Origin of the sequence: Paenibacillus sp. 1A_MP2 (assembly GCF_052244825.1) — a bacterium.
Taxonomy (GTDB): Bacteria; Bacillota; Bacilli; order Paenibacillales; family Paenibacillaceae; genus Paenibacillus; species Paenibacillus vandeheii.
Window position 1 is genome coordinate 2,823,547 of the sequence record NZ_JBQQCS010000001.1, and the last position, 115,343, is coordinate 2,938,889.

Consider the following 115,343-nt stretch of genomic DNA (forward strand, 5'->3'; position numbering starts at 1 on the left):
CTCGTAAAGAGCCTCTTTTTCCAGAATCACTTTGTAAGGTCTTTCCTTACCCTTCAGGGAAGGGCCAATCGTAGTCAGCGGTACGGCCGGTTTGTGGAAACGATCTTCTTCCTTGGGTTCCGGAACCGGTCGTGATGCTTCGGGCGCAGAACTGAGGCGTACCTTTTTCTCGCTGCCCCAGCGCTTGCTTATTTTTTTCGTTTCCGGTTTCATTCCGGTTCGCCTCCTAACAAATCGTTGATGGCGTTGAACAGATGACGATTCTCCAAGTCAATCTGCTGAAATATCGCCTCATCCGCTTCAATATGTCCAATAATGTGGACTGTAATTACATATCTCTTGGCTACAGGATAGCATAGCAGATACTCTTTCTCAAGGTAATCGTCGTAGAGATTGATCTTGATTTTGTTCTCCAGGTAAGAATCAATGACCAGAATACGCTTCGGGTCATCGGGCTGCTTGTCGTCATTGGCGGACAAGTTATATTTTCTCCCCGGTTCCCCAACATTACCACATAATTGCTCAATATGACCACTATCATCTGTACGGTATATGGCCGTTCCGCGTACAGCGAATGGAGGATGAGAGACGAAGGCACTGCGAAGTGCATCGCTCATTCGCTCCAACATTACCGAGTCTGCTTTGCGGGTACGCAGCAATTCTCTGAAGAATCGAAGCAGCTTGAGCAGTTGTAACCGTGCCTCCCCCTCAGACCTTTTGTGCTTCTCGATGATTTTTTCCACTTCGGGATCACTCCAGCGTCCCTGTTCTTCGATACTGTCGGCGATTTTGGAGCAGGCCACCGAAACGGCTGGCGCCCATTTCCCGTCTGAACGAATTTCATAAACGAGTGGATTTAACCCCAACAGGTCTGTAGGCATGCGTAAACCTTCAATTTTGGAGGTGTCTTTGATGTCCGTAATATCCTCAGGAAGAATGAAAAAAATGCGCTTTCGTCCCAGACGACCCATAAACAAACCCATTTCCAGCATTGTATTATCACGGACAGAGGCATAGTACTTCCCGCGAATTTTCGATATATCATCCGGATGAAAAATAAAAATGGCAAAGTCAGTCGTCCGCACTTCTGTTTCCAGATCGTCCATAGTATAACTGCTTGGATTAAAAACTCCGGAGTACCAAGGGGTAACTTCGGCCGAGAAACGCAAGTTTTCGTGTACTGCGGCTGCAATCGGCTTCGCTTCCAGCGAGCAGCCAATAAAGACTCTTGGCTTTAACGTTTTCATCAATCCGCCTCGCTTAAACGGTAGTGGGAATCAATTGTTATATTATACCATAAAAAGCAGAGTAAGTCTGGAAACGTTTAACTGGACCAAAGATAAGCCGATTACATCTGCTATAGTGTATGTGCAAGAGGAAAATGATTCCTTTAAAATCCGCGGAAAAATAAAAAATGGACCCAAATTGTCACAGTTGGGTGACTGGACAGTTATATTTGGAAGCTTCAATCATAGAATGAAGGAGCAGGTTGCACTATTAGGTAGAGAAGCTTGTCCTGGTGTGGCTGTTTGACGGCTTATGCAGGACTAAGTGTGCTTTTTGCTCATATTTGAAGGGTCGACTGTTTCGACCCAATCACATCGGTGTTATATAATAGAAGAATAAGCAAGTTAGCTTTGGTGTTTAAGCAGAATGAACGATTACACGCTTTGAATCATGTTGAACTTACATTCACACAGGAACGAAGAGTGCAGAACCCGTCTGTAGAAGCGAAGCGCTCGCCTTTATCAACGAATTTTCCCATTTGAAATATGGGATCAGAAAAATTCGTGGATAACAGCGATCGAAAGAGGGTACTGCAATCGAAGTGGGTTAAGTGTGATTTCAGACGTTCGACTTTGTGCATAGTGTAATATTTCAATTCGTTTAACCAAGCACAGCTAACCACCAACAGACAGAAAGGATCAGGATACCATGAGTTCCCGAAGGATAATCTCCCCAAGGACGATCTGGAAACGTTACGATCTCTCTTACACTTAGCGCCCCTTGTAGAGTACACCACCGTAAAGAAAAAAAACGGCTGACTCTGCGAAAGAGGGGATTGGAATGAATACTATTCGAAGGACAAATACGATGATTTCTTCCAGGCTTGCCTTTTGCAGGGTACGGTCGGTGCAAACCAACCTTTACAAACTGCGAGGGAACCTGAATGAAGAGAAAATCGTTAACCTTACAACAAGTTAAGACAGAGGCGGGAAAGTTCGCCATTATGCTGCTCGGAACATTTATTTTGGCATTTGCCTACTATCACATTAATTTTCAGAATCATTTATCGGAGGGCGGATTTGTCGGTCTGGCCCTGCTTGGAAAATACGCGACAGGCTTGTCACCAGCTATCGGCATGCTGCTGCTGGATATTCCAGTCATGATTCTGGCCTGGTTCCTCAAGGGCTGGAAGTTCATGATTCAGGCGCTGCTGGGTGTGGCTGCATTCTCATTGTTCTATGACGGGTTTGAGCGGTACTCCACCTTGGTCATTCCGTTTCACGGTAATCTGTGGATTCCGGCAGTCCTGTCCGGTGTGATCACCGGCGTGGGAGCTGGCATGGTGCTTCGATTCGGAGGAGCGACAGGCGGAGATGACATTCTGGCGGTGCTCATTAGCCGTTGGAAGGGCTGGAAGCTGGGAACGGTTTTCTTTGTCAGCGATGCGTTTGTACTCGGATTGTCGCTTTTCTTTCTACCGGTAAAAGAAACTTTATATACCATTCTGGCCGTATGGATTGCCAGTAAAGTGATTACGTACATGGTCAGTTTCCCGGCTCGTCGTACAGTTACGACTTCTGCTGTGAAGCTGCCCGTGTCAACTGCAGCCAAAGTAGTCAGCGGTGCTTCACAACGAGCTCCGGTGGCTAGAGGGGTTTCGCATTAAACGAAACAACCGCCTTATTCGTAATGAATGTTGTTCGAGTAAGGTGGGCTTGCGTCATACCAAAACCAAAGCCCTTTTGCATGCTTGATGGGAATCATTCCATTAGCGGCGAAAGGGCTTTTTGCTTGCTCAAGTAAACGAATAGACGTAGTACGTTCACGATATATTCTTTTTAACAATCAGCTCCACTTAAGGCTTGATGGAAGAAGCAATTTGACCATCTTCATTATGGATAATAGCCCGAATGTTCTGTTTTTCACTCTTTTCTTTGGCAACATCCACAGCTTCGGCTTTCGTTCGGAACGTAGCCAGAGATTCGGATTGGCCTTCTTCCTTAATGGCCCAGCCAGAGTCGGTAGGCACCACATGAATATTATCATGGCTTTTGGAAGAAGAGACAGGCTCGGAATGACGGCGTGAAGATGAAGATTTACCATGGTCCGATTTGCTGTCTGATGAAGACTGTTTCGTGTCATGCTTGGAGCCCTCTGACTTGGGATGATTCTCATCCCATTCTTCTGCTTTTGCAGTAGCGATTGCAATGGAGCGTCCTTCCTCATAACCGTCATCCAGTAGGGCATTGGCAATTTCGATGGCCTTATGTCTGACACGAGGCTCCAGATTTTTCATGGAAACGGGATAATCCTGTTTGTTCCACGGCATATTGATTCCCTCCTGTACAATATAAGTTATTTGTATATTACCCTGTACCGGGATGAATAAACGAATGTGTTGCAGAACCTCAAAGCTTTTGCTTAGATTACGTACATTCTTCCGTTCAATTTCTCTGCACCTTTCTATACTTTTATGTGGATGAGGAGTATAATGCTTCCATACTTAAAAGTACAATAGAATCACAATAAGAAAAATGATAAGGAGATTTACATATGTTTAGTTTGAGCCTGGCCATCCCTATGTTGTTTACGATGCTTATTCATGCGGCTGACAGTCTGTCCTATGCGCTGCGCCTTGGCGGATTGCGTACTCGCAGAATTGCGCTGGCCTTGTCCCTGTCCGGGATTTTGCTGCTGGTGTCGCGTACCTCCAATATGGCCCAAGGGCCAATGGTAGGCAATTTGGTGGACACAGCGACAAGCGGTGGAAACCCACACTTTGCAGCGCAACTGCACTGGCTAATGGGTGCGGCTACGGCAGGAACAGCCATAGCGATAGTATGTTTTCCAACCATGGTCAAACTCGCTTCCCGGATGGTCGTTCATTTTGAAGCGGCAGGGTCGATTCCTTCCATGGTTCGAGGCATGTTAAAGCGCAGCAAGATCAAAAATGCAACGTATTATATTACCCCGCCATCTTGGAAGATGGCGAAGCGATTAGTACAACATGGCATGCCCAGACGTCTAATGACGTTGAACATAGCGGTGACAGCAATTTATACGACCGGAGTCCTGTCCAGTCTTTACGCTGCGTATCTTTATCCGGGGCAGGCTGTAGCTGCTTCACAATCCACCGGACTCATTAATGGAGTAGCGACCATTCTGTTAACGATCCTGATTGATCCTCGTATCTCGTTGCTCAGCGACAAATCACTGCGGGGTGAGATTCGGCTGGATCGAATGAATCAGATCTATGGCTGTATGCTCGTATCCCGTTTATTTGGCACATTGCTCGCTCAGTTGTTATTAATTCCATTTGCCTACTGGATCGGCTGGATTGTAAGTATAATGTGATAGCCGCTGTGAAGAGGTAGGTAAGAAGTTGAAGATGTAACCCTGATTCGGGTCTATACAAAAAGGCACACCAAAAGGGGATTTCCCATATGTCATAAACATGACGGGAATCCCCTTTTGGTGTATTCTCAGCGGTCGATTCGTTAGCGCTTCATGAAATTCCGTTACTTCATTGAACCGTTACTTATTTAAACAGTACGGCGTACTCGGCGTATCCTTCTTTTTCTAGATCCTCTTTGGGTACAAAACGAAGGGCTGCGGAATTGATGCAATAACGCATTCCACCCGCTTCAGCAGGGCCGTCGTTGAACAGGTGACCCAGATGGGAATCTCCTTCACGACTTCTCACTTCGGTACGAATCATGAAGTGGCTGAGATCCGTTTTTTCCTTCACATTGTAGTCCCGCAGTGGACGAGTGAAGCTTGGCCAGCCGCAGCCGGAATCGTATTTGTCAGTGGAACTGAACAGTGGCTCACCGGATACGATGTCCACGTAAATTCCGTCACCGTGGTGATCCCAGAATTCGTTATGAAACGCTGGTTCGGTTGCGTTGTTCTGGGTAACTTCATATTGCAGCGGCGTCAGGCGCTCTTTCAGGCCGTCTTTATCCACTTTGCCGGACCAATTGCGTTCGATAAAGTCTTCACGTCCAGAACCTTTACGGTACCGTTTATAGTGCGCAGGGTTTTTGTGATGATAACCTTGGTGATGCTCCTCTGCTTCATAGAACGTTTTCGCTGGCAAAATCGGTGTGAAGATGGGTTTGTCAAAACGTCCGCTTTGTGCCAAAGCTTCTTTGGATGCTTCTGCAATCTGGCGCTGCTCTTCGCTGTGATAGAAGATGGCCGTCTGATAAGATGAGCCACGGTCATGGAATTGCCCACCGGTATCCGTTGGATCGATCTGTTGCCAGAACAATTCAACGAGCTTCTCATAGGGGAAGATAGCCGGGTCGAACGTAATTTGAACAGCCTCAACGTGACCTGTCGTTTCCGAGCAGACCTCCTCATATGTTGGGTTCTCCGTATGTCCTCCTGTATAACCCGATACAATCTTGTGAATGCCGGGCAGTTCCTCGAAGGGGGATACCATACACCAGAAGCACCCGCCTGCAAAAGTTGCTTTTTCACTTGAATGTTGTTCCATGCTATAGTCACTCCATTTCTGATGAAGAATGATATTTTGGCTTACTCTTCTATTATATCCCGAATTGGCAAGCCAACCAAGCAGGATCGTAAAGAGGATGAATCAGAACTGTTTCTGACGGGTCCGATTTAGACTTTTTACGAGAGCGCAGGCGAAACAAGAGCAACATGATCGTCATGAATACCAGATAACCACCAAGGATCAAAAGACTCAGCCAGATCGATGATTCTGCTTGCGCACCCACGTAGGCAAAAACAAAAATCGCAGGCAGTTTGCCAATCGCCGTCGCGACCATGAAGACCCAGAATGGGGTGTAGGTAATGCCCGCATAGATATTAACCGCCATTTGGGGCACGATGGGCAGCAGCCGCATAGACATGATACCCATGAAGGGATGAGCCTTCATCCATGTTGTAAATCGATTCAAACCTCGAATGCGTCCGAGGTAGGATCTGGCTTGATTTCTGAATATCGTTCTCGCTCCAGTGTATACCACCAGTGCAGCAAGTGTGGTTCCAAGCCAGCATATCCAGGCTGCTGTTGCGGTACCGTAACTATAGCCAAAGGCAATAATGACGATTTTGTACGGAATTACGGGTACAAGAGCAAATAACGTCGCCATGGCGAGTAAAAGTGGAATGGACTGATGCAGATCGGTCCAGGCCAGCAGTTCATATCTGTAAATAAACGTGACTCCGGCAAGTAAAACATATAAGAGGAGCCATAACCATTTTCGCAAAAGCCCAAACGCTCCTTTCAGATCAGGAAAGTCCATCTTCATCCCGATCCGTATCACTTTCTCTCTAAAGTTTACCACGTTCGACTAACGGATGGACAATTCGCGCAGGCTCTGGCCTCAATCACTGGCATGTTGCTGCCCGAAGGGTTACACTATAGGACGTAGAATTATAGAACTCATCTGAAGGTGGAATGATCATAATGGAAACAACCAAGCGAACCCGTGCTGCGATCATCGGACTCGGGGATATTGCACGTAAAGTATATTTACCGCTGTTGACTGCCCACTCGAACGTGGAAATCACGGGGATTATGAACCGTTCTCCCGAGCCGGTGAAGGAAATTCAGCATACCTATAGATTGAACAATGGCACAACGGATATGAAAGAATTGTTGTCCTGGGATCTGGATGCGGTGTTTGTACATACAGCGACAGAAGCTCATTTTGACATTGTCATGCAATGTCTGGAGCGGGGGCTGGCTGTATACGTGGACAAACCTCTGTCCTATACGTTGCGGGAGTCGGAAGAAATGACCGCTTTTGCCGAAGCGCAAGGCCTGTTGCTGGCCGTAGGATTTAACCGGAGATTTGCACCATTGTATCAAAACGCGAAAGATTGGATGCAGGCTGGACAAGGCTTCGAATCTCTGACAGTCACGAAGCATCGGACGGGTATTCAGGATCGTCCGGCTGCGGAAACTATTTATGATGATCTGATCCATATCCTTGACCTGATGTTATGGTACTCGGATCACAATGTGCAGCTGCTGCATCAGTGGATACGCAAAAATGAACTGGACCGATTACTGCATGCGGCAGGATCAGCCAAGCTGGGTAGAACGGCTTATGGCAGATTTGATATGGTACGCCAAGCCGGAGCTGATTTGGAGAAGCTTGAATTGTACGGCGGGGTCGCTCGGTAGAAGTGCTCAACATGGACATGGCGAAGTATGAGGAACGCGGTGCACAGGAACGCAAGGAAACCTTTGGCAGTTGGGAAAGTATTTTGACCCGGAGAGGCTTCACGGGAGCTATTGATCAATTTTTGGCAAACCTGGAGACCCCGGATGACTGTGCAATCAGTGCGAGTCACGTCATGGACAGCCATGACTTGGCTGAACAGCTGATCCGCGGTTGATCTTGCAGAAGGGTAGTGCGGGAGTGTGAATGTTGACTTCCGCACCAATGACTCATTAAACGATATTGGAGGAACAATAACACCATGGATGAATATGAAAAAGAACGCAACAAACAGATTGAGGAAGCGGTAATTGAGACGTATAAACAGGAAGAGGAAATGATGATTCTGGTATTTGCCCAGTGGTGTGTCAATCAAGGACTGGATCCGGAAGAGATGTACCGGCAAGCTTACCCGGAACAGATGAGCAACGAGCGTTTGCAGCAGGTGCTGAAGCTGGTTGTATCCAAGGAGGAAGCCGGTGACATTCCGGACGATACCGTATTGGGCGTACTGTCCATGTTTGGCAACGAAGATTTGGCGATGGTTGTATCTGAAGCGATTGCCGCCCGCAAATAAGTTTCGGTTACGAATAATACGTATTAATGAAGTGAAGCGATTACATCTGTTCCCGGTGAATGACTCGGAATTCTTTGGGCGACATGCCAAAACGGGAGCGAAACACCCGATGGAAATACGTATAATTGTTAAAGCCGGAAGATTCGGCTACATGTTCAAGCGTCATAGGACTGAAAATAATCCGTTCTCTGGCCATATTTAGCCGTACATCAAGCGTATACTGCATAATACTTTTACCAAACGCTTCTTTGAAAAGATGAACTCCCCGTGAAACACTGATTCCAATATGGGTAGCAATATCTTCAAGCTTGAATAGAGAAGAAGCGTTCTCTTCAATGTAACTTTTAATCTCATACGCCACATAGTTGGTATTGGTATTCGTCGGATGCTCCGAGAGCAAACGATCTACTTCAAGACATAAAATGCGCATATAATAACTGGAGATTTCAGGGTAAGGGTTGGAAATACGGCGCTGCTCCAGTACGAGCTGGCGAAACAGGGTGAGCAGGCTTTCAGTCAGCTGCACCTTGATCCGGTTCGGCCTCTTGTGATGCTTCCACCACTCATCCACCCAGTCCCCATTGAAGAAAATGTGGTAATCACCACTCTCCACAAGTCGTTCACCCATCGGATTTTTCTCTTTGTCTACTCTTAGTTCATACGGTTCATCAGGATTATAAAGAAGCAGATCACCCGCATCAACAAGCGACATGACGCCGTCTATACGGGCTCGGCAACGTCCATCCGTCTGGAGCCTCATCAGGTAATTCTTTACTCCCTCAGGGTGCAAGCCTATATAAGGTTTGCGATGAAACGAGAAGCCTGCTGTAAGAACCTGGCAGGAATAATCAGTCGGCATTGGCATACTCCTTGCAATTTGAAAATTATGACCAGATAGTTCATGTTTCGATCATATTATTCATTTTAATTGAAGCCGAAACGGAATACCATAGTATTAAATTCAAGTGCAACAATCTAGCGCAAAACCTTCAATTACAAATATGCAAATTACAGGTTCTCACCACGCATAAGGAGATGAACACCACTGTGGAGAAAATGAAAGCAGGCATTATTGGTTGCGGTAACATTAGCGCCATCTATCTGGAAAATTTAAAAGATAATCCTCTGATTGAAGTGGTGGCTGTTGCGGATTTGATCCGTGACCGGGCACAAGAACGCGCTGATGAATTCAATATCGCAAACGTTTACAATGTAGATGAGATGCTGCAAGATAACGAAATTGAGCTTGTGCTAAACCTAACGGTTCCTGGCAGTCATGCCATGACGGATCTGGCTGTGCTTGGAGCAGGCAAACATGTGTATGCCGAGAAACCACTGGCAATCTCTCTAGAGGATGGTCGGAAGGTAATTGAACTGGCTGAGGAAAAAGGCTTGTATGTCGGTTCAGCACCGGATACGTTCCTTGGATCGGGCATTCAGACTGCACGCAAGGCCATTGAAGAAGGGCTGATCGGCAAGCCAATTGCAGCAACTTCATTCTTCATGGGTGGAGGACCAGAGGCTTGGCATCCGGATCCAGAGTTCTTTTATGTTGCTGGTGGCGGACCCATGTTCGATATGGGGCCTTACTATTTGACCGCTCTGATTACTCTCCTTGGACCGATTCGCAGAATCAGTTCCTCTGCAGGTGTACAGATTACAGATCGTGTTATTGGTTCCGGACCGAAGGAAGGTACACCTCTTCAGGTACAGACGCCAACACATCTGGCAGGAACGATTGATTTCGAGGAAGGTGCCATTGCAACAATGATCACCAGCTTCGATATCCGGGGTGCTTCGGATTTGCCGCGAATTGAAATTTACGGTACTGAAGGCACTATGAGTATACCGGACCCCAACTTTTTTAATGGGGAAGTGAAGCTGCGCAGATTCGGTCAGGACACATGGGAGACTGTGACGCCTGCTTTTGAAAGCAGACAGAACGAGCGCGGGATCGGTGTTACAGAAATGGTTGAATCCATTCGAGCCGGACGCGAACACAAGGCCAGTGGCAAGCTTGCCTACCATGTGCTTGAAGCTATGCATGCGTTCCAGCGCTCCTCGCTAGAGGGCAAACACATCCAGCTGGAGAGCACTTATGAAGCAGCAGCGGGAAACAATACAGATGGAAATCAGTCAGAGGCTGTACAATCACATTAATTGATTTCGGATGAACCAGCCGTCGTTAAACGCGATGTATGATACCGTAACCGCTTTCTATCTGCAAGTGGAGCTGGATTCGTGTTGGGCTCACGCCGCAGGCCCCCCAACAGAGGTCATTAGAACAGGATGAACTGAATTAGAAAATATGCCGCTAATGGAGGACTTGTTCATGTCTAAAGTACTTAATATCGCCATCGTTGGTTGTGGCGGAATCGCCAAAGGTAAACATATGCCCAGCTTGTCCAAACAATCTCAGGGCCGTATGGTCGCTTTCTGTGACATTGTGAAGGAACGTGCGGAGGAGGCAGCAGCAGAATTCGGTGCTGAGGGAGCCAAAGTATACACCGATTATAACGAGATGCTGAAGGATGAGAGCATTGATGTGGTACACGTGTGTACACCAAACGACTCTCATTCCGTCATCACGGTCGCTTCTCTTGAGGCAGGCAAACATGTTATGTGTGAAAAGCCAATGGCGAAGACTTCTGCACAAGCGCAGGCTATGCTGGAAGCCGCACAACGTACAGGCAAAAAGCTGTCCATTGCATATCAGAACCGTTTCCGCAATGACAGCCAGTATCTGAAACAAATGTGCGAAGAAGGCGAGCTGGGCGATATCTATTTCGGTAAGGCGATAGCACTTCGCCGCCGTGCTGTACCAACCTGGGGTGTGTTTCTTGACGAAGAGAAACAGGGTGGCGGACCGTTGATTGATATCGGTACGCATGCACTGGATCTGACACTTTGGTTGATGGATAATTACAAGCCGAAGAGTGTCATGGGCTCCACTTTCCACAAGCTGGGTCAGCGTGAAAATGCGGCGAATGCATTTGGACCGTGGGACCCGGAGCAATTCAAGGTGGAGGATTCTGCATTCGGATTTGTGACGATGGAGAATGGTGCCACGATCATTATCGAATCCAGCTGGGCATTGAATGTAGCTGAGTTCGGTGAAGCCAAATCACTGCTCTGCGGTACAGAAGGTGGCGCGGATATGAACGATGGTCTGCGGATCAATGGCGAGAAGCGCAGTCGTCTGTATGAAACCAAGGTGGATCTGGACGCAGGTGGAGTTGCTTTTTATTCCGGCAGTGCAGAAAATGAAGCCGATCGGGAAGCGAGAATGTGGCTTGAAGCGATTATCGAAGACAAGGATCCGGTTGTAAAACCAGAGCAAGCCATTGTGGTCACTCAAATTCTTGAAGCAATCTACGAGTCTGCTCAGACAGGCAAAGCGGTTTATTTCGACTAAACCGGCAGGGTGTCATTTCCAATGAAATAACCAGTATTCTTACGTTTAATTTCAGGATAGAATAGCTCTTGATTTTCCACAATAATGATACAATGATGTGATCTGAACGGTATATTTATGCAGTTCATAGTTCATAAAACCAGCAATTAATATGATATCTAATCTAGGGAGGAATCGCACTTGAAACTCGGCGTATTTTTGGTATTATTCGGAGGACGTAAATTGGAGGATGCACTCGACTATGTAGCATCCAAAGGCTTGAAAGCAGTAGAAATCGGAACAGGTGGACATCCAGGGAATGCGCATTGCAAACCGGATGAGCTGCTGAGCAACCCGACAGCATTGAAAAACTTCAAAAATGCAGTGGAATCCCGTGGTCTGACCATCAGCGCATTGAGCTGTCACGGTAATCCGCTTCATCCACAAAGGGATATTGCAAAGGGATTTCACGATGATTTTGTCAAAACGGTAGAACTGGCTGAGAAGCTGGAAGTGCCTGTCGTAAATACATTCTCCGGTTGTCCGGGAGACCATGAGGATGCCAAATATCCGAACTGGCCTGTTGCACCATGGCCGAATGACTTCCAGGAAGTTCTCAAATGGCAATGGGACAACAAAGTTATCCCTTACTGGACAGAGTGGGGTAAGTTCGCTGCGGATCACAATGTGAAAGTGGGACTGGAACTGCACGGTGGATTCTCGGTGCATACACCAGCTACCTTGCTGAGACTGCGTGAAGCAGCAGGTGAAGTGATTGGCGCGAACCTGGACCCAAGCCACATGTGGTGGCAAGGGATTGATCCGGTTCAAGCGATCCACATTCTGGGACGTGAAGGCGCGATTCATCACTTCCACGCGAAAGATACAACAATTGATCCAATTAACGTAAACAAATATGGTGTAACGGATATGCAGGATTACACCAACATGCTTGATCGTGCTTGGCAATTCCGCTCGGTCGGTTATGGTCATGATAACAAGACTTGGGCTGATATTATTAGTGCTCTGCGTCTGGTCGGATATGATTATGTTGTAAGTATTGAACACGAAGATGGTCTGATGTCGGTAGAAGAAGGATTCTCTAAAGCAGTGCAAAATCTCCAACAAGTATTGATTGAAGAACCGCTGGGAGATATGTGGTGGGTTTAGAGTTACACTAGGGGGAAATTGAATATGATTAACGTCACCATTTGGAATGAATTTGTCCATGAGAAAATTCACGATGAAGTAAGAGAAGTCTATCCAGAAGGTTTGCATATGGCGTTGGCAAACGGACTGGGAGGCGAAGGCTTTGCTATTCGCACGGCAACACTGGATCAGCCTGAGCATGGATTAAGTGATGAGGTGCTGAATTCTACAGATGTGCTTATATGGTGGGGACATATGGCACATGATCGCGTGAGCGACGAGATTACACAGAAGGTTGCACAGCGGGTCCTGGATGGTATGGGAATGATTGTGCTGCACTCCGGTCACTTCTCCAAGCCATTCAAGGCGCTGATGGGCACAAGTTGTGATCTGAAATGGCGTGAAGCCAATGAGCAGGAGATTATCTGGTGTGTGAATCCGTCCCACCCGATTGCCGAGGGTATCAATAGCAAGATTATTTTGGAAAAGAAGAAATGTACGGGGAATTCTTCGATATTCCAGTGCCGGATGAGCTGGTGTTTGTAAGCAACTTCCAAGGCGGAGAGGTATTCCGGAGTGGATGTACGTTCCTTCGCGGTTCCGGAAAAATCTTTTATTTCCGCCCAGGTCACGAAACGTACCCGACCTTCTACAATCCGGAGATTCTAAAAGTAATCAGCAATGGAGTGAAGTGGGCATATCCTGCGCGCAACGTTAAGCCGGAATTTGGCTTCAGCGAACCTGTAAGAGCGCTTGGAAACGTACTGGTTTAAGCCCTAAATTGGCTTTGTGAATGCATAAATAAACGATATACCAGAGAACCCTTCTCCAAGTCGAGTATGACTGTGGCAGCTGGGTTCTTTTTGGGTAAGATAGCTACATGGGAGTTAGACGATATTTTCCCATGGTTCCTCTGACCCATGTGATGTATACTGAGTTGTATCATCGAAGTTGAGTTATGCCCCTAAAATTTTAACTTTTTAGCGGCAGACGTTTTCTTTGAGACTTAAATATGTTATTATGAAATATACTAACTAAACGTAAGTTGAGTGATCTCTAAAGAGGTGATTAATGTGGAAGGCCAAGATCTGCGGATGTGTCCGCGCTTTGAGACAGCGTTTTCCTTTCTGGGTAAGCGCTGGAACGGTCTGATTATTCAAACGTTGATGAGTGGTTCGAAGCGATTCAAGGATATCTCCAACCTGATTCCATCGATGAGTGACAAGATGTTGTCAGAGCGGATGAAGGATCTGGAGAGCGAAGGCATTCTGATCCGCCATGTCTATCCGGAGACGCCGGTTCGTATCGAATATGAACTGACAGAGAAAGGCAAGGCGCTACAGCCCGTTATGAATCAAATTCAAGACTGGGCAGAGCAGTGGGTTGAGTAGTAACTGATCCCTTAGCTCAAACTAAATGAACTGATGGGATAAAGGCTCTTGATTTCCAGTGGAAATCAGGAGTTTTTGTCTTAAGGGTTCTGCACATGTTGTCGCGAGTTGTAGTATAATTGTAAAATAAAATGGCCGCAGGCGGCCGGAGCGAGGAGGCCACTTGTCATGAGAGAAGAAAGCTTATCCCGTGAAGTACGCTACGGCAAGCAAGATATTGCAGAACTTGAGAGCGCATCCATTCAGGTACATCTGATCTACAAAAAAGCTGCGGAGCTATTTAATCGCACTGTATATTCCCCGTCGGTGAAGGATGATGTCGCAGGAGAGAAGACTCATTCCACGAATAGCAATGGTCAGGGAACGGCTCCGGCGGTACTGCAAAAATGGATTCAGACAACAAGAGGCTGGAAATGTATCGGATGTGAGCTGAAACAACCCGATTCCATCGGGGTTCAGGCCGAAGCCACCTTTCATGAAGAACGTATGTATCTGGGGGTGGGCGAAGGTCGTTTTGTTCGAGCGGAGATGCTGATTCAGGCGATTGTATGGTCACAATATGAGAAGATTCGCATGTTCGCTCCCTGGCTGGGTGATGACACCTTTTACACAGTACAGGAGCTTGATGTGATTGCACGTTATATTGTACCTACCTATTTCTCTGAACGGCCGCTGCATGAGCAAGGCAAGGTCTCCAAGGTTCACCATCCATCTGGTCAAATTCCACTTTACCAGGAATATGTGGATGCACCTTCATTCTGCGTACAGGTGGACGGTGGGTTGCTCGAAGGGCGTTTGTTGACAGGGGTGTATGTGTCGGAGGAACAGTTCTTTGGACTTAATCCGTATCTGAAGGATGGAGACGGAGGCCGCACCTATATGCAGGCTTGTGTCCAGTAATAACGTACCCAATAGACTGTAGTGATGATTGGAGCCAGAGAGCCTGCTTGCAGGCTCTTTGTGTTGTACCACCCAGTTATGGACGCTACTGGAGGAAAAGTAACGGCATTGACACTTTTTTTGCATGAATGTTGTGCCATAATAGAGGTTATGGACAACAGGGTGAATGATTTTACGCAGGGTGGTGTTACCTACATGAAGAAGAGAATCCCCGGTTACATAGGTATATGTCTGCTTATTCTGGTTATATTGGCCGGGTGTAGCGAGACACAGCCTTCCGAACAGCCTATCGTCAAAGAGACCGAATCACAGAATACAATTACAGTGGCAGTGGATGGCAGTACTTTTTTGCCTGACGCAACGAAGTCTATTAAGCGAGATTTTAGTGAAGGTCTGACGCTCAAGAAAGCACTATTGAACAGTGGACTTGTTGATTTTACGGCAGATGGAAAGCGGATCCAATCCGTTGGGGAAGTTTCGTTGGATTCCTCGCTCAGCTGGGCTGTCAAACTGAACGGCAAGGATATTGACCCGAAAAGTGGGACATGGAGCTTCATGCCAAAGATGAAGTGATCATATATGTGAAAGCCGCTGACAATGGGGGAGACGATGTTGCTTACCAAACAACATTGCTCAAGGTGAGCGGCGGAAATATTATGCCGAATCTCAATCGTCAATATGCCGGGGTGTATGTTCAGGAATGTACGGTGCGTGATGTATTAAAGTCCAGTGGGATTGTAAGAATGTCGGAAAACAACAAATTTGTTGTTTCCGTTGAAAATGTAATTCCCCGGATGAACCAACGCTGGATGATCATGGTGAATGACAAGGAACTGATGGAAAACGGTTTGGACATGAAGTTGAATCCACGTGATGCAGTAAAGCTCGAGTTGACTACTGTATCTTAAGCATAACAAAAGCCCATCTTCTGTAACGAAGATTGGGCTTTTTTCATTTGCATATCAGGTGGTGCCAGGGCGGGGAAAGCATCAGATCCGGCAAATCTCGTTAGGACACAGTTCGCAGTGGCAGATGCCCTGCAGCATGTGCAGATCCTTGATGACGATCATACCGTTGTCATATTCAATAGCATCTTTTTTACGCAGATCGCTTAACATGCGGTTGACACTTTCACGGGTCGCTCCAATCATATTGGACAAATCCGTGTGGGTTATTTTTTTATGAATGATGACATGATCTCCATGAGGCTCACCATAAGAATTGGACAACCGAATCAGCGTGGAGCAGAGTGCGCCCGGTTTGCCATATAACATCAAATCACGGAATTTCGTCTGGGTCAACCGGTGATGGATACCCATCCATTTCATAAAATCGATGGCGAAGTCACAATGTTGGCAGATCAGCATCTCCAGGTCTTTGTGCTCCAGTACTCCGATTTCACTATCCTCAAGTACCTCGGCCGAGAAGCTGTGTTTGGACCCGAAGAACGGGTCAGCCTGACCAATCATATCCCCGGACTGATACATGTACATAATCAATTCCTTGCCTTCATCCGTGGATTTGGTAATCTGTGCCCGGCCCCGTTTCATATAATAAAGTTTGTCAGAGACATCTCCTTCCCAATACAGATGGGTTCCTTCCGGATAGGTTCTGTCCTTCATCGTTACGAGCAGATGGTTGAAATTCGCTTCCGAGAAACAGTTGGTATTGCCGCGTTTTTCCAGTACACTCAGTTGTTCTCTCATAAGTCTATCTCCCCTTTGTGTCCATCGGACGGCCTTCTGTAGCTTGGTCCGGCCTCCGTGGTTCGCCGCAAACCGTTGCCGTCCTGATCAGGGTCATCTCGGCCGGGAAGGACGGTACAAATTGCGGTGGTTCAATTTTTAAGTTCAGTATATACCTTATCTTGCCGTTTGAGGGGCATGGAAAGGGGGCAAAAATGGCGAAATTTCAAACATTGTGATTAAATTCACTTTCTAAAGGGGAGGATGAATCTGACAGCCCTATAATTTAAATAGGAAGTGTAATGGCCGGTGGGGAGACACTAAAAAACTTAAATTAAATTTGTTATACTTTGTGAAAAAAATCACATAATTTACCCTTTACCCATGGTACGATGTGAATGTAAAGAAGAGAGACAAACCAATACGAACCTTTAGGAGGATGAGGGAGATGGCTGTAAAGAACGAAGTCGCCCCAGTAAAAGAACCGACAGCAGGTCAGTATATTCAAACGTTAATTGACAAAGCGAATAAAGCACACGCAGCATTCATGTCCATGGATCAGAAACAGATTGACCGCATCGTGCAAGCAATGGCGCTGGCAGGTCTGGACAAACATATGATGCTCGCCAAAATGGCCGTGGAAGAAACAGGCCGGGGTGTGTATGAGGATAAAATCACCAAAAATATATTTGCAACAGAATATGTGTATCATAGCATTAAATATGACAAAACAGTAGGGGTTATTGAAGATAACGAATACGAAAGCTTCCAGAAAATTGCGGAGCCTGTCGGCATCATCATGGGAATTACCCCGGTAACGAATCCGACATCCACTACGATGTTCAAAGCACTTATTTCCATCAAAACACGTAACCCGATCATCTTCGGTTTCCACCCATCTGCACAGAACTGTAGCCGGGAAGCCGCGAAAATTCTGCTTGAAGCTGCTGTGAAGCATGGCGCTCCAGCGGACTGTATCCAGTGGATTGATGATCCTTCCATGGATCGCACAAACGCACTGATGAATCATAATGATGTGGCGCTCATTCTGGCAACAGGCGGATCAGGCATGGTACGGGCAGCATACAGCTGTGGTAAACCGGCACTGGGCGTAGGGCCAGGTAACGTGCCTTGCTTTATTGAAAAAAGTGCAGATATTAACCAAGCGGTAACGGATCTGATTTTGTCCAAATCGTTTGATAACGGCATGATCTGTGCTTCCGAGCAAGCGGTCATCATCGAGGAACCGATCTTTGATCAGGTGAAAAAGAAAATGATCGCCAACGGTTGTTACTTCGTTAACAAGGATGAGGCTGCGAAACTGACCGCAGGTGCGATTAACGCTGAGAAATGTGCAGTGAATCCGGCGATTGTGGGTCAATCTGCAGTCAGCATTGCGAAAATGTGCGGTATCGAGGTTCCTGCTGGCACCAAAATTCTCGTAGCCGAGATTGAAGGTGTAGGCACGAAATTCCCATTGTCGGCTGAAAAACTAAGCCCGGTACTGGCTTGTTACAAAGTGAAAACGGCAGCTGAAGGGATTGAGCGTGCAGCAGAAGTGGTTGCTTTTGGCGGCATGGGTCACTCCTCGGTTATTCATTCGACGAACGAAGAAGTGATTGGCAAATTTGCAGATCGTCTGCAAACCGGACGGATTATCGTGAATTCACCATCCACACACGGCGCCATTGGTGACATCTACAACACCAACATGCCGTCACTGACCCTGGGCTGCGGATCGTACGGACGTAACTCGACTTCTTCCAACGTAACCGCTGTGAACTTAATCAACGTGAAAAGGGTGGCTCGCCGTACCGTGAATATGCAGTGGTTCAAAGTGCCGAACAAAGTCTATTTCGAAAAAGGTGCAACACAGTATCTTGCCAAAATGCCGGACATCACACGCGTAGCTATTATTACGGATGCCATGATGGTCAAACTCGGTTATGTGGAAAAAGTAGAGCACTATCTGCGTCAACGTCAAATGCCGGTAGCCATTGAAGTGTTCTCTGATGTAGAACCCGATCCATCGACAACAACGGTAGACCGCGGTACGGAAATGATGCGCCGCTTCCAGCCAGACTGCATTATCGCACTCGGCGGGGATCACCGATGGATGCTGCCAAAGCGATGTGGTTGTTCTATGAATATCCGGACACAGACTTCAACGACTTGAAACAAAAATTCATGGATATCCGCAAACGGATCTACAAATATCCACGTCTCGGCGTGAAAGCGAAATTCGTAGCCATCCCGACAACTTCGGGCACAGGTTCGGAAGTAACATCGTTCGCGGTCATCACGGACAAAAACCAAGGGAACACCAAATATCCGCTGGCAGATTACGAGTTAACACCAGACGTAGCCATCGTAGACCCGGAATTCGTATACTCTCTGCCTAAAACCGCTGTAGCGGATACAGGTATGGACGTATTGACTCACGCCATTGAAGCCTATGTATCCGTCATGGCGAATGATTACACGGATGGTCTCGCAATCAAAGCAATTCAACTGGTATTCCAATATCTTGAGCAATCGGCGCTGCAAGGTGACAAATTGGCTCGTGAGAAAATGCATAACGCTTCGACGATCGCCGGTATGGCTTTTGCCAACGCATTCCTGGGCATTAACCACAGTTTGGCACACAAATGGGGCGGTCAGTACCATACCGCACATGGACGTACCAATGCGATCCTGATGCCGCACGTTATTCGCTACAATGCGAAAAAACCGACGAAGTTTGCATCGTTCCCGAAATATTCGCACTTTGTTGCAGATGAGCGCTATGCCGAGATTGCCCGCATTCTGGGATTGCCTGCACGTACGACAGAAGAAGGGGTTACCAGTCTCATCAATGCCATTCGCAAACTGAACAAAACATTGGGTATTGAAGAATCGTTCCAGGAAATCGGATTTGACGCAAAAGACTTTGAAGCACATGTCGACTATCTGGCAGACCGTGCATTCGAGGACCAATGTACAACCGCCAATCCAAAAATGCCGCTCGTAACTGAACTGGCAGATGTATACCGCAACGCATTCTACGGCAAGTTTGAATAAAGAGTAGTAAACAACTGGTTAAGGTTGAGGCAATATGTTCAGGGTTCCCCGAAATGGGGAGCCCCGATTGCCGTCTTTTCTGTAAGAAGGTATAAGGTTACACGGAATCCGTGATGTTTCTTTTTGAACCAGGTATTCACACCATAACGGAGAGGGCAGAAAAAACTGAAGAAGCGAAGCGAAGCGCTCGCTTTCAAGCATGATTTCAACCTTCAATGCTATATAGTTTGAACCATACATGTACACGATAACGGAGAGGAGAGAAAAAACCTGAAGAAGCGATAGCGCTCGCCTTTATCCCCGGATTTTACCTTTTTAAAAGGGAATCAAAAAAATCTGGGGATAACAGCGATCGGAAGGTTGTTCTATCCTCGGAGTGGCCAGTGTGCGTAACCTTTCGTTCAAATTATATTGTTTAATCGGGGAAATCGGGTTTGAACATTGATCGGAAGTTGTTCTGCCCGCGCAGTGGCTAAGTGTGAGTTTTTACAGGTTTAATGGGATACAGCAAAGGTGAAGTGAGGATGGTCACAAACTTTGTGATATAAATCACAGATGCTGAAAGAGCGAAGACGTATACTGAAAATGTAAGAAAGACATTCATCCGCGGTTCCGGTTCCCAAGTAGAGAGAACATGTTCCGGCTTACATGTGAAATTTATCACATTAATCGCGGCTCTGGGCACAGATGAGACGAGTGAGCATCCTGTCATGTGTCCGGAAATCCAAATTTGTGGAGGGATTACTATGTCGGTGATCGAAAAGATGTCAAACAACAAACAGGCTGGAGAAACTTTACCAAAGGAACATGGACGAAATCCGTAGATGTGAATGATTTTCTGGTACGCAACTTATCACCTTATTATGGCGACGAAGCATTCCTTGCAGGTGCAACCCAAAATACGAAAGAGTTATGGGATATCGTTTCCGATCTGACCAAAAAAGAACGCGATAACGGCGGGGTACTCGATGTTGACGTAAATACGCCAGCAACGATTGTTTCTCACCAACCCGGTTATCTGGATAAATCCAAAGAACAGATTGTTGGTGTTCAAACGGATGCTCCATTCAAACGTTCCATTCAGCCATTTGGTGGAATTCGCATGATGATTGATGCTTGTGAAGCTTATGGTTTTGAGATGCCACAAGGCGTCATTGATATATTTACGAACATCCGCAAAACACATAACCAAGGCGTATTTGATGCTTATACATCTGACATGCGTGCAGCACGTAAAGCAGGCATTATTACCGGTCTGCCGGATGCTTACGGCCGTGGCCGGATCATCGGTGACTATCGTCGGGTAGCTCTCTATGGTGTGGACTTCCTGATTCGGAATAAAAAAGGCGAACTGAATGCACTTGAAGTCGATGTGATTGATGAAGATGTCATTCGCCTGCGTGAAGAACTGTCCGAACAGATTCGTGCATTGCAGGAATTGAAACAACTGGGTGAAATGCACGGTTTCGATATTTCCTTGCCAGCCACAACCGCCAAAGAAGCGTTCCAATGGCTCTACTTCGGTTACCTGGCTGCGATCAAAGAGCAAAACGGTGCGGCGATGTCCCTGGACGTGTTTCTTCGTTCCTTGATATTTACATTGAACGTGATTTGCAAGAAGGCTTGCTAACTGAGGAACAAGCTCAGGAACTGGTTGACCATTTTGTAATGAAACTGCGGATTGTTAAGTTCCTGCGTACGCCGGATTATAACGAATTGTTCAGTGGAGACCCAACATGGGTAACCGAATCCATCGGCGGCATGTCCGTAAATGGAGAAACCCGTGTTACGAAAAACAGCTTCCGTTTCCTGCACACCCTGAACAACCTTGGTCCTGCACCTGAGCCGAACCTGACTGTACTCTGGTCCACCAAGCTTCCGGAAGCGTTCAAACAATACTGTACAAAAGTATCCATCGAAACGAGCTCCATCCAGTACGAAAATGATGATCTGATGCGTCCGATCTACGGAGACGATTATGGTATTGCTTGCTGCGTATCTGCGATGAAGATCGGGAAACAAATGCAGTTCTTTGGCGCTCGTGCCAACCTGGCAAAAGCATTGCTGTATGCAATCAACGGCGGTCGTGACGAGAAATCGGGTGCACAAGTCGGCCCTGAATATCCAGCAATTACGAGCGAAGTTCTGGATTACAATGAAGTGATGAAACGTTTCAAACCGATGATGGAATGGCTTGCCAAACTGTATATGAACTCACTCAACGTCATTCACTACATGCATGATAAATACAGCTACGAGCGTATCGAAATGGCACTGCATGACCGTGACATCGTTCGTACGATGGCTTGTGGTATTGCTGGTCTCTCGGTTGCAGCAGACTCCCTGAGTGCAATCAAGTATGCTAAAGTCAAACCGATCCGCAACGAACAAGGCATCGCAATTGATTTTGAAATTGAAGGCGAATTCCCTTGTTACGGTAACAATGAAGACAGTGTTGACAGCATCGCGGTTGAACTGGTGGAAAGCTTCATGGGCATGATTCGCAAACACAAAGCGTATCGTAATGCAATTCCAACTCAATCCGTACTGACGATCACATCGAACGTAGTGTACGGCAAGAAAACAGGTACAACACCGGATGGCCGTAAAGCAGGCGAACCGTTTGCACCTGGGGCGAACCCAATGCATGGTCGGGATAAAAAAGGTGCATTGGCATCCCTTGGCTCAGTAGCCAAACTGCCGTACGAACACAGCCTTGATGGAATTTCTAACACATTCTCCATCGTGCCTAAAGCACTCGGAAAAGAGTCAGACACACGCAAATCCAATCTGGTTGCCATGATGGACGGTTATTTTGGTCAAGGGGCGCACCATCTGAACGTGAACGTATTTGATCGTCAGCAGTTGATTGACGCAATGGATCACCCGGAAAACTATCCACAGCTGACTGTACGGGTATCTGGCTACGCCGTTAACTTCATCAAACTGACGCGTGAGCAACAACTTGATGTCATTAACCGGACCTTCCACGGTTCGATGTAATTTGGGCTTAACTCAACGGTTCACAGGAGTAGAATCTCCATAATAACGCACAGCGGATGCGGATACAGAAAGGAAGAGGCAGCATGGTTAATGGACATATTCATTCACTCGAAACTTTCGGGACGGTTGACGGCCCAGGCATCCGCTTCGTGCTTTTTATGCAGGGATGTCTGCTCAAATGCCAGTATTGTCATAATCCAGACACTTGGGCACTGGATGGTGGCAGGGAAATGAGCGTGGAGGAGGTACTGGCTGAAATTGAACCGTACCTCTCCTACTACCGCAGTTCCGGTGGAGGGCTTACGGTATCCGGCGGGGAGCCGACGTTACAGGCTCACTTTGTAGGCGAAGTTTTCAAAGAAGCGAAACGCCGCTGGGGATTGCACACTACGCTGGACAGTAACGGTTTTAATGAACCGGATCGGATTCATGATTTGTTAGATAACACGGATTTGGTTCTGCTGGATCTGAAGCACATCAATGATGAGAAGCATATCAAGCTGACGGGCAAATCCAACGAGAGAACATTGCGCACCGCACAGTGGTTATCAGATAATGGACGAAAAATGTGGATTCGCCACGTGTATGTGCCGGGGATTCACAACGAGGAAGAAGATTTGCTCAATCTGGGGCGGTTTATTGGAACGCTAAATGGTGTTGAGAAGTTCGAAATCCTGCCTTATCATCAGATGGGTATTTACAAATGGCAGGCGCTTGGGAAGGCCTATCCGCTCGATGGTGTTCCTTCTCCGAGTGATGAGGAAGTAGAGCGGGCGTATCGTTTGATTGAACAAGGTCGTACAGAAACAGCGGGCGTGGCTTGCTCCAATAAGTAACAACATTTATACACCAACCAAGCAGTCTTTGCGAACAGGTTTCGCAGGGGCTGTTTTTTTGTGCTGTTACCCATTGTAAACACAAGATTAATTGTCCAGTGAAGGATTTTATCCCTCCATTGATGAATTGTCATCCTTACGATGTTAGCTACAACTTTTTATAATCAGAGTGTAAAGCCAAATGCTCAATATCTTGAGGAGGGTCATACGAATGAAAAAAGGAATGACATTGCTGCTTTCATTATTGCTCATCACTTCATGGACGCTGGCGGGATGTTCAAGCTCAAGCAGCGAACCACAGCAGGGAGCAGGCAATACGCCTGCAGAGACAAGCAAGGAACCGGTTGAGATGCTTCTCCGTCACACTCAGGTGGGTGCCGACAAACAAAAAAGGCTGGCCATTCTGCAGGACGTTGTTGCCAAAGTGGAGAGCGAAGTACCTAACCTGACCTTTACACTGGACGGCGTTGAATCCGATGTAAACCGCAAAGAGAAACTTCGCGGGGAGATGGCAGCGGGCAATCCGCCGGATATCTTCGAATTGTTCGGCAGTCCGGACTCCAAAGTTTATGCCAAGGAAGGCATGTTGTTGGATCTCACACCGATTCTGCAAGAGCTGGGCATTCAAGACCAATTTTCATCACTTGAACCATTCACCTATGAAGGCAAAGTGTACGGACTGCCTATTGGGGGATCGGGTGAAGGTTTCTTCTACAATAAAGAGTATTTTACACAAAAAGGTTGGAAAGCGCCTTCAACAATGGCTGAGCTGGATAATATGCTCGCTGAGATCAAGGCTGACGGCAAGGTGCCACTTGCTTCTGCATCCAAAGCAGGCTGGGTTCCACTCATGTTAACGAACCATCTGTGGTCCCGTTATGCCGGACCTGATATTACGGCGAAGTTTGCTACAGGCGAAGCCAAGTGGACTGATCCAGGCGTAGTCGCAGGATTCGCGAAGCATAAGGAATGGGTGGATAAAGGTTACTTCAAAAAAGGCGAGCTTGGCTTTGAATATGCAGAGTATACAACTCAATTTACGAGTGGTGAAGCGATTCTGATGTATGACGGAACGTGGAAATCGTCTGTATTCAAGGAAGGACAGAGCGGTGAGTCACTCATTGGCAAGGTTGGTTTCTTCAATATGCCTCCAGTAGAGAACGGGGTAGGAGATCAAACGGCTCTGATGCGTGACGTCAATAACGGATATGGTTTCTCCGCAGCGGTTGCGGATGACCCTCAGAAGCTGGCGGCTGTTAAAGCCTTTATCAAAAACTTCTACAACGAAGATATGCAAGTACGTGGACTTGTGGAAGACGGTGTGTTACCAGCGATGAAACTGGATGAAAAAGTGCTGACAGACAGTATCACTGACGATTTGATGAAAGAAATCGTAGCTGTTCTGAATGCTTCCCAAACTTCATTCCCGGCATTCGATGCACTCGTTCAGGCTGATGTAACCACAGAGATCAGCAATCTGCAAATTCAGAAGCTGGTTGGTGGACAGACAACACCAGAGAAAATGGCTGAAGAATTGCAAAAGGTTCAGGAAGAGGCTAATGCTTCCGTAGAATAAACGATCTTTCAAGTAAAGAAGCGTACCTATTAACACCATGCATGCTGGTTTACCCCGGTTGAACACGGCCGGGGTAAAACCATGGTCCGTTCTAAAGAATTACACTGCTGAGGAATCTGCTCTACAGATGAGCATAAGAAGTTGAAGTTACTGAAGGAGGTAGATCATGAATACTTCACTCCGCAGCCCGTTGATCTATATGTTGTTTGTGTTGCCGGCATTGATTTTGTTTATCATGTTTTTCCTGTATCCGATCGGCAGCTCTCTTTATTACAGTCTGACCAGTTGGAACGGGGTATCTGCAGAGCCACGTTTTGTGGGACTGTCCAATTATACAAAAGCACTGACAGACGAAAGATTTTGGATTTCTACTCGCAATAACGGTTTCTTTATCGCCTTTTCCGTTTTGATCCAGGTGCCGATCATTGTGCTGTTTTCCCTGCTCATTGCGAACGTAAAGAGATTGAAGGGATTGTACAAAACAGCCGTCTTTTTACCGTCCATTATGTCAACGGCAGTCATCGGTATTCTGTGGGGCTTCATCTATGAGCCTAACATTGGTTTATTGAATCAGTTACTTGAAACCGTAGGCATTTCGCCGGTCTATTGGCTGTCTGATAACCGGTTCGCAATGATATCCATTCTCGTAACCAATGCTTGGCAATGGACGGGATTCTATATTGTTATGGTTTTGGCGGCCATTCTGGCTATTCCCAAAGATCTGGATGAAGCGGCAGCCATTGATGGCGCCACAGCTGTACAAAGAGCATTTAAAATTACATTGCCACTAATCAAACCTATCATTTCCGTCGTCATTATGTTGTCCATCGCCGGAGCGATGAAGGCAGCTGACATTGTTCTGGTTATGACCAAGGGTGGACCCGCAGGCTCTACCGAAGTGCTTGCTACGTATATGATCAAATATGCGATTACCAACTTTAAATACGGCTATGGCAATACGATTGCGGTTCTGATCTTTGCTCTGACGCTTGTGCTCACCGCGGTATATCAGTTGCTGGTGGCGAGACACAACGAAAGGGTGGAATATTGATGACAAAGAGCATAAAAGGCAGTATACCTCATGTGTTGTTAATGTTGTACCTACTTGCGATTCTGTTTCCCTTTTTATTCGTAGTCTTTTCTTCATTTAAACAGGATAATAACGAGATTGCTCTGAATCCGTTCGGTCTGCCTTCCACATGGGTGTTTAATAACTACGTGGAGGCTTGGGTAAATGCCAAGATTGGAACGTATTTCTGGAACAGTATGTACATTTCGGTTTTGTCCTCGGTCGGAACCATTGTGCTTGGTGCCATGTTTGCTTTTGCAATAACCCGGATGAGACACCGCAAATGGAGCATGTTTCTGTACAGTCTCATTTTGGCGGGCATGCTGATTCCAAACAACGCACTCATGCTGCCGATTTACTTGCTTGTCCGCAAGCTCGGCATTTTGGATACTCATTTGGCGCTGATCATTCCTTATGTTGCCAATGCAATTCCGTTCACGATTATTATTTTGGCTGCCTTTATGCGGTCGCTCCCTGGAGAAATTGAGGAAGCGGCGGTGATGGATGGGTTGAGGGCTCCGGGTATCTTTGCTAGAATAGTGATACCCCTTACAGTTCCAGCCATTGTTACAGTCTTTATCGTGAATTTCCTCGGCAACTGGAACGAATTTTTACTCGCCAACTATTTTTTATCCACCGATAAACTGCGTACACTGCCTGTCGGCATGGTCCAGTTTCGTGATCAGTATCAGATGAATTATGCCCAGATGTCAGCAGGCATTGTATACAGTGTAGTACCGGTTGTTGTGATCTACGCTATATTGCAGGAAAAAATTATTGAAGGTGTAACAGCAGGTAGCGTAAAAGGCTAATTAATGACGCGTTATATAGGGAGAACGGGAAATGAACTTGCGGATGAAGCTGGCCATGGCATTTCTGTTGCTCATCATTGTACCGATGTGCACGCTTGGAATCGGCATGTTCTTGGTCACATCACATACGATTGAGAAAAAATACAATCAGCAGTCTGAATATGCACTTCAGGCCATTAGCTATAATATCGAGAATGTTTTTCAACAGATCAACAATGTCACGGACAACGGCATTGCCACATCGGTATTCCAGATGGCTTTGAACGCCAAAGATCCGAGCAAGCAGGATCTTGGAACCGGTAATCAATTGTCGCTGAATGCCAGCCAGCGTAATTTCCGTTCCCTTTTATACAACTACCCGTTCATTAGTTATGCCTTCTTGTATGATTTGCGTCCGCGTTCATCTCAGGATAACCAAATTGTCTCTATATTCACGAAGGAAAACTTTCAAGCACTTCCTTTTCAGCAATTTAAAGTTCATCCAATATTCAAAGAAATCCAGGAACTCAACGGCGTACCCAAATGGCTTGCCCCTCTGGAATATCCTGAACTGACGGGCGTAGAGCCTGTCTTTACTCAGATTCGGTTGGTCAAGGAGCTCAGTTATTTTCAGAATATCGGTGTTCTGGTCGTTCAGATTAAAAAAGGGGAGATGGACCGCATCTTCCGCCATTTGAAAATAAGTGATCCTGCACAGGATACTTCGTTCCTGCTGATCAATGAAGAGGGTCTGATCGTATACGATCCTTCCGGACGATACAGCGGCGAGAAGATGGAGAATCTGGGTGTGCGTTCTGGCATTTATGGACCGGGGTTCAGCAGCACCAGAGCCGTGTTCGATGGCAGTGAAAGCATCATTTCACAATATCATCTGAAAAACTATAACTGGAGTCTGATCAGTGTCACTTCATGGGAAGCATTATCCGCAGAGACGAATGTGTTTGCAGGCTGGTCCATTATCATCATTCTGCTGTGTCTGCTTGCTGCGATGGTTTTCAACGTGTTCTTCATGAACCGGATTACAGGTAATATTGCGGTTCTCGTAAGATTCATGAGGCGGGTAGATGACGGGGATTTCAATGCCCGGGTTGAAGGAAGTGGCTTTGACGAGATGCAGCTGCTCGCCCAAGGATTCAATGAATTACTGGATCGCATCGGAGGCCTGTTCCGACGTGTGCGTGCCGAGCAGCAGCAGAAGGCCAAGGCAGAACTGCGCGTGCTTCAAGCCCAGATCAAACCTCATTTTCTGTTTAATACACTGGAATCCATTAACGGACTAGCCATGAGGGGAGAAGGGCGTAAAGTAAGTGAAATGGTGACAAGACTTGGCAATATGCTGCGAATCAGCATTCAGGATCAGGAGGAAATTTCGCTCAGTGAGGAGCTAAGGCACCTGCAGAGCTATCTTGAGATCCAGCATTACAGATTCAGTGATTTGTTCCGGTATGAGATCGACATTCCATCTCATCTGTACACTTCATCCATGCTCAAGCTCACTCTCCAACCTCTTGTGGAAAATAGTATTCAGCATGGGTTTGAGGGAATTGAATATCAGGGTGTACTTCGGATCAGCGCATTTGTGGAACGAAATAATCTGGTGCTGCGAGTTGAGGATAATGGGATCGGTATTCCCCAGGAAATGTTGGCTCGATTCGAATACATGGCAGATGACCCGCCCGAATACATCATGGCAGAGGGAACGAAGCCTCTGTCTTCAATGGCAGAGCGCCGAGGGCTGGGATTAAGAAGTGTGGCAGATCGGATACGGATTCAATATGGGGCCGGATACGGGGTGTTTATATGTTCATCTCCGGGGCATGGCACCATCATTCAATGTATTATTCCACAATATGAGCAGGGGAAGATGAATGAATCTAACCGCGTTGCTGGTTGACGATGAGCTGCCGATTTTGGAGAATTTGAGTTTTATTTTGCCGTGGGAAGACATGGGCATTGAAATTGTGGGTACGGCCAGAAGCGGGTCGGAAGCGCTGGATAAAGTTGCAGAATATCACCCCGACATCATGTTGTGTGATATTCGCATGCCCTCTATGGATGGTCTGGAGCTGATTCGAATGCTGCGGGAACAAGGTGAAACTTGCGAGATTATTTTGCTGACAGGATATCAGCAGTTCGAGTATGCCCGTACGGCCATTCGTTACAATGTCCATGAATACATATGCAAGCCAATTGATTATCTGGATCTGGAACATAAACTGCGTGAGCTTGCCGGGCAGATTCAGAAGAAACGGTTGGAAATGGAGGCCGAACGCCACCGTAAATCGGAGATGGAAGTATGGGTAAGACACAAACATATCATTGACCTGATGCGTAAAGAAGAGGATACGTTATTTTCTTCCCCTCCTTCTTCCCCGGAACCACAGGCATCTTCGTTACGGTATGTCCTTCTGCTTATCGATGTGTCGGGTTATTTCAAGCATTCGATCGGATGGTCCGGGGCCCGGCACCAAAGCTGGCATGGAATGATCCGTTCCAGACTTAGAGAGGTTACAGACGGGATCTGTGAAGGAACTTTGCTGATTTCGGCCCGTAAGGGAGAATGGTGTATGCTGGTGGAGGCGTCAGATGAATGGGAACTGCGGGCAGATGCATTAGCTCAACAGGTCCTGTTGGAATTAGATGCGACATTCGAGCCAGGTTCAGGCATGAAAACAAGAGTCATTCAGGATGTTATGCCTGTGAGGCTAGATGATCAGATGGCTGAGCGATATCGGCACTGTCAGCGATTGCTGATTATGAATGATTCTGATCAGCGCAGCGATGTGCTGGAATCAGAAACTGGTGAGCCCTCCATCATGTCATCCAAAGAACCTTCCAGAAGGGCAACGCTGTGGATTACAAAAGAAGATTTGGACTTGATCACCCGCTGGATCAGACAGGGAAACAAACAGGGATTGATTGACCTGCTCGTTACGCTCAAACATCGGATGAGCGAGCATAAGAGTGCCCTGGACGGCGTAGCCGAAAACAGCCTACGTTTTTTGCTTGTACATATGCTTCGTGAATTGCGCGAAGTACATGTCATGGCTGAACAAGACGAAATACACTTCTGGAGTGCATTGCATTCAGCAACCTCCATCAAGGAATTAATCGAACTGGCGGAGGCACTTGCTTTTGCTTGTCATGATAAGAAAAGTACGCCTCGCCCTTCTGTGTCGGAGCTGATTATGTCTGCGTGCGAGTATATGAACGCCAGGCTGGAATGTGATCTGGGGATTGATGAGGTAGCTGATTGGCTGGGAATCAGTCCGGGCTACTTTTGCCAGTTATTCAAAAATCAGATGGGGGTCACCTTTGTTGAATATATGACCCAAAAACGGATGGAGAGCGCAGCCTTATTATTAAGTACAACAGAATGGAGTATTACAGCGATCGGGGAAGCGACAGGGTACAAGGAGCGGCGATATTTCTCCAAAGTGTTCCATAAACATTTTCACATGAAACCTTCGGAATTCAGATCAAACCTAAGAGCAGGTTCATAATGGGGAGGGAAGCATGCGTATGAAATCGATGGATCAGCTTTCGTTGGAACAGCGGGTAGGGCAGATGTTTATGTGTGGGTTCCATGGACAGCATGCGGATGAACAGATCAATCAACTGATCCGTAATTATCATGTTGGAGGCGTCATTTATTTCAGACGGAATGTGGAGAGCGTAGACCAGTTAAATCAATTGTCTGCCGACTTGCAGGCAATTGCGGCTGAAGCAGGGGAATTGCCTCTGATGATCTCCGTGGATCAAGAGGGTGGCATGGTGGCCCGGATTGACAAGGAGGGCGTGACCCAGGTGCCGGGAAATATGGCGCTCGGAGCAACCGGCAATCCGGCGTATACACTCGAATGTGCCCAAATTTTAGGTCATGAGTTGAAAAGCATCGGCATTGATATGAACCTTGCTCCCGTGCTAGACGTGAATAACAATATTCTGAACCCGGTCATCGGGGTGCGATCCTATGGCGAGAATGCGGAGAGCGTAGCTGCTCATGGCGCAGCAGCTATAAAAGGATATCAGTCCCGAGGTGTTGCTGCGACAGCGAAACATTTTCCCGGACACGGAGATACAGCGGTGGATTCACATCTCGGTATGGTCACCGTACCTCATGAACGTAACAGGCTGGATCAGGTGGAGCTTCTACCGTTCCGTCGGGCGATTGAGGCCGGAGTGGATGCCATTATGACTGCTCACGTCATCTTTCCGGCGATTGAACCGGAGCCGATTCCAGCTACACTGTCCCGTAAAGTATTGACGGGTCTGTTACGCGAAGAAATGGGCTTTGACGGCATTATTATTACAGACTGTCTGGAAATGCATGCGATATCCAAGCCATATGGTGTGGCCGAGGCAGCCATTCGTGCTGTGGAGGCAGGTGCTGATCTAATTCTGGTCAGTCATACACTGCAAGATCAAGTCTCTGCTGTTGAAGCCGTTGTTGAAGCCGTTCGCACTGGGCGAATTGAAGAAGCAACCATTAATCAGGCATTGGAACGTATTATTTCATGGAAGACAGCGCGTTGTGGTCAGTGGGAGCATACGCTTGTTTCCATGGAAGAGGATGATGCTGTACCTGATCGATCCGATGAAGATGGTGTCGATTTCTCAGCAAAAGAGAAGGATGAATTACCAAGGTCGCTGGCCTCTATCGAATCCACGTTGGATGAGATCGCCTCCAGTAGCATTACTGTGGTTCATAATGATGGATTACTTCCTTTAGACCCTGAAAAAGATGTGTATGTCATCTGGCCTGAAGTTGTACAGCGAACCGAAGTGGATGAACCATGGTCTCATACAGATTCACTTGGCGTGGCGTTATCGCAGCTGAGAGGCGGAGTTCGGGAGCATAAAATAACGACACAGCCGACCTATGATGAAGCGGACCTGATACTTAATAATGTGTCCGAGGGAGATCAAATCATCATATGTACTTATACTTCCGCAGGGCATCTTCCGAAAGGACAGCATCATTTGGTTCAAAAACTTAGTGAGAAGTATTCCCTGATTGTAGTCGCTTTGCGTAATCCATATGATCTATTGGAGATTCCGACGCCGGGAAGTTATATATGTACGTACGAGAATACTCCTGCAGTGGTTCGCGCATTGTCTCTTGTCTTAACAGGTGAATTGCAGCCGACAGGACGCTTACCTGTCAGTTTGCGTTAGCAAGTTCGATATCTCTACATCTCTCTTTGGCATGGTGCTTTTTCAGCCATGTCCTGGAGGGATTTTTTTATTGGAATTTGCGGCAGGTTTTAAAACCGATTTCACTCCAAATCGAAAAGTATAATAGATAACTATTTTCATAGTATTTTCGCTCTATTAAAAGTTTACAATTCTTATCAATTAATTTTAGCAACTTTTCCCGGCTGCAAGCGTCTAATAGTATGACTTTTTGAGGGGGATATTTATAAAATGGGAGCAGAAGGAGCCAAAGACAAAGAATGAATTTGAAGAAGAAATTATCCGTACTTACCGCTTTAGCTGTATTCCAAGCGTTTGCAGCGATTCCAGCGAATGTACTAGCAGCCGATCAAAGTGATACAACAACAACAAATACAGCCAATGTTAAATCCGTGGAGGTTGTGAAGAAAGAACAAACCATCGTGGAATCGGATGTAAAGTCCGGGTCAGATTCAAAACAGTCTGATAACAATGAAGTTGAAGGAACAAACCCGGTGACCAATGAAACTACGGGAACAGATGTTACTCCGGTTGACCCTGTTACAGACCCTGCTGATGAAGAGGGTTCGGAAGAGGAAACAACAGTACCTACGACTCCGGTTGAGGTTGAGCAACCATCTACAAGCGGTCAATCTGTAGCCGGAAGTAAAGGCGGAGATCTGACACTTTACATGAATAGCAATAAAATGATGCAAGACGGCAAAACATATCTTGCAGGACAGCCGATGGCTGTTAAAAATGGCGTATCTTATGTAGCGATCCGCGCACTGGTTGATCGGGTTGGATATGATGTGAAATATGACAATACAACCAAAGAAACCATTATTATTAGTGGCGAAGATGAGCTTCGCTTCAAAACGAATAGCACTATTTACACAGTAAACGGTGAATCCAGAACGATGAAGGGCCCTGCCTATCAACAAAAAAATACCTTCATGGTGCCACTGACGTCGATTACGCAGGCTCTCAACATTACTTATAAAGTGAATCAGTCTGCGAAGACGGTTGTACTGAACCTGAGTACCAAACCGGTAGCCAGCTTCACGGTACCAAAAGAGATTTTTGCAGGAGACACGGTGACATACAACACTAAATCCAGCTCTCCCAAGGGATTAGACATCGTCGACGAGCGCTGGACGGGCCGTCAGGATTCGTTTGATCAACCAGGTACATATACGGTAACGTATGCTGTCCAGGATTCGAGCGGACAATGGAGTGATCCGTACTCTGTTACGATTCAGGTTCAGAAACCCAATCTTCCTCCTGTAGCGATGTTTATGACAGACAAGGAAGAATACAAAATGGGTGAAAAGATCACGTATATTGATCAAAGCACCGATGATGAAAATGCCATTGTGAAAACCGAATGGGAAAACAATGCTTTGGCATTCTTTGTTCCGGGACCAAAGACGGTAACGATTACCGTTACGGACAAACATGGTGCTAGTAACAGCTATACCAAGACGGTTAACATTACAGGAGAAACGCTGTACACCATGACTGATTTTAATCAGTTGTTTACACCTGTAGGCGAGAAGTTCAGCTTCGACGGTAGCGGAGTACCATCGATGGAGAAAATACCTTTCACATATTACGACGAACCGAGTTTGCTGATTCGTAGTAACAGCCCGGAAACCGTTAATACAGAAGGTATTGTTTATAAGGAATCTTCCTTTGGACAAACGCGTTTCATGATTCACCATGTGAACAACACAGGTAAGAACGTGAAAATGTATGTTGTTGCGACAAACAACAATGCATATACGGCATCTATTGAACAGCAAAACATGGGCTTTGCAGGTCCGTCACCAATAGCGACTGCGGCAGGTAAATTGTCCATTGATCGCTGGTTCCAGTCTATACAGAACGGTACGGGACAAAAGAAAGTGTACATCCAACCTGGAGAGAGCAAGCTAATTCTGACCGAATTGAGTGTTCTTCCTATGAAGCAGGGTCAAGTCATCTCCTTGTACTCGGATGTATTCAGCGATTATGAACTCGATTACAATATTATTATGATTGATGAGAATAAAGATCCGATGACGGTATGGTCCACCCTGCCTGTTCTGGATCGTGATGGTGTTCATAACCGGGGAACATACCCGAATGCAACACGTATCATTACGTACGACCAAGAAGTGGGATCGAAGCCTGCACGTCTGCCGCTCGGCGACAATGCAAGTGACCCGAATCTGGTCGGAACAGATCCAATGGCGTATACAGATGCTTCTAACGCGGGTAACTTCGGTGTTCTCTACAAAATTACACTGAACAATGTTGCTCCTCGGACTTTAATCTCGTTCAACCCACGTGGTGGTAAATACTCGGGTGTAGCGCTCGTTAATGGAGAAGTTGTACAGATTTCGAACGGCAAATCCGTAAGCGCTCCGAATGAACAAAGTGTACTCTATCGTACAGGCTCGTATGGTCAAAGTGTAACGATTCTGTTCTCCGCAGCACCAGGAAGCAATCTTCCTGTCAATTTGCTGTTCACACCGCTTCCGACAGAGAAATAATTGTTTCTCTTGTCACCAGAAACGGACGGTTTGGAGTGAAAGCTTATATGCTATATATCCTGTCACCCCAAAAGTCGCCCGAAGGATTAATCATCTGAACCGTCAGGAAAGGACTCCATGTTTATGGGGTCCTTTTTCATTGTAACAGTAGAATCAGAGGGCTCAGGTCCGTTCGTTGACTATGAACTTCATTTAAGGCATTATTAGTAGTATATAAATCAAGCATAAGTATCAGCATTTTGCATAATTTGATTTCACACGCTAACGGGTACAATACCTAGACGGATAGACCCATTTCGATATAGGTGTTGCTGAATTGAATTCGCTCTTTGGATTTATGCAGAATGCTCGTATGACAGGAGGTGCTATAGGTCATGCTGTCGACAGAACAGATTATTACTACCATGTCCTCGCAGGGGCTCCGCATTACGGATCAGCGGAAGACACTGGCCCGGTTATTTGCCGAATCCCCGGGTATTTGACACCCAAGGACGTCTATGAATATATGGGTAAGACTTACAGCGGACTGAGTTTTGATACGGTGTACCGGAATTTGCGTGTCATGCAGGAATTGGGTGTACTGGAGCAGGTCATCTTTGAGGATGGGGTGAAGTTCAGAGCACATTGCAGTGAGGATCATCATCACCACCATATGATTTGTCTGAAATGCCAAAAGACATATCCAATCGTTTTTTGCCCGATGCAGCTTGCAGATGCGCCTGAGCAATTCCAGGTCGTCGATCATAAATTTGAAGTTTTCGGGTACTGTAAGGACTGTGCCGAACATATGCCAGCCAAAGCGTCATCCGGACATCAGCACACTCACGGGAAGCACTGACGATGAAGTTATCCCGCAGATTGGTTCAGGCTCCCATTCGGGTGTATCGCAGCTATATCTCTCCATTGAAGCCGCCGACGTGTCGTTTCTATCCTACCTGCTCGGCGTATGCGATGGAGGCGATTGAAGTTCATGGTGCGTTTAAAGGATCGCTGCTTGCGGCAAAGCGCATTGCGAAATGCCATCCGTTTCATCCAGGTGGAGTGGATTTGGTTCCACCAAAGGCTTAAAAGTCTGTGATGGTATCCGATTAACGAGCCAATGGTCGTTTTGCAGAATTGAGTTGATTTAAGAATTGCTGTCCACTTGACAAAGGAGGCAGTATTTCAGTATATTTTTCGTATAATGATTTCCAGTGAAGGGATAAGTACAGACACACCCCCAGTGCAGAGAGCCGGATGAGCTGAGAACCGGTCTGGGAGGAGGATGGAATATGGTCCCGGAGGAACCTCTTTCGAGCGTGCAGACGTTGATTTAGAACGGGCTGTCGTAAGGCTGAGGCGTGATCCAGCGTTAATGGGCGGTCGAAGGACCGGCAGAGCCTGTGTTTTGTGAAAAGCACGGGGAATTTGGGTGGTAACACGTGAGAGCAACTCTCGTCCCATATAGGGACGGGAGTTTTTTGTGTTCTTTTTTAGGCAAAGCAAGCAATAAAAATGCAGGACCATATGAAGGAGGAGAAGTCATTTATGGCTGATCAAAAAACATTTTATCTGACAACACCGATTTATTATCCGAGTGACAAACTGCATATCGGACACGCGTACACGACTGTGGCGGGTGATGCCATGGTTCGTTACAAACGTCTGCGCGGTTATGCTGTTCACTATCTGACAGGAACCGATGAGCATGGTCAGAAGATTGAGCGCAAGGCACAAGAGAAAGGACAGTCGCCACAAGCTTTTATCGACGATATCGTTGTGGGTATCAAGGAACTGTGGAACAAGCTGGACATCTCCAATGACGACTTCATTCGGACTACGGAAGAACGCCACAAAACAGTGGTACAGGATATCTTTGACCGTTTATTGAAACAAGGGGATATCTACAAGGGTGAGTACGAAGGCTGGTACAGTATCCCGGATGAGACCTACTACACGGAAACCCAGCTGGTTGATGTGGAGAAGAATGACAAGGGCGAGATTATCTCGGCCAAAAGTCCGGATAGCGGACATCCGGTGGAGCTGGTAAAAGAAGAATCCTACTTCTTCCGGATGAGCAAGTATGCCGATCGTTTGCTGAAATATTATGAAGAGAATCCGGGTTTTATTCAGCCGGAGTCACGTAAAAATGAAATGATTAACAACTTCATCAAGCCGGGTCTGGAAGACTTGGCTGTATCGCGGACAACTTTCGAATGGGGCGTCAAAGTTAAAGGCGATCCGAAACACGTTGTGTACGTATGGATTGATGCGTTATCCAACTATATTACAGCTCTGGGCTATGGATCATCCGATCCATCCCTGTATAAGAAGTTTTGGCCTGCGGACGTTCATTTGGTAGGGAAGGAAATTGTTCGTTTCCATACGATTTACTGGCCGATTATGCTGATGGCACTGGACCTACCTTTACCGAAAAAAGTGTTTGCCCACGGCTGGCTGTTGATGAAAGACGGCAAAATGTCCAAATCCAAAGGCAATGTCGTTGACCCGGTAACCCTGATTGACCGTTATGGTCTGGATGCACTTCGTTATTACCTGCTGCGTGAAGTTCCATTTGGTTCAGATGGTACATTTACTCCAGAAAGCTTTGTAGAGCGTGTGAACTCCGACCTGGCAAATGACCTTGGAAACCTGTTGAATCGTACAGTAGCCATGGTGGACAAATATTTCGAAGGTAGAGCGCCTGAATTTACTTCCGGTGTGACCGAATTTGATGCATCTCTTGAAGAAGCGGGTCTTGCTGCTGTGGAGAAAGTGGAGCAGGCCATGGAAAATCTACAGTTTTCCGTAGCGTTGACAGCGATCAGTCAGTTTGTGAGCCGCAGCAACAAATACATTGACGAGACTCAGCCTTGGGCTCTGGCTCGTGATGAGGCGAAACGGAATGAACTGGCATCGGTAATGTCGCATCTGATTGAAAGCTTGCGGATTGCTTCCATCCTCTTGCAGCCGTTCCTGACACGTGCTCCGCGCAAAATCTGGGAACAGCTCGGCATTCAGGAAGGTGAACTGACGGCCTGGGATTCAGCGAAGCAATGGGGCGTTATTCCGGCTGGCAACGCTTTGCAGAAGGGTGACCCGATCTTCCCACGTTTGGACTCTGAACAGGAGATTGCTTATATTGCTGAAGCGATGACTGGAGGCAAAAAAGCTGAAGTGCAGCCTGAGGCAGCTCAAGTAGATGCTGGAGGAGCTTCTGAAGCCGCTCAACCCGTCACAGCACCAGAAGGCAAAGAAGAGATCGGTATTGATGATTTCGCCAAAGTGGAACTGCGTGTCGCTCAAGTAATTGCCTGTGAGCCGGTCAAGAAAGCCGATAAATTGCTGAAGCTGCAGCTGGATCTTGGCTATGAGCAACGTCAGGTTGTATCGGGAATTGCGAAGTTTTATTCCCCAGAAGATATGGTTGGACGCAAAGTCATCTGTGTGACGAACCTCAAGCCTGTGAAATTGCGCGGTGAACTGTCCCAGGGCATGATTCTGGCAGCATCCCACGGAGATCAGCTTACACTGGCAACGGTACCAGATAATATGCCTAATGGCGCACAAGTAAAATAGGACTTTGACCATGTAACCAATATATGGTTTGTATTGCTGTAATAGAAGGTGGCTCGATGAGAATCGGGTCACTTTTTATTTTGGATAAAATCGATCTGATGCGAAGAAAACAAGCATATACTGTTATGAACTCCGTGCTCAAGGAAAGAATGAATAGGACAGAGCGGCTTGACAAGTTCGTGCAGGTTACCTATAATTCTTTCAGTAATGTTTACGATTAAGAGATGCGGAGTGAATACTAGTGAAATTTTATAATGGAAGAAATCTAGACCAGGTAAACCGGACTCTAGCAACAGGTAGAAGAGGACAGATGAAATGGATGCTCAGCGGTCTGGTTGTTCTTAGTTTGCTCATATTGTCGGCATGCGGTCAGAGTAATAATTCGGAGAGTGCCAAGCTGGTGGAAGGTAAAGTGAATGTGATCACGAGCTTCTATCCTGTCTATGCGTTTACGGCGACAATTGGCGGAGACGATGCGAATGTCATTAATTTGCTGCCAACAGGTGTTGAACCACATGATTGGACGCCGAAGAGCCAAGATATTGTGAATACATCCAAAGCCCAGTTATTCCTATATAATGGTGCAGGCTTGGAAGGATGGGTCCCCAACTTCCTGAAGTCACTGAATAGCGATACCAAGGTGAAGTCCGTTGCAGTAAGTGAAGGGGTTACTCTATTAACTGCTGAGGGTGATGATGGACACGGTCATGGTGAAGAACAGGTCGATGAACATAGTGACGAACATGCTGATGAAGCTAACGCAGAGGATATTGCAGACCATCATGTGGACCCCCATACATGGGTAAGTCCCAAATCGGCAATGATAATGGCTGAAAATATCAAAAACAGCCTGGTTGAAGTAGACCCTGCCCATAAAGAAGGATATGAACAACGCTATGAAGAGCTGCGGACCAAGCTGGAAACGCTGGATCAGCACTTTACAGACGAATTGTCCAACGTTCCCAATAAGGAAATTGTTGTTTCGCATCAGGCTTTTGGTTACCTAGCACGTGATTATGGGTTAACCCAGCATGCCATTATGGGACTTTCTCCAGATGCGGAGCCCACAGGTCAAGATATTGTGAATTTGGCTAAGCTGGTGAAGGATGAAGGGATTAAATACATTTTCTTCGAAGAGCTGGTATCTGACAAACTGGCAAAAACCCTCGCCAATGAAGCAGGTGTAGAGACAATGGTCCTGAATCCTGTAGAAGGTTTAACCAAAGAACAGGTCACAAACGGGGATGATTATTTCACCCTGATGGAGAAAAATTTGCAAAATCTGCTGATCGCATTAAAATAAGATAGACTGAAGGATTCGTTTGCAATCCTTATATATAATGAAGGGCGGCTTTGCCATGCAGCAAATCATGCCATTGTGTCATGATCCAATTATAGAGATCGAGAAACTATCATTTTCCTACGGTGACCAGCGAGTGATCGAAAATCTTGATTTTATGGTCCAGGAAAGGGATTTTGTCGGGATTATCGGTTCAAACGGGGCGGGCAAAACGACATTGCTGCGGATGTTGGTTGGACTGTTGCCTCCAGCCGAGGGAGACATCAAGCTGTTCGGACAGTCGATCCGCCGATTCAAGGATTGGGAACGGATTGGTTATGTTCCGCAAAAAAATGCGTTTAATCCATTGTTCCCTGCAACGGTAAGGGAAGTAGTCATGTCCGGCTTGTACAACAACAAGAATATGTTTCGCCGGATGTCCCGTAAATGTCAGCAGCAGTGCACAGATGCCATGCAGGTGATGCGGATTGAGGATTTGGCGAACAAACGAATCGGACAACTGTCCGGCGGACAGCAGCAGCGCGTGTTTTTGGCACGGGCGCTTATTAATCACCCTGATCTGCTGATTCTGGATGAACCGACGGTGGGCATTGATGCCGAATCCCAGGCCAGCTTTTTTGAACTCATTACCCATATGCATGAACATCACCGGATGACATTCCTGATGGTATCACATGATATGGACCGGATGGAGAGTTATCTCGGTTCAAAAGCAGCGGTGACGAACGGAAAGATACATTTTCATGTCCGTCATTCCCATGAGGTGGAAGACTGTGCCGAGACGAATTTGCAACATACCACCACCCAGGTTCGTTAGAGCGAGTACACAACCAGATTAGAGCAAGGCCGAAGGAGTCGTGTGTGTTTTGGAAATTTTAATGAGTGATTTTTTTCAGCGGGCGCTGGCGGGTGGATTGCTAATTGGCATCACAGCACCCTTGATCGGATTGTTTCTGGTGCTGCGACGTTTATCCATGATCGGCGATACTCTGTCTCATGTAACGATCGCCGGGGTTGCACTCGGATTCCTTATCGAAGTGTATCCGATTGCGGTGGGGCTGATATTTGCTGTGCTCGCCTCATTTGCAATAGAGAAACTGCGCAAGGCGTATAAGAGTTACGCCGAATTATCGATTGCAATCATCATGTCCGGTGGAGTGGCGCTGGCTTCGTTGTTCTTCACGCTGGGCAAAGGGTATAATACAGATGTTATGAGTTACCTGTTCGGCAGTATTTATACACTGGATTCCACGGATTTGAAGCTGGTTGGTGTGGTCACGCTGATCGTGGTCATCGTTGTAGCGTTGTTACATAAGGAGTTTTCCTGCTCAGCTTTGAGGAGGATGCCGCAGCGGTTACCGGGCTGCCTGTGAAACTGCTGAATATGCTGATTACCGTAATGACAGCCCTTGTCATTAGTACGGCGATCAAAATCGTCGGCGCATTGCTGGTATCGGCATTGCTGACCATTCCGGTAGCTGTAAGCTTACTGATGGCACGAAGCTTCAAATCGGCGATTATATTGTCTGTGGTTATTGGCGAAATTGCCGTAGTTATTGGACTGGTTGTGGCCGGGATCTGGAACCTTGCACCGGGAGCAACGATTGTACTTCTGCTTATCATGATGCTGATTCTTACGATGATTGGAAAAAAAGGGTTCCGAGCCTGATTCTGAACGTAAGCAAGTGAGCCCCCAGGGAAGGGAGATATTTGCTTCATGCCTGATGTTAATGTGTGGCTGGCTTTTGTAGCAGGATTAGCTTCGTTTATATCGCCTTGCTGTCTTCCGCTGTATCCTTCGTATCTTTCCTACATTACGGGGATGACGGTGCAACGGTTGAAGGATGAACGCAATCAGCGTGAAGTTCGCTTCAAGACATTGACTCATACGCTGGCGTTTATTTTGGGCTTCTCGGCAGTGTTTTATTCGCTGGGGCTGGGAGCCGGATTGTTTGGTCAATTTTTCAATGATAACCGTGATCTTATTCGTCAATTATCCGCGATTTTGATTATGTTAATGGGTTTATTTTTGCTCGGTTTGTTCAAACCACAGTTTCTGATGAAAGAGCGTAAGATGGATATGAAATGGAAACCAGCGGGTTACTTGGGTTCATTTATTTTTGGTATTGGTTTCTCAGCAGGCTGGTCGCCTTGTATTGGACCGATCTTGACTGCTATCATCGCGATGGCTGCGAGCGAACCAACCACCTGGCTGGCATTAATTACGGGTTACACGGCCGGCTTTGCGTTACCGTTCTTCATTCTGGCCTTTTTCATCGGTTCTACCCGCTGGATCTTGCGTTATTCCAATATCATGATGAAAGCCGGGGCGCATTAATGTTGTTCCTTGGGGTGCTGTTATTCACGGATCAGATGACCAAAATAACGATCTGGTTACAGCAAATAACACCAGACTGGATGATTATATAGCCTTATATAGCCATCAACGAGTTGTTGTTTTATTCATGGTTTATTCCAAATAAGAACAAAGCAGGCTACGTGAAACCAGAATGATTCTGGTTCATGTAACCTGCTTTTTTAATCAAAGGTTCTTTAATATAAGGTGCCGGTTCTGCGCTTAGGTGAAATAATCAATGTTAGCAAGTGGGAAATGCTCAAAAATACGCTCAGTAATAAACTCGCGCAGGGCGTCCTGCTGATCATCTTTATACACATATTTATACTGTCCCCAGCGGCCCCATTTCATTTTTCGCTTTTCGATATCCATCTCCAGCTTGGTTTTGGGGTATCGCTTCTCAATGGTAGCTTTTGCCGTTTTGGTAAAACGGTGCTGGATCATCTCAAAGGTTAGATCCTTGGTTGCTTCTTCAGGAAGTGTATCGGCAAGCTTTTGTAAAAGCTCAGAATATCCTTCTTCCCATCCGTCATACCACATGATTGGGGCAATAATGAATCCGAGCGGATAACCGGCATGAGCTATTTTCCCTGCAGCTTCAATACGCTCTTCAAACCGTGAGGTGGCTGGCTCAAAATTTTTGATCACGTAATCGGAATTCACGCTGAAACGGATACGAGTGTGTCCGTTATGCTTGATGTTTAATAAAGGCTCAACGTGATGGTATTTGGTCACAAAGCGAAGTCGTCCGTGTTCCTCCTCCGCCATAAAACGAATCAGGTCACCGAGATTTCCGGTGATATGCTCCAGTCCTACGGGATCGGATGTACAAGCTGCTTCAAAACGGGTAATTTCAGGAGCACGTTCCTCAATGTAACCTTTGGCAGCCTGAATGATCTCCTCGGTGTTTACATAGACACGGACATAGGGCTTGGCCCCAAGTGTCGTTTGAAGATAACAATAATGACAGTGACCCATGCAGCCTGTGGAAATGGGAATGGCATATTCGGCTGAGGGCTTCGATTGGTCAAACTTAAGTGTTTTACGCACGCCGACAACGAGGGTTCGCTTGGCCATTCGGTACTTTTCCTGCTCCGTTTCGCCAGGGAGATTGGTGATTCGATTATGGGATGTCGTCATCTGATAAGGAATATCCCTGAAGGTGACCCATTCCATAATCCGTTTACCTTTCTCATATTCCAGCGCACCGGGTTCAAAATACACCAAATCGGGAATAAAGGGTTTAGTGCCTTTTGCTTTGCGAACGGGTGGATGCGCTACACTTGTACTCACGAAATCACTCCTTTCAATACGGGACCTCGCTTAGTTTGCCTCGTTTGGGGATAAGTCACCCATGCCAATACTTGCGCTATGGTAACGGAAAATGAGGCCTGAAAAGCGCTTTATGGTCAGTAAGTAGTGAATGAATTGTGCAGGACTTGCCAATGCGTATTGATAACATGTATCATTATAAGATAGGGATCAGGCAAGAATATTGCCGGTCAGAGAGAAGAGAGGGAAGCAGATGCCAACGCCCAGTATGGAAGATTATTTGGAGCGTATATACAAATTAATTGATGAAAAGGGCTATGCTCGTGTGTCTGATATAGCTGAAGGTTTGGAAGTGCATCCTTCATCGGTGACGAAGATGATCCAAAAGCTGGACAAAGACGAGTACCTGATCTATGAGAAGTACCGCGGGCTAGTGCTTACGCCAAAAGGCAAAAAGATGGGTAAACGTTTGATGGAGCGCCATCATCTGCTTGAACAATTTTTAACGACCATTGGTGTTCAGGAGGAAAATATTTATCAGGATGTCGAAGGAATTGAGCACCATCTGAGCTGGGATTCCATTACCTGCATCGAGTCTTTGGTAGAATATTTCCGCCAGGATGAGAGTCGATTGCGTGATCTGAAAAGTATTCAGGAAGACATGAGCAACACCGAATCCTAAGCCTTAAAAGCCAGACTCACCTGGAAAATTGCAACGCATATCCATTCAAAAATCAGAGGATGCACCTGCCGCTAAAACGGTAGGGAGCGTCCTTTTGCTTTTCTCGTCCAAAATATGGCGATTTTTCGCAACTTAATAATCGTTAGGAGCGTCTATTAAACTAGCAGAATTTGCCGCGAATTTATAATTATTTTGGAGGATTGCACTGATGAAGCTTCGAAAAGGATTGATCCTGCTGCTCATTTTTGTTCTGGGTTTACAAACTGCAGGACTAACAGCGCAGGCAGCTAGTCAAAAGGAAATTATCATTTATTTGGATGGTCAACGATTGGAATCGGATGTATCGCCTTACATTTTGCCCAAAGTAAATGTAACGATGGTTCCTCTGCGTGTCATTAGCGAAGGTCTAGGTGCTTCTGTTCTATGGTCACAGGCTACGCGCACCGTCACTATCAAGAAGTCCGATTCTGTCATTACGATGACGAGTGGACGCCAGCAGGCAACAGTAGATGGGGCCGTGGTTGATCTTGATGCCTCGGTAGAATTGAAGCAGGGCCGTGTAATGGTACCGATTCGATTTGTCAGTGAGAACCTTGGAATCCAGGTTACCTGGAACCAATCTGCACAGACCATTGATCTGACCACAGGCAATGCTCCTAACCCTAATCCAGTCACACCAGCAGAACCTGGTGGAACGGGAACTACGCCAAGTACGGATGAGATGCGGGAGCATGGATCTCGACCGTAAATGGAGACTGGCCTTCATCTGGAGCCAAAGGAAACGTGGAGAAACAAAAGCTGGAGTTCATTCAGCAGCTCGATACGTTGAAGGATATGGGAATCAACGCCGTATTTGTTCAGGTGCGGGCCAATGGGGATGCGATCTATCCATCAGGACTTGTACCCTGGAATAGTGTATTGACAGGAACACAAGGGAAAGACCCTGGTTATGATCCACTTGCATTCATGGTTGAGGAAGCTCACAAACGTGGCCTTGAGTTCCATGCCTGGTTCAACCCTTTCCGGGCTACCAATTCGGCAAGTACAACCGGGCTCGCAGTCAATCATGTATCCAAGCTTCACCCGGACTGGATGGTTAATGCCTCAGGCAAATTGTATATTAATCCGGGTATTCCGGAAGCGAGACAGCATATTATTGATACCATCATGGAAGTAGTTAATCAGTACGATGTTGATGGCGTACATTTGGATGATTATTTCTATCCTTCCAATGTAACGTTTAATGATGATGCGGCTTTCAAAGCATACAACACATTGAATACAAGTGACCGTGCGGAATGGCGCCGGGACAACATTAATCAATTTGTCAAGCAACTTGGAGAGAGCATCCACAAAGTAAAAGCTGGCGTCCAATATGGCATTAGCCCATTTGGTGTGTGGCGTAACAAATCGGTTGATATGACCGGTTCGGATACAAAAGCCGGAGTAACCGCTTATGACAGCATGAATGCGGATGTACGGACATGGATCAAGCAGGAGTGGATCGACTATGTTGCACCCCAAGTGTACTGGAGCATGACACTCAGTGCAGCACGATATGACAAGGTGGTAGACTGGTGGGCCAATGAAGTGGCAAATACTGATGTGAAATTGTACATTGGACACTCACCTTATAAGCTGGGCACACCGGAAATCGGGTGGCAGACATCACAGGAAATTATTGATCAGCTTATATACAATGAGAAATATGATACGGTGAAAGGGGATATTTTCTTTAGTTCACAGTATCTGACGAAAAACCCACTTGGCTTGATTGCCAAATTAAAAGCCTATTATGGACTGTAAAACATTTTAACGTAATAAGCGTAATAAGACCAACCCCTGTTCTCATACAGTGGCAGTAGTAGCATGGACTGCCTGGAGAACGGGGGTTTTATTGTGTTGATTAATGGAGTTTTTGAAGGCGGCGGCGTAAAGGGGATTTCACTCGCCGGCGCCGTAAAGGGTGCAGAGGATCATGGTGTCGAGTTCAATCGCGTAGCCGGCACGTCATCGGGTTCTATCGTAGCTGCTTTGCTAGCCGCGGGCTATTCGGCGGAAGAGATGAAAGGCATTATCGAGAATACGCCGTTTGCTTCGTTGCTGCGACGTTCTCCCATATTTGATACCAAGTGGATCGGACCGCAGCAAGGCTGTTTTTGAAGAAGGGGCTATATTCTGGGGAAGCGCTTGAATGCTGGATTCGGGATATGCTGAAAAAAAAGGGGTTTCGGACGTTTGCTGATCTGCCTCCAGGAAAGTTATTAATTATTGCATCCGACATTTCGAATGGTACCATTTTGGTACTGCCGGATGATATCAAACGATTCGGAATAGATCCTTCGAAACTGGAGGTAGCCAAGGCCGTACGCATGAGTTGCAGTATCCCCTATTTCTTCGACCCGGTAGCCATTCGCAGATCCCCTATCCTGTCTAAGGGTTTACGTTTTGCGGACCAGTTTGTTTATATCGTCGATGGAGCATTACTGAGCAATTTTCCGCTCTGGCTGTTTGATGGGGAGCGTACAGAGCGTGGAGGAGAAATCATACCTGTGGTTGGTTTTAAAATGGTTGGTAAAACCGAAGGAGAGACGGCTAGAATCAGAGGTCCCCTAAGTATGCTTCAAGCTTTGGTAGAAACGATGCTTACTGCTCATGACGAACGATATATCGAACAGATCAATCGATTCCGTACGGTGAAAATCCCTACCCTTGGAATTAAACCTACGGAGTTTAACCTTTCTGTACAGGACAGTACAGCTTTATATCAATCTGGGGTTAACGCAGGGACTGAATTTTTCAGTGGATGGAACACCAAGAACTATGGTGAACAGCTGGACAAACAGAGCCGAGAGCTAAGAAAGAAAAAAGCGGAGATACCACCACTGACTCCTGTATAAAGAAAAAGCAATTCTCCGCATGTTGGGAGAATTGCTTTTCTGTATTTAGTCGAATTTAGTGCTTTAATGATACTTGGGTACGTCCTCATCGCTTTTACCCTTTTGTCCCTGGATAACCTGGAAAGGATAATCCTTGCGTTTTTTGGAAGATGAGCTGCTTTTCCGGGCACCAGACTGCGCATTAACTTTAGCCATGGTTTTAGCCGATGGTTTAATCTTCGGTGATGATGTTTTGCGTTCCCAACGGCGGGGCGGATATTTATAGAGCAGGAACACAACTCCGAACACGGCGAGAGGAATGATGAATTTCGATATACCTCCACTCATCATCCGGAATAATCCAATGGCCGCGAGTGCAATGAACGTCCAAAAAATGATGGCCTGCTTTTTCATATCATTCACCCTTTCACAGGATCAAATGTTGCAACAGGGACTTCCGACGTGGCCGATACGTTTGCGAGCTTGGCATCCAATTCACGCATACGGTTAAACGAAGCTATGGATACTTCTACCTGTTCATTAGTTGGTTCTTTGGTTGTCAGTAATTGCAGCCATAGCCCAGGGTATCCGAGATAACGAAGTACAGGGATATCACGTACCGAGTTGGTCAACTTTAACAATTCAAACGAAATACCGAGCACTACTGGCAACAACAGCAGCCGCTGTCCCATACGTTCCCAGAGGTTATCATACGTGAAGAGGGAGTACAAGAATACACCGATAATGACAGTCAGCATAATAAAACTGCTTCCGCAGCGATAATGCAGACGGCTGTACTTTTGCACATTTTCTGGTGTTAGTTCTTCTCCGGCTTCGTGAGCACTAATGACTTTATGTTCTGCACCATGGTATTGGAACAGACGTTTAATCATCGGTGTTTGGGAGATCAGCCACAGATAGGCAAGCAACAGGATCAGCTTAATTCCGCCTTCCAGTAAATTATGCAAAAACTGATTGTCGAATGCATTCTTGAACAGAAAATTCTCAATAACAACCGGCAACAATGTGAGCACAATTTTACCAAAGAGAAACGAAAGGATAGCTACTGCGGTGACGCCGATAATCATGCTTAGGCTCCAACCTGAGCCTTCTTTTTCTTTTTGTTTTGCTTTTTCTTCAGGTTCCAGTTCATCATCAGCATATGCGTCAGCAGAATAATTGAGATGTTTGCTTCCTTTGACGCTCGAATCTATAATGCTGACAATTCCGCGCAGTAGTGGAATCCGCCGCAATTTCATGACCCAGGACTTGTCTTGCTTGGGAACTTCCAGATACGTAATTTCGCCGTCTTTTCTTCGCACAGCTGTAACGTTGACATGTTTACCGCCGAACATTACGCCCTCAATGACAGCTTGCCCCCCGTAGCTGACAGGCTTGGATTGTTGAGGCAAATTATTCACCTTCCTATTCTGTTCTAGGCCTTCATGGTCGAAGGCAGTTTAATATCCCTATTGTATCGAATTTTGAGAGCAATTTCTAGTTTGCGAGTCGATCCAAGGGCGATGTTGTTAACTTTGTCCTGATTTGTACATACTACCCGGTAGAGTTAGGACAAAATTGGAGATTTAACCTCAGGTTTTGCAAACTGATTGTGAAGGAGAATATCGATGACAGAGTATACCGGTGAACGCACATCACATAAGGAAAATCAACGTGCTGACAAAGGAGAGCCAAAGGACCGGGGCAAGCGTCCTACCCAGCGGCAAGGCCAAGCGCATTATCTTACCAAGCCGTTACCTTTTGCAGTGGAGCTTGGTTTTTTCGCAGGTTTTATCTGGGGAGGTTTGCATTGGCTGTCTTATCTGCTTCATTTTACGATTGTGCCTTTAGGATTTTTGGCTGAACCGTTTTTTAAACACAATTTTATATATACTGCAGCAGGACATTTGACTGGCTGGCTGTTTTTTATTGTCTTTTCTCTTATCGCATCTCTGATCTACACGTTCACTTTAAAAAAATTCAAAGGCCCGATTCCAGGTATGATCTACGGCATTGTTTGGTGGCTGATTATCTTTGTCCTGATAGGTCCAAAACTGGATATGGTAAAGCCCTTAAACCGCTTAACCTGGGATTCCATCATTACAGAATTTTGTTTCTTCTTGCTGTGGGGACTGTTTATCGGGTACACCGTAGCCATGGAGTTCACGGATGAACGGAAACGTGAGCCAGAGCAAGCGGGAGCATAGCCGCAAAAAAGCTTCTCAATCCGGCAATGGCTGTGTTAAAATAGCAGATGGTTATTTGCAGAAAGGGTGGAGTAGCTATGAAACGGATTGTTGTAATCAATGGCCCGAACCTGAACATGCTCGGCGTACGTGAACCCGGCATCTATGGAACGCTTAGTCTGAAGGATATTGAGGACAAAATTCGCAGACAGGCAGAGGAGCTGGGCGTCTCCATCACTTTTTATCAATCCAATCACGAAGGGGACATCATTGATCGTATTCATGCAGCGATGGGCGATGCAGACGGAATCATGCTGAATGCCGGAGCGCTGACCCATTACAGCTATGCTGTGCGTGATGCCATCAATGCCGTAAAAGTTCCTACAGTAGAAGTACATCTATCCAACATTCATGCACGCGAAGCGTTCAGACATCATTCAGTAATTGCTGCAGAAACAATCGGGCAGATTGCCGGATTTGGCGAAGTAAGCTACGAACTGGGACTGCTGGCTCTCGTGCGTCATCTGGACAAGCAAACCTGAGCCGGGGACCCGGGAATGTGAGAGAAAGAAGGGTTACCGATGGAAAACAAACGAGTAAATAAGTTACGTGAGGCCATGCATGAACATGAACTCACGGCTATGCTGATTACTAATCCGATTAACCGTCGTTATATGACGGGTTTTACAGGCTCAGCGGGATATGTGCTGATTACGGAACAGGAAGCCTATTTGCTTACTGACTTCCGTTATATGACACAGGCACCGCAACAAGCCAAAGGATTTACCGTTGTGGAACATGGACCGAAACCGTTGGAATCCGTTCGCGATTTGCTAGCATCGGCGAATATCAAGCAGGTTGGTTTTGAGCAGGATCATGTCACCTATGGCACGCATACTGCTTATGCTGAAGCGCTTCAGTCTATTGAATTGAAAGCTGTATCCGGTATCGTGGAGCAACTTCGCATGTTCAAGGACGAAGATGAGATCGCTGTAATGCAAAGAGCTGCGGATCTGGCAGATGCAACATTCAGTCACGTTTTGCAATTCGCAAAACCGGGTATGACTGAACGTGAAGTGGATTTGGAGATGGAGTTTTTCATGCGCAAACATGGAGCAACTTCCTCTTCGTTCGACACGATCGTTGCATCGGGTGAACGTTCTGCTATGCCTCATGGTGTAGCAAGCGGCAAAGTCATCGGACAAAATGAGTTAATTACATTTGACTTCGGTGCGCTTTTGGATGGATACTGTTCAGATCTGACACGTACCATCGCAACGGGCACGCCTGTACCTGAACTGCGTAAAATTTACGATATCGTACTGGAAGCCCAGTTACATACGCTGGCGAACCTGAAACCGGGTATGACCGGACGGGAAGCAGATGCATTGGCACGTGATATTATTGCAGGGCACGGATATGGAGAGCAATTCGGGCACAGCACGGGCCACGGTCTGGGTATGGAAGTCCATGAGGCTCCCCGTTTGTCCAAGCTTAGCGACGATGTATTGAAACCGGGCATGGTCGTAACCGTTGAACCGGGTATCTACATTGACGGTCTTGGCGGCGTGCGTATTGAGGATGACGTGGTGATTACCGAGACTGGTATTCACATTTTGACGAATTCGGACAAGAAGTTCACCGTAATCGGCTAATTTACAGCCACTGGTGATATAAGACGATTTTTATTTTATAGGTATTTGGGTATTCACTACTAACCTGGATAAGCGTAAGCGTAGTGAAGGGAGCGGAATCGATTCTGAAGAAGCGAAGCGCTCGCCTTTGTCTCCTCATTTTAAACCTTATCAAAATCTAATCGGGAAAATGAGGAGACAACAGCGATCGGAGGAACGATCCGATCCCGGAACGGTCACGTCGCACACGATTACCAGTTGTATAGAATCAGTTGTATAGAATGAATCCATCTATAAATTAACCCATCGTCTCATATCACCTACTTTTCAACCATATCAGGAGGGATTTTTTGTGATTTCAGTAAACGATTTTAAAACAGGCTTGACTGTCCAAGTGGACAACGACATCTATACCGTACTTGATTTCCAACATGTTAAACCAGGTAAAGGTGCGGCTTTCGTACGTTCCAAACTGAAAAACCTGCGCAATGGTAACACCGTTGAGAAAACATTCCGTGCGGGTGAAACCATTGGCCGTGCCATCATCGAAAACCGTGGCGTATCCTACCTGTACGCTAGCGGTACAGAGCACACGTTCATGGACAACGAAACATATGATCAGTTCACACTGACAAGCGACCAATTGGAGTGGGAATTGAACTTCCTCAAAGAAAACATGAACGTAAAAATCGTTAGCTACCAAGGTGAAATCCTCGGTATCGACTTGCCTACAAGCGTAGAGTTGAAAGTTATTGAAACAGAGCCAAGCGTAAAAGGCAACACTGCACAAGGCGCTACCAAAAATGCTAAAGTGGAAACAGGCCTGAATGTACAAGTACCATTGTTCATCAACGAAGGCGATGTTCTGCTGATCGATACGCGTGAAGGTAAATACTCTTCCCGCGCGTAACGTTCACTTGGTGTAAAAAAATAAAGCATGAACTCAACCCTTTGCCTTTTCTCTGGCAAAGGGTTTTTTTGAAAAAAGATTAGCCTATCAGACGCTTTCGTAATATACTGGGTTAAAGTCATTTTTCGGAGAGAATAATGACGATGGACATCAATTATGCATACTGCACAAGGTAGGGAGTGGATTTGCGTTGTCATTGTACGTCATGAAATTTGGAGGCAGCTCGGTCGGAGATACAGAACGCATGAAGCGTGTAGCCGGACGTGTTGTAGAAAAAGCGGATGAAGGACATCAGTGTGTAGTCGTGGTTTCGGCCATGGGGGATACCACCGATGATCTGATTGATCAGGCGAAACAGCTGAACAGTGAACTGCCTGCACGTGAGATGGATATGCTGTTGACTACGGGAGAACAGATCTCGATTTCATTGTTATCCATGGCAATTCAGGCGCTGGGGCGCAAAGCCATTTCATTTACAGGCTGGCAAGCGGGATTCCGGACGGAGCCAGTACACGGCAAAGCACGGATTAACGATATTCATCCGGAACGGGTGAATCAGGCGCTGGCAGAAGGCAACATCGTTATCGTTGCAGGCTTCCAGGGAATGACGGAAGACGGTGAGATTACGACGCTTGGCCGCGGCGGATCTGATACAACGGCAGTAGCCTTGGCAGCAGCCATCAAGGCGGACGCTTGCGAGATTTACACGGATGTAGACGGTATCTATTCTACCGATCCGCGAATTGTAAAGGTTGCACGCAAGCTCAAGGAAATATCGTACGACGAAATGCTGGAACTGGCCAATCTGGGAGCAGCGGTATTGCATCCGCGTGCAGTTGAATACGCGAAGCATTCCGGTGTGCCTTTGATTGTAAGATCCAGCTTTAACCATAATGAAGGAACGGTTGTGAAGGAGGAAGCAACAATGGAACAAGGCGTGGTAGTTAGTGGAATTGCCTATGACAAAAACGTGGCTCGCATCAGTATTCTGGGTGTACCAGACGTACCGGGGTTCTTGCTGAGGTATTTGGTGCCCTTGCATCTGAACAGCTGGACGTTGACATTATCGTACAGAGCGGTGTGATGGACGGCAAGGCAGACTTCTCGTTCTCTGTTGCACTGTCTGATCGTGAGAACGCACTGCGTGTCATTGAGGTTCTTCACAGCCGCCTGCCTTACCGTGAAGTCACTTCGGAAGAAAACCTTGTTAAGGTCTCGATCGTTGGTGCAGGAATGGTTAGCCATCCGGGTGTTGCTGCGAAGATGTTCCAAGTCATCTCGGGCGAAGGCGTGAGCATCAAGATGGTCAGCACTTCCGAGATCAAGGTATCGTGTGTTATTGACGGAGAGAAGCTTCATGACGTAATTAAGGCCCTACACACAGCGTATGATCTGGATACGGCAGAGCAAGCCGTGATTGGCGGACCGCAAGTTCGTAGATAAAAACCGATATAGTTGTAAAGATACAACAAAGGTGTACTGTGTATTCCCATCCGGGAAGCAGTACACCTTTTTAGGTTGTTCACAACAATTTAAACATTCTTTCCTTACGTGTTCCTCGGAATGGTTGCATTCGGTTCCCTTCACCCATCTCTGGAACGCAGTCCAGCAAGTTCAATTGGGTGCAATACGTTACGTCATGCATTCTGCCCAGCCTCTCCAGCCTTCGGCCACCAGCGGATACTCGAACCAGATCGGGCAATTTGTCTTCGGCATGGGTTGCAGCCTGATGAAGCACCAGTCCCAGATCGTTGAGCATGATGGGAAATGGGGATTGCCGGTACAATTCTTCAATAATGCTGCCTGCACACAGGCCATCTTCCATTGCAAACTCATCCTGATCCCCGGCACATAACAATAGGATATCCCTGCGCAGCTCGCACAGAACAGCCGCTACAGCCTTCACATTGAGAAATGAGCCTGCAAGCACATGTTTGGCTTTGGATGCTTTGATGAGGGCGCGTGTACCATCTGTAGTGGTCAGAATAATGGTTTTGCCCACAATACTCGGCGTCATATATTCATAGGGGGAATTGCCCGCCACGAATCCTGAAATTTTTTTATCAAAACGTTCCCCGCCACGAATGGCATCCTTCACGTTCAATTGTTTCGCTTGAGGAACCGTCTCTACAGCAATCACATCCGCCGCATCATATGCCAGTGCCGTAACAATCGTACTGGTCGTTCGCAATACATCAATTACTACCACACATCGTCCTGCAATATCCATTCTGCGAACTTCATTCACATTGCCTACCACATCAACTCTCACTCCCCACAACTCCTTTCTGTACTTGGGGTAGGTGGTTCTGCCCTTTTTTATCCCGGAATGAATATCACCTGTCTGCAAGCACTATATGCAATTGGATCTAGACGGGTGCCTAGATCTAGAACAGCAGGCTGATCTATGATTTTTAACTCTCATCGCTATTTTGAAGAAAATGATAGATTTCAGCGTCATAAAATCAATGTACACACATAAACTTGAGATATGAACAAGCACCAGGAACGCTACAAAACCGAAATCAAGGTTGGAGGGGCCTATTCATGATGGTGAACTGGAAGGATATCTTTCCGGAACCGATTCGAACCATTCTGGGAAGAATGCCGCCCGCTTTATTAGATAAAGTGGAGGAAGTACGTATCCGTGAAGGAAGACCACTGGAAATCAATGCAGGAGATACCTACCACTTCCTCACACCCCAGGGCAGTCCGACTTCGAAGCCTGATGAAGCCTATATTCCCTTAAAAGAGGTAACACACAGGCTGCTGGATCTGATCAGCAATCATTCGCTTTATACATTGGAAGAGGAGCTGCGTAAAGGATTCATCACCATTCCTGGCGGGCATCGAATCGGTCTGGCTGGCCGGACAGTGCTAAGTGGCGGTCGCGTGGAATACTTGCGTGATATCAATGGATTCAATGTCAGGGTTGCCCGAGAGATTCACGGAGTCGCTGATCGCATTCTGCCTTATTTGCTGGACATGAAGAGTGGACAGGTCATGCACACCTTAATTCTTTCTCCCCCACAGCAAGGCAAGACCACATTACTGCGGGATTTGGCAAGACAGATTAGCAGTGGAACCAAACTTACGGGTGTCAATGAGCTAGTTCAGGGTATACGTCCGCGTTTAAAGGTTGGCATCGTTGATGAGCGATCTGAAATCGCTGGTAGTTACAAGGGCGTACCGGGATTTGACGTGGGACCCCGCACCGATGTCATGGACGGTTGTCCAAAGGCAGAAGGCATGATGATGATGCTTCGCTCCATGTCTCCCGATGTCCTGATTGTGGACGAGATAGGCCGTCCTGAAGATGCGGAGGCAGTGATGGAGGCACTCCATGCTGGCGTATCTGTCATTGCTACTGCACATGGTCGTGACTTGGCCGAGCTTTCTTCCAGACCTGCGCTGAGAACCTTGATCGTCGAGCAGATGTTTCAGCGCTATGTACAGCTGCAGCGGACGAGCCGGGGCATGACCTTTCGATTGGCCGATGGTAAAATGCGTGGCCTCCAGCAGACAGAAGTGGGAGGTGAGGCATTTGCTTAACATGCTCGGTGCCGTCATCATTCTGCTGGCCAGTACGCTCGCCGGATTCTACAAGGCAAGGCAGTATGCCTTGAGGCCCAGACAACTGCGAGAATTAATCGCCGCTCTCCAGCGGCTGATGACCGAGATTAACTACGGGCTGACCCCGTTGCCTGATGCAATGGGGAAAATGGGAGCCCAAACGAAAGAACCTGTTCGAACGCTGTTCCTCCACGCAGCCAGGCAGATGGAACCTCCCCATGGTCACACTGCTCTTGAGAGTCTGCAGTCTGGGATAGAAGAGACGTGGGGAAGATCAGCTATGAAGGCAGACGAGCGGGAGGTCATGCTGCAATTGAGCTTCAGCCTTGGCACCAGTGATCGTCAGGATCAGACCAAGCACATCTCGTTAGCCATTCAGCAACTCATGCATGAGGAATCCCGTGCCCAAGCCGATCAAATGAAATATGAACGAATGTGCCGCAGTCTCGGGATGCTTGTCGGAGCGTTAATCGTCATTCTGATCTTCTGAAATAGCCGGGATAGTGAGGTGCCAAGGTCATGAATTTAGAAGTGAACGCAATCTTTCAAATTGCGGGCATCGGAATCATCATTGCGATGATTCATACGGTGCTGAAACAAATGGGAAAGGAAGATATGGCTCACTGGGTGACCGTGATCGGATTTGTCGTTGTATTGTTCATGGTGGTCCGTATGCTGGACAGCCTGCTGCAAGAGATCAAATCGATATTTCTTTTTCAATGAGAACGGTCATGAAGCCGGGATGGTGGTGACCTGTGGAAATTATCCAAGTTGTAGGTCTGGCGCTCATCGCAACGGTGCTCATTTTAGTTATCAAAGAACAGAAGCCCATGTTCGCTTTTCTGATTGCTGCCGCGACTGGCATTGTGATCTTCATGCTGCTGATTGGCAAGATTGGCGCAGTAATTGAAGTGTTGAAACGGCTTGCCGAGAATTCAGGCATGGAGAGCATTTATCTGAAAACCGTACTGAAAATTATAGGTATAGCGTACATTGCTGAATTCGGGGCACAGATTGTCAGGGATGCGGGCCAGGAGAGCATTGCTTCCAAAATTGAACTTGCTGGCAAGGTGCTGATCCTTGTACTCGCCATACCGATCATCAGCATTATTATCGAAACCGTCATGAAGCTGATGCCGGTGTAGAGGGAGGCGTGCGGACTTCATATGAAAATGATGCATTACAAGCCGCAGTGGCGCCTTACCTTCGTGCTGACGCTGTGTTTTCTGTTTGCGATCATAGGACAGGTTGCCGCTGGTTCTCCCTCAGGAGAGTGGATGCAGCAGCAGGCTGACCAGCTTCCTAAGGATCAGGTGGAAAAATATTGGGATCAACTCATGCAGCAATACGGCGGTTTTTTCCCGGAAGGAAAAACACCTTCCTTTATGGATATGTTAATGCCCGGCAATGAAGGGTTCAGTCTGAAGTCGGTGTTTATAGCGATAGGAACCTTCATGCTGCATGAGATTTTATATAACGGCAAACTTCTGGTCACGATTGTGATGCTAAGTGTGCTAAGCATGATTCTGGAGACGTTGCAAACCGCTTTTGAGAAAAACAATATTAGCAAAATCGCTTACTCCATCTGTTACATGGTCATTATCATCATCGCCATCAACAGCTTCAGTGTAGCTATTGGATACGCCAAGGATGCTATAGCCAGCATGATCAACTTTATGATGGCCATGGTGCCCCTGCTGTTTACGCTGCTGGCTTCAATGGGAAATGTCATTACCGTTTCTGTGACCCATCCGCTCATCATTTTCATGATCCATCTGGTTGGTACATTGATTCACATGCTGGTATTCCCGCTGCTCTTCTTCTCGGCAGTATTACATCTCGTCAGTTCCTTGTCCGACAAATACAAGCTGACACAGCTGGCAGATCTGTTACGAAACATTAGTGTGGCTCTGCTCGGTATACTGCTTACGATGTTCCTGGGCGTCATTTCGGTGCAGGGTGCATCAGGCTCCGTGGCAGATGGTGTCAGCCTGAAGGCGGCGAAGTACATCGCAGGCAACTTTGTTCCCATTGTCGGCAGAACGTTTGCGGATGCAACCGATACGGTGATCACAGCGTCACTGCTGGTGAAAAATGCAATCGGATTGACGGGTGTCATCATCATCTTGTTTTTATGCGCGTTTCCCGCGCTTAAAATTTTGACGCTGGCCCTGATCTACAACATCACTGGCGCGATCATGCAACCGTTAGGTGATACGCCGATTGTAGGGTGCTTGCAGGCAATTGGCAAAAGTATGATCTATGTATTTGCAGCACTGGCGGCCGTTGGATTGATGTTTTTTCTGGCAATCACGATCCTGCTAACCGCAGGCAATCTGACTGTCATGATGAGATGAGGGGCTGCTCAAGAGAAAGGGGGTTGGAAGGATGGGGTGGCTGAGCAGCTGGCTCCGGGAATTGATTATGATCGTTCTGCTGGCGACTTTCGTGGATATGCTGCTGCCTAATCGATCCATGGAACGCTATGTCAAGCTTGTGCTGAGCCTTCTTATCCTGCTGACCCTGTTATCTCCCATAACGAAGCTCTTGAAGAGTGATCCGGTTGGTGAGCTTAAGCGAGCGATGACCGCCATGGACTCGCCGTCCGATGGAAGTGCAACACTTGAACAGATTTTGGCTCAAGGCAAGCGGCTGCAATCCAATGAACAGGAACAGTCGCTGCAATGGACTGCCAAAGAACTGGCTAACGTAATGAAAGGGCAGATTGAAGAAACAACCGGGGAGCGAGTTCAGTCCGTCGAGGTAAAGCTCGCTATGGATACAACCAAATCGGAGACAGATTTGGCATCCTCGGTTGAACTTCCCGTGATCCAGTATGTTTTGGTGGAGATGGCAGGTGAGACTACAACGGGCAAAGGTAATTCCAACACAGGTCAACAGGATGCAGTGGCAAGTACAGCACCGTCACTCGGCTCTGATTCGGAATCTGAACCCACTGAATCGACTCCAGTACAAGAGCCAATCCAGATTGGTCAGATTGAGGTCCCAGATGTACAGATCGAGGTGAACAGCGGCAGCAATCGTGAAAGTGGCCGCGTGAGTAACAGGAATTCTGGCGATTCGCAAAGTGGACAGGAAGCTGACTCCACACCTGTTTGGGGTGAACAGGCAGAGACAATTCCTCAGCAAGGACAGACAACCTCCCGGTCAGAACGTGCAGTACAAATTATTACGCTATTGACGGAGAAGTGGGATATTGATGCAAACAAAGTACAGGTGAAAGAAAATAAAAGCGCTTCGGCGCTGTGAGAAGGAGGGTATCCGATGAGGCAATGGCTCAAAAAGATGGAAAGCTGGTTTGGTGGCGGAGAAGGTGGACAACGACGCAGTCAAACCTTTCGCTGGCTCATTATCCTTGGTTTGATCGGAGTGGGAATTATGTTGTTCAACTCCTTCGTCAATGTCAAAAAGATTGATTCCGAGAATATCGGTCGCGAGCCTCCTGATCCGGCTACATCCATGGCATCTATACAGACGGACCTGACGGATCAGAACCCATTTCAGGCGATAGAGATTGCATTCGAGGACAAGATCAAGGGTGTGCTGGAAAATATCGTAGGTGTGGGGACTGTTGATGTGATGGTTACCGTGGATTCTACTGAAGAGCTTGTTGTACAGCGTAATGTGAAGGATTCGCAGCAGCTCACCGAAGAAACGGATGCCAACGGGGGCAAACGACATATGACGCAGTATACCCGGGATGGTGAAATTATTACGTATGAAATATCAGGGGATCAGACGCCGATTGTCACGAAAAAGCTCAAACCGCAAATCCGGGGCGTGCTTGTCGTTGCCAGAGGTGCAGAGAACAAGGTTGTGAAGGACCTGATTACAGATGCTGTGGAAAAAGGACTGAATGTTGCGGCCTACCGAATTTCGGTTGTTCCGCGCAAGCAGGATTAGTCCGGGACCCTGTATCACAAGATTTGATCGTCACAAGAATGAAGCCAATTCGAGGAGGAAGTTCTAATGAATAACAAACGTCAAACGGTATGGCTCGTATCCATGCTGAGTCTGATGGTCATTTTGTCCGCCTATTACCTGTTCACTGAAGATTCCGGTCCGGTTAATACGCCTGTAGCTGAGAGCACGCAGGTGGATGGGATGAAGCAGGGAGAAACAAAGGAAACAGCTGGAATCCTTGATCCGACAGAAGGTTTGGTGGTGAATGAAGTGGTCAATGGCGGTGAAGTTACAGGGACAGAGGGAGACCAAGCTGCAACTGAATCTGTTGATAATCCGGCGGTTGTAGACGGTAAAGAAGCTGGAGACACGGAGAAATCACCGGCTGCGGAATCGGGAGAGAAACAAGGTGAGGCAGGTAAAGGCAGCGAAAAAGGGACAGACAAAGGCACAACAACCACTCCTGAGACAAATGCCGGAACAGACGGTAGTGCAACGAAAACGGATGAGGACGTCCTTAAGGAGATGGAGGAGCAGAATACGGCGGCGTCCGCGAGCAGCCAGTTCCAAAACTACCAGTGGCAGCGTGAGGAGAGCAACAACCGCAAATATGAGGAACTCATGACCGTTGCGGGCGATCTGAGCAAAACGCCAGAGGAAAATGCCAAGGCAACAGAACAGCTTCGTACGCTTGAAGAAAAAGAAGCCAAAATCAATGGCATTGAAGAAACACTGTCGCAGCAGTTTGCCAATGCCATCGTTCAAGAGGATGCAGACAAGTATAAAGTTGTTGTTCTTAGTGACAAACTGGATGTAAAACAGGCGGTTTCCATTGTAGATCTGGTGATGAAAGAACTGGCTGTATCCCAAAATAAAATCAGCGTGCAATACGTGACAGAACAGTAATCCAAATCATGGAAAAGTAGCCCGAGAGCTGGATCAGATCTCGGGCTCTTTCCATTTTTATCGATTATGATATAATACATAAAGCCATATGACCGTCCTAGTGAGACTGGCATGATGCCGAAGGAGTGAATAATGGAAATGTTTAAATTGAGTGAGATCAAAGAACTGATCAAACTGGTAGATGAAAGTTCCGTTCAAGAGTTGGAAATTGAAAACGAAGGATCACGGTTGTCGATTCGCAAACCGGGCAAAACCGAGTATGTGCAGGCAGCTGCTATTCAACCGCAAATGATTGCTGCACCACAGGTGCAACCGGCTGCAGTGGTAGCTGAGGCTGCTCCGCAAGTCGATACTACAAGTCATTTACATAAAATCGTATCTCCGATGGTAGGTACTTTTTACAGAGCTTCCTCGCCGGAAGCAGGTCCTTTTGTAAGCGCTGGTGATAAAGTTGTTGAGAAAACAACGGTATGTATCATTGAGGCGATGAAGCTGATGAACGAGCTTGATGCTGACATCAAGGGAGAAATCGTTGAAGTGCTGGTTGAGAACGGACAGCTGGTTGAGTATGGACAACCCCTGTTCCTGGTAAAACCGGAATAACGGTTATAGCCGCATAACGCAACTGCATGAGCTTCGAAGGAGGACAAAAACGAAATGAAATTTCAAAAAATACTGATTGCGAACCGTGGCGAAATTGCGGTACGTATTATTCGTGCCTGTCGTGAAATCGGCATTTCGACGGTAGCAGTCTATTCGGAAGCGGATAAAGACTCCCTGCATGTTCGTCTTGCAGATGAAGCGTATTGTATCGGGCCTACACTTTCGAAAGACAGTTATCTAAACTTCACAAACCTGATGAGTGTAGCTACACTGACGGATTGTGATGCGATTCACCCCGGGTACGGATTCCTGGCAGAAAACGCTGATTTTGCAGAAATCTGTGGTTCCTGCAATATTACGTTCATCGGTCCTTCTCCGGAAGCTATTACCAAAATGGGAGATAAGGCTGTAGCCAAACAAACGATGAAGGATGCAGGTGTACCTGTAATTCCGGGATCTGACGGTTTGGTTGAAAATATGAATGAAGCCATTATGATTGCTAGAGATATTGGATATCCTGTCATTATCAAAGCTACCGCTGGTGGTGGAGGTAAAGGGATTCGTATCGCTGAAGATGAGGAAACGCTGATCAAGCAAATTACAGCTGCCCAGCAGGAAGCACAGAAAGCTTTTGGCAATGCCGGAGTATATCTGGAGAAATTCCTGACAGGCATGAAACACGTAGAGATTCAGATCATTGCTGACAAACATGGAAATGCAGTGCATCTGGGCGAGCGTGATTGTTCCGTTCAGCGTCGACGTCAAAAGCTTGTGGAAGAAGCACCTTGTCCAATTATCTCTGAAGACGTGCGTACATTGATGGGAGAAGCCGCAGTCCGGGCAGCACTTGCCGTGGATTACTCTGGAGCAGGTACGCTTGAGTTCTTGCTCAGCCCTAACGGTGAATTCTATTTCATGGAAATGAATACACGTGTTCAGGTGGAACACCCCGTAACAGAGATGGTTACAGGAGTGGATCTGATCCGCGAAATGATCTCGGTAGCTGAAGGCAATCCGCTTTCTTTCCGTCAGGAAGATGTTGTGATCAACGGTTGGTCCATTGAATGCCGTATCAACGCAGAAGATCCAGACCGTAACTTTATGCCTTCACCAGGTAAAATTGGTTTCTACCTTGCACCAGGAGGTCCGGGTGTACGTGTAGATAGTGCAGCTTATCCGGGCTACACCATCTCTCCTTACTATGACTCCATGATTGCCAAATTGATCGTGTGGGGAGCAAATCGGGAAGAGGCCATCGCGAAGATGAAGCGTGCATTGGCTGAATTTGCGATTGAAGGCATTTTCACTACGATTCCTTTTCATCAGAAATTGCTGGAGCATCCAACGTTCGTTCGTGGTGACTTTGATATCAAATTTCTTGAGGAAAATGAGATTTAAAAGGTATATTGGGCTTGTTTGTCATAATGTAGCCCAAATGATATAGTATGTAATAATAAGAGCGCATGTCTCCTGCAGAGGATAAGCCGTAGCTAATAAGCGGATAAAGGTTGCAGGAGTTCCGGTAAAGCCGGACCGGAAGGGTTCTGAAGGCCAGATTGGCCTGAATACCAGCGCCCTGACGGATGGCCGCAAACTTATTTCGCGAAAGGTGTGTTGAACAGTTATGAGTACACTGCCGACAGAATTTGAACGAACGGATATCGGTGAAATCCAGATCGCACCTGAAGTTATTGAAGTGATCGCTGGGCTGGCTACAGTTGAAGTCAAAGGTGTTGCAGGCATGAGCGGTGGATTCGCTGGTGGATTTGCTGAATTGCTTGGTCGCAAAAACCTTTCCAAAGGCGTTAAGGTTGAAGTAGGTCAGCGTGAAGCTGCAGTGGATGTTTCCGTTATTATTGAATATGGTTACCGTCTGCCACAGGTGGCTACCGAAATTCAACAGAACGTGAAGCGCTCCATTGAGAACATGACAGGATTGAATGTGAATGAAGTGAACGTGCACATTCATGACGTTCAGTTCAAGAGCACCGAGAAAGTAGAAGAAATCGACCTGAACAGTCAGCGCGTAAAATAAAAGAAGACAGATTCCCCGGCATCACTGCCGGGGTTATCCCGTCTTGGACAGGTCTTCATAGAAAGCGAAAGCTTGCACCTGAGGATCACTTTTTGCCAATGGGCAGGTTAAGCAATGTTAGTGAGCAAGGGAGGCTGTGCAGTTCGTGGCTAAAATACTGGATCGGCTTCTGTTGTTTATATACAGCATAAGCGTTGGAGCAATATCGGCAGCAGTCATACTTCTTATCAGTGGTGTGCTGCCTTACGAATTGAATTACCAGCAGGAACAAAACGTTATTGTTGCGGCGGTTGTTGCAGCAGCGATTTTGTTTATCCTGAGTTTGCGATTTTTCTACATCTCGGTTCGGCGTGATCGTGCTTCATTGCCGTCTGTAGATCAGCGTACCGAATATGGTGATGTACAGATTTCGATGGAAACGATTGAAAATCTCTGTCTCAAAGCAACTTCCCGTTTCCGGGGAGTGCGTGATGTCAAAGCTCGTATTCGTGTGGTTGAATCCGGACTGGAAATTATGATTCGCGCGGTAGTGGATGGCGAGACGCCAATCCCGACGCTGACATCCGATCTGCAGAAGGCAATACATGATCATGTACAGGAGATTACGGGTATCCCGGTTTCTTTTGTCACCGTGTATATCGCTAACGTTACCCAGTCGCCTAACTACAAGAGTCGAGTGGAATGAGGTGAGTTTCACTGATGCTGTGGAGAGAGATTTGGGATAGTCACAGAGGCCGAATTACCGGAATTATCGCCGGCATCTTTTTTGGATTTCTTTATGTATGGATCGGTTTTTGGGATATGTTGTTCTTTGCACTCTTGGTGTTCATCGGTTATACGTTAGGCAGACGAAGCGACTCGAAGCTGGGCTCGTTCATTCCCTGGAGGGAATGGGGGCAATGGCTCGGCGATCGCTGGCGTCCCTTTAAGTGAGCCACCTGAACCCTGCAATATGTTTCTTCCGAAAATAGAGCTGTAGTTTAGGTTGCCCGTTTTTTGGAGGAAACGATTGCAGGTTTTTTTGTGAAAAGGGATAACAATATAATAAGATCTCTGATTCCATCAAAGATTTTATATTTTAAAATAAGCATGATGACGCTCCAGAGGGAGCGCTGCAGGAGGCAGGACATGAAAAGACGTTTGGCAAGGGAAATTGCAGTACAAAGTCTGTATCAGATGGAAATGAATGAAGTGGGCGCAGCTGAAGCCGTGAATATGTTGATCAATGAAGCCGCTGAAGACAATGAAACCGAAGTGGTTATTCGTGATGCAGATGTGATGCGTACCTACGTGACCGAAATGGTACAGGGCGCATGGAACAATAAAGAAGCGATTGACGGCTTACTCGTCGATTATTTGAAAGGCTGGCAGATTAGTCGTCTGTCGCGGGTAGATCGCCAGATTTTACGGCTTTCAACGTATGAAATGGTGTTCCGTGATGATATTCCGGCAAAGGTATCCGTTAATGAAGCGATTGAATTGTCCAAATATTTTGGTACAGATGAATCCGGTAAATTCGTTAATGGTGTACTTGGGCGCATGATTCAGGAAGTCGACACCATCAAAGCAAAAATGTCTTAAGTTACAATTAAATATAGTTTATTTTCAAAAAGACCGGTTTTCAGTACCGATTCTAAATCATATGTTCACATAAGGGAGAGAGAGTACAGTGACAGCATCTATTATTAACGGTAAGGAAGTATCCCAAGAAATCCGCGCAAGCATGACAACTGAAGTAAAACAGCTTAGCGAACAGGGGGTAGTACCTGGTCTGGCTGTAGTGCTCGTCGGGGAAGATCCGGCATCCCAAGTATATGTGCGTAATAAAGAAAAAGCATGTCACGACCTCGGTTTCTATTCCGAAGTTCATCGTCTGGATGCAAGCACGTCCCAAGAGGAACTGCTCGCTCTGGTGGACAAGCTGAACAAGCAGGAATCCATTAACGGCATTTTGGTTCAGCTCCCACTACCGAAGCATATCGAAGAGAAAGCGGTTATCGATGCGATCGCCGTAGACAAAGATGTGGACGGATTCCACCCGGTTAATGTGGGTAATCTCGTCATTGGTGATGATAGCCTGTTGCCATGTACCCCTGCGGGCGTAATCGAGCTGATCAAGCGTACGGGTCTCGAAATGTCGGGCAAACATGCCGTAGTTATCGGACGCAGCAACATTGTCGGCAAACCGGTATCCTTGCTGCTTCAACGTGAGAACGCAACGGTAACCATGTGTCATTCCCGTACAGCAAACATGAAAGAGATCACGCGCCAAGCAGATATTCTTGTGGTTGCCATTGGAAGTGCAAACTTTGTGGATGCCGATTTCGTTAAACCGGGTGCCGTTGTAATTGATGTGGGGATGAACCGTTTGGATAACGGCAAACTGGCAGGGGATGTGGATTTCGAAAGCGTGAAGACAGTATCTGGTCCAATTACACCTGTTCCTGGAGGCGTTGGTCCAATGACGATTACCATGTTGATGCAAAATACACTGATCGCTGCCAAACGCGCTCACGGATTGGCCTAGGTCGAATCTGTGGCAGATCAAAAAATCTACTCCATTAAAGACCTGAACCGATACATCCGGATGAAGCTGGAATCGGATCAGGTACTGTCGGATGTATGGCTGCGCGGAGAGATTTCCAATTTTACACATCATTCCAGTGGTCATATGTATTTCACATTAAAGGACAAGGACAGCCGAATTAAATCCATTATGTTTGCTTCCCATAATCAACGATTGCCCTTTGTACCGAAGGAGGGTGCAAGGGTTATTGCTCGTGGCAATGTCTCGGTGTATGAACGGGATGGACAATATCAATTCTACGCCACACACATGCAGCCGGACGGTATCGGAAGTCTGTATTTGGCTTATGAGCAGCTGAAAAAAAAGCTGGAGGACGAGGGGCTGTTCTCTGCATCACGGAAAAGGCCGATTCCCCGTTTCCCACAGACGATTGGTGTGGTCACTTCTCCTACAGGTGCAGCGGTAAGGGATATCATGATTACCTTACAACGCAGATATCCCTCTGCCCAAGTGATTCTATATCCTGTTCTCGTTCAGGGTAAAGGCGCGGCTCCTTCCATTGTGAAGGCCATCAACAATCTGAACCGAATGGGCGAAGCCGATGTGCTGATTGTTGGACGAGGCGGTGGATCATTGGAGGAGTTGTGGGCTTTCAACGAGGAGATCGTGGCAAGAGCGATTGTGGGCTCGGACATTCCAGTGATCTCAGCAGTCGGGCATGAAACAGATTTTACGATTGCTGATTTTGCTGCGGATCTGCGTGCAGCAACGCCTACGGCTGCTGCCGAACTGGCAGTGCCCAATCGAGCTGAACTGCTTGATCAGATTGCTCAGCGTCAGCGTCAGCTGCAGCACAGTTTACGTCAGCGTGCTGTTCATAATCGCGAGCGACTGGCCAGGTTGCAACGTTCACCTGTACTTGTGCACCCAAGGCGTACCTTAATGCAGCATACGGAGCGACTGGACATGCTGCAACAACGACTTCTGAGAACGGTAAATACGCGCATGAAATGGACGGTTGAGAAGCAGGAGCGTCTGCGTGCGGCATTGCAGCGTTTCAATCCTCGCGAACAGGTAAATGCAGCAAGACGCGAGAATGCATCAGCCCGGCGTCAGCTGGAGGTTGCCATCCGATCTATTACGAGAGCGAAGCAGCAGCAATGGAAATCATCTGTGCGGCATCTGGATGCGCTTAGCCCGCTCAAAGTCATGTCACGAGGTTACAGCCTTGTATATGACGAACAGGAGCAACGATTGATCAAATCGATGAAGGATGTACAGCCTGGAGATTCGATAAAGATTAAATTAACAGACGGGCAGCTGGACTGTCAGGTTTGGGGAATGAAGGAGGACGACAATACCCATGGCGAATGAACCGGAATTGAATTTTGAAGAGGCAATGGCGGCATTGGAAGACATCGTAGGTCAGCTAGAGCATGGTGATGTTCCACTGGAACAGGCCATTGATTTGTTTCAGCGTGGAATGAAGCTTTCACAACTTTGCGGTTTGAAGCTGGAACAAGTGGAACGTAAGATCGAAATGATCGTAGAAGAGGATGGGGAACTTCGCAAGAAACCGTTCGGCACTACTGTCGACGAAAGCGGTGAAGTCAATGAGTAATCGTCCTTCGTTTGAAATGTATCTTGAGGAAGTCACAGCTGAAGTGACGGGAGAGTTGAAGCAGACTCTTCCTGTTCACTGGGATGTGCCTCAGTCACTGGTTGACGCGATGCAGTATTCACTTATGGCCGGGGCAAACGCCTTCGTCCACTTCTGGTCGTTGCTGCGGCGGAAGCCTTCGGTGCACAGCGTTCAGCTGCACTGCCGGTAGCCTGCGCCGTGGAGATGGTTCATACCTATTCATTGATCCACGATGACCTCCCTGCAATGGATAATGACGACTATCGCAGGGAAAATTAACGAATCACAAAGTATTTGGTGAAGCGACAGCTATATTGGCTGGTGATGCACTGTTAACGCATGCTTTTTATAGTATCGTTCAGGCAGGTCGTCGCAGCGGTGTGTCAGCAGATGCATTGTTGTCCATTGTAGAGGAATTGTCCGAACTGGCTGGAGCCAGAGGCATGGTTGGCGGACAAGTGGCTGATATGGAGGGCGAGCAGGGGATGACTGATCTTGCCCAACTGCAGTACATTCATCTGCATAAGACCGGAGATTTAATTGTGTTTTCTCTCATTGCTGGAGCACGCATTGGTGGTGCAACAGAAGGTCAATTGGAAGCGCTGCGGGTATTTGGCAGAGACCTGGGGCTGGCTTTCCAGATTCAGGATGATATTCTGGACCTGACGGGTGACGAGCAGAAAATGGGCAAGAAGACGCAAAGTGATGTGAATCAGCAAAAGGTTACATATCCTTATTTTATTGGAATGGATGCGTCCCTTCATGAGGTGAAATCCCTTACGCAATCTGCAAAAGATGCGCTTGATAGAGCGGAGTTACCTGACCCTTCCAGACTGATAGAGATTGCTGATTATCTGATGAGTCGTGATCATTAGGTTCTGGAGAACATCACTGTTTCAAATCACTCAGATTAGTGTAATCCTTTTAATGTGCTTTTTCTGGGTTCATGAGTAGAGTGTCCCAAATGAATTGGGGAATACATATGGAGGAAGATCATACGTTCGTTGCTGGCGAAAATGCTCGTTATCTGGAGTATAGTGCCGTAAATTATGATTCTTGTTCTTTTATGTTATAATGTTTTAATGTGATTTAATAAACTGTGTATATATCGTTTACAAAACAATCAAACAATCTAGGAAAGCGGGGAGATTCTCGTGCTGCTTCCACAAATTAAACAACCCAGTGATCTAAAGTCGATGTCTCAGGATGATCTCGTTCTTTTGTCGGCAGAGATCCGGCAGTTTCTGATTGAGAAGCTGTCTGTTACAGGGGGCCATCTTGCACCCAACTTAGGAGTGGTTGAGCTCACGGTAGCCCTGCATTATTGCTATAACAGTCCTGTGGACAAAATGATTTTCGATGTAGGGCATCAGGCTTATGTGCACAAGGTTCTAACGGGGCGGATGGATCGCTTTGATACACTGCGTCAGCACAACGGGATGTGCGGATTTGTTAAACGTAACGAGAGTGAACATGATGTATGGGAAGCCGGCCACAGCAGTACATCGTTGTCTGCTGCAATGGGCATGGCGCTTGCCCGTGATCTTAAGGGTGAAGACAATCAGGTTATTGCGATGATCGGGGATGGAGCGCTTACAGGTGGTATGGCGTTTGAAGCTCTCAATCACATTGGTCATGAGCAGAAAAAACTGATGGTCATCCTCAATGATAATGAAATGTCCATTGCTCCGAATGTTGGGGCTATGCATAAATATTTGAGCAAAATCCGTTCGGATCGTCATTATTTGAAAGCCAAGGACGACGTGGAAGGAATGCTCAAAAAAATTCCTGCCATCGGGGATCGTTTGGCCAAATCGGCGAGCTGGATTAAAGATAGTGTCAAATACATGATGGTTCCAGGAGTTCTGTTCGAAGAGCTGGGCTTTACCTATTTGGGACCTATTGATGGACACGACATTCCTAAATTGATTGAAACGTTCAAACAGGCGGATAACGTGGATGGCCCTGTAATGGTGCATGTGCTTACCACCAAAGGTAAAGGCTATCAGCCTGCTGAGGCCGATTCACACAAATGGCACGGCATTTCTCCGTACAAGATTGAATCAGGTCAAGTGCTAAAAGCTGTAGGCAAACCGATGTATACTGAAGTGTTCGGCAAAACGTTGATTGATCTTGCCAAGCAGGATAAACGAATTGTAGCGGTGACACCAGCCATGCCAACAGGTTCGGGACTTATTCCTTTCAGTAAGGAATTCCCTGATCGCATGATTGACGTGGGTATTGCTGAACAGCATGCGGCAACCATGTGTGCAGCACTGGCTATGGAAGGGTTGAAACCCGTATTTGCCGTTTATTCGACGTTTATGCAGCGTGCATATGATCAGATTGTACATGATATTTGTCGTCATAACGCCAATGTTATGTTCGCTATTGACCGTGCCGGATTTGTCGGGCCGGATGGCGAAACGCATCAGGGTGTGTACGATGTGGCGTTTATGCGTCATATTCCAAATATCGTTCTGATGATGCCGAAGGATGAGAATGAATTGCGTCATATGATGAAGACGGCGCTTGAATATAATGAAGGTCCAATTGCTTATCGTTATCCACGAAACAATGTTGTAGGCGTACCTCTAGACAATGAACTCATTCCGATTCCAATCGGTACATGGGAGCAGCTTCGTCCATCTGAAGGTTATGCGATTATCGCATCGGGATCGATGGTGCAGCTTGCTGAAGAAGCTGCTGAGACGGTTAAAAGAGAAGGTATTACGGTTGGCGTAATTAACGCACGCTTCCTTAAGCCGCTTGATGAGCAGATGCTGCGTGATCTGGCTGTCCGAGGCACGAAGTTGATTGTGCTTGAAGAAGCATCACAAGCTGGCAGTATGGGCAGTGCAGTTCTGGAGTTCTATGCAGAACAAGGGCTGCATGATGTTCACGTGCAACTGATGGGCATCCCTGATCGATTCATTGAGCATGGAAGCATTGAGGATCAGAGAGCTGAAGTGGGACTCACGGTCGAGAATGTGAGCTCGGAGCTGCGCAGTATGGCAGCCCAATCTTCATATGGCATGTCCAGAACTCGGTTTCCTTCGTAACAGGAGCAATTAGAGTAACTGGAACACATGATTGATTAATTAGGATTACTACATGATAGGAGAAAGACATGTCACTCCCGAAAGAACGAATTGATGTTCTGCTGGTTGAGCAGGGTTATTACGAAAGTCGTGAGAAGGCAAAAGCTGCAATCATGGCTGGACTGGTATATGCCAACAATGAGCGGATTGAAAAAGCGGGCATGAAGATTCCAAGGGAAGCCGAACTTAAAGTAAAGGGTTCAGTACACCCCTATGTTGGTAGAGGCGGATTAAAGCTTGAAAAAGCGATCCGTCACTTCGACCTCAATATGAATGGACTTGTGATGCTTGATATCGGTTCATCGACTGGCGGATTTACCGATTGTGCTCTACAGCATGGTGCATCTCATGTATATGCCATCGATGTAGGATATAACCAGCTGGATTGGTCACTCCGTAATGATGAACGGGTTACTGTAATGGAAAGAACCAATTTCCGTTATGTGACTCCGGAAGATTTAAATGGACCTGTACCGAATTTTGCCAGTATCGATGTATCCTTTATTTCGCTGAGAATTATTTTGCCCCGTTGCTGGCACTTCTGAAGCAGCCGGCAGACATTGTAGCGTTGATTAAACCTCAGTTTGAAGCAGGCCGTGAGAAAGTCGGCAAGTCTGGCGTCGTTCGTGATTCTAAGGTTCACAAGGATGTTTTGCAGACGATACTCCGTTTCGCCAATGAGCTTGGATTGAAGCTGAAGGGTTTAACTTTCTCGCCGATTACAGGCGGAGAAGGCAATATCGAATTTCTCGCACATTGGCGTCTGGAAGAACCAGAGGCAACACAACAAGAGAACGTTCAGGCTTCACTTGATGCACTTGCAGATCAAGTTGCAATGGAAGCTGCTCATACTTTTACAGGAAACTCATCATAAGATGGGTTTCTTTTCGCTGGAAAGGTGACATTCTAAAAGGAAATCGGTTGTCGAATCTCGAATATGTCTTCGAGGTGAGCGATGATGGATGGGCAATATGACACAATTGTTATTGGTGTACTTGCTGTCTGCTTGATATTATGGCTGTTCTTTGGCTTGCGGAATTGGGTTAATCGTCCGATTCCGGTAAGTTTGTCGGGTATGCAACTGAATTCAGAAATCCAGGACTCACCGGCATTGGATCTGCTTGAAGCGGAAGGATATGAAGTCATCGGAGGTAAAATGAAGGTTCCACTTGCCTTTGAAGCGAATGAATCCGTTTATTACAGCAGGCTGTTCATTGATTATGTGGCAGAGCGTGATGAGGAAAGATATCTGGTGAAGACGTCTCGTCGCAGACAACCACTTGAACTTACTGGCCCAGCCCTGCGAGACCGTTTCCTGTATTATTTGTTGTTATATCCCGGCTGTGAAGGCTTGCTGTATGTGGACATGGAGGAATCGGATATCAAGATCATCAGGCTCATGGATTATCAGGAAGATGTATACGATGGAGATGATCTGGACTAAGGGTATTTATATAACCTGGAAGTTGCTTATATAACGAATAACGAATTGCAGCATGGCAAAGTGTACGGAAATTAAAATTTGCCGTCATTGCAATATATTGAACTTTTAACTGGAGGCATGTATGAAAGGACAACGACACATTAAGATACGTGAAATTATTAGTCAAAACGAAATAGAAACCCAGGATGATCTGGTTGAAGCTTTGCGTAAATCCGGATTTCAGGTGACTCAAGCAACAGTATCCCGGGATATCAAGGAACTCCTTTTAATCAAAATCCCGATGGATGATGGACGTTACAAGTATTCGTTGCCGACTGACCAACGATATAATCCGATTCAGAAGCTGAAACGTGCCCTCGTGGACAACTTCTTACACATTGATCACTCAAACAATCTGGTCGTGATGAAGTGTTTGCCTGGCACAGCGAACTCCATTGCTGCGTTGCTCGATAATATCGAGTGGACCGAAGTGATGGGGACTATCTGTGGAGATGATACCATACTCATCATTTGCCGGACGGAAAGTAACAGCGTGACCGTTATTGAGCGGATTATGGGTTATATTTCCTAGAATATAATGGTTCAAAAACATAATTTCTGAGGAGTCATCCGGAGGTGTTTTTGCAGATGTTAGTTACATTATCGATTCGTAATCTGGCTGTTGTGGAAGAGGTTGATGTTGTTTTTCACCCGGGATTTCATGTTTTGTCTGGTGAAACAGGGGCGGGAAAATCAATCATTATTGATGCGCTGGGTTTAATTGCAGGTGGACGAAGCTCAGCCGATCTGATCCGGTATGGATGTGAGAAGGCTGAGATGGAGGCTCTGTTTGAAATGGAGCCAAGCCATCCCGTATGGGAGACGCTGGAGAAGCTTGGTATCCATTGTGAGCCGGAGGAGCATCTGGTGATCCGTCGTGAATTGAACACGCAAGGTAAAAGCACATCTCGTATTAACGGCCAACTGGTCAATTTGACGATGCTTCGTGAAGTCGGAGAGAAATTAATTAATATTCATGGGCAGCATGAGCACCAAAGTTTGTTACGTGCAGAGAGTCATCTGGGACTTCTGGATACATACGGGGCAGCCATCATAGGTCCAGTCAAAGCGGAGTATCAGGAGCGCTACAGTAAATTTATTACTGCGGAAAAAGAACTGCGTGCGCTTCAGGAATCCAGTCAACGGGCATATCAATTGCTGGACATGTATCGCTTTCAGCTGGAAGAGATTGCAGCTGCTTCTTTAACGCAGGGTGAGGATGAATTACTCGGAGAAGAACGGGTCAAACTATCCCATAGTGAGAAAATGATGGACAGTGTAGCCGGTGCCTATGATCTGCTTAGCGGTCAACGTGGGTTAGAAGCTGTAAGCATCGCTCTGTCACGCATTGAAGATATATCGGGTTATGACAGCAAAGGGCTGCAGCCTATTGTTGAACAGCTCCAGTCAGCATTTTATCAGCTGGAAGACGCCACGTTTCAGTTACGCGATTATCGCGAGAAGATCGAATTTAACCCAGGTAGACTGGAAGAAGTGGAACAGCGACTGAATCTGATTTCTGGCCTCAGACGGAAATACGGCGACAGTGTGGAACTTATTTTGAATTATTATGAACAAATTAGCCATGAAACCGACCAGCTGGAGAACAAGGATGAACGCCTGGAGAAGCTGCGTAATGAACGGGACAAATTACTCAAATTGGTTATGGAGTCTGCCGAGGAACTTAGCCGTGTTCGTAAACAATGTGCAGAAGAACTTGCAGCGCAGGTGGAAAGTGAGCTTAAGGATCTACAGATGGAGAGAACAACGTTACGAGTTCAGATTACTCCTTTTGAAGATTCAAAAGGGATCGAATGGAATGGGCGTCGTATTCGTCTAACGCGTCAGGGTGCAGATAATGCGGAATTCCTCATTTCTCCGAATCCAGGTGAGCCTTTACGTCCGCTCGGCAAGATTGCCTCCGGTGGTGAGTTATCCCGAATGATGCTGGCGATGAAGAGTATCTTCGCACGTCATGATCGGATACCGGTGTTGATCTTTGACGAGGTGGATACGGGTGTGAGTGGAAGAGCAGCACAATCCATTGCGGAGAAATTATACCGTCTGTCCTCGACTTGCCAAGTTTTCTCTATTACTCACTTGCCGCAAGTGGCTTGTATGGCGGATCATCAGTATCTCATCGAGAAGCATGTCTATGACGGGCGCACGATGACACAAGTGGAATCGCTGTCAGACGAAGGCAGAGTGAAAGAATTGGCACGTATGCTGGGCGGTGTGGAAATTACAGAAAAAACGCTGCATCATGCACAGGAAATGTTGAATTTGGCGGAAGCCAAAAAAGGGTGAAACGAGTGACTGGCGTAATGATTGACAGTAATAAAAGCCTGGGGGCGAGGTTATCTTATAGGTACGCAATTGGCGACCACCTTTCGTCAAGCGAAAGAAGCAAAGGGAGTGTGACAGCCATTGAATTCCCCCCTCAGGAAGAAATTGCTAGGTCTTTTATTTGCCTTCTTTCTATGTGTGATCAGCCAGGCCATTCAGCCTGTGCAAAGTTATGCTTCATTACCTGATGAGGTACAGGTATTTGCAGGCAGGCAGGCTGATGTTCATCTTGCTGTACCGGCTGCTTCAAGCGCTGTTGTGGATCGCCCTGACATCGTCGGTTTCGATGGAAAGGAAACTGCGGTCCACGTAACGAAGGAACAACCTTTGCATCTTCATCCCCAACAAACGGGACAGGCCAAATTAACTTTAAAGTTGTGGGGCAAAATTCCGGTAAAAACGGTTAACGTAAACGTGATTCCGGATTTGCGTGTAGTGCCCGGTGGTCAAACCATTGGCGTTAAAGTAAAATCTGCAGGGATTCTGGTTGTAGGGCACCATCTCGTCCGTTCTGGTCAGGATGAACGTGTATCCCCTGGAGAATCAGCAGGCATCAAGCTTGGAGATTTGATTACCCATATGGACGGTAAGCGTCTGGATGGTGTATCGGGTGTTGCTGAAGCTGTTGAGCTTGCAGGCAAGAACAAAAAAGGAATTGATGTCGTATTAAAACGCGGCAAAGAAACGGTTAAAACGCGTTTGACACCTGCTTATGATGCTGAAGATAAAGCCTGGAGGCTTGGATTGTACATTCGTGACTCCGCAGCAGGTGTAGGGACATTAACCTTCTATGCTCCGGATCAGGGCGTGTATGGCGCGCTGGGACATGTCATTACGGATATGAATACTCAAACCTCCATCGTTGTCGGTAGTGGTCAGATCGTTCAGTCCAATGTAACGTCGATTTCCAAGAGTGAATCCGGTGATCCGGGTGAGAAACGCGCTCATTTCCTGAAAGAAAGTAAAATTTTGGGCAATATTGAACGCAATACGGCTTTTGGTATCTTTGGTAAAATGTCCGGTAATCCTGAACATAGTTTGTATTCCAAAGGCATTCCCGTTGCTTTCTCCCATGAAGTAAAGGAAGGTCCTGCAGAAATTCTCACTGTCGTTGAGGGCCAGCAAGTGGAACGTTTCGCGATTGATATTGTTCATGTTGCCGACCAATCCGAACCGGCAACGAAAGGTCTAGTGCTTCGTATAACTGATCCGAAGCTGTTGGATAAGACCGGAGGCATTGTACAAGGCATGAGTGGCAGTCCAATTGTTCAAAATGGAAAATTGATTGGTGCTGTGACCCATGTATTCGTCAATGATCCGAAATCAGGTTATGGCTGTTTCATTGAATGGATGTTACAGGATGCAGGAGTCATGATGAAGAAGGATAATGCAAAAAACCTTAAGGCGGGTTAACCTCCTTAAGGTTTTTATGAGAATGGAAACATAAAACATCAGATAATGAAATAAAATATTTATTATATAGCAACGGGAAAAAAAAATAAAGAAAAATAATATTCGACAGAAGGAATTTCCTCTGCTGTGTCGAAAATTTAACCTGTAAGGAAATGTACGAAACGATGTTTAAATTAAAGGAGGATACCGTTTTGCAAAAAATTGAGGTACTGCTGGCCGATGATAATCGTGAATTTACGAATTTGCTTGCCGAATATATATCCGAACAGGAAGATATGGAAGTGACTGGGATTGCTTACAATGGAGAAGAAGTGCTGCAGCTGCTGGAGCAGACACGCGATGTACCAGATGTACTGATTCTGGATATTATTATGCCTCACCTGGATGGACTGGGTGTGTTGGAGCGTCTGCGCAACCTGAATCTGTCTCCACAGCCCAAAGTCATTATGCTTACGGCTTTCGGACAAGAGAATATCACGCAGCGTGCCGTGCAACTCGGAGCTTCTTATTACATCCTGAAACCGTTTGACATGGAAGTACTCGCGAATCGTGTTCGTCAACTCGTTGGCACACAAACCACGATCTCCACAGGCGGTGGTAGCGGTTCATCGATGTTTATGAACAAGTCCAACGTGGTGCCGATGGGTAAACACAAAAATTTGGATGCAAGCATTACGTCCATCATACATGAAATCGGCGTTCCTGCGCATATTAAAGGATATCAGTATTTACGCGAAGCCATCACCATGGTGTATAACAATATCGAAATTTTGGGAGCCATCACCAAAACCCTGTATCCAGCCATTGCCGAAAAGTTCAAAACAACGCCGTCTCGCGTCGAACGTGCGATCCGTCATGCCATTGAAGTGGCTTGGACCCGTGGCAACATCGACAGCATCAGCCACCTGTTTGGCTATACCATCAACATCAGCAAGTCGAAACCGACGAACTCCGAGTTCATCGCGATGGTCGCTGACAAGCTCAGAATTGAGCATAAGGTGTCCTGAAAGGATCAGGAATAAGGGTAATCTGAAACAAATAATTGAACTTCTGTATGGATAAGTGAACACCACATTTTTATTGAGTCTTCCAAGGCCGATAGAAGCGTGGTGTTTTTTTTACCTACAATTTGTACTTTCCTTCAAGGAGTGGAGCAATCTTTATTAAACAGAAGCGAATAAGTATTTCTCAGAATGTGTACTTCGAATGGTGAAAGTTTTTACAAACTTTTACTTGCAGTTAACGCTTTCTCAGCAAGAAAGTGGTACGATGTGACCACTGACAAGATCACATTATAGGTATAAAGGATGAATGATATGAAGAGAACCACTTTTCTCTATACATACAAAAACGAACTATACAATTCTCTGAGATATGTACATAAATCGCTTCAACAATCTATTCTTAGTTACAGGCAATTCACGGGACTGCAAAAAATTATGCGGGATAGAATGCTTACTACATATTTTCAGCCAATCTTGAATCTGCAGAATGGGAGATGTCTTGGTTACGAAATACTGAACCGTCCTCCCATATCTAACCTTTTTCCAAATGCAGAAGCTTTTTATCAATTCATTGGTCATACGGATCAGGTTTTCGCGTTTGAACGCTTCTGTCGTGAGATTTCGATTGAAAGATTCAGAGCCTCTTTAACTACAGAACGGTATCCCGAAAATACTGTCGTTTTTTTAAATATACATCCTCAGGTTTTAGCCGATTCCACCTACCGCAGTGGAGAAACCATCAGTCTACTGAACAGTTATGGTCTATCCCCTGAACAAGTGGTCTTCGAGCTAACTGAAAAACAGGCCGTTCATGATTATGTGGAATTCGAACGGATCCTCTCAAATTATCGATCTCAGGGCTTTCGGATTGCGATTGATGATGCAGGTTCAGGTTACAGCAGTCTCAAGGCGATTGTAAGCCTCAAACCGGATTTTATTAAATTAGACAGAGCGTTGATTAGTCGAGTGGACACACATCCGGATCAGCAGCACATTGTAAGGATCCTTAAACAATTTGCAGTCGACTCGGGGACCAGTATCATCGCAGAAGGTATCGAGCGTTACGAAGAAATTCAATTTTTGCGTCGTGAAGGTATTGAATACGGTCAGGGTTACGCACTTGGAAGGCCAGACACCGTATTAAAGCCGTCTCCCTTATCTTTTCCCAAGGGTAATTAAAGATTTAAAAAAGTAGATGGTATAGCTATGCATAGAGGAGGCGAATGGTATATTTACGCAAATAGGTGAGATAGCCGATACGATTCCTGTAGTAGCGCCAGAAACAAAATGTGATATCGTCTATAATCTTTTTAAGTCCAATCCCAATCTGGAAGGTGTCGCGATTATGGGAGAACAGGGCGTGTCATTAATGATGCGAGCTCGTTTCTTCCAGCAGATTGGGACACAATACGGCTATAATTTGTACATGGGACGCCCGGTGGAACTGGTTATGAACGTTCGGGCACTGGTCGTCGATTACGCTGAACAGATTACGGATGTAAGCGTGCTGGCAATGAATCGATCTGAAGAAGAACTATACGATCTGGTGCTTATAACGGCTGAAGGCGTTTTGTATGGAGCGGTTAGTATCCGACGTTTGCTGCTTGCAGTTGCGGATGTTCGAGCCGAGATGGCGATTTTCATGAATCCCTTGACAGGGCTTCCGGGTAACCGAATCATAGATGAACGATTAGATCAGTTACTCCAGCTTGATTATTTTAGTGTTCTATACATAGATTTGGATCACTTTAAATCCTACAATGATAGCTATGGGTTCAAAATGGGGGATCAGCTTATTCAAGCTACTGCTAATCTGCTCCGGAAGCTTTTTGTTTTTCCAGAAGCTTTTCTGGGCCATATCGGCGGCGACGATTTTATTGGAATATTAAATCATCATGACTTTAGAGATGTTTGTGAAGAGGTGATAGCAGGTTTTGAGAAGATCAGGCGAATGTTCTACAATCAGGATGACTTGGATAATGAATATGTTTTGGGCGAAGGACGTTCTGGACTGAATCGACCTATACCACTCGTGTCGGTATCAATCGCTGTGGTTACGAACCGTGGACAACAGTATGAAAATATTGATCAAATTGTGAGTGAGGCGACCCGGATTAAAAAAGTATGTAAATCGGTGAATGGCAGCATCATTTGCGGAAATGAGGAAGCTGTATAACGATAATTGTGGGAGAGATTCATCGGATGTGGAAAAACCGTTATTTATCAGGGGAAATTGACCTGTAAATAACGGTTTTTTACTGAAAATACAATCCTTATATGTAATTGGTTAAACCCGAATGTCAAGTGAAACATAGGAAGGGGCAGAGGATGCATTTGATTGCGTTTCTTGAATTTTTCCTAGGTCTTTATCATTCTGTGTACCATTGGAAATCTTCGATTTATTTTCTGCCTTATTTTCTTTATTCACTTCCTGAACTTCATTTGCATGAGATGGTGGAATCGAATCGGCAACTTCTGTTGGTACCGGTTGGTTTATTTCTTTTAATTTTTCTCCAATTGACTCATCAACCTTGCGAATTTGAGAATCAATCTCTTGGACCATTTCACGCTTCATTTGAAAAACAGTTTGTTCTGCGTTTTCCAACATCATTGACTTGCCCATGTCATTTCCCGAGTCGCTATCGAGAACGATCCGATCGAATCTGGTTTCACCCTCTAATGTTTGAATAGACCCGTGCATGCGATCACGCAAACCGACAAGTTTACCTAACTGATCATAAGTCTGGCTATTTTTGATTAGATGACCCATTGCCGGAGCGTGATTTTCGTCGGTGACCTCAGACGGTTGAGGCTGTTGTTGCTTAGGTTGATCAGACTGTTTTAATTTATTTTTTTCTTGAAGCTCCTCGCTTTTGATTTGGGCAATTTGATTATCGACCTGTTGGATGAAACTCGTTATAGATTTAACTCGTTCAGCCTTAATTTTGGAGTCCAATTGATCATTGGATTTGACAGATTGCAGTTCTTCATTAAGCCTGATTTTTTGTTTCATAAGTCCTTGAATTTCCTTATCTCTGCTGGAGACTTGGCTACCGGAGGTGGAGCTGCTTTTGGCGGCAGGTGAAATTGAGTTCATGATCTTTTCCCCTTCTTCGTTATATCGTGGATCTACTTACATATATCGGATGTTACAAGAAGCAAATGAAGATACGCTGGCTAATAAGTTCGCTTTCACTTGTGTGTTGCTTACTTACTGATAATAATTGATAATGGTTATCAATGAGTGAGGAATAGTTTCGTCACAATCTATTTAGACGGGGTTGGGTTAGTGAAATGTGGAATAATTATTACATACTCTGGAACTATGCTGCTGTGAGTATTGCGGATATACGTTATATGGAGTTAAGCCCCTATGAGGAGCTAACATATACATTTCCTGCGAGCACGTTTGTATTCACCATCCAGGGTAAGGCCTATGTGACAATGAATGACCAGAAGCATGAGGTGAGTCGTTTTTATGTTCTCCATGGTGGAAAAGGAAGTATGCTGCATATTGAGGCTGGACAATCTGGATTGGACCTGTTTTACCTTATGTACAGAGCAAGCTTGCCAAGTGGAGGAAGAACCGATCTGGGGAAAATGATGGAGCACATGAATCCATTTCAGCTAACTTATGGTTATGCTCCAAAGTCACCAGCTGTGCTTTATGAGCAAGTGAAACAGATGCACTCTTTGTGGGATCAAAAGAACCCTATTCATCATTTCCAGGCAAAAAGCCTGTTCTATCCCTTCGTAGAACAAATATCAGCACATATTCCGCAATCTGCGAATCGCTATTCATATACGAATCAAGTCAGCCATGTCATTGAAATTGTGGAATCCTCCTATGCCGAGCCTCTAACGCTGCACGTTTTGGCAGAGAAGATCGGCAGCAGTTCCAGAAGTCTGTCTCGCAAGTTCAAGCAAGCGACGGGTTATAGTCCAATCGACTACTTGACCCAGTTTCGCTTGTTCAAGGCCAAGGAGATGCTGCTGCACACCGACGCTACTTTGGATGAGATTGCAGCTGGCATCGGTTATCCGGACGGATATTATCTGGGACGCATGTTCAAAAAACATACAGGCGTTTCTCCCCTTCAATACAAGGAAAAGACGTCTGGACCGCTAAAATGGCCTGATCTGACATCGGCCCTGGCGCGAAATGACATTTCCAGCGGCAGAGCCGAAAGGTATGTTTATAACGATGATGATAATCATTATCAATATAAACACGGAGGGTCAATGTACATGAATAGACAGACAAGAACGGGAATGCTGCTTACTATTTTATTAAGTCTTACTCTACTGCTTAGTGCCTGCTCGCCAGGGACAACTAGTCATTCTGGGGGAGAAGCAGCTGGAGGCAAAGGGACTTCGAGTGCCACCAGCACAGTAACGGCAGATAGCCAATCGAACACTTCCGAGCCTCGTACCATCGCGACGGTCAAGGGAGATATCACGGTCCCGGCTGAACCCAAACGAATTGTGGTTGATTTATATTTGGGCAGCCTGATTGCTTTGGGCATCAAGCCAGTAGGTACACCGGAGATGAACCTGAAGAATCCCTACTTTATCGAATCACTTGAGGGCGTAGAGAATATTGGGGAATACGAAACGATTTCTCTTGAAAAGGTGTTGGAACTGCAACCAGATCTGATTGTCACCGGTGATCCGGATTTGTTTGATTCTTTTAGCAAAATTGCTCCGACTCTGGTTGTTCCTTATGGAGAGTTGAAAAATACCCATGAGGAGATTGCTTATTTTGGTAAAGCACTGAATAAAGAAAAGGAGGCTGAGGCATGGTTAGCCAACTATGACTCACGAATTGCAGACGCAAAGAAGCAAGTTCATGATGCCATTGATGTGGATGCAGAAGTTTCGATCATGCAGTTTTATGATAAAGGACCCTTGGCTTTTGGTGATAATTTTGGTCGGGGAGGTCAGGCCGTATACAGTGCACTTGGATTGAATCCCCGGCAGATAAAAAAGAGCTATTAATGAAGGATCAGCTTGTTGAAGTGTCTTCCGAGGCGATTCCTGAATTTGCTGGGGATTACATTATTCTGACAGCAGATAATCTAACTGTGGATGAGTTGAAAACAAAACCGGTGTGGAGTTCGCTTGAGGCTGTCAAGAATGATCGAGTGTATATATGGAGTCCAGATCGTTCATGGTACTTTGACCCGATTGCAACGTTGGATCAGACCGAAGAATTGGCAGCTTGGTTCACAAAAATTTCGAATAAAAAATAATGGATCGATGTGGATTGTAATTTGGCGAAATCTAATCCTGGTTAAAAACCAGTTGATAATGAAAATTATTATCATCTATAATGAAGGCATAATAGTGAACCTCTGCTAACGCTTTGGTTAGAGGATGGTTTACATTTACAGAACGATGGCCTGTACATGGTCTTTGTTCCGGGTGAGACTGGGATTGGAGAGTAATCGATGCAATTAAATGAACAGATGCAATGCTGGAATCAAGCGGCTGTTAAAATTCTGGATATACGCCGGATCGTCATGGAGGCAGGGGAAATACAGGAGTCATATTTGCTTCCGGCAAACGCTTTTATATACAGCGTTCGTGGTGCAGCTCTACTTAAATTGGATGGAAAAACACAAGAAGCACAGCGATTCTGTATTCTGCATGGTGGTAAAGGTTCATCACTGGATATTCGGGTGAGCGAAAAGTTTGAATATTATTTGCTGTTCTACAGGGCATTCCTTGTGTTTCCAAGTCATCGTAAAACATGGCGGTTGTCACAACCGCAGGTTGCTCCGTTTTCTTTGCAATACGGATTTACGCCGAGTGATCCTCTTACTTTAATGCGCTATATTGGTGCGCTGGAGAAAGCTTGGGATCAGGCAGACAGCCTGGACTTACTTCAAGTGAAAAGTTTGTTCTACCAATTTATTCATGAATTATCGTTTCAATTGGCACAGCAGGAGATCAGAACGGTGCTTCCAGACCCTATTGAGCAAACACTCCGCTACATACAGCAGCATTATAGGGAACAGGTCACTTTGGATTTTCTGGCTGAACAATTCAATTACAGCTCCCGTCATTTATCCATGCAATTTAAACGAAAGACAGGACACAGTCCGATTGATTATCTCATTCAAACAAGACTGGCCGCGGCCCGGAATCTGCTTATGCGATCGGATGCAACCCTGCGTGAAATCGCGGCAGAAGTGGGATACGCGGATGTGTATTATTTCAGCCGTATTTTCAAAAAACATGTAGGCCTTTCTCCCACGCTCTATCAGCGAAAAATAAGAGATCAGAGTCTGGCAGAGGATCGTCCATTACAATTCTCCGAATCGTCCATTGGCTGGAGATGGATGCGAGGATATATTGATTATGAGAATCATTATCAATATATAGACGGAGGGTCTACATTAATGAAAAGAAGAAAAACAAGCTCCAGCATGATTATGGTTGCACTTTTGAGCATCACATTGCTTTTATCAGCCTGTTCAGCAGGTTCCGCAACAACGCCGACAACGGGAGAAGGCACCAATGCGAACTCATCCAGCAGCACAGCGGCATCCTCGTCATCAGAATCAGGTAGCCAAACGAATAATGAAAATGGAACGCGCACGGTTCCCACGGTTAAGGGTGATGTTGTTGTTCCGGCAAATCCTAAACGGGTTGTTGTACTCTATCTCCAGGGAGACGTCGTTGCACTTGGAATTAAGCCCATTGCTACATCGGACGTATACGACGGGGCTGCATATAAGAATGAGCTTGAAGGTGTAAATTCACTGGGCACCTGGTTTGAACCAAATCCTGAAGCTGTCATTGATCTGGACCCAGATTTGATTATTGTTCCTTCAGAAGAGACTTACACGTTATTAAAAGATATTGCACCAACGGTGTATGTCCCATATGAGAAAATGACAACAGAAGAAAGACTCCACAGTATAGCTAGCATTTTTGGCAAAGAGCAGGAAGCTGACGTTTTAATTAATAATCTCAACAGCAAAGTAGAGGAAAGCAAACAAAAGCTGGCAGATGCTGGCATATTGGACAAAACGGTTTCCATTGTCGAGGGTGGTCTCAAAAGCATGTCGATTGCAGAAAGCAAGCAATATGGACGAGGCTCACAAGCCATTTATGAGTACTTGGAAATGAAAGCACCCGAAAAGGTTCAACAAAAAATAGATAAAGTATCAGAAGCTGCAGCTTCAACGGTATCCATGGAAGTTCTTCCCCAATACTTGGGCGACTACGTGTTTCGTTCGGTATATGAAGGGGCGGACAATCTGACGGATAACCCGGTATGGAGCAGTGTACCTGCTGTCAAAGAAGGTCGTTTAATTGAAATTGATTTTGATTTTTTCTATTATTCGGATGTATATTCAATCAACAAACAGCTCGATTTTGTCGTCGAACATTTACTGGCAGCTCCCAAAGTGAAATAGCGGGCCAACGGGATGGCAGTTTTGTATAAGAAATGTTTGAATTTTAGCCATTGTAATTTGATAAGTTTCCCATTAGACTAGAAAAATAGTGATAATGAGAATCGATATCAAATAGTCGAGCGCTTTGGATCGAACTGATGGAGGTAACGAAATGGATCAGCATTTGGAATTATATGATGTAACCATTATCGGCGGGGACCTGCCGGCATGTATTCTGCATTTTACAGCGGGATGCGTGATATGAAGACCAAATTGATTGAGGCGCGGGATAAATTGGGTGGTCGCATGCTCTTTTATCCAGAGAAAATGATCTGGGATGTTGGCGGTGTTACTCCCATTCTGTGTGAAAATTTGATCAAACAGCTGGAAGAACAGGCGAGAACATTTGAGCCAACGATTGTGTTTGAACAGCAAATTGAAGGATTTGAGCGTCAGCCAGATGGCACGATTCTGCTGACATCGGCTACAGGAGAACAACACTGGACACGTACCGTCATATTGGCGATCGGGTATGGTATATATAAAATGGCCAAGCTGGAGCTTGAAGGCGCTGACCGTTATGAGGTTACCAATCTTTACTATACGGTACAGGAGCTGGAACCCTTCCGTGGCAAACGTGTGCTGATTTCTGGTGGAGGTGACTCCGCTGTGGATTGGGCGAATGAGCTTGAAGCACTGGCAGAACAAGTAACGGTTGTGCATCGTCGTGACCGCTTTGGCGGATTGGAGCGCAATGTACTGCGGATGAGAGAATCCTCAGTGGATATTCGTACACCGTATGCCGTTGATACTTTGCACAGTCAAAGTGGTGAAAGCATCGAACAAGTGACAATATCCCATGTGGAGACAGGTGATAGCGAAATTCTTGATGTGGATGCGATTATCGTCAACCATGGCATGAAGAGTGATTTTGGTCCGATCCGTGATTGGGGACTTGATCTTGGTGAATGGCATGTCAGCACAACAGAGAAGCTGCAAACGAATATCCCAGGTGTCTTCGCCGCAGGAGACTTTGTCGATTACGGAAGTAAACTGTATCTGATAGCCGGTACTTTCACGGATGCAGCACTCGCGGTAAACAGCGCCAAACTGTATATGGATCCTGAAGCGGAGAAAGTTGCTTATGTGTCTTCCCATAACAGCCGTTTTAAGGAGAAAAATAAAGCGCTTGGTGTTGTGGAAGAATAGAATTTCTTCATACTAAGTTTAACTCAAACGAAGTAGTTTCGGCTAATGCCGGAACTGCTTTTTTAGCATCGGTTCGGGTATGAACTTCCCCTAATAGCACAACATAGAATAGGCACCGGAATTGAACACGTATCATCAACTGTCTATAATAAGCCATAGAAGTGAGAAAAAAACATCAAAAAATGTAAAACAGATTAGAGTGGAGTGCAGAATATGAAAAAAGAATTTCAACGTATATTCACATTGATTCATCGTTGGTTCAAAGATCCTGAGAAAAAACGAATCAAATGGTCTGAAATTTATCTCGCTGTTGCTGGGAAAATGCACCGACTGTTAGTCGAAGGACGTCGCACACGTTCAGCGGCGAGAAGGATGCATCAGGATTTGCCAATTACCGCTTTGGGCCAAATGAAGCTGGAGCCGGGGATATTGTGTATACGCCAAGTTCGGAATCGACCTATTACGCCGGGCATATGGGGATTATTGGACTCGATGGTAAAGTGTATCACGTTCACCCTTACGGGCCTGTATTTGCCGATTCGATGGACTGGTACATTACCCGCTTTTATGAAGGGGATCGTTTTATTGTATTTCGCTCCAGATTGAATCAGGCGGGGGTAAAGGCTGCGGAGTGGGTACAGGAACATTACAAACAGGTGAAATACTACCGTCTGCAGACGAATCTGCATAGTATTGAACGCAATTATTGTTCCAAGTTTGTCTATCAGGCGTACCAATTTACATCTGGACTTGACCTGTGGAGTCGCAAGTTTGCCAAGCTGAATCTGGGATATATCTATCCATTTCGAATCGAGCGTTCCCCTGAGCTTGAAGTTCTTGGGACGTTTTATAAATAAAGTTCCACCGATGAGGCCTGCTCTATTCTTTATTAAGAAGCTGGAGCAGGTTCTGTCGTTTTTTTTATATGCCTAGTGATTAAAAACAGGAAAAAGGCTCAAAACGTCGAATAGATTATGAGATAGACATGCAACTTGGAATCGTATACATAACCCATTGTAGGATCAATTATTGCCCAAGCATAAGCAGTTCTCCCCTTAGAAGGCAATCAAGGAAGAGAGAGAAAGAGATGAAATGGCTGAACTTCGTGCGTAGATTCAAATCAAACTCAAATGTAGTAAAACTATCCGATTATACTCCCAAGAAGGAAAGGAGGTACCATTGTTCCATTTGTAATAAAAAAGTGAAGTCCATCGTGCATTATGCGACTTCCCAGGGAAATGTTACAGGTGTATGCAGTTCTTGTAAATCATTGGCGGAACATCGAGGAATGTTACCCATTTAATAAGGAAGAGATACGCTCAGGAAATAACATTGCTTTGATTTATGAGCGTTTTTGTAGTACATTAGCAAATGTATTCGAAGGAGGATTCTAATGTACTCAGGTAGACAAGACGATACTTTATACATCATGACCTACACCTTAAACAGCGGTATCAAGGGTACGGTTCCACTGTCAAATAAGCAGATCATTGAGTGGCTGGATTGCTACAGAAATGAGAAGCGCTTCGTGACCGAAATCGGCAAGGAGTTTTTTGGATTGAATGCAGGATTGGTAGCAGATTTTAAAGTTCAGAATCATTTATCGGATTATCAGCAGACGATTATGCCTACACAGCAGCAGGATAACATGGAACGCTTGTCTAGTGCATATAAATCAACCGAGTTATTAATGAAGATTGATTGCAAATGTGGCACGGCATATGTTACGGAATCTCCATATAAGCGCACCAAATGGTACTGCACCAAGTGCAAAGAAATTGTATTTTTGGATGCCAAAAAAGGAATGGTAGAAACGTCGCGTGGCGACGCTTACTACATGACCAACAAATATTTTGTTTCCCGGGACTAGCGGGAGATGACGGATGGGAAGCATCGCTGCGAGGCGGTGCTTTTTTGTGTTCAGAAAGAATTAACAATCGAGATAAGTAGAGGTATATTAAGGGTATGCTGGTAAAATAGGAGCAATAGCAAAAAAAGCCCTTAGGGGCTTTTTTAAAATCTCAAGGAAAACTGTAGCAGCAAATACCGCTGATCAGAATCTATAGACGAATCATTGTAAGCTAAATCTGCTCAGCATTCAACTTTGTGAGGAGGGATGAAGCAGCAGCGGCAGCGTGGCTCGTAAGCCTCTGAATCGCCAATCATGACAACCGGGCCAAGCGTCACAGGCTCTCCATTAACGATACGCTGGGTAAAAGCCGCATCCGGGCTTCCACATACGGCACAGAATGCCGACAGCTTCTCGATGTCATCTGCCATGGCGAGTAAACCGCCCACATATCCGAATTCCTTGCCACGGTAATCCATATTCAGTCCATCCACGATGACATGTTTGCCACAGTAAGCAAGCTCGGAGACCAGTTCCATGATAGCACTGCTGAAAAATTGCACTTCATCAAATGCGACAACATCAGCATCTTTGGTCTGAGTCAGGATCATCTCCACAGATTCCGGGTCAATTGCCGGGGAATGGAATGGGCAGGCAGACGATAGCCGATACGGCTAACGATCTCGTCTTGGGCAAATCGATCATCTTCAGCAGGTTTGTAGGCAACGACCTTTTTACGGCCAAATTGAATTAATTTTTGACAACGGCGAATGAGTTCACCGGATTTTTCACTAAACATAGGTCCTGTAATTACGGTAATTCGTCCTGTTTGCACAGTTCTGCTACTCCTCTCACATACGGGATTCAACAAAAAAAGCGACCATTACAGAGTACCACAAAATCTTTAGTAAGAGCCAGAACTAATCTGAGCAGCTTTGTGTTACTATATGGATTGTTAAGCTGTTGGTTACGGCAGTGTAGTGCATGAACCAGGAGCGATTGAAAAGAGGTGTTAACGATGAGTGAAGCATTATCCGAATTGCAGGAGCGATATGAACGTTTGAAAGGGCAGTCGGCCCTTGACGAAGCTGCGCAGACGTTGTTTGCAGATTTATTCGCTGAAGCGGAGCGGCTGCAAGCCAGTAATCTGACGTTGCGCAGAACGATTCTGAAGTCCTCTTCCAAAGAGTCACGCATGTCCACCAAGCTGCGGGATGCATTATACGAATAACCCGGAGACTGCTCCGGGTTCTCTTCTGTCTGCAATTTACGGGGAAATAGAATACCTGCTGTAATTTTGGAAATCATGGCGAAGGTAAGGTGCAGAAGTAGAGGGCATCCATCCAGTGCAGCCCTTCAATATGGGTGTGAAGTAAGATGCCCGAAAGCAGTGGCATGCATAGTTAATTTAATACAAAGAACCGGAAAAAATGACAAAAAGCCCGGACTCAGGAAGTCGTACCGGGCGTATCTGCTTTATCGGCTGCGGGTGCGCTTTTGGACCGAAAACGGGGTCCTACATAATTACGCTTGCGGTCACGGAATAGAATCCAGCCTCCCAGAAAGCTCATGCCTGCGGCAAACAGGACAAGTCCTCCACCGAAGGAGAGCCATTGAAAACCTGGGGAGATCTGCTCGTTCCCATGCTCGGCATAATACAGGAAAAGGGCGTCTTTCATCATCAGAAATCCCTTCATGGCCATTAACCCGGGAATGACCAGAACAAGAATCGCCACAAAGCGTGCAAAGACAAGTCTAGTATTCATCACCATTAAACTCCTTCTGGTTGAAGTTGACGTAAAATAAAGGTTGCGCTTACAGGTCATACCTGATTCCATCATAGCTTGGTTTCCAGAAGCTGTCCATGCGTTTCAGAGTCAAATTTTGAGTTGGCTGCTCAAGGGGAGTACAATGGAATACAGATCATGTCTATGAAACAGAGAATCATCCGAATCATCATCTTACAAATTCATCGAAATTATAGGAGAACATAAGAGATGCCAATTACATGTGATGTTGCCATTCTTGGAGGAGGAACCGGAGGGTACGTTGCTGCCATCCGTGCTGCACAGTTAGGGAAACAGGTCGTTATTATCGAGAAGGATAAGCTGGGGGGCACCTGTCTGCATCGTGGCTGTATTCCGAGCAAGGCATTGCTGCGAAGTGCGGAAGTGTATGCGGAGATTCAAGAGAGTGAAGCTTACGGTATTGAGACAGCTGGGGCAACACTTGTATTTCCGAAAGTGCAGGCGCGCAAGGATGCGATTGTAGAGCAGCTTCATCAAGGTGTGCAGTATTTAATGAAAAAAAATAAAATTCAGGTCGTTCACGCCAATGGGCGCGTCATCGGACCTTCCATTTTCTCTCCTCAGAGCGGTGCAGTGGCTGTCGAGTTTGAAGATGGCGAGATGGATACAGTGGTGCCAACCAATCTCATTATTGCTACTGGTTCTCGCCCGCGGGTGCTGCCAGGTCTTGAGCCAGACGGCAGGTACATCATGAGCAGTGATGAGGCTCTTCGAATGGACGAACTTCCTGCATCTCTGATCATTGTAGGTGGTGGTGTGATTGGTCTCGAATGGGCCTCCATGCTGAATGATTTTGGGGTTGAAGTTACAGTTGTTGAAGCCGCCGCTCATGTATTGCCAGCAGAGGATGAAGATGTAGCGAAGGAAATGCAGAGACTGCTTGGCAAACGCGGTGTTCATTTCCTGACAGGGGCCAGCGTCCTGACGGAGACATATAGCGTGGAGAAAGACGGTATTCAGATTGATATCAAGCTGGGAGACGAGAAGCAAGAGACCCTGAGAGCAGACAAGATGCTGGTGTCAGTTGGTCGTCAGGCCAATGTCGAAAATATCGGACTCGAAAATACGGATATCAAGCTTGACCGTGGCTTCATTGCTGTGAACAACCATTTGCAAACCGGTGAGGGACATATTTATGCCATCGGCGATGTCATCGGCGGATTACAGCTTGCACATGCAGCGAGTCATGAAGGTATTCTGGCTGTGAATCATCTGGCGGGTGAAACGGTACATGCTGTCGAATCGCATCGAATCCCGCGTTGTGTTTATACACGTCCGGAAGCAGCGAGTATCGGATTCACGGAGCGTGAAGCCAAAGAGCGCGGTTATGAAGTCAAAACAGGCAAGTTCCCGTTCCAGGCGATTGGAAAATCCTTGGTTCATGGAAGCCGGGATGGATTCGTGAAGGTAATCGCCGATGCCAAGACGAATGATATATTGGGTGTACATATGATCGGTACCCATGTGACGGAACTGATCGCTGAGGCCTCTCTGGCTCAGATGCTGGATGCCACACCTTGGGAAGTGGGACAGACGATTCATCCTCACCCTTCTTTATCGGAAATCATGGGTGAAGCTATGTTGGCAGTTGACGGAAAAGCGATTGGAATGTAAGCCTGACAGGCTTATGAGAAAGGTCCTTTCCTTTTTGGGCAAATGGGATTATAATAAGGTTAAGCCAAGTCTTAGTACCAGGTTATAAGATCGGGTAGTAAGACGGGCACAGGCTCTGATTAAAAGGAGGTACCTCATATGAGTTCACAAGGTACTGCAGACGCGGTCCATCGGCATGAACAGCTGGGACTTAGCGATGGTGAAGTATTGGATATGTACAAATACATGCTGCTCGCACGTAAGTTTGACGAGCGCTGCTTGCTCTTGCAACGGGCCGGCAAAATTAACTTTCACGTGTCCGGTGTAGGACAGGAAGCTGCGCAAGTAGGGGCTGCCTTCGGTCTTGACCGGGATCACGATTATTATTTACCATATTACCGGGATTATGGCTTTGTACTGGCAGTGGGCATGACTCCACGTGAGCTGATGCTGTCTGCTTTTGCAAAGGCGGAAGATCCGAATAGTGGCGGACGGCAAATGCCGGGTCACTTTGGGCACAAAAAGCTGCGGATTGTTACGGGCTCCAGCCCGGTTACCACACAGGTTCCGCACGCTGTAGGGTTTGCACTTGCTGCCAAAATGAAGAAGAAAGAATTCGTTTCTTTTGTAACGTTTGGCGAAGGGTCAAGCAACCAGGGCGATTTCCACGAAGGTGCCAATTTCGCAGGGGTTCATAAACTTCCTGTGATTATTATGTGTGAGAACAATCAGTATGCCATCTCGGTTCCGATCCACAAGCAGCTTAGTGGTAAAATATCGGATCGTGCACTTGGCTACGGGTTCCCCGGACTTCGTGTAGACGGAAACGATGCGCTGGAAGTATACGGTGCAGTCAAAGAAGCTCGCCGACGCGCAATCGCTGGTGAAGGACCTACGCTTATTGAAGCGATGATGTATCGTTTGTCTCCGCATTCCACTTCCGACAATGATCTGGCTTACCGGACGAAGGAAGAGGTTGAAGAGAACTGGAAGAAGGACGGCGTCCTTCGCATGAAGAACTATCTGATCGACTGCGGCATCTGGGACGAAGCCCGGGATGCGGATCTGGCTTCCCAGCTTGCGTTGGAAATGAAAGAAGCGACTGAATATGCAGACAACGCGCCATATCCAAAACCTGAGGACACTCTGACGCACGTTTATGCGGACAGCGAAGAAGGGGGACGGTAAGCATGGCGGTTATGGAATATATTGATGCAATCCGTCTCGCGATGAAAGAAGAGATGGAGCGGGATGAAAATGTCTTTATCCTTGGTGAGGATGTAGGGGTCAAAGGCGGCGTTTTCACTACAACCAAAGGGTTACAGGATCAGTTTGGTGAAATGCGTGTCATGGACACACCTTTGTCCGAATCAGCCATTGCAGGTGTAGCCATTGGTGCTGCGATGTATGGCATGAAACCTATTGCTGAAATGCAATATTCGGATTTCATGCTGCCTGCAACGAATCAGATTATTAGTGAAGCGGCCAAAATCCGCTATCGCTCCAACAATGACTGGAGTTGTCCGATCGTTATTCGTGCGCCGATTGGCGGCGGTATTTTCGGTGGGTTGTATCATTCCCAATGTCCGGAATCGATCTTCTTTGGCACACCGGGTCTGAAAATTATAGCTCCTTACTCGGCATACGATGCGAAGGGACTGCTCAAGGCAGCTATTCGCGACCCGGATCCGGTACTCTTTTTTGAGAACAAAAAATGCTACAAGCTGATCAAGGAAGATGTGCCTGAGGATGATTACATCGTTCCGATTGGTAAAGCCAACGTGCTTCGTGAAGGAGCAGATATTACAGTTATCGGTTACAGCCAGCCACTTCATTTTGTCATGCAGGCTGCCGAGGAGCTGGAGCGTGAAGAAGGCATTACTGCTCACGTTCTGGATCTGCGCACATTACAGCCGCTTGATCGCGAAGCCATCATTGCATCCGCTCGTCTGACAGGCAAAGTGTTGATTGTGCACGAAGATAATAAAACAGGTGGTGTAGGAGCTGAAGTGGCAGCTATCATTAGTGAAGAATGCCTGTTCGAACTGGATGCGCCGATTCAGCGTCTCTGCGGACCGGATGTACCGGCAATGCCGATTAGCCCAACATTGGAGAAATTTTATATGCTGAGCAAGGATAAAGCCAAGGAAGCGATGCGTACGCTTGCCGAGTATTAATTCGTGTAGTGAGATCGTTTAAAAGCAAAGTTTGGAGTGATAAAACCAATGAGTATGAAATGGATCGAGGTCATTATGCCGCAGCTGGCGGAATCGCTGGTCTCGGCTACCATTGCCAAATGGTTGAAAAAACCGGGTGACCGGGTTGAACAATACGAGCCAATCTGTGAAGTCATTACGGATAAAGTCAACGCAGAAATTCCGTCAACCGTGGATGGAATTATGGGTGACCTGTTGGTCGAAGAAGGCACGACCATTGCTGTTGGAGAAGCGATCTGCCGTATGCAGGTTGCTGCTTCCGATGAGGAAGCCTCGGAGCAGGTAACACCAACCACGCAGCAACATAATGAGGCCCAAGGCCATGTACAACAACGTGCGAGTTACACACCTGCGGCAGGTGCAGCGAGTACGGCAGTTCATGATCCCAATCAGCCAATGCGTAACCGGTATTCCCCTGCGGTGCAGACACTCGCAGCCGAACATGGCTTGAACTTGCAGAATATTCAGGGTTCTGGAGCAGGTGGTCGGATTACCCGTAAGGATGTGCTGGCTTACGTTGCACAAGGAGGTAACACAAGTGCTGTGCCTGCAGAGTCTGCTGTTTCAGGACAGCATGCACCTTCAGGAGCGCCTTCTTCTTCACCATTCAGCGGCCTGAACCGGAGCGTCGGAGAAACCGGCACATCTCCGGCGGAGTCTATCCCTGCAGCTGATGCAGGCGTCCCTGTAAGACATTCCGGCATACATCTGACTGAAAGTCCGAAAATCCCGCAAATCGAAGTCGAGGGTGGCGGACAGGGAAGATCCGAATATTTCATCGACGTTACCCCTGTTCGCAATGCTATTGCACGTAATATGCGTCAAAGCGTATCGGAAATTCCGCACGCATGGACGATGATTGAAGTGGACGTGACCAATCTGGTAATGCTGCGCAACAAACTCAAAGATGAGTTTAAGCGTAAGGAAGGCATTAACCTGACGTATCTGTCCTTCATGATGAAGGGCGTCGTCAACGCCATTAAAGACTATCCAATCATGAACTCCGTTTGGGCTGTCGACAAAATTATTGTGAAACGGGATATCAACCTGTCCATGGCAGTCGGTACAGAAGATTCTGTACTGACACCTGTAATCAAACACGCGGATCAGCGCAATATTGCAGGTTTGGCCCGGGAAGTGGATGAGCTGGCACGTAAAACACGTGAAGGTACTTTGAAGCTGGACCATATGCAGGGCGGTACGTTCACGGTGAATAATACGGGATCATTTGGTTCGATTCTGTCGCAACCTATTATTAACTACCCGCAGGCGGCGATTCTTACATTTGAGTCCATCGTGAAGAAACCTGTGGTCATCAATGACATGATTGCTGTCCGTTCCATGGCGAACCTTTGTCTTTCCCTGGATCATCGTATTTTGGATGGGGTCATCAGCGGACGTTTCCTGCAACGTGTAAAAGAGAATCTTGAGGGATACACGATGGAATCGAAAGTGTATTAAGAGAGAGCGTATGCATCATTTCAATGACTTACTAATGATGCCCCGGCGCTGAATAGATGGATATTGGGAAAGTGTATGTGCCAAAGGCCGTGCACTTTTCCCGTTTTCTTCAATAATGCTCATCAGGCAATGAACATTGAAACAGAAGGGTGTGGAGAAATCATGAGCAAGCCGCTGGATGTTGTATACATACCGATGCTTGATTATGAAGAGGCTTGGAACCGCCAGAAAGCGATTGTGCAGCAACTGGATGAGGGAGAAGGAGCGGAACAGATGCTGTTGCTCCAGCATCCACCGACGTATACGATCGGTTCACAGAATCACCCGGAGCACCTGCTTCTCAGTGAAGATGAACTGCGGGAGCAAGGCATCTCCTTGTTTCAAATTGACCGCGGCGGTGATATTACTTATCATGGCCCTGGCCAATTGGTAGGTTACCCGCTGCTTGTTCTTGGACGGGATGAAGCTTTGGATTTACATGGCTATTTACGCTGTCTGGAACAGATGATTATTGATTATCTGGCTGATCAGGGTATTGAAGCGGGACGCAAAGAGGGTTACACGGGTGTATGGATCGGAGATCTGAAAATTGCCGCCATCGGCGTGAAGTTCAATCGGTGTAAACATCGGCGTGGCTTCGTAACGAGTCACGGATTTGCTTTTAATATCACCTCCGGCATTCAGCACGCAGGTTTCCAGGGAATTATTCCTTGCGGCATTGAGCAGTATGGTGTGACCTCGCTCGAGGATATTACAGGCAAAACCTACACTGTGGAACAGGTTGCGCAGGATATCGTTCCATACTTTAACCGGATTTTCCCGTATGAGATTACCTCGATCACAGAAAAAGAAGCCCTTCTCCGTCTGTAAGTCAGACAGTCAAAAGGCTTCAGGTTTCTATCCGAACAATAAAGGTTCGAGCGCAATGAAAAGGGTGGACCCAATCATGGCGAGCAGCATGAGATAGATAATGATGCGGAACCATTTCTTTTTTTGCATGATGAGAGAACTCCTTTCAACAAATGAATAAACAGACCATAGTAATTGTATTGTAACGTATTGACGAAAGGTAGGAAAGTCCTATGATAAAACAGCAGCGCGTTATTGATCAGTTTATGGAACTGGTGCAGATTGATAGTGAGACAACCCATGAACAGAATATATCCAAAGTGTTAAAAGAACAATTTACCCAGCTTGGCCTCAGCGTATATGAGGACGACACGATGGAGAAAACCGGACATGGCGCGGGTAATCTCGTGATTACCTGGGAAGCCGAGGGTGCGGAAGAAGCAGCGCCCATCTTTTTCACCTGTCATATGGATACCGTAACTCCTGGACAGGGAATTAAACCTGAGCTGGGTGAAGACGGCTGGATTCGCAGTGATGGCACGACCATTCTGGGTGCAGATGACAAGGCGGGAATTGCCGCTTTATTTGAAGCGATTCGAGCCATTCAAGAGAACAACATCCCTCACGGGAAAATTCAATTCGTAATTACTGTCGGTGAAGAATCGGGTCTGGTTGGTGCACGTGCAATGAATCCGAAGGATATTGAAGCCGAGTTCGGTTATGCCCTGGATTCCAACGGAGCTGTGGGTACAATTTGTGTGGCTGCTCCAGCCAGAGCGGAAATTCAAATGAACATCTATGGGAAATCCGCTCATGCGGGCGTGAATCCGGAAGACGGCATCAGTGCCATTCAAGTGGCCGCCAAAGCAATTGCGGCGATGAAGCTGGGACGGATTGATGATGAGACTACGGCGAACATTGGCAAATTCCAGGGCGGTTCAGCACTGAACGTTGTCTGTGATTTTGTGCAGATCGAGGCTGAGGCACGCAGTATTGTGCAGGAGAAGGTAGAACTGCAAGTAGCTCAGATGCGTGAAGCTCTGGAAACGACATGCCGCAAATATGGTGCAACCGCTGAATTCCGAAGTGAGATTCTGTATCCTGCATTTGGCTTCCATGATGAACACGAGGTTGTTCAGCTTGCACAGCGTGCTATTCGAAGCCTGGGGCTGGAGACCAGCACGTTTGCATCCGGAGGCGGCAGTGATGCCAACATCTTCAATGGGTTCAATATACCTACGGTCAACCTGGCTGTAGGCTATGAAGATATCCATACGACGAAAGAACGCATCCGCGCCGAGGATATTGTGAAGCTGGCCCAAGTGGTTGTGGCTATTATTCAGGAAACGGCTGCAAGTAATAAGTAATTCAAGGAGACGGGGCTTAAACTCCCCGTCCTTCAACCAAAAAGTCCGAATCCGGTACAAACCGAGTTCGGACTTTTTGGCAAAACCATGTTATATTTCATGGGTACGACAGACCCTGAACAGAATCATTTGCGTCCAGCGAGCATATCGATTAATTTGGCTTCGGGACCCGACTCACGAACCCATTGTTTGAGGATGAGCTGGACTTGTCTGGCTTGTCCGACCACGTGTACGGATTGCGGTGTTAAATAACTGTTCATTGGTTGTCCCCTGATTCGTTATATTGGCTTGAAATGGCTATAAGCTCACCATATGCCAAAAAACAGAGGTTTATACGTATAAAGAGAACCAAAATTTGAAGAAGTGGAGTTGAAGATCAGATGAACTCAACCAATCCTAAGCACCTGGCCAATCCAAAACTTGATGAAGAGACGATATCCACAGAGCCCATTTTCAAGGGTAAAGTCATTTCGCTACAGGTTGACACCGTGAAGCTGCCCAACGGCCAAACCGCTACCCGTGAGATTATCCGTCATCCTGGAGCAGTCGCAGTGCTCGCCCTGAATGGCGATCGCATGTTGGTGGTAGATCAGTATCGTCAAGCCATGGGACGTACCGAAGTGGAAATTCCGGCAGGCAAGCTGGACCCGGGAGAAGAACCTGAAGTGGCAGCAGCACGCGAATTGCGTGAAGAGACTGGTTATGTAGCCAAATCACTGCGGCACCTGCGTTCATTTTATACGTCACCCGGATTTGCGGATGAGATCATCCATTTGTACATCGCCGAAGAGCTGGAAGCAGGAGACATGGCTTTGGACGAAGATGAATTTCTCGAAGTGTCCGAGATTACGATTGAAGAGGCATACGAGTTGATGGATCAGAATCGGATTAGTGATGCCAAAACGATGATGGCTGTGTATGCCTGGGATCTTTACAGAACGACAGGACGGTTTTAACGATGAATGAGCAACGGGCAGCGTCTGCGGGTTGGGATCCCTGTTATGCAGACCTCCACATTCACATTGGCCGAACCTCACGTGGTGAAGCTGTCAAAATCAGCGGCAGCCGGGATCTGACATTTGAGAACATTGCCAGGGAAGCCTCGGATCGCAAAGGAATTCATTTACTCGGTGTCATTGATTGCCACTCTCCGGTTGTGCAAATGGACATCGAACAGCTGCTGGAGAATGGCACGATGTCCGAACTTGAGGGAGGGGGCATTGCTTATCAGGATACAACCATCCTGCTGGGTACGGAATTGGAGCTGCGTGAACCGGGGATGCGGGAGTTTCATATGCTGGCCTACTTCCGTGATCTGAAAACGATGAAGTCCTTCACGGACTGGATGAAACGTTATATGAAAAATGTGAACCTGAGCTCTCAGCGGGTGTATGTCCCTGCGCTTGAGATGCAAGCCGAGATTAAAGCGCGGGGTGGTCTTGTTGTGCCAGCGCATGCTTTTACTCCGCATAAAGGCATATATGGCAGCACAGCCCCTCGTATGGCTGATGTGCTGGACCCAAGCCTGATCGATGCCGTCGAGCTTGGACTCAGCTCCGATTCATCCATGGCCAGCTACATTCGGGAGCTGGATCAAGTTCCTTTTCTGACCAACTCGGATGCTCATTCTCTGGGCAAGATTGGACGAGAGTATAACGAGTTGCAACTCGCAAAGCCTTCCTTTGACGAATTCAACATGGCACTCAAGGGACAGGAAGGCAGAAACATTACGGCCAACTATGGCTTGGATCCGAGACTTGGCAAATATCATCGTACCTATTGTGCAGCCTGTGGAAGCATTATGGATGAGCAAGCGATGTCGGCTGAACGCTGTCCACACTGTGGCAGTGTGAAGCTAGTGCAGGGTGTACTTGATCGCATATTGGCCATCGCTGATCGGGAGAGTCCGCATGTTCCAGCAAACCGGCCTGCTTATCACTATCAGGTGCCGTTGGAATTCATTCCAGGTTTGGGGAAAGCCAAGCTGCGCCAGCTGCTGGACCGCTTTGGTACGGAAATGAACGTATTGCATCGTACAAGTGAGGTTGAACTTGCAGAGGTCGTTGGACCTGTTCTCGCAGGCCTCATCGTGGCGGCACGGAATGGTCAACTGGAATTGTCATCCGGAGGCGGAGGCACGTACGGAAAGGTGTCTAACAAGGAAAGATCAGAGTAGAGAAATTTGTAGTAGGCTCATAAAGTGATTTAGCAAATGGGGTGTTGAAACGACATTGGTCTTGAAGAAGGAAGATGAATCTTGGACAAGAGTCATACGTGTGCATTCCGGTTCATAAGAATGACTATGAGGATTACATTCGAAATCCTTGCAGCATGATAACCGGAAAGGGGACTCGCACCTGTATGCGCTCTGCCTACTTCACATTCAAAGGCCAAACCTCGTTATATGTATTCGTGGCTGTTTTGTTTCTGGTGGGTGTCATTTTTGGCGCCCTGATGGTCAACGCCCTGTCCCTTGAACAACGCCAGGATCTTGAAGGATATCTGGGCAATTTTTTTATGACGGTACAGCATAGCGGACAAGTCGTTGAAACCGGGACCTATTGGGACATTGCCATGCTTCATCTAAAATGGGTAGGTCTGATCTTCATTCTGGGTTTATCGGTCATCGGCCTGCCGGGCATACTGGTTTTGGACTTTCTGAAAGGTGTGCTTATTGGATTTACAGTGGGTTACCTTGTCGGACAGTATTCCTGGAAAGGGTTATTGTTTGCTCTGGTTTCCGTTGCACCTCATAATTTATTTGTGATTCCGGTACTGCTGATTTGCAGTGTGTCGGCCATGACCTTTTCCTTATATATTATTCGGAACCGTGTTCTGATGCAGCGGACGCCAGGCCGTCAGAAACCTTTTGCTTCTTACATGGTGTTGACTCTCGTTATGGCAGCGCTGCTGTTAGGGGTTGCGTCATTTGAAACATGGGTCACACCTGCGATGATGCGTTGGGTCACGCCGATGTTACTACCTGCTTAGCTTGCGCTGTGAACGTGTAAAATGTTGACTTTAATTATGTACTCCCCCTATAATGAAAGAAGTGGGTTAAGTTGCAGTGTGCAGTGATTTCCTAGGGGGAGGGAGAAAATGGAAGCACGGATCGATAAAATTAAGCAGCAACTACAGTCCCAAGGATATAAATTAACGCCCCAGCGGGAAGCCACCGTAAGAGTACTTCTTGAGAATGAAGAAGATCATCTGAGCGCAGAAGACGTATTCATGCTCGTGAAAGAAAAGGCTCCCGAAATCGGTCTGGCAACCGTGTACCGTACCCTCGAACTGCTGAGTGAGCTGCATGTTGTAGAGAAAATCAACTTCGGCGACGGTGTAGCGCGTTATGATCTACGCGGAGATACATCCAAGCATCACCATCATCACTTAATCTGTGTTCAATGCGGAAGTATGGATGAAATACGTGAAGACTGGCTTGGACCGCTTGAAGAGCGACTGGAGCGGGAGTTTAACTTTTCGGTAGTAGATCACCGACTGGATTTCCATGGGATTTGTTACCGTTGCAAAGCTAAAAATGACCAGAAGCCCAAAGATGAAGAATAACATAGCATATCTTCAAGCTCTCACCGGCGGTTTTGACGGGAGAGCTTTTTTGGTCCAGCGTGTGATGTAAGGTTTACCCTGAATGTCATATTCCTGTGTTTGCGGACATACCCTGATTCTAGACGAATCAGTTCGAACCAGGAGGGGGTACAACCCATGATTATATCGCTGCGGAGAGGGCTCCGTTTTATTCGATTTATCGTATTTTTTGCTGCATTAGTTTATCTGTTCTATCATGTCTTGGATTTGTTCAACGGCTGGATCTCACCTGTGGACCAATATCAGATGCCAACAGGAAATGCGGTTAAAGTATTTCAGGAAACGGTTTGGCCTAGTAACGGGAAGGACGTCCTACGATGGCAGAGCGTCTCCGTTTATTCTATTGGTACGGAGAGTAGCTGGACAGCCAGGGATGCAAATACGGAAGCAGGTTGCCCGTGTGGCAGTCCTGTCAGATGAGGAGCGTTGTGCATGAAGCAGACGATACACGCCTATGCCTTATACTTGGAAGAGGATAAAGGGATGTCGAGCAGCACGCTGGAATCGTATCTTCGGGACGTGGACAAGTTCATCGAATTTGCGGATAAAGAATACGGTATCCGGGAAGCGGAGCAGGTGCGACGGACGCATGTGATCCTGTTTATAGGTCAGCTGAAACAGGCAGGTCGTGCGAATGCTACCATTGCTCGCAGTGTCGTATCCCTGCGCTCCTATTTTCATTTTTTGATGCGGCGTGGTGAGATATTACAGGACCCCACGTTTGATGTGGAGGCTCCAAAAGCAGACAAGACACCACCACAGGTGTTAACCATCCAAGAGATCGAATTGCTGCTCGCATCCCCCGATACTCGTTCACCGCAGGGGGTTCGTGACCGGGCCATGCTGGAACTATTGTATGCAACAGGCATTCGCGTCTCCGAACTGATTGCGCTGGACGTTCGGGATGTACAGCCAGGTATGCGCTTTATCCGCTGTGGAGGTGCCGGCAAAGAACGAATTTTGCCCATAGGTGCGCCCGCCGCTCAATGGGCGAGTGTTTATGTGAATGAGTATCGCAACCTGTTAATCAAAAATGAGGCGGACGAGCAGGCTCTCTTTGTCAACGTGTCAGGCAGAAGATTAACCCGTCAGGGCTTCTGGAAGCTGCTCAAAAAAGCAGCGGTGGATGCGGGAATCTCAGGCGAAATTACGCCGCATACGCTGCGTCACTCCTTTGCTGCTCATCTGATTGCCAGTGGGGCAGATACACGTGCGGTGCAGGACATGCTCGGTCATGTGGAGCAGCCTGGGCAGCAGTATGGACATCATGGTCGCAAAACGATGAAAGAGATATATGAATCTCATCATCCGCGGGCAAAATAGTTTTTATATGGTTACAAATCTGCAAAAAAAAGCGGAACAATAGTCCAATTTAGGATAAAATAAATTGAACACACGTAAACGCCGTTATACATAAGCAAATGCATCAATTCAGTGTGTATGTTTCGATTGTTGCATTTGCGGATACAGACGGAACGTTTCAACTCAAGGGGAACATCTTATGACAGCATTAAACCAACAGATGATTTTGGAAGCGGCATCTTACATCCAAAACAAAAGTTCCATTAAGCCGGAAGTCGGTTTGATTTTAGGTTCAGGACTTGGCATTTTGGCAGAACTGATTGAAGATGGCGTCAGCATCGCCTATCAGGATATTCCGCATTTTCCGGTGTCCACAGTCGAGGGACATGAAGGCGAATTACTGGTTGGAACCATTAAAGGCCGTCCGGTCGTCATGATGAAAGGTCGTTTCCACATGTACGAAGGATATGGCCCTGAACTGACAGCCTTCCCGGTACGTGTTATGAAAGAACTGGGTGTGACTTCCTTGCTCGTAACGAACGCAGCAGGTGGTGTGAATACCTCATATGAAGCCGGTGACCTGATGCTGATCTCGGATCATCTGAATCTCACAGGCAAGAATCCGTTAATCGGACCGAATGACTCCGCGCTTGGAGTGCGTTTCCCGGACCTGTCCGAAGCCTATAGCCGCCGTTTACGCGCGCTGGCGAAGGACACGGCCGCTTCACAAGGTTTTGATGTACGTGAAGGTGTATACGCAGGTATGCTCGGTCCGAACTACGAGACACCAGCTGAGATCGTGATGCTGCGTACACTGGGTGCAGATGCTGTGGGGATGTCGACGGTTTCCGAAGTCATCGTGGCACGCCACGCCGGCCTGGAAGTGCTCGGTATCTCCTGCATCAGCAACATGGCTGCCGGCATTCTGGACCAGCCGTTATCGCATGATGAGGTTATGGAGACGACAGAGCGTGTTCGTGAATCTTTCTTGGCCCTTGTTCTGGCTGTTATTCCACAAATGTAAGTTGTAATATAGAGAAGCAATCTTCCCTCGTGAGAATCATTGGGGCAGATTGCTTTTTTTATTTCTTTGCTGTAACAAGCTGCTCATCAACGAAGTGAGTGAAGGCGCTTTTTTTTGTGTTTCACACCGATTACATAAAAAGTTCGGGAAATCATTCTTTACATGGAATAATTTAGTCCAAACGGGCCGACAATGATTAGCAGTACATGCATGGAACATGCAGTAAGCAAGTCATTTGAGGAGGTAACCCTAGTGAAGAAACGAATAATGGCATTGTTCATGACCCTTTGTATTCTGCTGCCCCTGGTGGCATCAACAGCGCTGGCTGAAGAAAAACCGAAAGCTGCGGGAGGAGCAGATCTGGCCCCGTCGGCACGCTCCGCCATTTTGATGGATGCGGATACGGGCACGGTTATTTTTGAAAAAAACAGTCATGATCAGCTGCCTCCGGCGAGCATTACGAAGATTATGACCATGCTGCTCACCATTGAAGCGGTCGACTCGGGCAAGCTAAAGATGACGGATAAAGTGAGAACGAGTGAATATGCGGCATCCATGGGTGGATCACAGATTTTTCTGGAGCCTGGAGAAGAGATGACGGTCGATGATATGTTAAAAGGCATTGCCATGGCGTCCGGTAATGATGCCTCTGTAGCGATGGCCGAAAAAATTGCCGGCTCAGAGGAAGCCTTTGTGCAGCAAATGAATGAGCGCGCGAAGGAGCTCGGCATGAAGGATACTCATTTTTCTAACTGTAACGGCTTACCGGTAGAGAACCACTATTCTTCCGCCCATGACATTGCGGTCATGAGTCGTGAACTGCTGAAGCATCCTGGGATCACGAAATATACAGGAGCATACCAGGACTACCTTCGTAAAGATAGCGAGAAGCCATTTTGGCTGGTAAATACCAACAAGTTAGTTCGTTTCTACTCCGGTGCCGACGGATTGAAGACAGGATATACATCCGAAGCCAAGTTCTGTCTTTCGGCTACAGCGATGAAGGACGGGCTGCGTACCATCGCGGTTGTACTTGGAGAACCCAATACCAAAACACGGAACAGTGAAGTGTCCTCGATGTTTGACTATGCTTTTGGGCAATACACGATGAAAGCTCTGTACAAATCAGGGGACCTGCTGGGCAGCCTGAAAATTGAAAAAGGTGAAGTGTCCGAATTGCCGCTGAATGCAACGCAAAATTATAGTGTGCTGATGCGCAAAGGTGCGAAATCGGATGAGATCCGTCATGAATTGCTGATGGCAAAAGAATTAAAAGCTCCGGTTAAAGCAGGTCAGAGTGTAGGTAAGCTTGTCGTCTACCAGGGCAACGAGGTAATTAAGGAATTCGACATTCAGGCTCCTCAGGATGTGAACAAGGCTGGCTGGTGGAAGCTGTTTAAACGCACAACCTCCAAGTTGTTCGATTAAGTGGCGATTGATGCAGGGTACGTACATCCTTTGAACATATTTTGTAGTTAAATAGGGGTTTTCTTCTAGTTTTGTCGGGGGCAGGAAAAGCCTTCGGAAACGTAGAAATCTTTGTTCAAGACAGGGAGGAGAGTGAGCAAACGTGAACTTGCATGTGGAAATGGAACATCACCGCGGGATTCTGATTGTGCGATTATCCGGGGAGCTGGATCACCATACAGCTGACATGATACGGATGCAGATGGATGAAGCTATTCAGCGCAGACAATGCGAGCATCTGGTACTCAGCCTGAAAGATCTGCAATTTATGGACAGTTCGGGTCTGGGTGTCATTTTGGGAAGATACAAGCTCATTAAGAATAAAGGCGGCAAGATGGTTGTCTGTGATGTTAATCCGCCGGTGTATCGTTTGCTGGAAATGTCGGGATTGTTCAAGATTATGCCGATTTACGAAAATGAGGGAACTGCTCTCTCAGGTCTGGAGGTCGTCTCATGAATGAAGGAACGGGGCAAATTTCATGAATCTGCAATTCGCGGCCAAGTCGGAGAACGAATCGTTCGCCCGGGTGACGGTTGCTGCCTTCATCTCCCAGCTTGATCCTACGATGGACGAGCTCAGTGATCTGAAGACGGTCATCTCGGAAGCCGTAACGAACAGCATCATCCACGGTTACAATAACAATCCGGAAGGTGTCGTGTCCATTCAAGCCGAGATTCGCGATGACATGATTACCATTATTGTGGAAGACCGAGGTGAAGGCATCGAAGATCTTGAACTGGCCAAACAGCCGCTCTATACGTCCAAACCCGAACTTGAGCGCTCGGGCATGGGTTTCACCATTATGGAAAACTTCATGGATGAATTCGAAGTCAGCAGTGAGCCCGGCAGAGGCACCTCCATCAAGATGAAGAAGAGGATCGAATCCAAGAAAGCATTGTATAATTAGGGGTTGGTGTTCTTATGGATGCTGAAGTGAAACAGTCTTCACAGACCTATTTGGACGATGCCGAGGTCAAACGGCTGATTGCGCTCAGTCAGTCGGGTGACAATGTCGCGCGGGATACGCTGGTGAACTGCAACATCAGACTCGTCTGGTCCGTCGTACAACGTTTTATGAACAGGGGATATGAGCCGGAAGATCTATTCCAGATTGGTTGTATCGGGCTGCTCAAATCGGTGGATAAATTCGATCTCAGTTATGATGTGAAATTTTCCACCTATGCTGTCCCGATGATTATCGGAGAAATTCAGCGTTTCCTGCGGGATGACGGTACGCTTAAAGTCAGTCGTTCACTCAAGGAAATGGCGAATAAAGTCCGTAAAAAAAGGGACGAACTGTCCAAACACCTCGATCGTCTGCCAACGATTAAGGAAGTAGCCGCAGAACTGGGGGTAACTCCGGAGGAAGTGGTATTTGCCCAGGAAGCCAACAAACCGCCGACATCCATTCATGAGACAGTGTTTGAGAATGACGGCGATCCGATTACATTGATGGACCAGATTGCCGACGAGTCTCAGGAACGATGGTTTGACAAACTGGCGCTAAACGAAGCGATTGGCGGTCTCAGTGAACGGGAACGGCTGATTGTATACCTCCGGTATTATCGGGATCAGACCCAGTCCGAGGTCGCCAGCAGGCTGGGCATATCCCAGGTGCAGGTGTCACGGCTGGAGAAAAAATACTTCAATCCATCCGCGACCAGATCGCACAGTGATTTTGGATTGCAGACAACAATATTGGTGTTAAACCAGCAATATACGACAACTAACAACCTTCTATCGCACATTTATACGCGAAGAAGGTTATTTGTCGTTGACCTGGATGGGTTTGGGTTTGGAGCGATTTGACTGCAACAGTACGATCAATCCAATGATACATGCAGTCCCCAGCCATTGAAATAAACCAAAAGGTTCATGCAACCAGATCACTGTCGTGCCAACGGCAGCAAGAGGTTCAGCGCTTCCCATTAGACTTGTTTCTTTCGCTGTTAGGCTTTTTAAACTTTCGATATAGAACCAGAATGCAATCATCGTTCCAAAAATAATGGTAAATGCCAAGTATCCGTAGGTTTCCATACGCAAGCTGACAAAGTTCATTTTCCACGGTGGGTGGATGAGACTCAGTGCAGTCCCTCCGATAATCATTGCCCAGCCTACCACAACCAGTGAATCAAACTTTTCAATCAGTTTCACAGCATAGAGGGTATAGAAGGCAGCAGCAACTCCGGATAAAAGTCCCACAATACTGCGGGTAACGCCACAGACAATTGGGAGAGAGAACCATTGGTCAGCAGAAGAAAGCACCCGCTTAGTGCCAGAATCGCCGCCGTAACATCCTTTCTGGTCAGAGCAGCCTGTCTTCGCCAGATCATATAGATCATGATCATGACAGGTGACAAATATTGAAGGAGTGTGGCTACTGCGGAGTTACCATGTTGAATGGACGCCATGTACGTATACTGAACAGCCAGCATCCCGAATAAACCGAAAATGATTAGCTGCAAGGCTGTTTTTCTGCTTTTCCACATATCAAAAATTTGCGAGCGCCGTGGTGTTAAGGATTGCACACCGAGAAGCAGTATGCCGGCAATCAGCAGTCGTACCGTTACAAACCAGTTGACTTCGATTCCGTATTGTTGAAACAGCTTTTGAGAAACTGTTCCGCCAATGCCCCAGCATATCGCTCCTGTAAGAACGAAGAAGATGCCTGTTTTTCTAGATCTTTGAATAGGTATTTTCATGGATACTGCCCTCACCTTAATATAAGAATAGTGATATCTTAAGATGAAATAGGCTATAATAATATCAATATCGCACAGATAAATATAAATATATTGAGATGAGAGAATATGCTTAAGACAGAATTCAGGATTGATCAAAACGGGAGGGAGCTGACGGAGCATCGTACGGTTACACTGCCTGTGGCGTGTTATAAAACCACAATTGTACGCAATGTTCACGGTCATATCCCTTTGCACTGGCATGATGAATTGCAGTTTATATTGGTTATTCAGGGAGAAGCTCTTTTCCATGTGAATGATCAAAAGATCGTTGTGCCGCAAGGTGACGGGGTGTTTATCAACAGTGGTTCCATGCATATGGCAGAAGACAACCGTAAGAACGATAATTGTATTTATCTCTGTTTGAACCTGTCTCCCTATTTTGTCGTCCCTTCTGAGTTATATGTGCAGTATGTTCATCCTTACATCTCAGCCACGAATTTACCTTATCTTCTGATCAAAGGGGAACTACCTTGGGGAGCTCAAATCCTAGACGCCATCCGTGATATTAAAAAGAATCTGGATGAGCAGCCTCCATTGTACGAAATAAATGTAGCTTCACACCTCTTGACGATGTGGAAACATCTGATTACGAGTGGCTATGCGCTGGAATATGATCCATCAGAAATCATCAAAAGCAGGCGAATGAAGGACATGGTCGAATGGGTTCACATGCACTTTGCTGATTCCATCAAATTGGAGGATATAGCAAGGGCGGGTCAGTTAAGCCGTTCGGAGACATGCCGTTATTTCAAGCAAATGTTGAAGACGACACCCATGCAATATGTTATCGATTATCGCATCCGAAAGAGCGTGGAGCTGTTACAAATCCCAGACTATAGCATTACTCAGATTGCTTATGAAGTCGGTTTTAATAGCACGAGTTATTTTATCAACCAATTTCGCAAAAGCATGCAAATCACCCCGTTAAAGTTCAGAAGGGAATTGGAGTTGAGGAATAAGGAGGGGATTAGACATTGAACAAAAAAAGCCCGATCCCCAAGTTTCTTACCAGTCTATCCATAAGATTTTCTCTTCTCAATAAGTCGCTATATTAGCGGCTTTTTTTAATCTGAAAAAAGGATTCTAACAAAAAAATATAGCCTTAATTCCCAGGTTATAAAATCTCCTACTACCACTCCCCAGCATATTTATTGCAGACCTTTGGAAAAAGGGGAACCCGTGCAGCGGAGGGATGGAATCGGACAAAGGAGCGAAGCCCCGAGGTGGTTTCTAATACACTAGCAACGTAAGCAGCAGAATAAACCTGAAGAAGCGAAGCGTTCGCCTTTGTCTCCGAATTTATACACTAGTAGAAATCAATCAAGAAAATTTGGAGACAACAGCGATCGGAAGGTTGGTCTGCTGCTGGAGTGCCCGCGTGTTTTTCCTCATACCTCACCCCTGAAAGTTTATTGCAGACCTTTGGAAAAAAAGGGACCCGTGCAGCGGAGGGATGGAATGGGACAAAGGAGCGAAGCGTTCGCCTTTAGCACCGGATTTCCTCCTTGGTAAAGGAGATTCAAGAAATCCGGGGATAACAGCGACCGTGGCCGATCCATCCCGAAGCGCCCGCAGGGCCCACACAACCTTTTTCCAACAGAATGTAATAAATTTGCACATTCTTCAAATACTAACCTAAATTACGCAGTAAAGGAGTGTTTCGGATGTCACTGACACCCACTCCAACGGTCTATGTTCGTTTGCGCAGCCGTATTCGCATCCAGAGGGGCCGAAGCGTCAAGCTTGGAGATGTCGCTCACTTGCTCACCTCTCCCGAAGAACAGGAAAGAAGGCTGCTTGAGCTCGAATTGCTGCGCCCCGGACCGGAGGACGGCAATCTAATCCTCATTGATATATTGCAGATCATTCCTCAGATCCGTCGGGTCTTGCCAGATGTCACCGTTGAATTAATAGGATCGGGGCACACACTTGTTGAGGTGGTTGTGGGAAGTGGCAAGCCTTCCAAATCTTTGTTTATCTTGGTGTGGCTGCTGCTTTTCTTTGGATCAGCATTGACTATTATGAATTTTCATGCGGACGTCAACATGCAGGAAGTTCAGATTCGAATTGTAGAGATGATTACAGGCCGCCGGGATGAGCATCCGTATCTGTTTCAGGTGGCGTATTCCATCGGGATCGGGTTTGGTATGGCCGTGTTCTTCAATCATTTATTCAAGAAAAAGTGGAATGAAGAACCTACCCCTTTGGAAGTAGAAATGTTCCTATATCAGCAAAATGTAGACAAGTATGTAGTGATTGAAGAAACCGAACGTATGCATGAAGAGGAACGCAGGGAGATGAATGCGGATGAGCGTTCTTAACGGAGCAATCAGCATTGTGCTGGGAATTGCGGGGGGAATCGCCGTAGGAAGTGGTGTAATTGCGCTGATTCTCGTGCTCGATATGATCCCCAGATTGGCGCAGCTTACGCGTACTTACGATAAAACCCATTGGTATGAAGGGGCCTTGATCGGAGGTTCGCTGCTCGGTACCGTTGCGGATTTTTGGCACTGGAAAGTACATGGCGTACTGCTGCTCAGCCCGATCATCGGACTATTTTGCGGTGTGTTCATTGGTCTGCTTGCTGCGGCACTCACGGAAGTGCTTAATGTACTTCCTGTACTGGCGAAACGACTGGGCATGAAATCTTATTTGTTTGGATTGCTGCTTGCCATGATTTTGGGGAAGATGACAGGCTCCCTGTTTGACTTTTTTGTATACCAGCGTTAGAACGTTAGGCCAAAGGAGGATGGGAAATGGACGTACGATCGGGCAAAGACGGACAGGACTCCAACGAAGTAGCATCCGAAGAGAAGATGCCTAAATCTAATTATCAGATTCAGGAGGAAGAAGAAAAGAAGGCTCACGAAAAGAAGAAGCAAAATGAAATGTCTGACAGTATTGAGGAATCGGTGAAATATTGGCAGGAAAACGACGATATCTCCCCTCGCATGAGTGATAACAAATACACGCTTCAGCAAGTGTTGGGACTTGGAGAGTCCTTTGATGTGAATATGAGGGAAATGGTCTTGGGCGGCAAACGCGTTGGATTGTTGCTGCTGACTGGATTTGCGAAAGATGAGATTTTGCTCGAGGTATTAAAAAGGTTAACCTATCTTACACCGGAGCAAGTGTCCGGACATGCGTTAAAGTCGTATTTCGAATGTTACATTCCTCATATTCAAGTTGAGCGAGTGGAGAAAATGAGTGCCGTCATCAACAAGGTCCTCACAGGCATGAGTGCCATGTTTGTTGAAGGGGATCGTTCCGTCATCATTATGGATACGCGCAGCTATCCAGTACGTTCACCAGAGGAACCTTCGCTGGAGAGAGTGGTGCGTGGTTCAAGAGACGGGTTCACGGAGACACTTCTGACCAACGTGGCGTTAGTGCGTCGAAGAATACGGGACCCTGGATTAAAATTTGAAATTATGCAGGTTGGGCGGAGATCTCAAACGGATGTCTGTGTTGTATATATTGACGATATCGTGGACAAGGTTCAAGTGGATTCCGTTCGTGAAAAGATCAAACGTGTGAATATCGACGGCATCCCCGCTGCCGATAAGCAGCTTGAAGAGGCGATTATTAACAAGGGATGGCACCCGTATCCGTTGGTTCGCTATTCGGAACGACCGGATGTGACGGCTTCCCATCTGATGGACGGACGGGTTGTTATTTTTGTAGATACATCACCCAGTGTGATGATTCTGCCGACGACTTTTTTTGACTTATGCGAGCATGCGGAAGAGAACAGACAGACAGCGTTTATGGGAACATATCTGCGCTGGGTACGATTTGGAGGTATTCTGATTTCGCTTTTCCTGCTGCCGTTATGGTTGTTAATGGTTATTGACCCTGCCATCAAACCAACAGGAATGGAGTTCATCGGTCCTCACGAGAATGCAAAATTGCCGCTGATTTTGCAGTTCCTGCTTATTGAATTCGGGGTGGATTTATTACGGATGGCAGCAGTACATACCCCTACGCCACTCGCTTCGGCCATGGGTTTGATTGCGGCCATTTTGGTCGGGGATATCGCTGTGAAAACGGGTTATTTTGTGAATGAAGTTGTACTGTATATGGCTATCGCCGCGATCGGCATGTTTGCAACCCCCAGTTATGAGCTTGGTTTGGCAAACCGGTTGGTCAGGTTGTTCTTGTTGGTGGCTGTGGCGATGTTCAAGGTTCCTGGATTCGTTGCCGGGACGACGTTTATAATCGTAGCTCTCACCTTGCATCGCTCGTACAACTCTTCGTATCTCTGGCCGTTCATACCGTTTAATGCAAAGGCTTTGGGTAACTTTTTGTTCCGTTTACCGCTGTTGGAGAATAAAAAACGTCCTTCAATCAATAAAACGCGTGACAATACCAAAATGGACAATGATCCAGACGGGAAACTGGAAAAAAGTAAAAAACACAAATGATCAGCCGAAAAATCCATTCTTCTCATTTTCTAATTTGATATACTGGTGTAAAATCATTGGAATAACAGCTGTTCCAGTATATAAAAAAGTGAGGAATGCAGAATATGTATTTACATGGTACAAGTAAAATAAATGCACAGGGGCATCTGGAAATTGGCGGAGTCGATGCAACTGACCTGAAAGAACAATTTGGAACTCCTCTGTATGTTGTGGACGAGCAATTGGTTCGCGAGCGCTGCAGAGAGTACATGGAAGCATTCCGAGCTTCAGGCCTGGGCTTCCAGGTGGCTTATGCAAGTAAAGCATTCTGCGTAATGGCTATGTGTGCTCTTGCTGCGGAAGAAGGACTTTCCCTGGATGTTGTATCCGATGGGGAATTGTTTACGGCATTGCAAGCTGGCTTCCCGGCTGAGCGCATTCACTTCCACGGTAACAACAAAACGCTGGAAGAGATCGAAATGGCGCTTGATGCAGAGATTGGCTGCTTCGTTGTGGATAACTTCAATGAACTGCACTTGCTGCAAGCTGTAGCCGCAGACAAAAATCGCAAGGTGAACATCTTGCTGCGTGTGACGCCTGGTGTTGAAGCGCATACGCATGAATATATCTCGACAGGACAAACGGATTCCAAATTTGGATTCGATATCGGAAACGGAACGGCATTTGAAGCTATTGAATTGGCTTCCAAGCAGTCTAATCTGGTATTGCTCGGAGTGCATTCACACATCGGATCTCAAATTTTTGAGGTTGAAGGCTTCCAAATGGCTGTTCAGCGCGTTGCTGAGTTTGCAGCAGATGTGTATGAGCGTCTTAACGTTGCTTTCAAAGTGGTTAACCTGGGCGGTGGCTTCGGTATCCGTTATATCGATGGAGATACGCCACTTGAAGTTTCACAGTACGTAAAAGCCATCACGGATGCAGTGAAAAATCATTTTGCCCAAATCGGCTATGCTGTGCCTGAGATCTGGGTTGAACCAGGCCGCAGTATCGTGGGTGAAGCTGGAACAACGCTTTACACCGTTGGAACGAGCAAAGATATTCCGGGGGTTCGTAAATACGTGGCAGTGGATGGTGGGATGACCGATAATCCACGTCCAGCACTGTATGAGTCCAAATATGAAGCTGTATTGGCTAACCGTGCAAATGAAGCTGCCCAGGAGACCGTATCTGTTGCAGGTAAATGCTGTGAGAGCGGCGATATGTTGATCTGGGATCTGGACCTGCCTAAAGTGCAAAGCGGAGATTTGCTCGCAGTAGCTTGCACAGGCGCGTACAACTATTCCATGGCCAGCAACTATAACCGGATCCGTCGTCCGGCAGTGGTGTTTGTCAAAGATGGTCAAGGGGATGTTGTCGTACGCCGTGAGACGTATCAGGACATCATTCAGAATGATCTGGTACCTGAGCGCATTGCCAAACAGCCAGTTATCCGTTAATTGAAGTGTAAATAGTGGAGCATTATATGAAGAAGACAAAAAAGGACAATCCTTTTTTGTCTTCTTTTGCAATCTTTAGGCCAGGATTTCGAAAAAATCTTGCTGATTATTTTGCGATCAATCGAATTTCGGTGTACACTAAGAAAAGTGCTATAAAGCTTGGCCCAGGGTCATGCGTTCTGGCACCATTAACGATGGTCAATACGAAAGGAGTCATTTACATATGGCGAAACAAGCGAAAATCAAAATGGCAAACGGCGGAGAAGTTGTAATCGATCTGTTCGATCAAGAAGCTCCAAACACAGTGGCAAACTTTGAGAAACTGGCTAACTCCGGTTTCTACAACGGTCTTGTATTCCACCGTGTTATTCCGGGCTTTGTAGCTCAAGGCGGCTGCCCTAACGGTAGCGGTGCAGGCGGTCCAGGTTACACAATCAACTGTGAAATCAACCCGAACAAACATGAGCGCGGAACATTGGCTATGGCACATGCAGGCCGTAACACAGGCGGAAGCCAGTTCTACATCTGCTACCAACCGCAACCACATTTGGATGGACAACATACTGTATTTGGTAAAGTAACCAAGGGTATGGAGTTCGTAGACGCTTTCGAAGGTCGCGACAAAATGGAAACTGTTGAAGTTGTAGAAGCTTAATCCATAAGACCGTACACAAACCGTTTCGCAATTAGCGAAGCGGTTTTTATTTACACTTAAGCTTATTAAAAGTTAGTATGTGACAAAAAGGAACAAAAAACAATTGATTTTTTGGCGTTAAAGTGCTAACATCCAATTAATAACGCAACGAATCCTTCAGGGCAGGGTGTAATTCCCTACCGGCGGTGATGCAGTATGTGAGGATATCTATCCAGCATTGATGCAAAGTCCGTGACCCGTCTGCCTGTGGCAGATGGCTGATCTGGTGTAATTCCAGAACCGACAGTATAGTCTGGATGGGAGAAGGAGAGGGTGCTGTCCTAATGGGCCGCATTCCGCAGTAGTGTTGCTGTACAGTTTGTGACGAATTCATTCCTGTGCAGGGAGAAATCCGGTTAATTCCGGCAATCTTCATACATATGCCACATCATAGAAGCTCTTTACCTGTAATTGAAGTTCATTAAGGTATGTGTCTGCTTTCACTTGCCTGAAATGAAGCTTTGGGCGAAGTGTTGTTGGCCTGTATCCATACTACTGCTGGTGACACATGTCTCTCATCATCCCCATCGAACGGTTTGTTCGACGGGGATTTTTTATTGGATATGGAACATGCCTCTCTGTTGGAAGGGAGGTCTATAACTGAGATTTTAACCGTGGGGTGAACGGACTTGGAAATGATTAATGATGAATTTTATATGGCGTTGGCACTGGATATGGCAGAACGGGCACAAGGACAGACCGGAATCAATCCGGTAGTAGGTTGTGTCGTTGTAAAAGAAGGACGTATCGTGGGCCTCGGAAGTCATCTCAAACGGGGGACGGGCCATGCAGAGGTTCATGCATTGAACATGGCGGGCAATGATGCAGAAGGCAGTACAGTGTACGTTACACTTGAACCTTGTAGTCATTATGGCAAGACTCCACCATGCAGCGAACGCCTTATTCATGAAAAAGTGAAACGTGTCGTCGTATGCTGCGAAGATCCGAATCCGCAAGTATCCGGCAGAGGCATCAGCATGCTGCGTCAACAAGGGATTGAAGTCGAAGTTGGTGTACTGCGTGAGCGCGGCAGACGCATGAATGAGAAATTCATTAAATACATTACAACAGGTCTCCCCTTTGTGACTTTAAAAACGGCCTCTACACTGGATGGCAAAATTGCAACTCGTAGTGGGGACAGCAAATGGATCTCCAACGAGTCGGCTCGGGAAATCGTGCATGCCCTTCGTCATCGACATCAGGGCATTATGGTTGGTGTTGAAACCGTGATTGCAGACAATCCGGAGCTCACGACAAGATTACAAGTGGAAGGCATCAGCCCGGTGCGAATCGTAGTAGATTCCAAGCTGCGTCTACCTGTAGGCTCCAAAATCGTCAAGGATGGACTTGTACCGACATGGGTGCTTACAACGGATGAGGCGAGTCCTGAAGCGGCTGAGCGGTTGGAAGCCTACGGTGTGGAGATTATCCGCTGTGGTCCTGGACCACGTGTAGATCTACTAAATGCACTCAGCAAGCTCGGTGAGCGTGAGATCGGATCGATTCTGCTTGAAGGCGGGGCACACTGAATGGGGCCATGCTGGAAGCGCGATTGGTAGATCGACTGCTTATGTTCATTGCTCCGAAAATTGTCGGAGGATACGATACGCCAGGCAGTTTCCGCTTCGAGGGAGTTGAGCGCATGAGCCAGGCGATTCAATTACATCAGCTGGAAATTGAGCAAGTTGGAGATAATATTAGCATTGGCGGAATTCCGGTTTGGCCTGAATAAATGAGCTTGTTATAACGAAATAAATAAAGGAGGTGGCAGCATGTTTACCGGTTTGGTGGAAGAAGTCGGTCAGATCCGGCGTATTGGTCGGAAAGGCGAAGCGATGGTCCTGAATATCGGAGCTTCCGCCATCATGAACGACTTGAAGATTGGCGATAGCGTAGCTGTAAACGGGGTATGCTTAACTGCGACAACTCTGGAGGGTGATGGTTTTACTGCCGATGTGATGCCTGAAACTTATCGACACACCAATCTCAGTCAATTGCAATCCGGCAGCAAAGTCAATTTGGAGCGAGCCATGCTCTCAGGTGGTCGTTTTGGCGGGCATATTGTTCAGGGCCATGTCGATGGTACCGGAGTCATTGGCAGCATTACTCGTGACCAGAATGCGATTGTTTTCGAGATTAAACCTGATGATACGCAGTTGTTTAAATATTTAATACCCAAGGGGTCTGTAACCCTGGATGGAATCAGTCTAACGGTTGTGCAAACTTCACAGACTGCATTCACAGTATCCATTATTCCACATACGATTGGTGAGACTGTATTAAATGTCAAAAAGACAGGAGATACCATCAATATCGAGTGTGATATTCTGGGTAAATATGTGGATCATCTGCTCCACTATGGTAAGGGACATCAGGAGAACGGTGCAGGTAAGCCGCGAAGTATCAGTGAGGATTTTCTCGCTAATCACGGATTTGCTTAATTCATCCGTTAAATACAAATATATTGAAATGGAAACTGGAGGGGGACCTATGTCAGAGCAGTCCATTCTGAATTCTATAGAGGAAGCTATCTACGATCTCATGCGGGGAAAACCCGTCATCGTGGTGGATGATGAAGATCGGGAGAATGAAGGCGACTTTATCGCTTTGGCCGAAAAGGCTACACCTGAAGTGATCAATTTCATGATTACCGAAGGCAGAGGTCTGGTATGTGTTCCCATTACGCAGCAACGTGCTGACGAACTCAACCTGAAACCCATGGTTCAGCAAAATACAGATTTTCATGGGACGGCGTTCACCGTCTCTGTAGATCATAAAGACACCACAACGGGCATCTCGGCACATGAACGCTCCATTACCGTGAAAGGTCTAATTGATCCCGAAGCGAAAAGTGGAGACTTCCGCAAGCCGGGCCACATGTTCCCACTTATCGCCAAAGATGGCGGTGTACTGCGGCGCGCCGGACATACGGAAGCGGCTGTAGATCTCGCCATTATGTGTG

Annotated in this window: 99 protein-coding genes, 16 pseudogenes and 1 riboswitch (2 of these 116 only partly in view); of the genes and pseudogenes, 98 read left to right on the top strand and 17 right to left on the bottom strand. The window is 46.6% G+C overall.

The genetic code is table 11. The features are described 5' to 3' along the window. Both ACTWJ7_RS13800 and ACTWJ7_RS13805 read right to left on the bottom strand, forming a co-directional pair. Window positions 1–213: the 5' portion of a hypothetical protein gene (locus ACTWJ7_RS13800; protein ID WP_053784364.1), read on the bottom strand. Its footprint begins 21 nt before the window's first position; only the first 213 of its 234 coding nucleotides appear in the window; the start codon lies at window positions 211–213; its stop codon lies beyond the left edge, outside the window. Next, window positions 210–1,247 carry a nucleotide-binding protein gene (locus tag ACTWJ7_RS13805; RefSeq protein ID WP_079349509.1) on the bottom strand — a complete coding sequence of 346 codons (1,038 nt, stop codon included), beginning with the start codon at window positions 1,245–1,247 and terminating at the stop codon, window positions 210–212. Before ACTWJ7_RS13805 ends, ACTWJ7_RS13800 begins: the two co-directional genes overlap by 4 nt. Before the next feature lie 923 nt (window positions 1,248–2,170). Between ACTWJ7_RS13805 and ACTWJ7_RS13810 the strand changes: the two genes are divergently transcribed. Beyond that, window positions 2,171–2,893, top strand: a complete 723-nt coding sequence (locus tag ACTWJ7_RS13810; RefSeq protein WP_024631049.1) for a YitT family protein — start codon at window positions 2,171–2,173, stop codon at window positions 2,891–2,893. A gap of 189 nt (window positions 2,894–3,082) precedes the next feature. Here the strand turns inward: ACTWJ7_RS13810 and ACTWJ7_RS13815 are convergent, their stop codons facing one another. Further along, entirely contained in the window at window positions 3,083–3,556 is a 474-nt protein-coding gene (locus ACTWJ7_RS13815) for a DUF2188 domain-containing protein (RefSeq protein WP_301877712.1), read from the bottom strand. 224 nt (window positions 3,557–3,780) lie between these two features. Here ACTWJ7_RS13815 and ACTWJ7_RS13820 point away from each other — a divergent pair, with 224 nt between their 5' ends. Further along, window positions 3,781–4,581, top strand: coding sequence for a lipid II flippase family protein (locus ACTWJ7_RS13820; protein ID WP_301877710.1), 801 nt, complete (start codon window positions 3,781–3,783; stop codon window positions 4,579–4,581). A 184-nt stretch (window positions 4,582–4,765) separates the two neighbouring features. Here ACTWJ7_RS13820 and msrA read toward each other — a convergent pair whose 3' ends face one another. Both msrA and ACTWJ7_RS13830 read right to left on the bottom strand, forming a co-directional pair. Next, window positions 4,766–5,728 (bottom strand): peptide-methionine (S)-S-oxide reductase MsrA, encoded by a 963-nt coding sequence (msrA, locus tag ACTWJ7_RS13825; protein WP_024631046.1) that lies wholly within the window; start codon window positions 5,726–5,728, stop codon window positions 4,766–4,768. Window positions 5,729–5,780: 52 nt separating this feature from the next. After that, window positions 5,781–6,467 (bottom strand): TVP38/TMEM64 family protein, encoded by a 687-nt coding sequence (locus tag ACTWJ7_RS13830; RefSeq protein WP_443145541.1) that lies wholly within the window; start codon window positions 6,465–6,467, stop codon window positions 5,781–5,783. Window positions 6,468–6,667: 200 nt separating this feature from the next. Between ACTWJ7_RS13830 and ACTWJ7_RS13835 the strand changes: the two genes are divergently transcribed. The 3 genes from ACTWJ7_RS13835 to ACTWJ7_RS13845 all read left to right on the top strand — a co-directional run bounded on the left by ACTWJ7_RS13835 (window position 6,668) and on the right by ACTWJ7_RS13845 (window position 8,004). Then, the gene (locus ACTWJ7_RS13835; RefSeq protein WP_443145542.1) at window positions 6,668–7,390 is read left to right on the top strand and encodes a Gfo/Idh/MocA family protein; all 723 of its coding nucleotides are present in this window, start codon (window positions 6,668–6,670) and stop codon (window positions 7,388–7,390) included. Between the two features lie 11 nt (window positions 7,391–7,401). Then, window positions 7,402–7,605, top strand: coding sequence for a hypothetical protein (locus tag ACTWJ7_RS13840; protein WP_443145543.1), 204 nt, complete (start codon window positions 7,402–7,404; stop codon window positions 7,603–7,605). Window positions 7,606–7,689: 84 nt separating this feature from the next. After that, entirely contained in the window at window positions 7,690–8,004 is a 315-nt protein-coding gene (locus ACTWJ7_RS13845) for a hypothetical protein (protein ID WP_301877707.1), read from the top strand. A gap of 40 nt (window positions 8,005–8,044) precedes the next feature. Here ACTWJ7_RS13845 and ACTWJ7_RS13850 read toward each other — a convergent pair whose 3' ends face one another. Continuing rightward, the gene (locus ACTWJ7_RS13850; protein ID WP_024631042.1) at window positions 8,045–8,863 is read right to left on the bottom strand and encodes an AraC family transcriptional regulator; all 819 of its coding nucleotides are present in this window, start codon (window positions 8,861–8,863) and stop codon (window positions 8,045–8,047) included. 188 nt (window positions 8,864–9,051) lie between these two features. On the opposite strand from ACTWJ7_RS13850, the gene ACTWJ7_RS13855 reads away from it, so the two are divergent. The 8 genes and pseudogenes from ACTWJ7_RS13855 to ACTWJ7_RS13890 all read left to right on the top strand — a co-directional run bounded on the left by ACTWJ7_RS13855 (window position 9,052) and on the right by ACTWJ7_RS13890 (window position 15,746). Beyond that, window positions 9,052–10,164 carry a Gfo/Idh/MocA family protein gene (locus ACTWJ7_RS13855; RefSeq protein ID WP_079349504.1) on the top strand — a complete coding sequence of 371 codons (1,113 nt, stop codon included), beginning with the start codon at window positions 9,052–9,054 and terminating at the stop codon, window positions 10,162–10,164. A gap of 172 nt (window positions 10,165–10,336) precedes the next feature. Beyond that, a complete protein-coding gene (locus ACTWJ7_RS13860; RefSeq protein ID WP_079349503.1) occupies window positions 10,337–11,419 on the top strand; it encodes a Gfo/Idh/MocA family protein in 1,083 nt (360 codons plus the stop codon). 180 nt (window positions 11,420–11,599) lie between these two features. Beyond that, entirely contained in the window at window positions 11,600–12,568 is a 969-nt protein-coding gene (locus ACTWJ7_RS13865; RefSeq protein ID WP_301877705.1) for a sugar phosphate isomerase/epimerase family protein, read from the top strand. A gap of 24 nt (window positions 12,569–12,592) precedes the next feature. Continuing rightward, window positions 12,593–13,320, top strand: a pseudogene (locus ACTWJ7_RS13870) (ThuA domain-containing protein). 321 nt (window positions 13,321–13,641) lie between these two features. Next, window positions 13,642–13,938, top strand: a complete 297-nt coding sequence (locus ACTWJ7_RS13875) for a winged helix-turn-helix transcriptional regulator (protein WP_148661829.1) — start codon at window positions 13,642–13,644, stop codon at window positions 13,936–13,938. A 168-nt stretch (window positions 13,939–14,106) separates the two neighbouring features. Then, a complete protein-coding gene (locus ACTWJ7_RS13880) occupies window positions 14,107–14,838 on the top strand; it encodes a hypothetical protein (RefSeq protein WP_079349502.1) in 732 nt (243 codons plus the stop codon). A gap of 195 nt (window positions 14,839–15,033) precedes the next feature. Next, window positions 15,034–15,411 carry a hypothetical protein gene (locus ACTWJ7_RS13885; protein ID WP_443145544.1) on the top strand — a complete coding sequence of 126 codons (378 nt, stop codon included), beginning with the start codon at window positions 15,034–15,036 and terminating at the stop codon, window positions 15,409–15,411. Window positions 15,412–15,419: 8 nt separating this feature from the next. Continuing rightward, a complete protein-coding gene (locus ACTWJ7_RS13890) occupies window positions 15,420–15,746 on the top strand; it encodes a hypothetical protein (RefSeq protein ID WP_443145545.1) in 327 nt (108 codons plus the stop codon). Between the two features lie 81 nt (window positions 15,747–15,827). Here ACTWJ7_RS13890 and ACTWJ7_RS13895 read toward each other — a convergent pair whose 3' ends face one another. Next, window positions 15,828–16,544: a Crp/Fnr family transcriptional regulator gene (locus tag ACTWJ7_RS13895; RefSeq protein ID WP_024631034.1), complete on the bottom strand. Its 717-nt coding sequence runs from the start codon at window positions 16,542–16,544 to the stop codon at window positions 15,828–15,830. Window positions 16,545–16,971: 427 nt separating this feature from the next. Between ACTWJ7_RS13895 and adhE the strand changes: the two are divergent. From adhE to ACTWJ7_RS13980, 17 genes and pseudogenes are all read left to right on the top strand, one after another. Beyond that, window positions 16,972–19,583 (top strand): annotated as a pseudogene (adhE, locus tag ACTWJ7_RS13900) (bifunctional acetaldehyde-CoA/alcohol dehydrogenase). Between the two features lie 730 nt (window positions 19,584–20,313). Continuing rightward, window positions 20,314–22,586, top strand: a pseudogene (gene pflB, locus ACTWJ7_RS13905) (formate C-acetyltransferase). A gap of 83 nt (window positions 22,587–22,669) precedes the next feature. Further along, entirely contained in the window at window positions 22,670–23,422 is a 753-nt protein-coding gene (gene pflA, locus ACTWJ7_RS13910; RefSeq protein WP_079349500.1) for a pyruvate formate-lyase-activating protein, read from the top strand. A gap of 211 nt (window positions 23,423–23,633) precedes the next feature. Then, the gene (locus ACTWJ7_RS13915) at window positions 23,634–24,998 is read left to right on the top strand and encodes an extracellular solute-binding protein (RefSeq protein ID WP_079349499.1); all 1,365 of its coding nucleotides are present in this window, start codon (window positions 23,634–23,636) and stop codon (window positions 24,996–24,998) included. Between the two features lie 166 nt (window positions 24,999–25,164). Then, window positions 25,165–26,049, top strand: coding sequence for a carbohydrate ABC transporter permease (locus ACTWJ7_RS13920; RefSeq protein WP_301877704.1), 885 nt, complete (start codon window positions 25,165–25,167; stop codon window positions 26,047–26,049). Further along, window positions 26,049–26,879 carry a carbohydrate ABC transporter permease gene (locus tag ACTWJ7_RS13925; protein WP_079349497.1) on the top strand — a complete coding sequence of 277 codons (831 nt, stop codon included), beginning with the start codon at window positions 26,049–26,051 and terminating at the stop codon, window positions 26,877–26,879. The genes ACTWJ7_RS13920 and ACTWJ7_RS13925 overlap by 1 nt, the downstream gene beginning before the upstream one ends. 31 nt (window positions 26,880–26,910) lie before the next feature. Then, window positions 26,911–28,773, top strand: a complete 1,863-nt coding sequence (locus tag ACTWJ7_RS13930; protein WP_443145546.1) for a cache domain-containing sensor histidine kinase — start codon at window positions 26,911–26,913, stop codon at window positions 28,771–28,773. Next, window positions 28,748–30,382, top strand: coding sequence for a response regulator (locus ACTWJ7_RS13935; RefSeq protein WP_301877702.1), 1,635 nt, complete (start codon window positions 28,748–28,750; stop codon window positions 30,380–30,382). Before ACTWJ7_RS13930 ends, ACTWJ7_RS13935 begins: the two co-directional genes overlap by 26 nt. A gap of 13 nt (window positions 30,383–30,395) precedes the next feature. After that, window positions 30,396–32,057 carry a beta-N-acetylhexosaminidase gene (gene nagZ / locus ACTWJ7_RS13940; protein WP_301877701.1) on the top strand — a complete coding sequence of 554 codons (1,662 nt, stop codon included), beginning with the start codon at window positions 30,396–30,398 and terminating at the stop codon, window positions 32,055–32,057. A gap of 278 nt (window positions 32,058–32,335) precedes the next feature. Beyond that, window positions 32,336–34,591, top strand: coding sequence for a stalk domain-containing protein (locus tag ACTWJ7_RS13945; RefSeq protein ID WP_301877700.1), 2,256 nt, complete (start codon window positions 32,336–32,338; stop codon window positions 34,589–34,591). Between the two features lie 374 nt (window positions 34,592–34,965). Beyond that, window positions 34,966–35,429: pseudogene (locus ACTWJ7_RS13950) on the top strand (Fur family transcriptional regulator). A 2-nt stretch (window positions 35,430–35,431) separates the two neighbouring features. After that, window positions 35,432–35,659: a membrane protein insertion efficiency factor YidD gene (yidD, locus tag ACTWJ7_RS13955; RefSeq protein ID WP_301877699.1), complete on the top strand. Its 228-nt coding sequence runs from the start codon at window positions 35,432–35,434 to the stop codon at window positions 35,657–35,659. A gap of 438 nt (window positions 35,660–36,097) precedes the next feature. After that, window positions 36,098–38,149, top strand: coding sequence for a methionine--tRNA ligase (metG, locus tag ACTWJ7_RS13960; RefSeq protein ID WP_301878398.1), 2,052 nt, complete (start codon window positions 36,098–36,100; stop codon window positions 38,147–38,149). 310 nt (window positions 38,150–38,459) lie between these two features. Continuing rightward, window positions 38,460–39,452 carry a metal ABC transporter solute-binding protein, Zn/Mn family gene (locus ACTWJ7_RS13965; protein WP_301877698.1) on the top strand — a complete coding sequence of 331 codons (993 nt, stop codon included), beginning with the start codon at window positions 38,460–38,462 and terminating at the stop codon, window positions 39,450–39,452. Between the two features lie 55 nt (window positions 39,453–39,507). Continuing rightward, the gene (locus tag ACTWJ7_RS13970; RefSeq protein ID WP_076291860.1) at window positions 39,508–40,266 is read left to right on the top strand and encodes a metal ABC transporter ATP-binding protein; all 759 of its coding nucleotides are present in this window, start codon (window positions 39,508–39,510) and stop codon (window positions 40,264–40,266) included. Window positions 40,267–40,315: 49 nt separating this feature from the next. Next, window positions 40,316–41,118: pseudogene (locus ACTWJ7_RS13975) on the top strand (metal ABC transporter permease). Between the two features lie 48 nt (window positions 41,119–41,166). Continuing rightward, window positions 41,167–41,879, top strand: a pseudogene (locus ACTWJ7_RS13980) (cytochrome c biogenesis CcdA family protein). A 148-nt stretch (window positions 41,880–42,027) separates the two neighbouring features. On the opposite strand, the gene splB reads toward ACTWJ7_RS13980, so the two are convergent. Continuing rightward, entirely contained in the window at window positions 42,028–43,098 is a 1,071-nt protein-coding gene (gene splB / locus ACTWJ7_RS13985) for a spore photoproduct lyase (protein ID WP_301877697.1), read from the bottom strand. Window positions 43,099–43,330: 232 nt separating this feature from the next. Here splB and mntR point away from each other — a divergent pair, with 232 nt between their 5' ends. From mntR to ACTWJ7_RS14000, 3 genes and pseudogenes are all read left to right on the top strand, one after another. Next, window positions 43,331–43,759, top strand: a complete 429-nt coding sequence (gene mntR, locus ACTWJ7_RS13990; protein ID WP_024631015.1) for a transcriptional regulator MntR — start codon at window positions 43,331–43,333, stop codon at window positions 43,757–43,759. Between the two features lie 208 nt (window positions 43,760–43,967). Continuing rightward, window positions 43,968–45,565, top strand: a pseudogene (locus ACTWJ7_RS13995) (family 10 glycosylhydrolase). A gap of 93 nt (window positions 45,566–45,658) precedes the next feature. After that, window positions 45,659–46,659: pseudogene (locus tag ACTWJ7_RS14000) on the top strand (patatin-like phospholipase family protein). 63 nt (window positions 46,660–46,722) lie between these two features. Here the strand turns inward: ACTWJ7_RS14000 and ACTWJ7_RS14005 are convergent. After that, window positions 46,723–47,052 (bottom strand): hypothetical protein, encoded by a 330-nt coding sequence (locus ACTWJ7_RS14005; RefSeq protein WP_301877695.1) that lies wholly within the window; start codon window positions 47,050–47,052, stop codon window positions 46,723–46,725. A gap of 5 nt (window positions 47,053–47,057) precedes the next feature. Then, window positions 47,058–48,050, bottom strand: a complete 993-nt coding sequence (locus ACTWJ7_RS14010) for a DUF1385 domain-containing protein (protein WP_024631011.1) — start codon at window positions 48,048–48,050, stop codon at window positions 47,058–47,060. Window positions 48,051–48,266: 216 nt separating this feature from the next. Between ACTWJ7_RS14010 and ACTWJ7_RS14015 the strand changes: the two genes are divergently transcribed. From ACTWJ7_RS14015 to ACTWJ7_RS14035, 5 genes and pseudogenes are all read left to right on the top strand, one after another. Beyond that, entirely contained in the window at window positions 48,267–48,845 is a 579-nt protein-coding gene (locus ACTWJ7_RS14015) for a YqhR family membrane protein (protein WP_301877694.1), read from the top strand. Between the two features lie 77 nt (window positions 48,846–48,922). Then, entirely contained in the window at window positions 48,923–49,366 is a 444-nt protein-coding gene (gene aroQ / locus ACTWJ7_RS14020) for a type II 3-dehydroquinate dehydratase (protein WP_079349486.1), read from the top strand. Window positions 49,367–49,405: 39 nt separating this feature from the next. Beyond that, on the top strand, window positions 49,406–50,479 hold the full coding sequence (locus tag ACTWJ7_RS14025) for a M24 family metallopeptidase (RefSeq protein WP_079349485.1): 1,074 nt from the start codon (window positions 49,406–49,408) through the stop codon (window positions 50,477–50,479). Between the two features lie 331 nt (window positions 50,480–50,810). Further along, window positions 50,811–51,368: an elongation factor P gene (gene efp / locus ACTWJ7_RS14030; RefSeq protein ID WP_024631007.1), complete on the top strand. Its 558-nt coding sequence runs from the start codon at window positions 50,811–50,813 to the stop codon at window positions 51,366–51,368. A gap of 190 nt (window positions 51,369–51,558) precedes the next feature. Then, window positions 51,559–52,811 (top strand): annotated as a pseudogene (locus ACTWJ7_RS14035) (aspartate kinase). 79 nt (window positions 52,812–52,890) lie between these two features. On the opposite strand, the gene ACTWJ7_RS14040 reads toward ACTWJ7_RS14035, so the two are convergent. After that, window positions 52,891–53,640, bottom strand: coding sequence for a 2-phosphosulfolactate phosphatase (locus ACTWJ7_RS14040; RefSeq protein ID WP_079349484.1), 750 nt, complete (start codon window positions 53,638–53,640; stop codon window positions 52,891–52,893). Window positions 53,641–53,915: 275 nt separating this feature from the next. Between ACTWJ7_RS14040 and spoIIIAA the strand changes: the two genes are divergently transcribed. The 27 genes and pseudogenes from spoIIIAA to ACTWJ7_RS14175 all read left to right on the top strand — a co-directional run bounded on the left by spoIIIAA (window position 53,916) and on the right by ACTWJ7_RS14175 (window position 78,101). Further along, a complete protein-coding gene (gene spoIIIAA, locus ACTWJ7_RS14045; protein ID WP_024631004.1) occupies window positions 53,916–54,920 on the top strand; it encodes a stage III sporulation protein AA in 1,005 nt (334 codons plus the stop codon). Next, window positions 54,913–55,431: a stage III sporulation protein SpoIIIAB gene (spoIIIAB, locus tag ACTWJ7_RS14050; RefSeq protein WP_079349483.1), complete on the top strand. Its 519-nt coding sequence runs from the start codon at window positions 54,913–54,915 to the stop codon at window positions 55,429–55,431. Before spoIIIAA ends, spoIIIAB begins: the two co-directional genes overlap by 8 nt. Window positions 55,432–55,460: 29 nt before the next feature. Continuing rightward, window positions 55,461–55,664, top strand: a complete 204-nt coding sequence (gene spoIIIAC, locus ACTWJ7_RS14055) for a stage III sporulation protein AC (RefSeq protein WP_017687585.1) — start codon at window positions 55,461–55,463, stop codon at window positions 55,662–55,664. 32 nt (window positions 55,665–55,696) lie between these two features. After that, the gene (gene spoIIIAD, locus ACTWJ7_RS14060) at window positions 55,697–56,086 is read left to right on the top strand and encodes a stage III sporulation protein AD (RefSeq protein ID WP_017687586.1); all 390 of its coding nucleotides are present in this window, start codon (window positions 55,697–55,699) and stop codon (window positions 56,084–56,086) included. 21 nt (window positions 56,087–56,107) lie between these two features. Continuing rightward, window positions 56,108–57,298 carry a stage III sporulation protein AE gene (gene spoIIIAE / locus ACTWJ7_RS14065; RefSeq protein ID WP_024631002.1) on the top strand — a complete coding sequence of 397 codons (1,191 nt, stop codon included), beginning with the start codon at window positions 56,108–56,110 and terminating at the stop codon, window positions 57,296–57,298. A gap of 31 nt (window positions 57,299–57,329) precedes the next feature. Continuing rightward, entirely contained in the window at window positions 57,330–58,211 is an 882-nt protein-coding gene (gene spoIIIAF / locus ACTWJ7_RS14070; RefSeq protein ID WP_301877689.1) for a stage III sporulation protein AF, read from the top strand. A 15-nt stretch (window positions 58,212–58,226) separates the two neighbouring features. Then, window positions 58,227–58,865, top strand: coding sequence for a stage III sporulation protein AG (gene spoIIIAG, locus ACTWJ7_RS14075; protein WP_053784409.1), 639 nt, complete (start codon window positions 58,227–58,229; stop codon window positions 58,863–58,865). Between the two features lie 66 nt (window positions 58,866–58,931). Next, window positions 58,932–59,771 carry a SpoIIIAH-like family protein gene (locus ACTWJ7_RS14080; RefSeq protein WP_079349481.1) on the top strand — a complete coding sequence of 280 codons (840 nt, stop codon included), beginning with the start codon at window positions 58,932–58,934 and terminating at the stop codon, window positions 59,769–59,771. A 138-nt stretch (window positions 59,772–59,909) separates the two neighbouring features. Further along, window positions 59,910–60,374 (top strand): acetyl-CoA carboxylase biotin carboxyl carrier protein, encoded by a 465-nt coding sequence (accB, locus tag ACTWJ7_RS14085; protein ID WP_063565765.1) that lies wholly within the window; start codon window positions 59,910–59,912, stop codon window positions 60,372–60,374. 54 nt (window positions 60,375–60,428) lie between these two features. Further along, window positions 60,429–61,772 (top strand): acetyl-CoA carboxylase biotin carboxylase subunit, encoded by a 1,344-nt coding sequence (gene accC, locus ACTWJ7_RS14090; protein ID WP_443145547.1) that lies wholly within the window; start codon window positions 60,429–60,431, stop codon window positions 61,770–61,772. Between the two features lie 226 nt (window positions 61,773–61,998). Beyond that, window positions 61,999–62,409, top strand: a complete 411-nt coding sequence (locus ACTWJ7_RS14095) for an Asp23/Gls24 family envelope stress response protein (RefSeq protein WP_024630996.1) — start codon at window positions 61,999–62,001, stop codon at window positions 62,407–62,409. A gap of 145 nt (window positions 62,410–62,554) precedes the next feature. Continuing rightward, window positions 62,555–63,094 carry an alkaline shock response membrane anchor protein AmaP gene (gene amaP, locus ACTWJ7_RS14100; RefSeq protein ID WP_024630995.1) on the top strand — a complete coding sequence of 180 codons (540 nt, stop codon included), beginning with the start codon at window positions 62,555–62,557 and terminating at the stop codon, window positions 63,092–63,094. A 14-nt stretch (window positions 63,095–63,108) separates the two neighbouring features. After that, entirely contained in the window at window positions 63,109–63,342 is a 234-nt protein-coding gene (locus ACTWJ7_RS14105; protein WP_079349479.1) for a DUF2273 domain-containing protein, read from the top strand. Window positions 63,343–63,537: 195 nt separating this feature from the next. Further along, entirely contained in the window at window positions 63,538–63,990 is a 453-nt protein-coding gene (nusB, locus tag ACTWJ7_RS14110) for a transcription antitermination factor NusB (protein ID WP_024630993.1), read from the top strand. An 88-nt stretch (window positions 63,991–64,078) separates the two neighbouring features. Next, the gene (folD, locus tag ACTWJ7_RS14115) at window positions 64,079–64,936 is read left to right on the top strand and encodes a bifunctional methylenetetrahydrofolate dehydrogenase/methenyltetrahydrofolate cyclohydrolase FolD (RefSeq protein ID WP_079349478.1); all 858 of its coding nucleotides are present in this window, start codon (window positions 64,079–64,081) and stop codon (window positions 64,934–64,936) included. 9 nt (window positions 64,937–64,945) lie between these two features. Next, window positions 64,946–66,310: an exodeoxyribonuclease VII large subunit gene (gene xseA / locus ACTWJ7_RS14120; RefSeq protein ID WP_079349477.1), complete on the top strand. Its 1,365-nt coding sequence runs from the start codon at window positions 64,946–64,948 to the stop codon at window positions 66,308–66,310. Beyond that, a complete protein-coding gene (gene xseB, locus ACTWJ7_RS14125; RefSeq protein WP_079349476.1) occupies window positions 66,300–66,557 on the top strand; it encodes an exodeoxyribonuclease VII small subunit in 258 nt (85 codons plus the stop codon). Before xseA ends, xseB begins: the two co-directional genes overlap by 11 nt. Then, window positions 66,550–67,453: pseudogene (locus tag ACTWJ7_RS14130) on the top strand (polyprenyl synthetase family protein). The gene xseB and the pseudogene ACTWJ7_RS14130 overlap by 8 nt, the downstream one beginning before the upstream one ends. A gap of 279 nt (window positions 67,454–67,732) precedes the next feature. Continuing rightward, a complete protein-coding gene (dxs, locus tag ACTWJ7_RS14135; RefSeq protein WP_079349474.1) occupies window positions 67,733–69,640 on the top strand; it encodes a 1-deoxy-D-xylulose-5-phosphate synthase in 1,908 nt (635 codons plus the stop codon). Window positions 69,641–69,708: 68 nt separating this feature from the next. Next, a pseudogene (locus ACTWJ7_RS14140) lies at window positions 69,709–70,553 on the top strand (TlyA family RNA methyltransferase). Between the two features lie 81 nt (window positions 70,554–70,634). Continuing rightward, the gene (locus ACTWJ7_RS14145) at window positions 70,635–71,123 is read left to right on the top strand and encodes a hypothetical protein (protein ID WP_236642090.1); all 489 of its coding nucleotides are present in this window, start codon (window positions 70,635–70,637) and stop codon (window positions 71,121–71,123) included. Window positions 71,124–71,244: 121 nt separating this feature from the next. Next, window positions 71,245–71,694, top strand: coding sequence for a transcriptional regulator AhrC/ArgR (ahrC, locus tag ACTWJ7_RS14150; RefSeq protein WP_079349472.1), 450 nt, complete (start codon window positions 71,245–71,247; stop codon window positions 71,692–71,694). A gap of 56 nt (window positions 71,695–71,750) precedes the next feature. Then, window positions 71,751–73,469, top strand: coding sequence for a DNA repair protein RecN (gene recN / locus ACTWJ7_RS14155; RefSeq protein ID WP_053784420.1), 1,719 nt, complete (start codon window positions 71,751–71,753; stop codon window positions 73,467–73,469). 120 nt (window positions 73,470–73,589) lie between these two features. Then, on the top strand, window positions 73,590–74,921 hold the full coding sequence (gene spoIVB, locus ACTWJ7_RS14160) for a SpoIVB peptidase (RefSeq protein WP_079349471.1): 1,332 nt from the start codon (window positions 73,590–73,592) through the stop codon (window positions 74,919–74,921). Window positions 74,922–75,112: 191 nt separating this feature from the next. Beyond that, window positions 75,113–75,928: a sporulation transcription factor Spo0A gene (spo0A, locus tag ACTWJ7_RS14165; RefSeq protein ID WP_024630982.1), complete on the top strand. Its 816-nt coding sequence runs from the start codon at window positions 75,113–75,115 to the stop codon at window positions 75,926–75,928. A 444-nt stretch (window positions 75,929–76,372) separates the two neighbouring features. Beyond that, window positions 76,373–77,104 carry an EAL domain-containing protein gene (locus tag ACTWJ7_RS14170; RefSeq protein ID WP_443145548.1) on the top strand — a complete coding sequence of 244 codons (732 nt, stop codon included), beginning with the start codon at window positions 76,373–76,375 and terminating at the stop codon, window positions 77,102–77,104. Between the two features lie 166 nt (window positions 77,105–77,270). Further along, the gene (locus ACTWJ7_RS14175; RefSeq protein WP_443145549.1) at window positions 77,271–78,101 is read left to right on the top strand and encodes a GGDEF domain-containing protein; all 831 of its coding nucleotides are present in this window, start codon (window positions 77,271–77,273) and stop codon (window positions 78,099–78,101) included. Window positions 78,102–78,212: 111 nt separating this feature from the next. Here the strand turns inward: ACTWJ7_RS14175 and ACTWJ7_RS14180 are convergent, their stop codons facing one another. Next, entirely contained in the window at window positions 78,213–79,022 is an 810-nt protein-coding gene (locus ACTWJ7_RS14180; RefSeq protein ID WP_079349468.1) for a FlxA-like family protein, read from the bottom strand. A gap of 197 nt (window positions 79,023–79,219) precedes the next feature. Here ACTWJ7_RS14180 and ACTWJ7_RS14185 point away from each other — a divergent pair, with 197 nt between their 5' ends. The 6 genes and pseudogenes from ACTWJ7_RS14185 to ACTWJ7_RS14210 all read left to right on the top strand — a co-directional run bounded on the left by ACTWJ7_RS14185 (window position 79,220) and on the right by ACTWJ7_RS14210 (window position 86,410). Further along, the gene (locus ACTWJ7_RS14185; protein WP_443145550.1) at window positions 79,220–80,923 is read left to right on the top strand and encodes a helix-turn-helix domain-containing protein; all 1,704 of its coding nucleotides are present in this window, start codon (window positions 79,220–79,222) and stop codon (window positions 80,921–80,923) included. Continuing rightward, window positions 80,923–81,177, top strand: a complete 255-nt coding sequence (locus ACTWJ7_RS14190; protein WP_443145551.1) for an ABC transporter substrate-binding protein — start codon at window positions 80,923–80,925, stop codon at window positions 81,175–81,177. The genes ACTWJ7_RS14185 and ACTWJ7_RS14190 overlap by 1 nt, the downstream gene beginning before the upstream one ends. Window positions 81,178–81,375: 198 nt before the next feature. Further along, entirely contained in the window at window positions 81,376–83,352 is a 1,977-nt protein-coding gene (locus ACTWJ7_RS14195; protein ID WP_079349466.1) for an AraC family transcriptional regulator, read from the top strand. Window positions 83,353–83,503: 151 nt separating this feature from the next. Next, window positions 83,504–84,540: pseudogene (locus tag ACTWJ7_RS14200) on the top strand (NAD(P)/FAD-dependent oxidoreductase). 431 nt (window positions 84,541–84,971) lie between these two features. Further along, entirely contained in the window at window positions 84,972–85,397 is a 426-nt protein-coding gene (locus ACTWJ7_RS14205; RefSeq protein WP_443145552.1) for a hypothetical protein, read from the top strand. A 536-nt stretch (window positions 85,398–85,933) separates the two neighbouring features. Continuing rightward, the gene (locus tag ACTWJ7_RS14210) at window positions 85,934–86,410 is read left to right on the top strand and encodes a hypothetical protein (protein ID WP_024630975.1); all 477 of its coding nucleotides are present in this window, start codon (window positions 85,934–85,936) and stop codon (window positions 86,408–86,410) included. 221 nt (window positions 86,411–86,631) lie between these two features. Here ACTWJ7_RS14210 and ACTWJ7_RS14215 read toward each other — a convergent pair. After that, a pseudogene (locus tag ACTWJ7_RS14215) lies at window positions 86,632–87,224 on the bottom strand (thymidine kinase). A 183-nt stretch (window positions 87,225–87,407) separates the two neighbouring features. Here ACTWJ7_RS14215 and ACTWJ7_RS14220 point away from each other — a divergent pair. Next, complete coding sequence (locus ACTWJ7_RS14220) at window positions 87,408–87,620, top strand: hypothetical protein (protein WP_079349463.1); 213 nt, start codon at window positions 87,408–87,410, stop codon at window positions 87,618–87,620. 217 nt (window positions 87,621–87,837) lie between these two features. On the opposite strand, the gene ACTWJ7_RS14225 is transcribed toward ACTWJ7_RS14220, so the two are convergent. Then, window positions 87,838–88,161 (bottom strand): DUF2627 domain-containing protein, encoded by a 324-nt coding sequence (locus tag ACTWJ7_RS14225; protein ID WP_029881018.1) that lies wholly within the window; start codon window positions 88,159–88,161, stop codon window positions 87,838–87,840. Between the two features lie 225 nt (window positions 88,162–88,386). On the opposite strand from ACTWJ7_RS14225, the gene lpdA reads away from it, so the two are divergent. The 5 genes from lpdA (at window position 88,387) to lipB (ending at window position 94,337) form a co-directional block, all read left to right on the top strand. Continuing rightward, window positions 88,387–89,811 (top strand): dihydrolipoyl dehydrogenase, encoded by a 1,425-nt coding sequence (gene lpdA / locus ACTWJ7_RS14230; protein WP_079349462.1) that lies wholly within the window; start codon window positions 88,387–88,389, stop codon window positions 89,809–89,811. A 138-nt stretch (window positions 89,812–89,949) separates the two neighbouring features. After that, a complete protein-coding gene (locus ACTWJ7_RS14235; protein ID WP_024630969.1) occupies window positions 89,950–90,978 on the top strand; it encodes a thiamine pyrophosphate-dependent dehydrogenase E1 component subunit alpha in 1,029 nt (342 codons plus the stop codon). A gap of 2 nt (window positions 90,979–90,980) precedes the next feature. Next, a complete protein-coding gene (locus ACTWJ7_RS14240) occupies window positions 90,981–91,967 on the top strand; it encodes an alpha-ketoacid dehydrogenase subunit beta (RefSeq protein WP_024630968.1) in 987 nt (328 codons plus the stop codon). A 48-nt stretch (window positions 91,968–92,015) separates the two neighbouring features. Next, window positions 92,016–93,467 carry a dihydrolipoamide acetyltransferase family protein gene (locus ACTWJ7_RS14245; RefSeq protein WP_301877676.1) on the top strand — a complete coding sequence of 484 codons (1,452 nt, stop codon included), beginning with the start codon at window positions 92,016–92,018 and terminating at the stop codon, window positions 93,465–93,467. Between the two features lie 162 nt (window positions 93,468–93,629). Next, window positions 93,630–94,337 (top strand): lipoyl(octanoyl) transferase LipB, encoded by a 708-nt coding sequence (gene lipB, locus ACTWJ7_RS14250; protein WP_301877675.1) that lies wholly within the window; start codon window positions 93,630–93,632, stop codon window positions 94,335–94,337. 27 nt (window positions 94,338–94,364) lie between these two features. Here lipB and prli42 read toward each other — a convergent pair whose 3' ends face one another. Next, window positions 94,365–94,466, bottom strand: coding sequence for a stressosome-associated protein Prli42 (prli42, locus tag ACTWJ7_RS14255; RefSeq protein ID WP_090810668.1), 102 nt, complete (start codon window positions 94,464–94,466; stop codon window positions 94,365–94,367). Window positions 94,467–94,549: 83 nt separating this feature from the next. On the opposite strand from prli42, the gene ACTWJ7_RS14260 reads away from it, so the two are divergent. After that, window positions 94,550–95,683, top strand: a complete 1,134-nt coding sequence (locus tag ACTWJ7_RS14260; protein WP_301877673.1) for a M20/M25/M40 family metallo-hydrolase — start codon at window positions 94,550–94,552, stop codon at window positions 95,681–95,683. 125 nt (window positions 95,684–95,808) lie between these two features. Here the strand turns inward: ACTWJ7_RS14260 and ACTWJ7_RS14265 are convergent, their stop codons facing one another. Beyond that, window positions 95,809–95,943 (bottom strand): Z-ring formation inhibitor MciZ, encoded by a 135-nt coding sequence (locus ACTWJ7_RS14265; RefSeq protein ID WP_443145553.1) that lies wholly within the window; start codon window positions 95,941–95,943, stop codon window positions 95,809–95,811. Between the two features lie 120 nt (window positions 95,944–96,063). On the opposite strand from ACTWJ7_RS14265, the gene ACTWJ7_RS14270 reads away from it, so the two are divergent. The 11 genes and pseudogenes from ACTWJ7_RS14270 (at window position 96,064) to sigF (ending at window position 104,759) form a co-directional block, all read left to right on the top strand. After that, window positions 96,064–96,639 carry an NUDIX domain-containing protein gene (locus ACTWJ7_RS14270; protein ID WP_024630964.1) on the top strand — a complete coding sequence of 192 codons (576 nt, stop codon included), beginning with the start codon at window positions 96,064–96,066 and terminating at the stop codon, window positions 96,637–96,639. Between the two features lie 2 nt (window positions 96,640–96,641). Further along, on the top strand, window positions 96,642–97,859 hold the full coding sequence (locus tag ACTWJ7_RS14275; RefSeq protein WP_301877672.1) for an endonuclease Q family protein: 1,218 nt from the start codon (window positions 96,642–96,644) through the stop codon (window positions 97,857–97,859). Between the two features lie 185 nt (window positions 97,860–98,044). Then, complete coding sequence (gene spoIIM / locus ACTWJ7_RS14280) at window positions 98,045–98,674, top strand: stage II sporulation protein M (protein ID WP_053784440.1); 630 nt, start codon at window positions 98,045–98,047, stop codon at window positions 98,672–98,674. 108 nt (window positions 98,675–98,782) lie between these two features. Then, window positions 98,783–99,250: a ferric iron uptake transcriptional regulator gene (gene fur, locus ACTWJ7_RS14285; protein ID WP_024630961.1), complete on the top strand. Its 468-nt coding sequence runs from the start codon at window positions 98,783–98,785 to the stop codon at window positions 99,248–99,250. A gap of 156 nt (window positions 99,251–99,406) precedes the next feature. Further along, window positions 99,407–99,709: a DUF4227 family protein gene (locus ACTWJ7_RS14290; protein ID WP_443145554.1), complete on the top strand. Its 303-nt coding sequence runs from the start codon at window positions 99,407–99,409 to the stop codon at window positions 99,707–99,709. Window positions 99,710–99,721: 12 nt separating this feature from the next. Beyond that, window positions 99,722–100,612, top strand: coding sequence for a tyrosine recombinase (locus ACTWJ7_RS14295; protein ID WP_079349456.1), 891 nt, complete (start codon window positions 99,722–99,724; stop codon window positions 100,610–100,612). A 178-nt stretch (window positions 100,613–100,790) separates the two neighbouring features. Beyond that, window positions 100,791–101,615, top strand: coding sequence for a purine-nucleoside phosphorylase (locus ACTWJ7_RS14300; RefSeq protein WP_301877671.1), 825 nt, complete (start codon window positions 100,791–100,793; stop codon window positions 101,613–101,615). A 279-nt stretch (window positions 101,616–101,894) separates the two neighbouring features. After that, window positions 101,895–103,043, top strand: a complete 1,149-nt coding sequence (locus ACTWJ7_RS14305; protein ID WP_443146374.1) for a D-alanyl-D-alanine carboxypeptidase family protein — start codon at window positions 101,895–101,897, stop codon at window positions 103,041–103,043. 142 nt (window positions 103,044–103,185) lie between these two features. Continuing rightward, window positions 103,186–103,539, top strand: a complete 354-nt coding sequence (gene spoIIAA / locus ACTWJ7_RS14310; protein ID WP_301877669.1) for an anti-sigma F factor antagonist — start codon at window positions 103,186–103,188, stop codon at window positions 103,537–103,539. Between the two features lie 22 nt (window positions 103,540–103,561). After that, the gene (gene spoIIAB, locus ACTWJ7_RS14315; RefSeq protein WP_443145555.1) at window positions 103,562–103,990 is read left to right on the top strand and encodes an anti-sigma F factor; all 429 of its coding nucleotides are present in this window, start codon (window positions 103,562–103,564) and stop codon (window positions 103,988–103,990) included. A gap of 14 nt (window positions 103,991–104,004) precedes the next feature. Next, window positions 104,005–104,759, top strand: a pseudogene (gene sigF, locus ACTWJ7_RS14320) (RNA polymerase sporulation sigma factor SigF). 88 nt (window positions 104,760–104,847) lie between these two features. Here sigF and ACTWJ7_RS14325 read toward each other — a convergent pair. Next, window positions 104,848–105,785, bottom strand: a pseudogene (locus ACTWJ7_RS14325) (DMT family transporter). 108 nt (window positions 105,786–105,893) lie between these two features. Between ACTWJ7_RS14325 and ACTWJ7_RS14330 the strand changes: the two are divergent. The 9 genes and pseudogenes from ACTWJ7_RS14330 to ACTWJ7_RS14370 form a co-directional block, all read left to right on the top strand. After that, window positions 105,894–106,805 carry an AraC family transcriptional regulator gene (locus ACTWJ7_RS14330; protein ID WP_301877666.1) on the top strand — a complete coding sequence of 304 codons (912 nt, stop codon included), beginning with the start codon at window positions 105,894–105,896 and terminating at the stop codon, window positions 106,803–106,805. Window positions 106,806–107,491: 686 nt separating this feature from the next. Continuing rightward, entirely contained in the window at window positions 107,492–108,148 is a 657-nt protein-coding gene (locus ACTWJ7_RS14335; protein ID WP_079349451.1) for a stage V sporulation protein AA, read from the top strand. Continuing rightward, complete coding sequence (locus ACTWJ7_RS14340; protein WP_024630950.1) at window positions 108,135–108,557, top strand: stage V sporulation protein AB; 423 nt, start codon at window positions 108,135–108,137, stop codon at window positions 108,555–108,557. Before ACTWJ7_RS14335 ends, ACTWJ7_RS14340 begins: the two co-directional genes overlap by 14 nt. An 86-nt stretch (window positions 108,558–108,643) precedes the next feature. Continuing rightward, the gene (locus ACTWJ7_RS14345) at window positions 108,644–110,251 is read left to right on the top strand and encodes a spore germination protein (protein WP_443146375.1); all 1,608 of its coding nucleotides are present in this window, start codon (window positions 108,644–108,646) and stop codon (window positions 110,249–110,251) included. A 104-nt stretch (window positions 110,252–110,355) separates the two neighbouring features. After that, the gene (gene lysA / locus ACTWJ7_RS14350; RefSeq protein ID WP_079349449.1) at window positions 110,356–111,687 is read left to right on the top strand and encodes a diaminopimelate decarboxylase; all 1,332 of its coding nucleotides are present in this window, start codon (window positions 110,356–110,358) and stop codon (window positions 111,685–111,687) included. Window positions 111,688–111,910: 223 nt separating this feature from the next. Then, complete coding sequence (locus ACTWJ7_RS14355) at window positions 111,911–112,342, top strand: peptidylprolyl isomerase (RefSeq protein ID WP_024630947.1); 432 nt, start codon at window positions 111,911–111,913, stop codon at window positions 112,340–112,342. A gap of 148 nt (window positions 112,343–112,490) precedes the next feature. Then, window positions 112,491–112,654: riboswitch (FMN riboswitch) on the top strand. Window positions 112,655–113,010: 356 nt separating this feature from the next. Continuing rightward, window positions 113,011–114,113, top strand: a pseudogene (gene ribD / locus ACTWJ7_RS14360) (bifunctional diaminohydroxyphosphoribosylaminopyrimidine deaminase/5-amino-6-(5-phosphoribosylamino)uracil reductase RibD). A gap of 40 nt (window positions 114,114–114,153) precedes the next feature. Continuing rightward, entirely contained in the window at window positions 114,154–114,822 is a 669-nt protein-coding gene (ribE, locus tag ACTWJ7_RS14365) for a riboflavin synthase (RefSeq protein WP_079349448.1), read from the top strand. Window positions 114,823–114,871: 49 nt separating this feature from the next. Next, window positions 114,872–115,343 carry the 5' portion of a bifunctional 3,4-dihydroxy-2-butanone-4-phosphate synthase/GTP cyclohydrolase II gene (locus tag ACTWJ7_RS14370; protein WP_024630944.1) on the top strand. It continues 767 nt past the right edge of the window, so only the first 472 of its 1,239 coding nucleotides appear in the window; the start codon lies at window positions 114,872–114,874; its stop codon lies off the right edge, out of view.

Bases quoted from the DNA above. Each gene is read 5' to 3' on its own strand.
- accB (WP_063565765.1), top strand. From the start codon at position 59,910: ATGTTTAAATTGAGTGAGATCAAAGAACTGATCAAACTGGTAGATGAA.
- ACTWJ7_RS14095 (WP_024630996.1), top strand. From the start codon at position 61,999: ATGAGTACACTGCCGACAGAATTTGAACGAACGGATATCGGTGAAATC.
- ACTWJ7_RS13815 (WP_301877712.1), bottom strand. From the start codon at position 3,556: ATGCCGTGGAACAAACAGGATTATCCCGTTTCCATGAAAAATCTGGAG.
- ACTWJ7_RS14210 (WP_024630975.1), top strand. From the start codon at position 85,934: ATGTACTCAGGTAGACAAGACGATACTTTATACATCATGACCTACACC.
- ACTWJ7_RS14225 (WP_029881018.1), bottom strand. From the start codon at position 88,161: ATGGTGATGAATACTAGACTTGTCTTTGCACGCTTTGTGGCGATTCTT.
- ACTWJ7_RS14300 (WP_301877671.1), top strand. From the start codon at position 100,791: ATGACAGCATTAAACCAACAGATGATTTTGGAAGCGGCATCTTACATC.
- ACTWJ7_RS13965 (WP_301877698.1), top strand. From the start codon at position 38,460: ATGAAATGGATGCTCAGCGGTCTGGTTGTTCTTAGTTTGCTCATATTG.
- spoIIIAC (WP_017687585.1), top strand. From the start codon at position 55,461: ATGAATTTAGAAGTGAACGCAATCTTTCAAATTGCGGGCATCGGAATC.
- ACTWJ7_RS14195 (WP_079349466.1), top strand. From the start codon at position 81,376: ATGCAATTAAATGAACAGATGCAATGCTGGAATCAAGCGGCTGTTAAA.
- fur (WP_024630961.1), top strand. From the start codon at position 98,783: ATGGAAGCACGGATCGATAAAATTAAGCAGCAACTACAGTCCCAAGGA.
- ACTWJ7_RS13810 (WP_024631049.1), top strand. From the start codon at position 2,171: ATGAAGAGAAAATCGTTAACCTTACAACAAGTTAAGACAGAGGCGGGA.
- ACTWJ7_RS13840 (WP_443145543.1), top strand. From the start codon at position 7,402: ATGGACATGGCGAAGTATGAGGAACGCGGTGCACAGGAACGCAAGGAA.
- ACTWJ7_RS13925 (WP_079349497.1), top strand. From the start codon at position 26,049: ATGACAAAGAGCATAAAAGGCAGTATACCTCATGTGTTGTTAATGTTG.
- ACTWJ7_RS13850 (WP_024631042.1), bottom strand. From the start codon at position 8,863: ATGCCGACTGATTATTCCTGCCAGGTTCTTACAGCAGGCTTCTCGTTT.
- nusB (WP_024630993.1), top strand. From the start codon at position 63,538: ATGAAAAGACGTTTGGCAAGGGAAATTGCAGTACAAAGTCTGTATCAG.
- ACTWJ7_RS14330 (WP_301877666.1), top strand. From the start codon at position 105,894: ATGCTTAAGACAGAATTCAGGATTGATCAAAACGGGAGGGAGCTGACG.
- spoIIIAF (WP_301877689.1), top strand. From the start codon at position 57,330: ATGGGGTGGCTGAGCAGCTGGCTCCGGGAATTGATTATGATCGTTCTG.
- ACTWJ7_RS13835 (WP_443145542.1), top strand. From the start codon at position 6,668: ATGGAAACAACCAAGCGAACCCGTGCTGCGATCATCGGACTCGGGGAT.
- ACTWJ7_RS14005 (WP_301877695.1), bottom strand. From the start codon at position 47,052: ATGAAAAAGCAGGCCATCATTTTTTGGACGTTCATTGCACTCGCGGCC.
- metG (WP_301878398.1), top strand. From the start codon at position 36,098: ATGAAGGAGGAGAAGTCATTTATGGCTGATCAAAAAACATTTTATCTG.
- ACTWJ7_RS14190 (WP_443145551.1), top strand. From the start codon at position 80,923: ATGAAGGATCAGCTTGTTGAAGTGTCTTCCGAGGCGATTCCTGAATTT.
- spoIIIAE (WP_024631002.1), top strand. From the start codon at position 56,108: ATGAAAATGATGCATTACAAGCCGCAGTGGCGCCTTACCTTCGTGCTG.
- ACTWJ7_RS14245 (WP_301877676.1), top strand. From the start codon at position 92,016: ATGAGTATGAAATGGATCGAGGTCATTATGCCGCAGCTGGCGGAATCG.
- ACTWJ7_RS13885 (WP_443145544.1), top strand. From the start codon at position 15,034: ATGAAGAAGAGAATCCCCGGTTACATAGGTATATGTCTGCTTATTCTG.
- ACTWJ7_RS14355 (WP_024630947.1), top strand. From the start codon at position 111,911: ATGGCGAAACAAGCGAAAATCAAAATGGCAAACGGCGGAGAAGTTGTA.
- ACTWJ7_RS14220 (WP_079349463.1), top strand. From the start codon at position 87,408: ATGAGTGAAGCATTATCCGAATTGCAGGAGCGATATGAACGTTTGAAA.
- spoIIAB (WP_443145555.1), top strand. From the start codon at position 103,562: ATGAATCTGCAATTCGCGGCCAAGTCGGAGAACGAATCGTTCGCCCGG.
- ACTWJ7_RS14305 (WP_443146374.1), top strand. From the start codon at position 101,895: ATGACCCTTTGTATTCTGCTGCCCCTGGTGGCATCAACAGCGCTGGCT.
- msrA (WP_024631046.1), bottom strand. From the start codon at position 5,728: ATGGAACAACATTCAAGTGAAAAAGCAACTTTTGCAGGCGGGTGCTTC.
- ACTWJ7_RS14180 (WP_079349468.1), bottom strand. From the start codon at position 79,022: ATGAACTCAATTTCACCTGCCGCCAAAAGCAGCTCCACCTCCGGTAGC.
- mntR (WP_024631015.1), top strand. From the start codon at position 43,331: ATGCCAACGCCCAGTATGGAAGATTATTTGGAGCGTATATACAAATTA.
- ACTWJ7_RS14015 (WP_301877694.1), top strand. From the start codon at position 48,267: ATGACAGAGTATACCGGTGAACGCACATCACATAAGGAAAATCAACGT.
- ACTWJ7_RS13915 (WP_079349499.1), top strand. From the start codon at position 23,634: ATGAAAAAAGGAATGACATTGCTGCTTTCATTATTGCTCATCACTTCA.
- ACTWJ7_RS14260 (WP_301877673.1), top strand. From the start codon at position 94,550: ATGATAAAACAGCAGCGCGTTATTGATCAGTTTATGGAACTGGTGCAG.
- ACTWJ7_RS13875 (WP_148661829.1), top strand. From the start codon at position 13,642: ATGTGTCCGCGCTTTGAGACAGCGTTTTCCTTTCTGGGTAAGCGCTGG.
- ACTWJ7_RS13920 (WP_301877704.1), top strand. From the start codon at position 25,165: ATGAATACTTCACTCCGCAGCCCGTTGATCTATATGTTGTTTGTGTTG.
- ACTWJ7_RS14335 (WP_079349451.1), top strand. From the start codon at position 107,492: ATGTCACTGACACCCACTCCAACGGTCTATGTTCGTTTGCGCAGCCGT.
- ACTWJ7_RS14105 (WP_079349479.1), top strand. From the start codon at position 63,109: ATGCTGTGGAGAGAGATTTGGGATAGTCACAGAGGCCGAATTACCGGA.
- ACTWJ7_RS14265 (WP_443145553.1), bottom strand. From the start codon at position 95,943: ATGAACAGTTATTTAACACCGCAATCCGTACACGTGGTCGGACAAGCC.
- spoIIIAG (WP_053784409.1), top strand. From the start codon at position 58,227: ATGAGGCAATGGCTCAAAAAGATGGAAAGCTGGTTTGGTGGCGGAGAA.
- accC (WP_443145547.1), top strand. From the start codon at position 60,429: ATGAAATTTCAAAAAATACTGATTGCGAACCGTGGCGAAATTGCGGTA.
- ACTWJ7_RS13895 (WP_024631034.1), bottom strand. From the start codon at position 16,544: ATGAGAGAACAACTGAGTGTACTGGAAAAACGCGGCAATACCAACTGT.
- ACTWJ7_RS14295 (WP_079349456.1), top strand. From the start codon at position 99,722: ATGAAGCAGACGATACACGCCTATGCCTTATACTTGGAAGAGGATAAA.
- pflA (WP_079349500.1), top strand. From the start codon at position 22,670: ATGGTTAATGGACATATTCATTCACTCGAAACTTTCGGGACGGTTGAC.
- ACTWJ7_RS14175 (WP_443145549.1), top strand. From the start codon at position 77,271: ATGGGAGAACAGGGCGTGTCATTAATGATGCGAGCTCGTTTCTTCCAG.
- xseB (WP_079349476.1), top strand. From the start codon at position 66,300: ATGGCGAATGAACCGGAATTGAATTTTGAAGAGGCAATGGCGGCATTG.
- ACTWJ7_RS14345 (WP_443146375.1), top strand. From the start codon at position 108,644: ATGCCTAAATCTAATTATCAGATTCAGGAGGAAGAAGAAAAGAAGGCT.
- ACTWJ7_RS13970 (WP_076291860.1), top strand. From the start codon at position 39,508: ATGCAGCAAATCATGCCATTGTGTCATGATCCAATTATAGAGATCGAG.
- ACTWJ7_RS13935 (WP_301877702.1), top strand. From the start codon at position 28,748: ATGAATCTAACCGCGTTGCTGGTTGACGATGAGCTGCCGATTTTGGAG.
- ACTWJ7_RS13805 (WP_079349509.1), bottom strand. From the start codon at position 1,247: ATGAAAACGTTAAAGCCAAGAGTCTTTATTGGCTGCTCGCTGGAAGCG.
- ACTWJ7_RS13820 (WP_301877710.1), top strand. From the start codon at position 3,781: ATGTTTAGTTTGAGCCTGGCCATCCCTATGTTGTTTACGATGCTTATT.
- spoIIIAA (WP_024631004.1), top strand. From the start codon at position 53,916: ATGATGGTGAACTGGAAGGATATCTTTCCGGAACCGATTCGAACCATT.
- ACTWJ7_RS14170 (WP_443145548.1), top strand. From the start codon at position 76,373: ATGCTTACTACATATTTTCAGCCAATCTTGAATCTGCAGAATGGGAGA.
- yidD (WP_301877699.1), top strand. From the start codon at position 35,432: ATGAAGTTATCCCGCAGATTGGTTCAGGCTCCCATTCGGGTGTATCGC.
- lpdA (WP_079349462.1), top strand. From the start codon at position 88,387: ATGCCAATTACATGTGATGTTGCCATTCTTGGAGGAGGAACCGGAGGG.
- ACTWJ7_RS13880 (WP_079349502.1), top strand. From the start codon at position 14,107: ATGAGAGAAGAAAGCTTATCCCGTGAAGTACGCTACGGCAAGCAAGAT.
- ACTWJ7_RS14270 (WP_024630964.1), top strand. From the start codon at position 96,064: ATGAACTCAACCAATCCTAAGCACCTGGCCAATCCAAAACTTGATGAA.
- ACTWJ7_RS14275 (WP_301877672.1), top strand. From the start codon at position 96,642: ATGAATGAGCAACGGGCAGCGTCTGCGGGTTGGGATCCCTGTTATGCA.
- ACTWJ7_RS14240 (WP_024630968.1), top strand. From the start codon at position 90,981: ATGGCGGTTATGGAATATATTGATGCAATCCGTCTCGCGATGAAAGAA.
- ACTWJ7_RS13845 (WP_301877707.1), top strand. From the start codon at position 7,690: ATGGATGAATATGAAAAAGAACGCAACAAACAGATTGAGGAAGCGGTA.
- nagZ (WP_301877701.1), top strand. From the start codon at position 30,396: ATGCGTATGAAATCGATGGATCAGCTTTCGTTGGAACAGCGGGTAGGG.
- ahrC (WP_079349472.1), top strand. From the start codon at position 71,245: ATGAAAGGACAACGACACATTAAGATACGTGAAATTATTAGTCAAAAC.
- ACTWJ7_RS14340 (WP_024630950.1), top strand. From the start codon at position 108,135: ATGAGCGTTCTTAACGGAGCAATCAGCATTGTGCTGGGAATTGCGGGG.
- lipB (WP_301877675.1), top strand. From the start codon at position 93,630: ATGAGCAAGCCGCTGGATGTTGTATACATACCGATGCTTGATTATGAA.
- ACTWJ7_RS14080 (WP_079349481.1), top strand. From the start codon at position 58,932: ATGAATAACAAACGTCAAACGGTATGGCTCGTATCCATGCTGAGTCTG.
- ACTWJ7_RS14290 (WP_443145554.1), top strand. From the start codon at position 99,407: ATGATTATATCGCTGCGGAGAGGGCTCCGTTTTATTCGATTTATCGTA.
- ACTWJ7_RS14145 (WP_236642090.1), top strand. From the start codon at position 70,635: ATGATGGATGGGCAATATGACACAATTGTTATTGGTGTACTTGCTGTC.
- ACTWJ7_RS13945 (WP_301877700.1), top strand. From the start codon at position 32,336: ATGAATTTGAAGAAGAAATTATCCGTACTTACCGCTTTAGCTGTATTC.
- ribE (WP_079349448.1), top strand. From the start codon at position 114,154: ATGTTTACCGGTTTGGTGGAAGAAGTCGGTCAGATCCGGCGTATTGGT.
- ACTWJ7_RS14025 (WP_079349485.1), top strand. From the start codon at position 49,406: ATGGAAAACAAACGAGTAAATAAGTTACGTGAGGCCATGCATGAACAT.
- ACTWJ7_RS14235 (WP_024630969.1), top strand. From the start codon at position 89,950: ATGAGTTCACAAGGTACTGCAGACGCGGTCCATCGGCATGAACAGCTG.
- recN (WP_053784420.1), top strand. From the start codon at position 71,751: ATGTTAGTTACATTATCGATTCGTAATCTGGCTGTTGTGGAAGAGGTT.
- ACTWJ7_RS13860 (WP_079349503.1), top strand. From the start codon at position 10,337: ATGTCTAAAGTACTTAATATCGCCATCGTTGGTTGTGGCGGAATCGCC.
- lysA (WP_079349449.1), top strand. From the start codon at position 110,356: ATGTATTTACATGGTACAAGTAAAATAAATGCACAGGGGCATCTGGAA.
- prli42 (WP_090810668.1), bottom strand. From the start codon at position 94,466: ATGCAAAAAAAGAAATGGTTCCGCATCATTATCTATCTCATGCTGCTC.
- aroQ (WP_079349486.1), top strand. From the start codon at position 48,923: ATGAAACGGATTGTTGTAATCAATGGCCCGAACCTGAACATGCTCGGC.
- ACTWJ7_RS14185 (WP_443145550.1), top strand. From the start codon at position 79,220: ATGTGGAATAATTATTACATACTCTGGAACTATGCTGCTGTGAGTATT.
- spoIIM (WP_053784440.1), top strand. From the start codon at position 98,045: ATGCGCTCTGCCTACTTCACATTCAAAGGCCAAACCTCGTTATATGTA.
- ACTWJ7_RS13930 (WP_443145546.1), top strand. From the start codon at position 26,911: ATGAACTTGCGGATGAAGCTGGCCATGGCATTTCTGTTGCTCATCATT.